The 90,958-nt window shown below is 57.9% G+C and carries 82 protein-coding genes and 5 pseudogenes; 35 read left to right on the plus strand and 52 right to left on the minus strand.

The window, feature by feature from the left end; translation table 11 throughout:
* Positions 1-364 precede the first annotated feature (364 nt).
* Positions 365-529 (plus strand): alternative ribosome rescue factor ArfA, encoded by a 165-nt coding sequence (arfA, locus tag MF6394_RS24905; RefSeq protein WP_003176285.1) that lies wholly within the window; start codon positions 365-367, stop codon positions 527-529.
* A gap of 61 nt (positions 530-590) precedes the next feature.
* On the plus strand, positions 591-1,916 hold the full coding sequence (locus MF6394_RS24910; protein ID WP_032895161.1) for a lytic murein transglycosylase: 1,326 nt from the start codon (positions 591-593) through the stop codon (positions 1,914-1,916).
* A 102-nt stretch (positions 1,917-2,018) separates the two neighbouring features.
* Here MF6394_RS24910 and MF6394_RS24915 read toward each other — a convergent pair whose 3' ends face one another.
* The 13 genes from MF6394_RS24915 to MF6394_RS24975 all read right to left on the minus strand — a co-directional run bounded on the left by MF6394_RS24915 (position 2,019) and on the right by MF6394_RS24975 (position 14,510).
* Positions 2,019-2,948 carry a S66 peptidase family protein gene (locus tag MF6394_RS24915; protein WP_047711859.1) on the minus strand — a complete coding sequence of 310 codons (930 nt, stop codon included), beginning with the start codon at positions 2,946-2,948 and terminating at the stop codon, positions 2,019-2,021.
* A gap of 157 nt (positions 2,949-3,105) precedes the next feature.
* A complete protein-coding gene (gene lipA / locus MF6394_RS24920; RefSeq protein ID WP_161794304.1) occupies positions 3,106-4,107 on the minus strand; it encodes a lipoyl synthase in 1,002 nt (333 codons plus the stop codon).
* A gap of 25 nt (positions 4,108-4,132) precedes the next feature.
* Positions 4,133-4,780, minus strand: a complete 648-nt coding sequence (gene lipB, locus MF6394_RS24925) for a lipoyl(octanoyl) transferase LipB (RefSeq protein WP_032895159.1) — start codon at positions 4,778-4,780, stop codon at positions 4,133-4,135.
* The gene (locus tag MF6394_RS24930; RefSeq protein ID WP_003194466.1) at positions 4,780-5,055 is read right to left on the minus strand and encodes a DUF493 domain-containing protein; all 276 of its coding nucleotides are present in this window, start codon (positions 5,053-5,055) and stop codon (positions 4,780-4,782) included. Before MF6394_RS24930 ends, lipB begins: the two co-directional genes overlap by 1 nt.
* Positions 5,056-5,140: 85 nt before the next feature.
* The gene (locus MF6394_RS24935; RefSeq protein ID WP_003194468.1) at positions 5,141-6,298 is read right to left on the minus strand and encodes a D-alanyl-D-alanine carboxypeptidase family protein; all 1,158 of its coding nucleotides are present in this window, start codon (positions 6,296-6,298) and stop codon (positions 5,141-5,143) included.
* Between the two features lie 183 nt (positions 6,299-6,481).
* Complete coding sequence (locus tag MF6394_RS24940; RefSeq protein WP_014720084.1) at positions 6,482-7,486, minus strand: septal ring lytic transglycosylase RlpA family protein; 1,005 nt, start codon at positions 7,484-7,486, stop codon at positions 6,482-6,484.
* Complete coding sequence (mltB, locus tag MF6394_RS24945) at positions 7,486-8,496, minus strand: lytic murein transglycosylase B (RefSeq protein ID WP_047711860.1); 1,011 nt, start codon at positions 8,494-8,496, stop codon at positions 7,486-7,488. Before mltB ends, MF6394_RS24940 begins: the two co-directional genes overlap by 1 nt.
* Before the next feature lie 17 nt (positions 8,497-8,513).
* Entirely contained in the window at positions 8,514-9,617 is a 1,104-nt protein-coding gene (gene rodA / locus MF6394_RS24950) for a rod shape-determining protein RodA (RefSeq protein WP_044268991.1), read from the minus strand.
* A gap of 31 nt (positions 9,618-9,648) precedes the next feature.
* A complete protein-coding gene (gene mrdA / locus MF6394_RS24955; RefSeq protein ID WP_003194477.1) occupies positions 9,649-11,547 on the minus strand; it encodes a penicillin-binding protein 2 in 1,899 nt (632 codons plus the stop codon).
* 15 nt (positions 11,548-11,562) lie between these two features.
* Complete coding sequence (gene rlmH / locus MF6394_RS24960) at positions 11,563-12,030, minus strand: 23S rRNA (pseudouridine(1915)-N(3))-methyltransferase RlmH (RefSeq protein ID WP_003176297.1); 468 nt, start codon at positions 12,028-12,030, stop codon at positions 11,563-11,565.
* 9 nt (positions 12,031-12,039) lie between these two features.
* The gene (gene rsfS, locus MF6394_RS24965; RefSeq protein ID WP_003176298.1) at positions 12,040-12,534 is read right to left on the minus strand and encodes a ribosome silencing factor; all 495 of its coding nucleotides are present in this window, start codon (positions 12,532-12,534) and stop codon (positions 12,040-12,042) included.
* 66 nt (positions 12,535-12,600) lie between these two features.
* Positions 12,601-13,245: a nicotinate-nucleotide adenylyltransferase gene (gene nadD, locus MF6394_RS24970; protein WP_003194480.1), complete on the minus strand. Its 645-nt coding sequence runs from the start codon at positions 13,243-13,245 to the stop codon at positions 12,601-12,603.
* On the minus strand, positions 13,245-14,510 hold the full coding sequence (locus tag MF6394_RS24975) for a glutamate-5-semialdehyde dehydrogenase (protein ID WP_078467769.1): 1,266 nt from the start codon (positions 14,508-14,510) through the stop codon (positions 13,245-13,247). Before MF6394_RS24975 ends, nadD begins: the two co-directional genes overlap by 1 nt.
* Before the next feature lie 175 nt (positions 14,511-14,685).
* Between MF6394_RS24975 and MF6394_RS24980 the strand changes: the two genes are divergently transcribed.
* Together MF6394_RS24980 and MF6394_RS24985 are read left to right on the plus strand one after the other, a co-directional pair.
* Positions 14,686-15,369, plus strand: a complete 684-nt coding sequence (locus tag MF6394_RS24980) for a DNA-3-methyladenine glycosylase (protein ID WP_047711861.1) — start codon at positions 14,686-14,688, stop codon at positions 15,367-15,369.
* Between the two features lie 161 nt (positions 15,370-15,530).
* Positions 15,531-16,847, plus strand: a complete 1,317-nt coding sequence (locus MF6394_RS24985; RefSeq protein ID WP_044268980.1) for a bifunctional DedA family/phosphatase PAP2 family protein — start codon at positions 15,531-15,533, stop codon at positions 16,845-16,847.
* Here MF6394_RS24985 and MF6394_RS24990 read toward each other — a convergent pair.
* From MF6394_RS24990 to MF6394_RS25005, 4 genes are all read right to left on the minus strand, one after another.
* Entirely contained in the window at positions 16,841-17,056 is a 216-nt protein-coding gene (locus MF6394_RS24990) for a hypothetical protein (protein ID WP_032895144.1), read from the minus strand. The genes MF6394_RS24985 and MF6394_RS24990 overlap by 7 nt on opposite strands.
* Before the next feature lie 100 nt (positions 17,057-17,156).
* The gene (locus MF6394_RS24995) at positions 17,157-17,747 is read right to left on the minus strand and encodes an LON peptidase substrate-binding domain-containing protein (RefSeq protein ID WP_078467770.1); all 591 of its coding nucleotides are present in this window, start codon (positions 17,745-17,747) and stop codon (positions 17,157-17,159) included.
* Positions 17,748-17,769: 22 nt separating this feature from the next.
* Entirely contained in the window at positions 17,770-18,486 is a 717-nt protein-coding gene (locus MF6394_RS25000; RefSeq protein WP_032895141.1) for an LrgB family protein, read from the minus strand.
* Positions 18,483-18,836 carry a CidA/LrgA family protein gene (locus MF6394_RS25005; RefSeq protein ID WP_003194494.1) on the minus strand — a complete coding sequence of 118 codons (354 nt, stop codon included), beginning with the start codon at positions 18,834-18,836 and terminating at the stop codon, positions 18,483-18,485. Before MF6394_RS25005 ends, MF6394_RS25000 begins: the two co-directional genes overlap by 4 nt.
* Before the next feature lie 182 nt (positions 18,837-19,018).
* Here MF6394_RS25005 and MF6394_RS25010 point away from each other — a divergent pair, with 182 nt between their 5' ends.
* The 3 genes from MF6394_RS25010 (at position 19,019) to MF6394_RS25020 (ending at position 22,060) form a co-directional block, all read left to right on the plus strand.
* A complete protein-coding gene (locus MF6394_RS25010) occupies positions 19,019-19,474 on the plus strand; it encodes a MaoC family dehydratase (protein ID WP_003194496.1) in 456 nt (151 codons plus the stop codon).
* A 196-nt stretch (positions 19,475-19,670) separates the two neighbouring features.
* Positions 19,671-21,389, plus strand: a complete 1,719-nt coding sequence (locus MF6394_RS25015; protein ID WP_078467771.1) for a C13 family peptidase — start codon at positions 19,671-19,673, stop codon at positions 21,387-21,389.
* Positions 21,390-21,418: 29 nt separating this feature from the next.
* On the plus strand, positions 21,419-22,060 hold the full coding sequence (locus tag MF6394_RS25020) for an oxidoreductase (protein WP_014720096.1): 642 nt from the start codon (positions 21,419-21,421) through the stop codon (positions 22,058-22,060).
* 494 nt (positions 22,061-22,554) lie between these two features.
* On the opposite strand, the gene MF6394_RS25030 is transcribed toward MF6394_RS25020, so the two are convergent.
* From MF6394_RS25030 to MF6394_RS34350, 4 genes are all read right to left on the minus strand, one after another.
* Complete coding sequence (locus MF6394_RS25030; RefSeq protein WP_047712257.1) at positions 22,555-22,839, minus strand: YceK/YidQ family lipoprotein; 285 nt, start codon at positions 22,837-22,839, stop codon at positions 22,555-22,557.
* On the minus strand, positions 22,832-23,461 hold the full coding sequence (ubiX, locus tag MF6394_RS25035) for a flavin prenyltransferase UbiX (protein WP_032895136.1): 630 nt from the start codon (positions 23,459-23,461) through the stop codon (positions 22,832-22,834). The genes MF6394_RS25030 and ubiX overlap by 8 nt, the downstream gene beginning before the upstream one ends.
* On the minus strand, positions 23,458-24,807 hold the full coding sequence (gene mpl / locus MF6394_RS25040) for a UDP-N-acetylmuramate:L-alanyl-gamma-D-glutamyl-meso-diaminopimelate ligase (RefSeq protein WP_044268996.1): 1,350 nt from the start codon (positions 24,805-24,807) through the stop codon (positions 23,458-23,460). Before mpl ends, ubiX begins: the two co-directional genes overlap by 4 nt.
* Before the next feature lie 109 nt (positions 24,808-24,916).
* Positions 24,917-25,708 (minus strand): hypothetical protein, encoded by a 792-nt coding sequence (locus MF6394_RS34350; RefSeq protein WP_238597315.1) that lies wholly within the window; start codon positions 25,706-25,708, stop codon positions 24,917-24,919.
* Between the two features lie 13 nt (positions 25,709-25,721).
* Between MF6394_RS34350 and MF6394_RS34720 the strand changes: the two genes are divergently transcribed.
* Entirely contained in the window at positions 25,722-25,904 is a 183-nt protein-coding gene (locus MF6394_RS34720) for a hypothetical protein (RefSeq protein WP_125970747.1), read from the plus strand.
* Positions 25,905-26,261: 357 nt separating this feature from the next.
* Here MF6394_RS34720 and MF6394_RS25050 read toward each other — a convergent pair whose 3' ends face one another.
* A complete protein-coding gene (locus MF6394_RS25050) occupies positions 26,262-28,172 on the minus strand; it encodes a sigma-54-dependent Fis family transcriptional regulator (protein ID WP_044268997.1) in 1,911 nt (636 codons plus the stop codon).
* A gap of 272 nt (positions 28,173-28,444) precedes the next feature.
* Here MF6394_RS25050 and exaC point away from each other — a divergent pair, with 272 nt between their 5' ends.
* The 10 genes from exaC (at position 28,445) to MF6394_RS25110 (ending at position 39,884) form a co-directional block, all read left to right on the plus strand.
* Positions 28,445-29,965, plus strand: coding sequence for an acetaldehyde dehydrogenase ExaC (gene exaC, locus MF6394_RS25055; RefSeq protein WP_078467772.1), 1,521 nt, complete (start codon positions 28,445-28,447; stop codon positions 29,963-29,965).
* A 179-nt stretch (positions 29,966-30,144) separates the two neighbouring features.
* A complete protein-coding gene (gene eat, locus MF6394_RS25060; RefSeq protein WP_003194515.1) occupies positions 30,145-31,578 on the plus strand; it encodes an ethanolamine permease in 1,434 nt (477 codons plus the stop codon).
* A 63-nt stretch (positions 31,579-31,641) separates the two neighbouring features.
* Positions 31,642-33,036: an ethanolamine ammonia-lyase subunit EutB gene (locus tag MF6394_RS25065; RefSeq protein WP_003194516.1), complete on the plus strand. Its 1,395-nt coding sequence runs from the start codon at positions 31,642-31,644 to the stop codon at positions 33,034-33,036.
* A complete protein-coding gene (gene eutC, locus MF6394_RS25070; RefSeq protein ID WP_069558879.1) occupies positions 33,033-33,869 on the plus strand; it encodes an ethanolamine ammonia-lyase subunit EutC in 837 nt (278 codons plus the stop codon). The genes MF6394_RS25065 and eutC overlap by 4 nt, the downstream gene beginning before the upstream one ends.
* An 88-nt stretch (positions 33,870-33,957) precedes the next feature.
* The gene (locus tag MF6394_RS25075; RefSeq protein WP_014720105.1) at positions 33,958-34,416 is read left to right on the plus strand and encodes a GNAT family N-acetyltransferase; all 459 of its coding nucleotides are present in this window, start codon (positions 33,958-33,960) and stop codon (positions 34,414-34,416) included.
* Positions 34,417-35,209: 793 nt separating this feature from the next.
* Positions 35,210-35,866 carry a DedA family protein gene (locus tag MF6394_RS25085; protein ID WP_003194521.1) on the plus strand — a complete coding sequence of 219 codons (657 nt, stop codon included), beginning with the start codon at positions 35,210-35,212 and terminating at the stop codon, positions 35,864-35,866.
* Between the two features lie 6 nt (positions 35,867-35,872).
* A complete protein-coding gene (locus MF6394_RS25090; protein ID WP_044269004.1) occupies positions 35,873-36,688 on the plus strand; it encodes a zinc-dependent peptidase in 816 nt (271 codons plus the stop codon).
* Positions 36,689-36,797: 109 nt separating this feature from the next.
* A complete protein-coding gene (ppa, locus tag MF6394_RS25095) occupies positions 36,798-37,325 on the plus strand; it encodes an inorganic diphosphatase (RefSeq protein ID WP_003176323.1) in 528 nt (175 codons plus the stop codon).
* 211 nt (positions 37,326-37,536) lie between these two features.
* The gene (locus MF6394_RS25100) at positions 37,537-38,307 is read left to right on the plus strand and encodes a LexA family transcriptional regulator (protein WP_044269006.1); all 771 of its coding nucleotides are present in this window, start codon (positions 37,537-37,539) and stop codon (positions 38,305-38,307) included.
* Between the two features lie 374 nt (positions 38,308-38,681).
* Positions 38,682-39,884, plus strand: coding sequence for a tyrosine-type recombinase/integrase (locus tag MF6394_RS25110; protein WP_078467774.1), 1,203 nt, complete (start codon positions 38,682-38,684; stop codon positions 39,882-39,884).
* Positions 39,885-40,162: 278 nt separating this feature from the next.
* Here the strand turns inward: MF6394_RS25110 and MF6394_RS25115 are convergent, their stop codons facing one another.
* Entirely contained in the window at positions 40,163-41,284 is a 1,122-nt protein-coding gene (locus MF6394_RS25115) for a hypothetical protein (protein WP_078467775.1), read from the minus strand.
* A gap of 396 nt (positions 41,285-41,680) precedes the next feature.
* Between MF6394_RS25115 and MF6394_RS25120 the strand changes: the two genes are divergently transcribed.
* Together MF6394_RS25120 and MF6394_RS25125 are read left to right on the plus strand one after the other, a co-directional pair.
* Entirely contained in the window at positions 41,681-42,025 is a 345-nt protein-coding gene (locus MF6394_RS25120) for a helix-turn-helix transcriptional regulator (RefSeq protein ID WP_233100597.1), read from the plus strand.
* 67 nt (positions 42,026-42,092) lie between these two features.
* Complete coding sequence (locus MF6394_RS25125; protein WP_078467776.1) at positions 42,093-43,511, plus strand: YfjI family protein; 1,419 nt, start codon at positions 42,093-42,095, stop codon at positions 43,509-43,511.
* 550 nt (positions 43,512-44,061) lie between these two features.
* Here MF6394_RS25125 and MF6394_RS25130 read toward each other — a convergent pair.
* Both MF6394_RS25130 and MF6394_RS25135 read right to left on the minus strand, forming a co-directional pair.
* On the minus strand, positions 44,062-44,970 hold the full coding sequence (locus MF6394_RS25130; RefSeq protein ID WP_078467803.1) for a viperin family antiviral radical SAM protein: 909 nt from the start codon (positions 44,968-44,970) through the stop codon (positions 44,062-44,064).
* 54 nt (positions 44,971-45,024) lie between these two features.
* Positions 45,025-46,899: an SUMF1/EgtB/PvdO family nonheme iron enzyme gene (locus MF6394_RS25135; protein WP_078467777.1), complete on the minus strand. Its 1,875-nt coding sequence runs from the start codon at positions 46,897-46,899 to the stop codon at positions 45,025-45,027.
* 282 nt (positions 46,900-47,181) lie between these two features.
* Here MF6394_RS25135 and MF6394_RS34730 point away from each other — a divergent pair, with 282 nt between their 5' ends.
* From MF6394_RS34730 to MF6394_RS34735, 5 genes are all read left to right on the plus strand, one after another.
* Positions 47,182-47,511: a hypothetical protein gene (locus tag MF6394_RS34730; RefSeq protein ID WP_078467778.1), complete on the plus strand. Its 330-nt coding sequence runs from the start codon at positions 47,182-47,184 to the stop codon at positions 47,509-47,511.
* A gap of 95 nt (positions 47,512-47,606) precedes the next feature.
* Positions 47,607-48,575: a DUF932 domain-containing protein gene (locus tag MF6394_RS25145; RefSeq protein ID WP_078467779.1), complete on the plus strand. Its 969-nt coding sequence runs from the start codon at positions 47,607-47,609 to the stop codon at positions 48,573-48,575.
* A 78-nt stretch (positions 48,576-48,653) separates the two neighbouring features.
* Positions 48,654-49,655 (plus strand): YqaJ viral recombinase family nuclease, encoded by a 1,002-nt coding sequence (locus MF6394_RS25150; protein ID WP_078467780.1) that lies wholly within the window; start codon positions 48,654-48,656, stop codon positions 49,653-49,655.
* Between the two features lie 86 nt (positions 49,656-49,741).
* Positions 49,742-50,638 carry a recombination directionality factor gene (locus MF6394_RS25155; protein ID WP_078467781.1) on the plus strand — a complete coding sequence of 299 codons (897 nt, stop codon included), beginning with the start codon at positions 49,742-49,744 and terminating at the stop codon, positions 50,636-50,638.
* Positions 50,639-50,680: 42 nt separating this feature from the next.
* The gene (locus tag MF6394_RS34735) at positions 50,681-50,860 is read left to right on the plus strand and encodes a hypothetical protein (RefSeq protein ID WP_078467782.1); all 180 of its coding nucleotides are present in this window, start codon (positions 50,681-50,683) and stop codon (positions 50,858-50,860) included.
* Positions 50,861-51,078: 218 nt separating this feature from the next.
* Here MF6394_RS34735 and MF6394_RS25165 read toward each other — a convergent pair whose 3' ends face one another.
* The 12 genes from MF6394_RS25165 to MF6394_RS25220 all read right to left on the minus strand — a co-directional run bounded on the left by MF6394_RS25165 (position 51,079) and on the right by MF6394_RS25220 (position 70,078).
* Positions 51,079-52,080, minus strand: a complete 1,002-nt coding sequence (locus MF6394_RS25165; protein ID WP_078467783.1) for a Fic family protein — start codon at positions 52,078-52,080, stop codon at positions 51,079-51,081.
* 129 nt (positions 52,081-52,209) lie between these two features.
* Complete coding sequence (locus MF6394_RS25170; RefSeq protein WP_078467784.1) at positions 52,210-55,254, minus strand: DEAD/DEAH box helicase; 3,045 nt, start codon at positions 55,252-55,254, stop codon at positions 52,210-52,212.
* Positions 55,251-57,179, minus strand: a complete 1,929-nt coding sequence (locus MF6394_RS25175; protein WP_078467785.1) for an EH signature domain-containing protein — start codon at positions 57,177-57,179, stop codon at positions 55,251-55,253. The genes MF6394_RS25170 and MF6394_RS25175 overlap by 4 nt, the downstream gene beginning before the upstream one ends.
* Complete coding sequence (locus MF6394_RS25180) at positions 57,176-57,940, minus strand: OmpA/MotB family protein (protein ID WP_078467786.1); 765 nt, start codon at positions 57,938-57,940, stop codon at positions 57,176-57,178. Before MF6394_RS25180 ends, MF6394_RS25175 begins: the two co-directional genes overlap by 4 nt.
* A complete protein-coding gene (gene zorA, locus MF6394_RS25185; RefSeq protein ID WP_078467787.1) occupies positions 57,940-60,069 on the minus strand; it encodes an anti-phage ZorAB system protein ZorA in 2,130 nt (709 codons plus the stop codon). The genes MF6394_RS25180 and zorA overlap by 1 nt, the downstream gene beginning before the upstream one ends.
* Positions 60,070-60,141: 72 nt before the next feature.
* The gene (locus MF6394_RS25190) at positions 60,142-62,121 is read right to left on the minus strand and encodes a DUF262 domain-containing protein (RefSeq protein ID WP_078467788.1); all 1,980 of its coding nucleotides are present in this window, start codon (positions 62,119-62,121) and stop codon (positions 60,142-60,144) included.
* Between the two features lie 30 nt (positions 62,122-62,151).
* Positions 62,152-63,819: a restriction endonuclease subunit S gene (locus tag MF6394_RS25195; RefSeq protein WP_078467789.1), complete on the minus strand. Its 1,668-nt coding sequence runs from the start codon at positions 63,817-63,819 to the stop codon at positions 62,152-62,154.
* Entirely contained in the window at positions 63,816-65,285 is a 1,470-nt protein-coding gene (locus MF6394_RS25200; RefSeq protein WP_078467790.1) for a type I restriction-modification system subunit M, read from the minus strand. Before MF6394_RS25200 ends, MF6394_RS25195 begins: the two co-directional genes overlap by 4 nt.
* A gap of 7 nt (positions 65,286-65,292) precedes the next feature.
* Positions 65,293-66,264: a phospholipase D family protein gene (locus MF6394_RS25205; RefSeq protein ID WP_161952181.1), complete on the minus strand. Its 972-nt coding sequence runs from the start codon at positions 66,262-66,264 to the stop codon at positions 65,293-65,295.
* A 4-nt stretch (positions 66,265-66,268) separates the two neighbouring features.
* Complete coding sequence (gene hsdR / locus MF6394_RS25210; RefSeq protein WP_078467792.1) at positions 66,269-68,635, minus strand: EcoAI/FtnUII family type I restriction enzme subunit R; 2,367 nt, start codon at positions 68,633-68,635, stop codon at positions 66,269-66,271.
* A 182-nt stretch (positions 68,636-68,817) separates the two neighbouring features.
* The gene (locus MF6394_RS25215) at positions 68,818-69,660 is read right to left on the minus strand and encodes a hypothetical protein (protein ID WP_078467793.1); all 843 of its coding nucleotides are present in this window, start codon (positions 69,658-69,660) and stop codon (positions 68,818-68,820) included.
* A gap of 136 nt (positions 69,661-69,796) precedes the next feature.
* Entirely contained in the window at positions 69,797-70,078 is a 282-nt protein-coding gene (locus MF6394_RS25220) for a hypothetical protein (RefSeq protein ID WP_238597316.1), read from the minus strand.
* Positions 70,079-70,203: 125 nt separating this feature from the next.
* Between MF6394_RS25220 and MF6394_RS25225 the strand changes: the two genes are divergently transcribed.
* The gene (locus MF6394_RS25225) at positions 70,204-71,079 is read left to right on the plus strand and encodes a WYL domain-containing protein (protein WP_078467794.1); all 876 of its coding nucleotides are present in this window, start codon (positions 70,204-70,206) and stop codon (positions 71,077-71,079) included.
* On the opposite strand, the gene MF6394_RS25230 is transcribed toward MF6394_RS25225, so the two are convergent.
* The gene (locus MF6394_RS25230; protein ID WP_078467795.1) at positions 71,073-72,131 is read right to left on the minus strand and encodes a CHAT domain-containing protein; all 1,059 of its coding nucleotides are present in this window, start codon (positions 72,129-72,131) and stop codon (positions 71,073-71,075) included. The genes MF6394_RS25225 and MF6394_RS25230 overlap by 7 nt on opposite strands.
* Before the next feature lie 344 nt (positions 72,132-72,475).
* Here MF6394_RS25230 and MF6394_RS25235 point away from each other — a divergent pair, with 344 nt between their 5' ends.
* The 3 genes and pseudogenes from MF6394_RS25235 to MF6394_RS25245 all read left to right on the plus strand — a co-directional run.
* On the plus strand, positions 72,476-72,913 hold the full coding sequence (locus MF6394_RS25235) for a LexA family protein (RefSeq protein ID WP_125970749.1): 438 nt from the start codon (positions 72,476-72,478) through the stop codon (positions 72,911-72,913).
* Positions 72,906-73,220: pseudogene (locus MF6394_RS25240) on the plus strand (Y-family DNA polymerase); the annotation flags it as partial. The gene MF6394_RS25235 and the pseudogene MF6394_RS25240, both read left to right, overlap by 8 nt.
* A gap of 58 nt (positions 73,221-73,278) precedes the next feature.
* A pseudogene (locus MF6394_RS25245) lies at positions 73,279-73,644 on the plus strand (site-specific integrase); the annotation flags it as partial.
* Here MF6394_RS25245 and MF6394_RS34740 read toward each other — a convergent pair.
* The 7 genes and pseudogenes from MF6394_RS34740 to cadR all read right to left on the minus strand — a co-directional run.
* Positions 73,644-73,760 (minus strand): annotated as a pseudogene (locus tag MF6394_RS34740) (arsenic resistance protein); the annotation flags it as partial. The pseudogenes MF6394_RS25245 and MF6394_RS34740 overlap by 1 nt on opposite strands.
* A gap of 114 nt (positions 73,761-73,874) precedes the next feature.
* The gene (locus tag MF6394_RS25250) at positions 73,875-74,741 is read right to left on the minus strand and encodes a sterol desaturase family protein (RefSeq protein WP_054897301.1); all 867 of its coding nucleotides are present in this window, start codon (positions 74,739-74,741) and stop codon (positions 73,875-73,877) included.
* 68 nt (positions 74,742-74,809) lie between these two features.
* The gene (locus tag MF6394_RS25255) at positions 74,810-75,484 is read right to left on the minus strand and encodes a helix-turn-helix transcriptional regulator (protein ID WP_231988985.1); all 675 of its coding nucleotides are present in this window, start codon (positions 75,482-75,484) and stop codon (positions 74,810-74,812) included.
* A 59-nt stretch (positions 75,485-75,543) separates the two neighbouring features.
* Positions 75,544-76,053, minus strand: a complete 510-nt coding sequence (lspA, locus tag MF6394_RS25260; RefSeq protein ID WP_044268189.1) for a signal peptidase II — start codon at positions 76,051-76,053, stop codon at positions 75,544-75,546.
* Positions 76,050-76,395, minus strand: a pseudogene (locus MF6394_RS25265) (DUF3703 domain-containing protein). Before MF6394_RS25265 ends, lspA begins: the two are co-directional and overlap by 4 nt.
* 7 nt (positions 76,396-76,402) lie before the next feature.
* A complete protein-coding gene (locus MF6394_RS25270; protein ID WP_057021724.1) occupies positions 76,403-78,814 on the minus strand; it encodes a heavy metal translocating P-type ATPase in 2,412 nt (803 codons plus the stop codon).
* 94 nt (positions 78,815-78,908) lie between these two features.
* Positions 78,909-79,316 carry a Cd(II)/Pb(II)-responsive transcriptional regulator gene (gene cadR, locus MF6394_RS25275; protein WP_078467797.1) on the minus strand — a complete coding sequence of 136 codons (408 nt, stop codon included), beginning with the start codon at positions 79,314-79,316 and terminating at the stop codon, positions 78,909-78,911.
* A 100-nt stretch (positions 79,317-79,416) separates the two neighbouring features.
* Between cadR and MF6394_RS25280 the strand changes: the two genes are divergently transcribed.
* From MF6394_RS25280 to rloA3, 3 genes are all read left to right on the plus strand, one after another.
* Positions 79,417-80,310 carry a cation transporter gene (locus MF6394_RS25280; RefSeq protein ID WP_044268183.1) on the plus strand — a complete coding sequence of 298 codons (894 nt, stop codon included), beginning with the start codon at positions 79,417-79,419 and terminating at the stop codon, positions 80,308-80,310.
* 60 nt (positions 80,311-80,370) lie between these two features.
* On the plus strand, positions 80,371-80,640 hold the full coding sequence (locus MF6394_RS25285; RefSeq protein ID WP_044268181.1) for a hypothetical protein: 270 nt from the start codon (positions 80,371-80,373) through the stop codon (positions 80,638-80,640).
* 86 nt (positions 80,641-80,726) lie between these two features.
* Positions 80,727-81,245 (plus strand): retropepsin-like aspartic peptidase RloA3, encoded by a 519-nt coding sequence (gene rloA3 / locus MF6394_RS25290; RefSeq protein ID WP_102047827.1) that lies wholly within the window; start codon positions 80,727-80,729, stop codon positions 81,243-81,245.
* Between the two features lie 200 nt (positions 81,246-81,445).
* Here rloA3 and MF6394_RS25295 read toward each other — a convergent pair whose 3' ends face one another.
* From MF6394_RS25295 to merR, 7 genes and pseudogenes are all read right to left on the minus strand, one after another.
* On the minus strand, positions 81,446-81,808 hold the full coding sequence (locus tag MF6394_RS25295) for a copper-binding protein (RefSeq protein WP_044268177.1): 363 nt from the start codon (positions 81,806-81,808) through the stop codon (positions 81,446-81,448).
* Positions 81,809-81,834: 26 nt separating this feature from the next.
* Positions 81,835-84,963, minus strand: coding sequence for an efflux RND transporter permease subunit (locus MF6394_RS25300; RefSeq protein ID WP_078467798.1), 3,129 nt, complete (start codon positions 84,961-84,963; stop codon positions 81,835-81,837).
* Positions 84,960-86,444, minus strand: a complete 1,485-nt coding sequence (locus tag MF6394_RS25305) for an efflux RND transporter periplasmic adaptor subunit (RefSeq protein ID WP_044268171.1) — start codon at positions 86,442-86,444, stop codon at positions 84,960-84,962. Before MF6394_RS25305 ends, MF6394_RS25300 begins: the two co-directional genes overlap by 4 nt.
* Positions 86,441-87,697, minus strand: coding sequence for a TolC family protein (locus MF6394_RS25310; protein WP_044268168.1), 1,257 nt, complete (start codon positions 87,695-87,697; stop codon positions 86,441-86,443). Before MF6394_RS25310 ends, MF6394_RS25305 begins: the two co-directional genes overlap by 4 nt.
* 101 nt (positions 87,698-87,798) lie before the next feature.
* Positions 87,799-88,140 carry a hypothetical protein gene (locus tag MF6394_RS25315; protein WP_078467799.1) on the minus strand — a complete coding sequence of 114 codons (342 nt, stop codon included), beginning with the start codon at positions 88,138-88,140 and terminating at the stop codon, positions 87,799-87,801.
* Between the two features lie 313 nt (positions 88,141-88,453).
* A pseudogene (locus MF6394_RS34745) lies at positions 88,454-88,628 on the minus strand (flavodoxin); the annotation flags it as partial.
* A 773-nt stretch (positions 88,629-89,401) separates the two neighbouring features.
* Positions 89,402-89,833 (minus strand): Hg(II)-responsive transcriptional regulator, encoded by a 432-nt coding sequence (gene merR / locus MF6394_RS25325; protein WP_003425050.1) that lies wholly within the window; start codon positions 89,831-89,833, stop codon positions 89,402-89,404.
* Positions 89,834-89,904: 71 nt separating this feature from the next.
* Here merR and merT point away from each other — a divergent pair, with 71 nt between their 5' ends.
* The 3 genes from merT to merC form a co-directional block, all read left to right on the plus strand.
* Entirely contained in the window at positions 89,905-90,255 is a 351-nt protein-coding gene (gene merT / locus MF6394_RS25330) for a mercuric ion transporter MerT (RefSeq protein WP_003425049.1), read from the plus strand.
* Positions 90,256-90,272: 17 nt separating this feature from the next.
* Positions 90,273-90,548 (plus strand): mercury resistance system periplasmic binding protein MerP, encoded by a 276-nt coding sequence (gene merP / locus MF6394_RS25335; RefSeq protein WP_003425048.1) that lies wholly within the window; start codon positions 90,273-90,275, stop codon positions 90,546-90,548.
* Between the two features lie 12 nt (positions 90,549-90,560).
* Positions 90,561-90,958, plus strand: a 398-nt coding sequence (gene merC / locus MF6394_RS25340; RefSeq protein WP_078467800.1) for an organomercurial transporter MerC, incomplete at its 3' end; no start/stop codon positions are given.

Raw genomic sequence — 90,958 nt, forward strand, 5'->3', positions numbered from 1 at the left:
ACCGAGCCTAAGCGAGGTGCCGAGTGGTGGGGCAAGAGCGTTTTGCTTACTTTTGCGCTTTTCAAAAGTGAGCCGCCGTCAGGGCGGAACCCTAAGTAGCCGTTACCGCAGCAATGGATATGTACACCATCCAACTGTGTTGACTGCCAGGCCGCCTTCGCAGGCAAGCCAGCTCCCACATTGGGATCCTGGGGCGCCAGGGAGATAGGCGCCGGCTGTCAGGCCGTCGCGGGAGCAAGCCCCCACATGGACTCTGCCCACCCCTTATTTGCGACATTTCCCACCTATCGCCGGGCTTTACAGCCAGCCCACTTCGGCAGATGATTTGCACCGCCACATTCCACCCCAAGCGAGAGAACCCACCATGAGCAAAAAGCCATCCAAGCATGGCCCCAACAAGGCCAAATCCATCATCGCCCAGCCCTTGTTCCGCAGCCGCCAGGAACGCGCCGGCAAAGGCAAAGGCAGCTACCGCCGCGAAGCCTTCCAGTCTAATAGCTGGGAGGCTTCTTACTTTCTGGCTGCCTGAAGGCAAGCGCCCCTCTGGCATGATAAGGTCTGTACCTGATTGGTAATCCCTGGACCTGTGCATGCCCTCTAGTCTTTCCCGTCGTTGGCACCTACGCCAATTGATCGCTGCCTCCAGCCTCATTCTGCTCGTCGCCTGCGCCGAAAAGCCCACGGCTGCGGACGCTCAACCCCTGCCCAAGCTCCAGACCGCCCCGGCTATTGCGCCTGCCGTGGTTGCCCCATTGGCAGTGGACAATCTCGATATCCAACCCACCCAGACCTTTGCCGAGTGGCAGGCTGGCTTCCGTGCACAAGCCCTGCAAGCCGGGATTACGCCCGCGGTGTTCGATAACGCCTTTGCCGGCGTCACCCCCGATATGGCGGTGATTCGTGCCGACCGCAGCCAGCCAGAGTTTTCCCGCCCGGTGTGGGAATACATCGAGGGCGCCCTGTCGCCGCTGCGCGTGCGCAATGGCCAGGCGTTGCTGGTCAAGTACGCCGATATCCTGCAGCGCATCGAAGAGCGCTATGGCGTTGACCGCCAGGCACTGGTCTCGGTGTGGGGCATGGAAAGCAACTTTGGCCAGTTCCAGGGCAATAACTCGGTAATCCGTTCCCTGGCCACCCTGGCTTACGAAGGCCGTCGCCCGGCCTTTGCACAAGCGCAACTGCTGGCGGCGCTGCAGATCATCCAGCATGGCGATATCCAGGCTGACCAGATGAAAGGTTCCTGGGCTGGGGCGATGGGCCAGACCCAGTTCATCCCGACCACCTACAACACCCACGCCGTGGACTTCGACGGTGACGGTCGCCGCGATATCTGGAACAGCCCGGGCGATGCCCTCGCCTCCACCGCGCACTACCTGCAAAGCTCCGGCTGGCAAAAAGGCCAGCCGTGGGGTGTTGAAGTGCAGCCGCTGCCGTCGGGCTTCGACTACAGCCTGGCCGATGGTGGCGTGCGCAAGACCGTGGCGCAATGGCTGCAACTGGGCATCCAACTGCCGCCTGGCGTGAGCCTGCCGGCGAATGTCGACCAGCTGTCCGCCGCCCTGCTGCTGCCGGCCGGCTACCGTGGCCCGGCATTCCTGGTGCTGGATAACTTCCGCGCGATCCTCAAGTACAACAATTCGTCGTCCTACGCACTGGCGGTTGGCCTGCTGTCGGAGCGGTTTGGCGGTGGCGGTGTGATTCGGGGCAGTTGGCCAAAGGATGAGCTGCCGCTGAGCCGTTCGCAACGCATAGACCTGCAGACGGCGCTCAGCGCCAAAGGCTATGACGCGGGTAATGCCGACGGGATCATTGGCGCCAACACGCGCAAGGCGATTCGGGCTGCACAGCAGGCGCTGGGCTGGCCGGCGGATGGGTATCCGACAGTGAAGTTGCTGGAGTCGTTGCAGGGTCAGTAAACCGCGACCACCGCCATCGCAGGCAAGCCAGCTCCCACACTTGGAATGCATTTCAAAATGTGGGAGCGGGCTTGCTCGCGAAAGGGGCCCAACAGGCGCCCATTATTTAAAGACTACATCCTGCTCCAGCACCACCCGCTGCTCCCCCGCATCCAGGCGCACCAAGGCACCCATCGGCAATGTCAGGTTCGGGTCGCAATGCCCACTGCGCCAGCCCGCCAGCACTGGAATGCACAGCGGCGCAAAGGTCTGCTTCAACAGACGCGCCAGCGCCAGGTTATCCACACCGGCCACATCCCCTACAAGCACACCGGCAACCTGAGCCAGCTTGCCCGCCAACCGCAGGTGAGTCAGCAATCGGTCGATGCGATAAAGCGGTTCGTTGACGTCTTCGATAAACAGGATGATGCCATCGGCGTCTAGTTCGTACGGCGTGCCCATGACGGCGGCGATCATCGACAAGTTACCGCCCAGCAAGCGCCCACAGGCCACACCCGGCTCGATGGTGGTCAGCGGGTAGGCCATCGGGTGCGGCAGCACACTGCCGGCGCCCCGTTGGCCACGCAGCAGGCTGAACAACGAGGACTCGGTGGGCGGCTGTTTGCCGCCGAGCAGGTCGGCATTGAGCATCGGGCCGTGGAATGTCACAAAGCCCGCGTAGCGGTTGATCGCCAGGTGCAAGGCGGTGATATCGCTGTAGCCCACAAACGGCTTGGGGTTGGCACGCAGCAGGTCGAAGTCCACGGCATCCAGCAAACGGGGCGTGCCATAGCCGCCACGCAGGCAAAGGATGGCATCGATGTCGGGGTTGGCGAAGGCCGCATGCAAATCGCGCAGGCGCACTTCATCGCTACCGGCCAGGTAGCCGTCGCGTTCGTGCACACCAGGGAAAATATGCAGGTCGTAGCCACGGGCACGCATCCATTGCCTGGCTTTTTCAACATCCAACTCGGCAGGGCCGGCGGGGGCGATCAGGCCGAGGGTGCCTTCGGGGCGCAGTGCAGGTACGGCGGCACTCGGTAGAGCGGTCATCCATGTTCTCCCTATCTGTAATGCAGAACCCAATGTGGGAGCGGGCTTGCTCGCGAAGGCGCCGTGTCAGTCAATGGATCAGGTGACTGACACGGCGCCTTCGCGAGCAAGCCCGCTCCCACACAAGCCCGCATTTCACATTGATGCTGGGGGCGGCTTACGAAACCAGGCTCGCCTTGACCAGCTTGGCCTGCTCATCGGCGTGGTACGAAGACCGCACCAACGGGCCCGAGGCCACGTTCTTGAAGCCCATCTTGTAGCCTTCCTCGGCGAACCAGGCGAAGGTGTCCGGGTGCACGAAGCGCTGCACCGGCAAGTGGCTGCGGGAGGGTTGCAGGTACTGGCCCAGGGTCAGCATGTCGATGTCGTGTTCGCGCATGCGCTTCATGACTTCGATGACTTCTTCGTCGGTCTCACCCAGGCCCAGCATCAAGCCAGACTTGGTCGGAATGTGCGGCATCATCTGCTTGAATTTCTGCAGCAGGGTCAGCGACCACTGGTAGTCCGAACCCGGGCGCGCAGCCTTGTACAGGCGCGGCACGGTTTCCAGGTTGTGGTTGAAGACATCCGGCGGCTCGGCGGCGGTGATTTCCAGGGCGACGTCCATACGGCCACGGTAGTCCGGCACCAGGGTTTCGAGCATCACGTTGGGCGACAGCTTGCGGATCTCGCGGATGCAGTCGGCAAAGTGCTGGGCACCGCCGTCACGCAGGTCGTCGCGGTCCACCGAGGTGATCACCACGTACTTGAGTTTGAGGTCGGCGATGGCGATGGCCAGGCTTTCTGGCTCGTTGACGTCCAACGGCTTCGGACGGCCGTGGCCGACGTCGCAGAACGGGCAGCGACGGGTGCAGATGTCACCCATGATCATGAAGGTGGCAGTGCCGCCAGAGAAGCACTCGCCCAGGTTCGGGCAGGACGCTTCTTCGCATACGCTGTGCAACTTGTGTTTGCGCAGCAGCGACTTGATACGGTCGACTTCCGGCGAAACCGGGATGCGCACGCGAATCCAGTCGGGTTTTTTCGGCAGCTCGGTGGTCGGGATGATCTTGACCGGGATGCGTGCAACCTTCTCGGCGCCGCGCAGCTTGACGCCGGCTTCCACCTTGGCACGCGGGGCCGGGGCTGGACGCTCAGTGATGTCCAGCGTCGGGATCATGGTTTGCACAACATCAGTAGTCATATCAATCGATTCCGCCCGTCAGGGTCGTCTGCTCTGCATAGTCGAGGTGTTTGACGAGCTGCGCGCGCAGCCGGGCACTTACCTCGGCAAATTCAATGGATGTTGCATGGTCACTCAACTGGGTCATTGCAAGCCCGGCATAACCGCACGGGTTGATGCGCCGGAACGGTGCCAGGTCCATGTCCACATTCAAGGCCAGGCCATGAAAGGAACAACCGTGGCGAATGCGCAGCCCCAGGGAGGCGATTTTCGCGCCATCCACGTACACACCCGGTGCATCGGGCTTGGCCACGGCGGTCACGCCGTAACTGGCCAACAGCTCGATCAAGCACGTCTCCATGCGGCTGACCAGGTCGCGCACGCCAAACCCCAGCTTGCGCACGTCCAGCAGCAGGTAAGCCACCAGTTGACCGGGACCATGGTAAGTCACTTGGCCACCTCGGTCGACCTGCACCACCGGAATATCACCCGGCAGCAGCAAGTGCTCGGCCTTGCCGGCCTGGCCCTGGGTGAAGACCGGCGGGTGTTCCACCAGCCAGATTTCATCCGGGGCCGAGGTGCCGCGCTCATTGGTAAAGCGCTGCATGGCATGCCAGACCGGCTCATAGGCCATCCGGCCGAGCTCGCGAAAGCCCAGGGTTTGCGACATCACAGCACCATGTGCACGAAGCCGGTGGCCCGCAGTTCGCTGTTGATGTCGTAGAGCTGGTCTTGACCGGTCGCAACGATGTGCAACTGGATAGTCGTGTACTTACCGGTGGTGCTGGAGCGCTCATCCACCCGGTTATCGTTGATCGTCGCATGTTTACGCACGATCTCAAGAATCGTGTCTTTGCGGCCCACACCGGTGTCGCTGATTACCTTGATAGGATAATCCGTCACAGGGAATTCGATTTTTGGCGCTTTTACTTCTTTATCGGTCATGGCAGAACAGCCTCGTAAGCGCTAAGCCGTGGCGACGGGCAAAGCCCCGCGTTGGATCAACGCGGGGCTTTGCAGGTGCACACAATCAGTTGAACAAGCCGTAGAAGAATAGACGGATGCTATCCCATACGCGGCGGAAGATACCACCTTCCTCGACAGCGTCCAGTGCGATCAGGTCGGCGCTGTGCACCACCTTGTCGTCCAGCTTGACTTCAACCTTACCGATCACATCACCCTTGGCGATTGGCGCAACCAATTGCGGGTTCAGGGTCATGCTGGCGGCGAGCTTTTTGAGCTGGCCTTTAGGCATGGTCAGGGTCAGGTCGTCGGCCAGGCCGGCCTTGACTTGCGAAGTCGCGCCCTTCCACACCGGCGCGGTCGCCAGCTCAGCACCCTTCTGGTAGAAGGTCTGGGTTTCGAAGAAGCGGAAGCCGTAAGTCAGCAGTTTTTGCGTCTCGGCCGCACGGGCCTGCTCGCTGTTGGTGCCGAATACCACGGCGATCAGGCGCTGGCCATCACGTACGGCGGACGACACCATGCAGTAGCCGGCTTCGTCGGTGTGGCCGGTTTTCAGGCCATCGACGGTCTTGTCGCGCCACAGCAACAGGTTGCGGTTAGGCTGCTTGATGTTGTTCCAGAAGAACTCCTTCTGGGAGTAGATCGCGTAGTGCACCGGGTCAACGCGGATGATCGCGCGTGCCAGGATCGCCATGTCGTGAGCCGACGAATAGTGCTCTGGGTTTGGCAGGCCAGTCGGGTTCATGAAGTGGCTGTTGGTCATGCCCAGCTCGCCGGCGGTTTTGTTCATCATGTCGGCGAAGGCGTCTTCGCTGCCGGCGATGTGCTCGGCCAGGGCGACGCTGGCGTCGTTACCGGACTGGATGATGATGCCGTGCAGCAGGTCGCTCACGGTGACTTGCGAACCCACCTTGATGAACATCCGCGAACCACCGGTACGCCAGGCGTTTTCGCTGACGGTTACCGGGTCGTTTTCGCCGATCTGGCCGCGACGGATTTCCAGGGTCGCGATGTAGGCGGTCATCAGCTTGGTCAGGCTGGCAGGCGGCAGGCGCACGTCACCGCCGTTTTCGACCAGCACGTTGCCACTGGCGGCATCCATGAGTACCCAGGACTTGGCGGCCAGTTGCGGGGAGGCCGGCACCATCTCAACCGCCCAGGCGGCTGGGGTGATGATCAGCGAGATAAGCAGGCACGTACGTTTGGCTAAGGTGGTGATGTTCATCCGTCTCTCGAAATTGCTTATGGAAACTTGCCCTCGCGGGCAAAACTATTCAGACAGCCCGCTTCCAGACTGTCACGTGTTCGGTTGCCCGCTCACCCCTTGCCCCTGGGTTTTTATTGTTCAACGAGCCAACAACCAGGGTTCAAGCGCGCAGGCGCGCCTGAGCCATCAAACCGTTACTGCTTATTCTGCGGTGACCACGCTGGGTTGCCCCAGGTTGGCCAGGCGCACGCTGTTCTGCACTTGCGCCACTTCGCTTGGCGAGCCGATCGGGCCCATGCGTACACGGTGCAAGGTTTGCTGGTTACGCACGATGGAGCTGATGAAGACCGGCGCGCTGACCATGCCGCTGAGCTTGGACCTTAACAGTTCTGCCGCATCCGGGTTGGCGAAAGCGCCGACCTGCAGGTATTGCCCGCCCGCCATCGAGGCGCCCGGTGCCGCGTGCGGCACGACGACAGTATCCGGAGCATGTTGCGCCGGCGGCGGCGTCCACTGCTCGATCTTGCCGGTCGAGGCCGTCACTTGCGGTTGCGGGGTAGCCGGTTCGTTGAGCATCAACGGCGCGGGTTTGCCACGCTGGGCCCAGTACTGCGCCGGGTCGATGCCTTCGACCTTGACCCGTGCGGTGCCGGTTTCGGCATAACCGAGTTTCTTGGCGGCCGCGTAGGACAAGTCAATGATGCGGTCCGAATAGAACGGCCCGCGGTCATTGACCCGCAGGATCACGGTACGGTTGTTGTCCAGGTTGGTCACGCGCACATAGCTGGGCAGCGGCAGGGTCTTGTGGGCCGCGCTCATGCCATACAGGTCATACACTTCGCCGTTGGCGGTGTTCTGGCCATGGAACTTGGTGCCGTACCAGGACGCGGTGCCCGATTGCACGTAGGTCTTGGATTCCTGCAGCGGGAAGTAATTCTTGCCCAGCACGGTATAAGGGTTGGCCTTGTACGGGCCGGTGTGCAGGGTGGGCGTGGCGTCCGGGATTTTCGATACATCCACATCCCACCACGGCGCGCCGTCCTTGTGCGCGCGGTTGATGTCCAGGCCCGGCTGGGCGCGGACCACCGCACCGCCCGCTTTCTTGGCCGGCGCACGGTTAGGGGTGGTGGAACAACTGGCTACCAACAAGGACAACGCGGCGAACGCCACCAGCTTGAGCGGTTTTTTGAACGGCGATACCCGCATTACTTGTTGCCCCGTGCTTGAACCAGCTCATCTGACAGCTGATGCACGGCCATGGCGTACATCACACTGCGGTTATAACGCGTGATTGCGTAGAAATTCTTCAGGCCCATCCAGTATTCAGGGCCATTTGCGCCTTCCAGGCGGAATGCCGTCACCGGCATGTCATCGCGTGGCGCATTCTGACTCGACCAGCCCAGCGCTCGCAACTCCCCAACGGTCTTGACCGGTTCGATACCTTGGGTCAGGCCCTCGTCGGCGCGCTCGCCCGTGACATCGGCGCGGATAACCACCGGCTCGCCGCCAACCCAACCGTGGCGCTTGAAGTAGCTGGCCACGCTGCCGATGGCATCGTCGGGGTTGCTCCAGATATTGATGTGCCCGTCACCGTCGAAATCCACCGCATAGGCGCGAAAGCTGCTGGGCATGAACTGCGGCAAGCCCATCGCCCCGGCGTAGGAGCCCTTGAGGCTCAGCGGGTCGACCTGCTCTTCGCGGGCCAGCAACAGGAATTCGCGCAGTTCCTTGCGGAAGAACTCGGCGCGGGGCGGGTAATCGAAGCCCAGGGTCGACAAGGCGTCGATCACCCGATAGCTGCCGGTGTTGCGCCCGTAAAAGGTTTCGATGCCGATGATCGAGACGATCACCTGGGCCGGCACGCCGTACTCTTGCTCGGCGCGGGCCAGGACTGCCTCGTGCTGGCGCCAGAAGTCCACGCCGCGGGCGATGCGCGCATCAGTGAGGAACATCGGGCGATAGTCCTTCCACTGCTTTACGCGTTCGGCGGGGCGAGAGATGGCGTCGAGGATCGCCTGCTTTTTCTGGGCTTCGCGGAACACGCCCATCAGTTGCTCACCGGCAAAACCGTAGTCGCGGGTCAGCTCACCGACAAATTCGGCGACCTGGGGAGAGCCATCGTAGTCACCGGCCTGCGCCTCTTGCGTTGCCCCCAGCAGCCCAATCAGGCCCATCCAGGTCGCATGCCGAGTCGCCCAGCCGCGCATTACTTGCATTGACATCTTCACCTTATTCAAACCTGTGCGATCCACTTGCGATGCGTATGAATCGACATCAAAACCCCAAACGCTGACAGCAATGTCACCAGCGAAGTTCCGCCGTAGCTAATGAATGGCAACGGCACCCCAACCACCGGCAGCAGGCCACTGACCATACCGATGTTGACGAAAACGTAAACAAAAAACGTCATGGTCAGGCTGCCGGCGAGCAATTTGCCGAACAGCGTCTGCGCCTGGGCCGTGATCACCAGGCCGCGACCAATCAACAGCAGATAGATCAGCAACAACGCGCAAATGCCCACCAGGCCGAACTCTTCGCCCATCACCGCGATGATGAAGTCAGTATGGCTCTCGGGCAAGAAGTCCAGGTGGGACTGGGTGCCCAGCAACCAGCCCTTGCCAAATACCCCGCCGGAACCAATGGCCGCCTTGGACTGGATGATGTTCCAGCCGGTGCCCAACGGGTCGCTCTCCGGGTCGAGAAACGTAAGGATCCGTTGCTTCTGGTAGTCGTGCATAAAGAAGAACCACATGGCCACGGCCACGGGCACGGCGGCGGCCAGCACGCTGAGGATCCAGCGCCAGCGCAATCCGCCCATGAACAATACGAACGCGCCACCGGCGAGGATCAGCAACGAGGTGCCCAGATCCGGCTGGCGCACGATCAGCACGAAGGGCACGCCGATCAGGATCAGGCTGATGGCCACATGCTTGAGCTGCGGCGGCAAGGTGCGCTTGGACAGGTACCAGGCAATGGTGGCCGGCATCAGGATCTTCATGAATTCCGACGGCTGGAAGCGAATCACCCCGGGGATGTTGATCCAGCGTGTGGCGCCCATGGCGTTGTGGCCCATGACGTCCACCACCACCAGCAGCAACACGCCGGCGACATAGCCCAAGGGCACCCAGCGCGCCATGAAGCGCGGCTCCAGTTGGGCGATCACCACCATCGACAGCAGGCCCAGGCCAAACGAGGACGCCTGCTTGATCAGCAAGTCCCAGTTCTTGCCGCTGGCCGAATACAGCACAAACAGGCTGCCGGCCGCCAGGGTCAGCAGCAGGATCAGCAAGGGGCCATCAATGTGCATGCGTTGCAGCAACGTCGCACGGCGACGCATCACATCTTCGCTGGAGAGGATGCGGTCAAAATTACTCTTCACGGGCCGTAACCTCGGGGCTTGAAGGGGGGCCGCCATACTCGGGCTTGAGCCGGCCATCGTCGGCCAGCAGCCAGGCATCCATCACCTGGCGTACCACAGGGGCCGCGACGCCGGAGCCGGACTCGCCGTTCTCGACCATCACGGCCACCACGATTTTCGGGTCTTCCGCCGGGGCAAAGCCGACAAACAAGGCGTGGTCGCGGTGGCGTTCCTGCACCTTGGAACGGTCATACTTTTCGCCCTGTTTGATCGCGACCACCTGGGCCGTACCACTCTTGCCGGCAATGCGGTACTGCGCGCCGATTGCCGCCTTGCGTGCGGTGCCGCGAGCACCGTGCATCACCTGCTGCATGCCGTGGTTGACCTTGGCCCAGTCGGACGGGTCACGCAGCACGATGTCCGGAATCGGATTGTCGTCCACCGGCTTTTCGCCTTCGATGGTCCTGGCCAGGTGCGGTCGGTTCCACACGCCTTTGTTCGCCACCAGCGCCGTGGCCTGGGCCAGTTGCAGCGGTGTGGCCTGCATATAGCCCTGGCCGATACCGAGGATCAGGGTTTCGCCGGGGAACCATGCCTGGCGGCGGGTCGCACGCTTCCACTCCCGCGACGGCATCAAGCCGGGGGATTCTTCGAACATGTCCAGGGAGACTTTCTGACCGAGGCCGAACTTACCCATGTAGGCAGACAGCCGATCAATCCCCAGCTTGTGGGCCAGGTCGTAAAAATAGGTGTCGTTGGAGCGCATGATCGCGGTATCCAGGTCGACATAGCCGTCACCGGAGCGGTTCCAGTTACGGTATTTGTGGTCATAGTTGGGCAGCATGTAATAGCCAGGGTCGTACACCCGGCTTGAAGCGGTGACCACACCAGCATCCAGGCCGGCAATCGCCACCGCCGGCTTGATGGTCGAGCCCGGTGGGTACAGGCCGCGCAAGACGCGGTTGAACAGTGGCCGGTCGATGGAATCACGCAGCTCGGCGTAGGCCTTGAAGCTGATGCCGGTCACAAACGGGTTGGGGTCGAAGCTGGGCTGGCTGACCATCGCCAGCACTTCGCCGGTCTTCGGGTCCAGCGCCACTACGGCACCCCGCCGACCGCCCAGGGCCATCTCGGCAGCTTCCTGCAACTTGATGTCCAGGCTCAGGACAATGTCCTTGCCCGGCACCGGGTCGGTGCGCTTGAGTACCCGCAATACGCGGCCACGCGCATTGGTCTCGACTTCCTCGTTACCTACCTGGCCATGCAACTCGGCCTCGTAGAAGCGCTCGATGCCGGTTTTGCCAATATGGTGGGTGCCGCTGTAGTTGATCGGGTCGAGGGTTTTCAGCTCTTTCTCGTTGATCCGCCCCATGTAGCCAACGGAGTGGGCAAAGTGCGGCCCTTGCGGGTAATGCCGCACCAACTGCGCCACCACTTCCACACCTGGCAGGCGGAACTGGTTCACCGCAATGCGGGCGATCTGCTCTTCGGTCAGCTCGAACAGAATCGGCACCGGCTCGAACGGCCGGCGCCCCTGCCGCATGCGTTTCTCGAAAACCACCCGGTCTTCCGGCGTCAGTTGCAGCACCTCGACGATGACATCAAGCACCTGCTTCCAGTCGCCGGAACGTTCGCGGGTCATGCTCAGGCTGAAGCTGGGCCGGTTATCGGCAACCACTACGCCATTGCGGTCGAAGATCAGCCCACGGGTCGGCGGAATCGGTTGCACATGCACCCGGTTATTTTCCGACAGCGTGGAGTGATAGTCGTACTGGATCACCTGGAGGAAATACAGCCGCGCAATCAGCACGCACATCAGCACCACCACCAAAACAGCACCGAACACCACCCGCGCGCGTACCAGACGTGCGTCTTTCTCGTGGTCCTTGATGCGGATCGGCTGGGTCATCGGGGGCGGCGCAGACTATTTGTGGTAAGGGTGCCCGGACAGAACTGTCCAGGCGCGATACAGCTGTTCACCGATCAGAATCCTTACCAACGGGTGCGGCAACGTCAGCGCCGACAGCGACCAGCGCTGATCGGCTCGCGCACAGACTTCCGGCGCCAGCCCTTCGGGGCCGCCGACCATGAAATTGACCGTGCGCGAATCCAGGCGCCAGCGATCCAGTTCCACCGCCAGTTGCTCGGTGCTCCAGGGCTTGCCGTGCACTTCAAGGGTGACGATGCGCTCATTGGGGCCGACCTTGGCCAGCATGGCTTCGCCTTCCTGACGGATAAAGCGCGCCACGTCGGCGTTCTTGCCCCGGGTATTGAGCGGTATTTCCACCAGCTCAAGCGACAGCTCAGCGGGCAGACGCTTGGCATATTCGTGCCAGCCTTCTTCCACCCACTTGGGCATGCGTGAACCGACAGCGATCAGACGCAGGCGCACAGCCGTTCCTTATTCCTGGTCTTTGTTGAGCTTGTCGAAGTGCGCGTGGCCCACTTCCGGGCTGTGGTGCTTGCCATCGGCAGCACGGCTCTGCTCGGCGCCTTTCCACAGACGCTCCAGGTCGTAGAACTGGCGAGCGTTGGAGGTCATCATGTGAACGATCACATCGTCCATGTCCAGCAACACCCAGTCGCTGTCGCCCTTGCCTTCTTCACCCAGTGGCTTGACGCCCTGGGCTTTGACGGCTTCACGAACCTTGTCCAGCATCGCGCCGATCTGGCGGTTGGAGGTACCGGTGGCGATGATCATGAAGTCGGTGATGCTCTGCTTGTCGCGCACGTCCAGCACCTGGATGTCCTGGGCTTTAACGTCTTCCAGGGCAGCCACGGCGACTTTCACCAGCTCTTCGCCAGCCAGTTCCGGGCCAACATGGGCTTCAACCGGCAGCGGTGCGCTTTTGAAGGTGCCTTTGCGCTTAACTTTGCTTACGTCTTTGTTCGTCATATAAAACTCGTTTTGCTCGTATGTTCGGGCGCTTGCTGCACGGTTCGTGCGTTCAAGCGCGCCTTTTTAGTTCGACGCACGGTAAAGCCCGTGCGCATCGATGTAGGCCAGGACCGCGTCAGGCACCAGGAAACGTACCGACTTCCCGCTGGCCAGCAGTTGACGGATCTGGGTGGCGGACACCGCAAGCGGGGTCTGCCAGACGAATGCAATATTCCCGTTCGGCCCGGTCAGGGCCAAGGGGTCACTTACCGACCGCGCGGCCAGCAGGTTGCGCAAGGCATCCGGCGGTTCGCTGTCGGCATCCGGGCGTTGCAAAACCAGGATGTGGCAATGCTGGAGGAGTTCCTCCCAGCGGTGCCAAGAGGGCAGGCCGCAAAATGCGTCCCAGCCCAAAAGCAGAAACAGTGGGTCATCTGCGGCCAATTCGGCGCGCATCAGCTCCAGGGTGTCGATAGTGTAGGACGGTTTATCGCGCTTGAGTTCGCGATCGTCCACCACCAGCGGCGATATACCTTCTACGGCAACACGCACCATTTCCAGGCGTTGCTCGGCGGCCACCTGCGGCGTGTCGCGATGGGGCGGCCGGAAATTGGGCAGCAGGCGCAGCTCATCCAGCGCAAGGGCATCCGCAACTTCCAGGGCACTGCGCAAATGGCCGATGTGCACGGGGTCGAAAGTACCGCCGAGCAGCCCGATGCGTTTAGTCATCAAGTGCGCACATGACCGTCGCCAAACACCACGTACTTCTCACTGGTCAGCCCTTCGAGGCCCACCGGGCCGCGTGCGTGGAGCTTGTCGGTGGAAATACCGATCTCCGCCCCCAAGCCGTACTCGAAGCCGTCGGCAAAACGCGTCGAGGCGTTGACCATCACCGAAGCGGAATCCACTTCGTTGAGGAAACGCCGGGCATCGCTGAAATGCTCGGAAACGATGGCGTCGGTGTGCTTGGAGCCATAGGTATTGATGTGTTCGATGGCCTGGTCCAGGTCGTCGACGATGCGGATCGACAGGATCGGGGCCGTGTACTCGGTGTACCAGTCCTGCTCGGTCGCCTCGATGACGTCCGCGCCCAGCAACGCCCGGGTGCGCTCGCAACCGCGCAGCTCTACCGACTTGTCACGGTAGATGGCAGCCAGCGACGGCAGCACGCGCTCGGCAATGCCGGCGTGCACCAGCAGGGTTTCCATGGTGTTGCACGGCGCATAGCGGTGGGTCTTGGCGTTGTCGGCAATGCGGATCGCCTTGTCGAGGTCGGCGGCAATGTCGATGAACACATGGCAGACGCCGTCCAGGTGCTTGATAACTGGCACCTTGGCATCGCGGCTGACGCGCTCGATCAGGCTCTTGCCACCTCGCGGTACGATCACGTCGACGAATTCCGGCATGGTGATCAAGGCACCCACGGCGGCGCGGTCGGTGGTTTCCACCACTTGCACCACTTCAGCCGGCAACTCGGCCACGGCCAGGCCCTGCTGGATGCAGGCGGCGATGGCGCGGTTGGAGTTGATCGCCTCGGAACCGCCACGCAGGATGGTGGCGTTGCCCGACTTGAGGCACAGGCTCGCGGCGTCGATGGTCACGTTCGGGCGCGACTCATAGATGATGCCGATCACGCCCAGGGGCACGCGCATCTTGCCCACCTGGATACCGGACGGCAGGTAACGCATGTCGCGAATTTCACCGATGGGATCAGGCAGCTTGGCCACCTGACGCAGGCCTTCGATCATGTCGTCGATACGCGCCGGGGTCAGCGCCAGGCGGTCCAGCAAGGCTGGCTCCAGGCCATTGGCGCGCCCATTGGCCAGGTCCAGCTCGTTGGCGGCGGTCAGCTCGGAGCGCGAAGCATCCAGAGCATCGGCAGCCGCCAGCAGCGCACGGTTCTTCTGCGCAGTGCTCGCACGGGCGATCAACCGCGAGGCCTGCCGGGCAGCGCGACCCAGGCGGGTCATGTAGTCAAGAACGGACTCAGTCATGGTCAGGGAGTCTTGGCAAAGAGGAAAGCGGCAGATTATAGCTGTGACGCCGCCCGACTGACAGCGGTGAGGGGCGGATGGTCGAAATGAACTGTAAAAACCCCAGGTTCAGGCGTAATTAAGCTGAGAGTTGTTATGATTCGGTCACATTTAGCCGTATCAACCCTTGACCGCCATGCCCGATTTTTTGCCCCAGCTCCCCGCCAGCCCCCTGCCCGATAGCTTCTTCGACCGCGACGCGCAACTGCTTGCCCGCGAACTACTCGGAAAAGTCATTCGCCATCGCGTGGGCGATCTCTGGCTTTCGGCGCGAATTATTGAAACCGAAGCCTATTACGTGGCCGAAAAAGGCAGCCACGCCTCACTCGGCTACACAGAAAAGCGTAAGGCTTTGTTTCTGGATGGTGGGCATATCTACATGTACTACGCCCGTGGCGGTGATTCGCTGAACTTCAGCGCCCATGGCCCGGGCAATGCCGTGTTGATCAAATCGGCCTATCCCTGGGTCGATGACATTTCCGGCGCGGCGAGCCTGGCGCAGATGCTGTTGAACAACCCCAACCCCGATGGCAGCCCACGCCCCTCGCAAAAGCTGTGTGCGGGCCAGACGCTGCTGTGCAAGGCACTGGGCCTGAAAGTGCCGATGTGGGACGCCAAGCGCTTCGACCAGGAACTGCTGTATGTCGAAGACGTGGGCCAAGTGCCCACGCAGATTATCCAGACCACGCGCCTGGGCATCCCCAGTGGGCGCGATGAGCACTTGATGTACCGTTTCGTCGATGCTGGCTATGCGCCTTATTGCACGCGGAACCCGCTGCGTCGGGGGCAGGTCGAAGGCCGGGATTATTTTTTGATTTGATGATATCCGCAGCGCAGCGGATCCAATGTGGGAGCGGGCTTGCTCGCGAATGCGGCGTGTCAGTGCAGGAATCTGTGTCTGACACACCGCATTCGCGAGCAAGCCCGCTCCTACAATTGAATCGTCAGTGTTTTTGAATATGTATGCATGGAGTGGATTGTATGGGCCAATGGCTCGATAGCATTACCGGCTGGTTGACCCTCAACCCACAATGGCTGGCAGCGGCGGTGTTTATTGTCGCGTGCGTGGAGTGTCTGGCGATTGCCGGGTTGATCGTGCCAGGCACGGTATTGCTGTTTGCAATCGCCGCGCTGGCTGGCAGCGGTGCGCTGTCGCTGAGTGAAACCCTGCTGCTGGGCTTCCTCGGCGGCTTGTTGGGCGACGGCGTTTCCTATTACCTGGGCCGCCACTTCCATCAGAACATCCGGCGCCTGCCCGGCCTGCGCCAGCATCCTGAATGGATGAACGGCGCAGAAACCTACTTCCACAAGTACGGGATTGCCAGCCTGTTGGTCGGGCGTTTCATCGGACCATTGCGCCCTATGCTGCCGATGGTGGCGGGTATGTGCGACATGCCCTTCCCGCGCTTCGCCGCCGTGAGCATCATTGCCGCAGCGGGCTGGACCGTGGCCTATCTGCTGCCGGGCTGGGCCGCCGGCGCCGCGTTCCGCCTGCCGTTGCCGGAAGGTTTCTGGCCGGAAGCGGCGATTATCGCGGCGTGCCTGGCGGTGCTGCTGGGGCTGAGTTTGAACAGCAGTTGGCGTGGGCATCGGCGCGCCACCTTGTGGATCGGTTGCGCCAGCCTGGTGTTGTTGATCGCACTGTTTATCGGCTACCCCCATCTCAATGACTTCGACCAGGGCCTGAGCGCCCTGGTGCAGGAACATCGCAGCCCGTGGCTGGACGAAGTGATGGTGCGGGTCACCCAACTGGGCGAGTTCAAGAAGATGTTTTTCGCCAGCGCGGTGTTCACTGGCCTGTTGCTGCTAGCGCGGCAATGGCGCCACGCCGTGTTTGTCGGCGCCACCCTCGCCGGCGCGGCAGTGATCAACACCGGCACCAAGCTGTTCTTTGCCCGTGGCCGCCCGGAAATCCTCACCGACCCGCTGACCAGCTTCAGCATGCCCAGCGGCCATGCCTCCGGTGCCTTTGCCTTCTTCCTGGCGCTCGCGGTATTGGCCGGTCGCGGCCAACCCACGCGGCTGCGCCTGACCTGGATGCTGTTGGGCTGCATTCCGGCGGCATTCATTGCCTTGTCGCGGGTCTACCTGGGCGCCCATTGGCCTACAGACATCCTGGCCGGCACGTTGCTGGCCATGACCGTGTGTGCGTTCAGCCTGACGGCAATCGAGTACCGCAGCCCATTGCCAGCCATGTCGCAAAAAGCCTGGTGGCTGGTGCTGCCCGCCGTGGTAGCCGTGCTCGGTTTTATCGCCTTTACCGGCACGCCCCACGCCCTGCTCAGGTACGCCTACTGACCCTTGGCCGGGCCGATCCAGTCCACGGAGGCGCTGCGCCGTTCAACGCAACGTTCGCGGCGCTCCAGCAGCATCTCATCGGCCACTTCGGCGGCGCGCTCGGCGATGTACTCCGCGCCCCGCGAGGCTTGCTGCTGGAGTAATTGCGTGGTCACGCTGACGAAATAAGCGTCCCACGCGACTTGTTCCGAGGGTGTCAGCCGAATCATGGTTATCTCCGATCATTGTTGTGTGATCGGAAAATAGTGCAGGCGACGCAGTGGAGACGACCGAGCAAAGTCTGAAAGCTCTGTCAGGCAAATCCGAACCTCAGGTGAACAGTTCGCCCTGCAGTTCATCGAGCAACATCTGGATCGCATCCAAGCGTTGCTGTGGGTCGTCCAGTTGCAGCAAGTCGATCTTGTCGGCCTCGGTAAACGGCAACAGATAGGCCAACCGGTTGCTCAGGGCTTGCTGGCCTTCGACGTCACCGCCCATGTCCAGCGAAGCCACCATCGGGTGCTCGGCCAGGGCCTCAAGCAACGCCAGTAAGTCGGCGTCTTCTTCGCCCAGTGGCGGGTCCGGCAACTCTTGCAGCCATTGCACGTCGGCCACCAGCAATTGGTCTTTCTGTACGTCGGTCTCATGCACGCGGAAACGACGCCCCCCTTCGACGCGAATGCCCAGCAGGCCGTTGTCCTGCTGTTTGAAGTCACGAATCAGCGCTTCACAGCCGACAAGCGCATAACCGTCAGGGGCCATGCCCACCTCTGAGCCATCCAGGATGCACACCACACCAAAGCCTTCGCCCTTTTTCATGCAACGGCCGATCATGTCCAGGTAGCGCGCCTCGAATATCTGCAAGTCGAGGGTGCAGCCTGGGAACAGCACAGTGTTGAGGGGGAATAGCGCCAGACTCATAACGGCTTCCTTAAAACCTGATTTAAACAATGACCGACACCGCCAACGGCAGGAACACCGCCGTGGCCACGCCCATCAAACTCATGGCCAGCGCCGCGAAGGCGCCGCATTCTTCGCTTTCCTGCAGGGCCACCGAAGTACCGACGGCGTGGGCGGTCATGCCCAAAGCCATGCCGCGCGCTTCGGGGCTGCGTACACCCAGGCGCGTCAAGAGCGCTGGGCCGATCATCGCGCCGACCACCCCAGTGATCAACACGAACACCGCTGCCAAGGCCGCCACGCCGCCGATCTGCTCGGCCACCAGCATGGCAATCGGCGAGGTCACCGACTTGGGCGCCATGGTCATCAGCACTCTGTGTTCGGCACCAAACCACCACCCCAACGCCACACAAAGGCCGGTGGCCAATACCCCGCCTACCACCAGCGTAGTAAAAATCGGCCAGAACAATTGGCGAATCCGTCGCAGGTTCAGATAAAGCGGCACCGCCAGGGCCACGGTCGCAGGCCCCAGCAGGATGCCCATGATCTCGGTGCTCTTGCGGTATTCGGCGTAGCTCAGGCCGCAGGTGAGCAGCACGCCGATCACCAGTAGCATCGACACCAGCACCGGCTGCAGGAAGATCCAGCGGGTTTTCTCGAACCCCGCCAGCACCAGTTGATAGGCGCCCAGGGTGATACCGATACCGAACAGCGGGTGATGAATGACCGCCGTCCAGGCGCCTTGCCAGTCGAGGATCATTGGTCCTTCTCCTTGCGCTTGACCATCTGCTGCATCAGCACACCGACAAAGCCCATGGCGATCACCAGCGACAACACCAACGCCCCGACGATGGCCCAGAAATCCGCCACGATGTCCTTGGCGTACACCATCACCCCCACGGCCGGCGGCACCAGCAGCAGTGGCAGGTAACGCAACAGGCTGCCGGCCGCCAGGCTCAGGGGCTCGCCGACTTCACCGCGCCAGACCAGAAAGCCCAGCATCAGCAGCAAGCCGATGATCGGCCCCGGCAGCACCGGCACCAACAAATGATTGATCGCGGTGCCGATCAATTGAAACAGCACCAGCCAGGTCAGGCCACGTAACAGCATCCCGCTCTCTCCCCCTCAACGCTCGCGCGCATTATAAGCATGCCCGCCCTATGCACCGGCATTCGCCAAAAGCATCTTGGGTTGACCGGGCTGATTGCCCATGATGATCTACATTGGTTCTCTGTAACCGATAAAAACGCCCGTTACCGATGGGCAAAAATGATGAACCAAGGAGAGACGCAATGCCCTATGTACCCGTAGCGCAGCTCAAAGATTACGTCGGCAAGGAACTGGGACGTTCCGAATGGCTCACCATCGACCAGGCGCGTATCAACCTGTTCGCAGAAGCCACCGGCGATCATCAGTTCATCCACGTCGACCCGGTCAAGGCCGCGCAAACCCCGTTCGGCAGCACCATCGCCCACGGGTTCCTGTCGCTGTCGCTGATGCCCAAGCTGATGGAAGACATCCTGATCATGCCCGAAGGCTTGAAGATGGCCGTCAACTACGGCCTGGACAGCGTGCGCTTTATCCAGCCGGTGAAAGTGAATTCCAAGGTGCGCCTGAACGTCACCCTCACAGACGTCACCGAGAAGAAGCCGGGCCAATGGCTGTTCAAGGCCACGGCCACCCTGGAAATCGAAGGCCAGGAGAAGCCGGCTTACATCGCCGAGTCGCTGTCACTGTGCTTCGTATAACCACCACACCCCCACTGTAGGAGCGAGCTTGCTCGCGAAGGTCGTCATCGATAACGCGTGCTGGCTGAATAAATGCGGCGCCTGTGAGTTTTTCGCGGGCAAGCCCGCTCCTACAGGTGATGGATCCTGCGCATAGACCACTAGGTTCGGCACCCCGGCTACGGCATACTCGGCGCTCAATTATCCGGATCCCGCTATGCGCCCACTCGCTCCCCTTGCCCTTGCCCTGTTGCTCACCGCTTGCGGAGACGGCGAATCGCTGTTGCCGCCCGATGCGCGCCTGCCCGATGGCGGCCGCTACCGTGGCGATGTGGTCAACGGTTTGCTGCAAGGCCAAGGCCGTGTGGACTATCCCAATGGCAGCTGGTACGCCGGCCAATTCGACAAAGGCCAGTGGCACGGCCAGGGCGAATGGCACGGCAGCAATGGCGAAGTCTATAAAGGCGAATTCAAGCAGGGCCTGTTTGACGGCCAGGGCAGCCTGACCACCTCGGGCAGCAGCTACGTGGGCGGCTTCAAGAACGGTCGACGCAACGGCGAAGGCACCCTCAAAGAGGGGCAGATGACTTATCGCGGCGAATTCCAGGACGACCAGTACTCAGGCCTCGGCCGCCTGGAACTGGCCGACGGCAGCCAGTACCAGGGCCAGTTCGCCCACGGCAAGCCCAATGGCGAAGGCCAACGCAATGACGACAGCGGCAACCAGTTCAGCGGCCGCTTTGTCGATGGCCAACTGGAAGGCAATGGCACCTTTAATAGCGCCGAGGGCGATATCTATGTCGGCCAATTCAAGCAGAACCAGCTCAACGGCAAAGGCCGCTATGAGAACGCCGACGGCGATGTGTGGATCGGCCAGTTCAAGGAAGGCGCGCTGACCGGCAAAGGCGAATTGATCGGGGTCGATGGCAGCCACTACGTCGGCCAGTTCAGTGACTGGCGCTTTACCGGTGAAGGGCGTCTGAACCTCACCGATGGCAGTTTCTATATCGGAGGCTTCGACAGCGACAACTATCAAGGCCGTGGCACCCTGGTACTCACCGACGGCACCGTGCAGTCCGGCACCTGGGTCAATGGCCTGCGCGTACGCGACGCCGAGGGCAAGCTGCTGCCCGACCCACTGGAGACCGGCATACTGGCCCAAGGCCGCTTGCTCGATGACGCCCTGGCAGCCGTGCCCGCGTCCACCCCAGCCGTGGAGCTGTACACCCTGGTGCTGGCCGGTGACGGCAAACAAAGCGTGTTCCTGCGCGAAGCCGATTACGTCAGCAACCTGCTCGCCACCCGCTTCGGCGCGCGCGGGCAGGTGCGCCTGGTCAACCACCGCGACCACATCGCCGACCGCCCTCTGGCCACCCGCGAAAGCCTGCGCCGCTCGGTGCAAACCCTGGCCGAACGCACCGGGCCGGAAGACCTGGTGTTCATTTATATGACCAGCCATGGCACCCATGAGCATGAACTGGTGCTCGACCAACCGCGCATGGAACTGGCCGACCTGCCCGCCGATGAACTAGCGGCCGTGCTCGCACCACTGAAAAACCGTGACAAGGTCATCGTGATCTCCGCCTGTTACTCCGGCGGCTTCATACCGGCGCTCAAAGATGAGCGCACCCTGATCATGACCGCCTCCCGCGCGGACCGCGTGTCGTTCGGCTGCTCGGAAGAAGCAGACTTCACCTACTTCGGTGATGCCCTTTTCGCACAAGCTTTCAACCAAACGGATGATTTGCAACACGCCTTCAAACTGGCACAACTGCACGTGGCCGAACGCGAACAGGCGGACAATTTCGAAGCCTCCGAACCGCAGATCTGGGCACCTAAAGGCGTGATCGCCCATTGGCAATTATTACGTAAACAGCAGGCACGAAAGGCGCTCGAAAGCGTCTCAATGAATAGCAAGGAAGCCAAAGGCAACTAAGCTGTAACGTGTAACAAGGGGGAAACACCATGTACCTGACACCGCAGCATATCTTGCTGGCCGGGGCTTCCGGCCTCACGGGCGAACACCTGCTCGACCGCCTGCTCAACGAACCCACCGTGACCCGCGTGCTGGCACCCAGCCGCAAACCATTGGCTGAACATCCACGCCTGGAAAACCCGGTGGGCGACCCGGCGGTGTTCCTGCCGCAACTGAGCGGCCGCGTGGATATCGCCTTCTGCTGCCTGGGCACCACGATCAAAAAGGCCGGCTCGGAAGCTGCGTTCCGTGCGGTCGACCTGGACATGGTGGTGGCTTTCGCCAAGCGCGCACGGGAACTGGGCGCGCGGCATCTGATCGTGATCAGCGCAATTGGCGCCGACCCGAAATCCTCGGTGTTCTACAACCGCGTCAAGGGGGAAATGGAACTGGCGCTCCGAGCGCAAGACTGGCCGCAGTTGACCATCGTACGTCCGTCGCTGCTGCTGGGCGAACGACTGGAACCGCGCCTGGCCGAGCAGTTAGCCGGGCCTTTGTCACGGCTTATTCCGGGCAAGTACCACGGTATTGAAGTCTGCGAACTGGCCCGCGCCATGTGGCGCCTGGCGCTGGAAGAACAGGATGGCGTGCGGGTGGTGGAGTCGGACGAGTTGCGCAAGCTCGGCAAGTAATGATGCGGGGCTGGTACTGGCCTCATCGCAGCATCGGTATCTAAATAACGCGGTAGCGCTCAACGCTAACCACGATGCGAAGCGAGCCGCTCTTGATCTGCTTTTGATCTCAGGCGCCCCGTTAAACCACGCTGGCCGGAATTCGACAGGGATTTGGGGGGTAAACCGGCAGGGATGCCGGTTTAGCCGCCCCGCGCCATGGATGGCGCGTGGCGGCGGCCCCCCAAATCACTGGCGGATTACGGGCACACCGAGCCTAGGCGAGGTGCCGAGTGGTGGGGCAAGAGCCCTTTGGTTACTTTGGGGCTTTTCCAAAGTGACCCGCCGTCAGGGCGGAACCCTAAGCGGCCGTTACCGCAGCAATGGATATGCACACAATCCAACTGTGTTGACTGCCAGGCCGCCTTCGCGAGCAAGCCCGCTCCCACATTTGGATCGCCGGGCGTCAGGTAGATATGCGCTGGCCGCCGGGGCCGGCCCAGGCAGCCACTGCCTTACAGCCCGCCCGTGGCGTTGAAGCCAACCCCCAGCACCGTCAACACCGACAGTGGCAACAACAAGGTATCGAGCAACGCACTGGCCGGCAGGTCGAGCTGGGGATAGCTCGGGGCCTCGGCGCCAAAGCGGTCCTTGGCGCAGCAGCCACCATTGATCGCGTACAGATCCAGCCGCGTGCCGGCATACACCACCGGTGCGCCCGGTTGCGCCGCATCCAGCGTGCGCGCCGTGGCGCAGCCGGTAAGTTGCAGCGCCATCAACAGCAGCAGCGCTTTATTCATCGCCGCCCAGATGGTGCTCACCCCAACGCGGCAGCATGTCCTGGGGAATGTTCAACAGGTTGAGAATGCGCGCCACCACAAAGTCCACCAGGTCATCGATGGTCTGCGGCTGGTGATAGAAGCCAGGCGACGCGGGCAGAATGGTCACGCCCATGTTCGACAACTTGAGCATGTGCTCCAGGTGAATGCTCGAATACGGCGCTTCGCGCGGCACCAGGATCAATTGGCGGCGCTCCTTCAAGGTCACGTCCGCCGCCCGTTCGATCAGGTTGTTGCAGGCGCCCGTGGCAATCGCCGACAAGGTACCGGTGGAGCATGGCACCACCACCATGGCCGCCGGCGCACCGGAGCCCGAAGCTACCGGCGACATCCAGTCTTCTTTGCCGTAGACCTTGATCTGCCCCGCCGCCGCACCGGTGTACTCGGTGAGGAACGCCTGCATCATCTGCACTTTGGAAGGCAGCGCGACATCGGTCTCGGTCGCCAACACCAACTGCGCCGCCTTGGAGATCAGAAAATGCACCTCACGGTCTTCACGCACCAGGCAATCGAGCAGGCGCAGGCCGTAAGGCGCACCAGACGCGCCGGTCATCGCCAGGGTAATGCGCTCCGGCCCGCTCATTTCAACGCCTCGGCCAACTTGCCGTGCAGGCCGCCGAAGCCGCCGTTGCTCATGACCACCACGTGGGTGCCGGGCTGGGCCAAGGACTTCACCTGCTCAATGATGCCTTCCAGCGAATCGCAAACCTTCGAAGGTATGGTGCACAGCGCAGCAATGCCCGGCAAATCCCAGCCGAGGTTGGCTGGCGCATACCACACCACCTGGTCGGCATCGTTGACGCTTTCAGGCAGGCCATCACGGTGTGCGCCGAGCTTCATGGAGTTGGAACGCGGTTCGACGATGGCGATGATCTGCGCATCGCCCACGCGCTTGCGCAGGCCATCCAGGGTGGTGGCAATGGCGGTTGGGTGGTGGGCAAAGTCGTCGTAAATGGTAATCCCATTCACGTCGGCGACTTTCTCCATGCGCCGCTTCACACTCTTGAACGCGCTCAAGGCGGCGATGCCCATGGCCGGCACCACGCCGACATGCCGAGCGGCAGCCAGGCTCACCAAGGCGTTGGCCACGTTGTGCTGGCCAGTCATGCCCCAGTCGACGATGCCTTGGGCCTGGCCTTCGAACAGCACTTCAAACCGCGAACCGTCGTCGCTGAGCAACCTGGCCTGCCACTGCCCACCCGCGCCGGTGGTTTGCACCGGGGTCCAGCAGCCCATGTCGATCACACGCTGCAACGCAGGCTCGGTGGTGGGATGAATGACCAGGCCTTCGCTGGGAATGGTGCGCACCAAGTGATGGAACTGCCGCTCAATCGCCGGCAGATCGGGGAAGATATCCGCGTGATCAAACTCAAGATTGTTGAGGATCGCCGTGCGCGGGCGGTAGTGGACGAACTTGGAGCGCTTGTCGAAAAAGGCGCTGTCGTACTCATCGGCCTCGATCACAAAAAACGGTGTCTGGCCCAGGCGCGCCGACACCGAGAAGTTCTGCGGCACACCGCCAATCAGGAAGCCCGGGCTCATGCCCGCATGTTCCAGCACCCAGGCCAGCATGCTGCTGGTGGTGGTCTTGCCGTGAGTACCCGCCACTGCCAGGACCCAACGGCCTTGCAGCACATGGTCGGCCAGCCACTGGGGGCCGGAGACGTAAGGCAAGCCATTGTTGAGTACGTATTCCACCGCCGGGTTGCCGCGCGACATGGCGTTGCCGATGACGACCAGGTCCGGCACCGGGTCGAATTGCGCAGGGTCGTAACCTTGGGTCAGCTCAATCCCTTGCGCCTCTAGCTGCGTGCTCATGGGTGGATAAACATTGGCATCGGAGCCTGTTACGTGATGGCCCAGCTCTTTGGCCAGAACCGCCATCGAACCCATGAACGTACCGCAGATACCCAGAATATGAATGTGCATAGTCGACCTCGTAAACATCGAGGCAGGTTAGCGTAGGGTGGGAAAGTTCGCACGCATTAGCTGAGGGCGAAACGCCCGCCGGTAGGATCCGGCGGGCAAAAGGAATGACTTAAACCGTGGTGCGCGTGTTGTTAAGCTCAGCGCCTTTCAAGGTCATGATTCGGTCAGCGGTTTTTTTCAAGGCATGGTACCGACGCTCGATCACGCCTAAGCGGCCACCGGTACCAGGGGACGTTTGTGACTCGATGTAAGGTTTGAAAATCAGCTCGTGGTCCTCGGCCAGTTGTTTCATATGGGTTTCTGAAACGTCCAGTAACTGCTCAAGGTTACTCATGCGTGCCCCACGCTCCTTGGGCCAGGCGTCGCCCATGACAAGCCGGTCTCCGGTGTTTCCCGCCAGCGTGATGATGAGATTGGCAAACTCCAGCATCACCTTTTCTACGCGATCCAAATGGCGTGTGGCCCCAGGCGCAGGCTCATCGGGTGTGGATGGCGTAACGACTGGCGGCGCTGGCTTCTGACCGGCCTGCACACCGCCAGGCAAATGCGGTGGCGGTGGCGTTACCGGCGACGGTACGTATTGGCCCTTGATCGCTTCCCCCGCAGCCACGGACCCGGCATAGGCGCCCACATTGATCGGCGCGCTGACCATGCCATTGATGCCTGCGTTGATGAACGCGTCCTTGACCATCTTGCCGGTAGAGGGCGATGTAGAAATAACGCCCGCCTTGACCAGCCTGTCGGCATCCAACAGCCGCTGAGTGACATCGGCCACACTGACCTTGGGCGATTCCGCCGGTTTCACAGCGGTGGTGCCACCGAGAGGGGGCGTCTGAGGCCCCTTGGTCAGCGCGTCCTTGAGCTTACTGGCCGTCGACTGGCCTGAACTGCCCGCGGTCACGCTGGTGCCAGAGGTGTCGTGGGTTGTCGTCGGTTTTTTCCCTCCCGTCGTGGTTTGGGGCCGGGTAGGCGTGGGACTGACCGGGGCAGGCGGTACCCTGGGCGACGGCGGGGGAGACACCGGCGGCGTGGGCCTGGACCCTCCCCCGAACCGCCGCCCGAAGATTCCACGCCTGATGCGCACCTTCGGCGTTTGATCAGCCTGCGGCTCAGACAACTGCGTGCCAGGCTCATGCTCAAGGGGGTGCATCGGTTCGCCCCAGCCCGCCATCAAGGGCTGCGGTGCAGGCGTGGGCGTAACATCAAGTTGAACAGGGAGTTGTGGCACAGGAGTCGTTATTGGACTTGTAATATTCATGTGTTGTCACCCTAGAAGTTTCAAACAACGGTGTTTAAGGGCAAGTGATGCTCTGCCCTTATTCCATCAGTGCTTAAAACAGCGCACCACGTTCCGGGACGACGTGAGTGCGTAGAGCGATAAAAAACCTTAAATCACGTGGGACAAAAAACGAGCAGTCCGCAATAACTGAGTTATTCCGACAACTGTCGCGCCCCTAATGCATAACCTCCCGTGAAATCCCATGTTTGCGTAACTTGCGGTACAGCGTATTGCGACTGACGCCCAGCTGTTCAGCCACATGGCTCATATGCCAGCGCTGCTGCGCCAACGCATCGAGTAATGCCTGACGCTCGGCGCTCTCCAGCGGCGAGGCGCACGGCGCATCCAGCCTCTGCCCTTGGGGCCGCGCCTGTCGAATCAGCGCCGGCAAGTCCTCAAGCCCGACTCGCCCGCCCTCACAAAGCGCCACTATTGTGCGCAACACCGTACGCAACTGCCGCAGGTTGCCGGGCCAATGGAATGCCAACAAGGCTTGGCGCGCAGGCTCGTCGAGCATCACCTGCTCGGTGCCCGCCTCTTGGGCCAGGAGGAAGTCCAACAGTTGCGACTTGTCAGTGCGTTCGCGCAACGGCGGCAGGGCAACTTCCAAGCCGTTCAGGCGGTAATACAGGTCTTCGCGAAAGCTGCCATCGGCCACACGCTCCAGCAAATTGCGGTGCGTGGCGCTGATGATGCGCACGTTCACGGCTTGGGGTTCACCACCGATAGGCACCACCAGGCGGTCTTCCAGCACCCTTAACAGGCGGGTTTGCAGCGCCAGGGGCATGTCGCCGATTTCATCGAGAAACAGCGTGCCGCCATCGGCCTGTTGCAGCTTGCCGCGCATACCCTCTTTAAGGGCGCCAGTAAAACTGCCGGCGCGATAGCCAAACAATTCGCTCTCGATCAGGTTTTCTGGAATCGCCGCACAGTTCAGCGCGACAAAGGCCTTGTCGCCCCGCTGGCTAGTCTGGTGCACGGCCTTGGCGAAGGCTTCTTTACCGCAGCCGGTTTCGCCGTTGATCAGTAAGGGCACGTCGCGCTCGAACACTCGCGAGGCCTTGCGCAGCTCATTTTGCAACGCCGGGTCGCCCAGGCAGATACCCAAAGGCCGTGGCGCCTGCGGCTTGATGATAGGGGCGGGCACACTGCGCGGCTGGCCTCGCAACGCTGCAAACAGAGGCCGACCCTCGCGGGTGCGCAATGGCCAACTGGCCGTGGCATTTGCGCTGGCGCGCCCCAGCAACTGATCCAGGGAACAGTCGAAAAACGCTTCCACCGGCTGGCCCACCAAACCGCCGCGCAACTGCCCCAACAGGTTCAGGGCGCTCTGGTTGACCGCACAAATGCGCCCTTCGCCATCGAACGCCAGCAAGCCCTCGCTGAACAACCCGACCGACTCGGCCTGCAGGTGAAAACGCAACAGCCAGTGATGTTCGAAGTGACGCAGGAAGTAGCAACTTTCGATCATCTTGGCCGACAGGTTCACCAGCGCCATGGTGTGGAACTGGCTCTGGCGCGACACGGCTTCGCGGGCCGAGGACACATCCAGCACCGCCAGCAATTCACCATGAGGGTCGAACACTGGGCTGGCCGAACAGGTCAGCCCGGTATGGCGGCCGCGAAAGTGTTCGTCACGGTGGATCGTCAACGACTGCCGTTCCACCAGGCAGGTGCCGATACCGTTGGTGCCTTCGCAGGCTTCGCTCCAGTCAGCGCCCAGCCATAAGCCGGCGCGCTCGAAGATCTTGCGCTCCGACGGCGCGGTGACACAGTTGAGGATCACCCCGCGTGCATCGGTGAGCAGCACCGCGTGACCGGCGCCGGAGAGTTGCTGGTGCAGGCTGTTCATTTCGCTGCCGGCAATGTGCAGCACTTGGCGCAGGCGTTCGCGACTTTCCAGCAGGCGCCCGTGTTCGAGCACAGTGGGCGCGATGGTCAGCGCCGGGTCGAGGTGGTAGTCCTCCACACAGCGCAGCCAGGAGCGGGCGATGGACGGGTCGCTGCCAGGCCCCTGGGAAAGCTCTTGGCCCCGGGTGACGGTCAAGACTTGCTGGGCATGGCGACTGAAATGATCGTTATGCATGTTCTTATTATTCTCCCTGCGTGAGAACGCCCAGCATCCCCCAGCCATCCGGCCATTGCAATCCCGGCCCGACCCACCGGTCACAGGCTGTACCGTTTGTGGCACAAACTGTCACCTGGCCTGTATCACCCCTGTCACGGCAACGCCTTGCAACAACGCCCAACCCCTTGATTTTGCGGGCCCGCACAGCAGTGGCCCAACCTTTGCTCTACGCTTTATAACGCGCTTGCCGCGCTGTACTCCAATAAACATAAAAGCAGGAGATGCCCACCATGCGTTATGCACACCCCGGTACTGAAGGCGCCATCGTTTCGTTCAAGGCCAAGTACGGCAACTACATCGGCGGCGAATTCGTGGCGCCGGTCGATGGCAACTACTTCTCCAACACCTCGCCGGTCAACGGCAAGCCGATTGCCGACTTCCCGCGCCCCACCGCCAAAGACATCGACAAGGCGCTGGACGCCGCTCACGCAGCCGCCGATGCCTGGGGCAAAACCTCAGCCCAGGACCGCTCGCTGGTGCTGCTGAAAATCGCCGACCGCATCGAGCAAAACCTCGAACTGCTGGCCATCACCGAAACCTGGGACAACGGCAAGGCCGTGCGCGAAACCCTAAACGCCGACATCCCCCTGGCCGCCGACCACTTCCGCTACTTCGCCGGCTGCATCCGCGCGCAGGAAGGCAGCAGCGCGGAAATCAACGAACTTACCGCCGCCTATCACTTCCACGAGCCGCTGGGCGTGGTCGGTCAGATCATCCCGTGGAACTTCCCGCTGCTGATGGCCGCGTGGAAACTCGCGCCAGCCCTGGCCGCCGGCAACTGCGTGGTGCTCAAACCCGCCGAGCAAACGCCGCTGGGCATCAGTGTGCTGATGGAACTGATTGGCGACCTGCTGCCGCCAGGCGTACTGAACGTGGTGCACGGTTTTGGCAAAGAAGCCGGCGAAGCCCTCGCCACCAGCAAGCGCATTGCCAAGATCGCCTTTACCGGCTCAACGCCTGTGGGCTCGCACATCATGCATGCGGCGGCCGAGAACATCATTCCGTCCACGGTTGAGCTGGGCGGCAAGTCGCCGAACATCTTCTTCGCCGACATCATGAAAGCCGAACCTCAATTCATCGAAAAAGCCGCCGAAGGCCTGGTGCTGGCGTTCTTCAACCAGGGTGAAGTGTGCACCTGCCCTTCCCGTGCACTGGTGGAAGAGTCGATCTACGACGACTTCATGAAAGTGGTGATGAAAAAGGTCGAGTCGATCAAGCGTGGCGACCCGCTGGACACCGACACCATGGTCGGCGCCCAGGCGTCCGAGCAGCAGTTCGACAAGATCCTGTCCTACCTGGAAATCGCCAAGGGCGAAGGCGCGCAACTGCTCACCGGCGGCAAGGTCGAGAAGCTCACGGGCGACCTGGCCACCGGTTATTACATCCAGCCGACCCTGCTCAAGGGCACCAACGACATGCGTGTGTTCCAGGAAGAAATCTTCGGCCCGGTGGTGAGCATCACCACCTTCAAGGACGAAGCCGAAGCCCTGGCGATTGCCAACGACACCGAGTTCGGCCTGGGCGCTGGCCTGTGGACCCGCGACATCAACCGCGCCTACCGCATGGGCCGGGCGATCAAGGCCGGCCGTGTATGGACCAACTGCTACCACCTGTACCCGGCGCATGCCGCGTTTGGCGGTTACAAGAAGTCTGGCGTAGGCCGTGAAACCCACAAGATGATGTTGGATCACTACCAGCAGACCAAGAACTTGCTGGTGAGCTACGACATTAATCCGCTGGGTTTTTTCTAACCCCACAGAAGCAACAACCGTCACTGTAGGAGCGAGCTTGCTCGCGAAGAACGTTAACGATAACGCGAGTAGCCTGACTCCCCCGAGGCGCTCGCAAGTTTTTCGCGAGCAAGCTCGCTCCTACATTACCCGGCGGCAACCTGTCGGGATCAAAACAATAAGAATGGAAGGTACTTCCCATGCCTAGCGAACCCACTGGTTCTTCTGTCGACTTTGAAAAAGTCGGCACCGATTACTTTCAACAACGCGAACTGAAAAAAGGCGCCGCCGGCTGGGTACTACTGGTTGGCCTGGGCGTCGCCTATGTTATTTCCGGAGACTACGCCGGCTGGAACTTCGGCTTGGCCCAGGGCGGCTGGGGCGGCATGTTCCTCGCTACTTTGCTGATGGCCACCATGTACCTGTGCATGTGCTTTTCCCTGGCCGAGTTGTCTTCCATGATCCCCACTGCTGGCGGTGGCTACGGTTTTGCCCGCAGCGCCTTCGGCCCTTGGGGCGGGTTCCTCACCGGCACTGCCATCCTTATCGAATACGCCATCGCGCCCGCCGCCATCGCGGTGTTTATCGGCGCCTATTGCGAGTCGTTGTTCGGCATTGGCGGCTGGATGATCTACTTGGCGTTCTACATCATCTTTATCGGCATCCACATTTTTGGTGTGGGTGAAGCCTTGAAGTTGATGTTCGTGATCACCGCCGTCGCCGCGATCGCCCTGGGCGTGTTCCTGGTGTCGATGGTGCCGCACTTCAACGTCGCCAATCTGCTCGATATACCCGTGACCGAGGCCAAGGGCGCCAGCAGCTTCCTGCCGTTCGGCTACGTCGGCGTGTGGGCCGCGATCCCTTATGCCATCTGGTTTTTCCTGGCGGTGGAAGGTGTGCCGCTGGCCGCTGAAGAAACCAAGAACCCCAAGCGCGACCTGCCGCGCGGGCTGATTGGCGCCATTGTGGTGCTGACCAGTTTTGCCCTGTTGATCCTGGTGATCGCGCCGGGCGGTGCGGGGACTTACGCGCTGATCAAATCCGGCAACCCGCTGGTTGAAGCTTTGGCGTTGTCCTACGGCGGTTCCACCTGGATGGGCAGCTTCGTCAACCTGGTCGGCCTGGCCGGTTTGATCGCGAGCTTTTTCTCGATCATCTACGCCTATTCGCGGCAGATCTTTGCCCTGTCCCGTGCCGGTTACCTGCCGCGCAAATTGTCCGAGACCAACAAGAGCAAGGCGCCGGTATTGGCGCTGGTGATCCCCGGGATTATCGGCTTTGGCCTGTCGCTGACCGGCCAGGGTGACTTGCTGATCCTGGTGGCGGTGTTTGGCGCCACGATTTCCTACGTATTGATGATGGCCGCCCACATCACCCTGCGCATCCGTCGCCCTAAAATGGAGCGGCCATACCGCACGCCCGGTGGCATCTTCACCTCGGGCGTGGCGCTGGTGCTGGCCTGCGTGGCCGTGGTGGCGGGCTTTCTGGTGGACCCACGCGTGGTGATTGGCGCGGCGATCATCTATGGAGTATTAATTGCTTACTTTGCTTTCTACAGCCGGCATCACTTGGTAGCAGGCACGCCGGAAGAGGAATTCGCGGCGATCCAGGCCGCAGAGGCCGCCCTGCACTAACTGCCGAAAACCTCGACGCGGCGCCTTGCCCGCAGCAGGCCCGCGTCATCAAGGAGACACTGTATGGCAAGCTTTTCCCACGCGGTAGGTGCTCAAACCTACCGCTTCGACAGCCTCAAGGACGTGATGGCCAAGGCCAGCCCCGCACGCTCCGGGGACTTCCTCGCCGGTGTCGCCGCGCAGAATGACGGTGAGCGTGTGGCGGCGCAGATGGCGCTGGCAAATATCCCGCTCAAGCACTTCCTGCAAGAAGCATTGATTCCTTATGAAAGCGATGAAGTCACCCGGCTGATCATCGACACCCACGATAAACAGGCGTTTGCAGCGGTCAGCCACCTCACCGTCGGCGGCCTGCGCGACTGGCTGCTCAGCGACGCGGCCGATGAACAGGCCCTACGCGCCTTGGCGCCGGGGCTGACACCAGAAATGGCCGCGGCGGTGTCCAAGATCATGCGCGTGCAAGACCTGGTGCTGGTGGCGCAGAAGATCCGCGTAGTCACCCAGTTTCGCGGCACCCTGGGCCTGCGCGGGCGCTTGTCCACGCGCTTGCAGCCCAACCACCCTACCGACGAACCCGCCGGCATCGCCGCGAGCATTCTCGACGGCCTGCTGTACGGCAACGGCGACGCCATGATCGGCATCAACCCGGCCACCGACAGCATCGCCTCGATCTGCGCCATGCTGGAGATGCTCGACGCGATCATCCAGCGCTACGAAATCCCCACCCAGGCCTGCGTGCTGACCCACGTCACCACCTCCATCGAAGCGATCAACCGCGGCGTACCGCTGGACCTGGTGTTTCAGTCGATTGCCGGCACCGAAGCGGCCAATGCCAGTTTCGGGATCAACCTGAACGTGCTGCAGGAAGGTTATGACGCGGGCTTGAGCCTCAAGCGCGGCACCCTGGGCCAGAACCTGATGTATTTCGAAACCGGCCAGGGCAGCGCCTTGTCGGCCAATGCGCACTTTGGCGTCGACCAGCAAACCTGTGAAACCCGAGCCTACGCCGTGGCCCGGCACTTCAAGCCGTTTCTGGTGAACACCGTGGTCGGCTTTATCGGCCCGGAGTACCTGTACAACGGCAAGCAGATTATCCGCGCCGGCCTTGAAGACCACTTCTGCGGCAAGCTGCTCGGCGTGCCCATGGGGTGCGACATCTGCTACACCAACCACGCCGAAGCCGACCAGGACGACATGGACACCCTGCTGACCCTGCTCGGCGTGGCGGGCATCAACTTCATCATGGGGATCCCCGGTTCCGATGACATCATGCTCAACTACCAGACCACCTCGTTCCACGACGCCCTGTACGCCCGGCAAACATTGGGTTTAAAACCGGCGCCGGAGTTCGAGCAGTGGCTGGCGAAAATGGGCATCTTCACGCAGGCTGATGGCAAGGTGCACTTCGGCAACAGCCTGCCACCGGCCTTCCGCCACGCCTTGGCGCAATTGGGATGAAGGAGCCGACTGTGCAACCAGAATTGCCTGACAACCCGTGGCTGGAACTGCGCCGCCTCACCCCGGCGCGTATTGCCCTGGGCCGCACCGGTACCAGCCTTCCCACCAGCGCCCAACTGGACTTCCAGTTTGCCCACGCCCAGGCGCGGGACGCGGTGCACCTGCCCTTCGATCACACCGGCCTCAGCCGCCAATTGGCCGAACGTGGCCGAGACAGCCTGTTGTTGCACAGCGCCGCCACGGACCGGCACATCTACCTGCAACGCCCGGACCTGGGGCGACGCCTGAGCGATGAGTCGGCGCAAACGCTGCGCGACTACGCTTCGGCCCAGCCTGGTGGGGTGGACTTGGCCATCGTGGTAGCCGATGGCCTGTCGGCACTGGCGGTGCATAAACACACCGCGCCTTTTCTGGCGCGCCTGGAAGAACAGACCCACGCCGAAGGCTGGTCCTTGTCACCGGTGATCCTGGTGGAGCAAGGCCGCGTGGCGGTGGCAGACGAGATCGGCCAACTACTCGGTGCCAAGATGGTGGTGATCCTCATCGGCGAACGCCCAGGGCTCAGCTCGCCGGACAGCCTGGGCCTGTATTTCACCTACAACCCCAAGGTCGGCCTCACCGATGCCTATCGCAACTGCATCTCCAATGTGCGGCTCGAAGGCTTGAGCTACGGCATGGCGGCCCATCGCCTGCTGTACTTGATGCGAGAGGCGTGTCGCCGGCAGTTGTCGGGGGTCAATCTCAAGGATGAGGCGCAGGTTCAGACCCTCGAATCCGACGACCCGGACCTGATGAAGGGCAATTTCCTGCTCAGCCCGGCGGATGACCGATAGCGGCACGATTGCGCTTTTTGGCGTCATTAGGCAGCATCGAGTCACGGCCGCTCGTGTGGTCATACCCATTTGGAAGTTGAGGCCTGGCATGCGGATTACTCAAGCGACCCTGGAACACCTGGACCTGTTGACCCCGTTGTTCGTCAAATACCGCGAGTTCTACGGGGCCTTGCCGTTCCCGGACTCGTCACGGGCCTTTTTGGAAAAGCGCCTGCGGCGCAAGGAATCGGTGATCTACCTGGCCCTGGCCGACGATGACGACAAGCGGCTGCTGGGGTTTTGCCAGCTGTACCCGAGTTTTTCCTCGCTGTCGCTCAAGCGGGTGTGGATCCTCAACGACATCTATGTGGCCGAGGATGCGCGCCGGCAACTGGTGGCTGACAACTTGATGCGCACGGCCAAGAAAATGGCCAAGGACACCCACGCGGTGCGGTTGCGGGTATCGACCAGCAGCGATAACGACGTGGCGCAGAAGACCTACGAGTCGATTGGGTTTCGCGAAGACACCGAATTTAAAAACTACGTGTTGCCGATCAACGAAGACTGAAAACCGGTAAGCCAGACACCGCCATTTCCTTGTGGGAGCTGGCTTGCCTGCGATGGCGGAGGGTCAGCCAATACTGTATCGGCTGACCCTGTGGCGAGGGAGCTTGCTCCCGTGACGGCCCGACAGCCGACACTTATCTACCTGACGCGACGCAGTCCAAATGTGGGAGCTGGCTTGCCTGCGAAGACGGCCTGACAGCCAACACAGTTGGATTGTGTACATATCCATTGCTGCGGTAACGGCCACCTAGGGTTCCGCCCTGACGGCGGCTCACTTTCGAAAAGCGCGAAAGTAAGCAAAGCGCTCTTGCCCCACCACTCGGCACCTCGCCCAGGCTCGGTGTGCCCGTAATCCGTCAGTGATTTGGGGGGCCGCCGCCACGCGCCATCCATGGCGCGGGGCGGCTAAACCGGCATCCCTGCCGGTTTACCCCCCAAATCCCTGTCGAATTCCGGCCAGCGTGGTTTAACGGGGCGCCTAAGATCAAAAGCAGATCAAGATCAAGAGCGGCTCGCTTCGCATCGTGGTTACCTTTGGCGCTACAGAGTGGCGTTAATACCTATGGCCATCGCAGGCAAGCCAGCTCCCACACTTCATCCGGCGACTCAGGCGAAGCCCAACCCCTTCACAATTTCGCGACACTCCCCGCTACAAAAGCCACACGCTTTTCACCTCTCAATCCGTATAATGCCGACCTTTCAGGGTTGTAAGAACCGCGACAATTACTTGTAGCCTTATTGCCTGAGCTTCCGCACAAGCCCGCTGAGCCGGGCTATTCACACAGGTGCCATCCATGGATTTCAACCCGCTCGACCTTATCCTGCATCTCGACGTCTACCTCGACATGCTGGTAACCAATTACGGTCCGTGGATCTACGCCATTCTGTTCCTGGTGATTTTTTGCGAAACCGGCCTGGTGGTCATGCCCTTCCTGCCGGGCGACTCCTTGCTGTTTATCGCCGGTGCCGTAGCGGCCGGCGGCGGTATGGACCCCGTCTTGCTGGCCGGCCTGCTGATGCTGGCGGCCATCCTCGGCGACAGCACCAACTATGTGATCGGACGAACGGCGGGCGAGCGCTTGTTCAGCAACCCGAACTCGAAAATCTTCCGCCGCGACTACCTGCAAAAAACCCACGACTTCTACGACAAGCACGGCGGCAAGACCGTGACCCTGGCGCGCTTCCTGCCGATCCTGCGTACCTTCGCGCCGTTCGTCGCGGGCGTGGCCAAGATGCCGTACCCGCGCTTCTTCGGCTTCAGCGTACTGGGCACCATCCTGTGGGTCGGCGGCCTGGTGACCTTGGGTTACTTCTTCGGCAACGTGCCTTTTATCAAGAAGAACCTGTCGCTGCTGGTGGTGTTCATCATCCTGCTGTCCCTGGTGCCGATGATTATTGGCGTGGTGCGCAGCCGCTTTGGCCGCACGTCCTCCGAAGCCAACCCGCACTGACCGCCCGTGTGGTCCTTCAGCGCCTGGCGTCGCCGGCGCCTGCTGGCCAAGCACCCGATTGCCGATGACACCTGGCAACGGGTGCGCCACCATCTGACCTTCCTCGACGGCATCACGCCGGAGCAAGACCAGTGGCTGCGCGAAGCCTGCGTGGTGTTCCTCAGTGAAAAACACCTCACCGCCCTGCCCGGCGTCGAACTGCACCAGGAACAACGCCTGTTGCTCGCCGCCCAGGCGCAACTGCCGCTGATGAACCTGGGCGACCTCGACTGGTACCAGGGCTTCCATGAAATCGTGCTGTACCCCGACGACTTCCTCAGCCCACAACGCCATCGCGATGCCAGCGGCGTCGAACACGAGTGGGACGGCGAACACAGCGGCGAAGCCTGGCAACAAGGCCCGGTGATCCTCGCCTGGCCCGGCGTGCTCGCCAGCGGCCAATGGGAAGGCTACAACCTGGTCATCCACGAACTGGCGCACAAACTGGACATGCTCAACGGCGACGCCAACGGCCTGCCGCCCCTGCACCACGACATGCGCGTGCAAGACTGGGCCAGCGTCATGCAAGGCGCCTTCGATGACCTCAACCGCCAGTTGGACGCCAACCCGGACGCCGAGACCGAGATAGACCCTTACGCTGCGGAAAACCCGGCGGAGTTCTTCGCCGTCACCAGTGAATATTTCTTCAGCGCCCCGGATTTACTGCTCAATAGTTATCCACAGGTGTACGCCCAACTCAGCCGCTTTTATCGCCAGGATCCCCTGGCCCGCCTAGCCCAACTGCAAGCCAGCGACCCGCGCTACTCGCCACAGGGCGAATGACCGTACGACGCTTGGCGCATGGCATCGGCGTCAGAATATGCCTATAATCGCCGCCACTTTTAGGCCAATCCGGCCATGTCATATGGCCAACTAACGGGGGCAACGCCCAATGAGCTACAGCAAGATTCCGGCTGGCAAAGACCTGCCGAACGACATCTACGTCGCCATCGAAATTCCGGCCAACCACGCGCCGATCAAATACGAAATCGACAAAGACAGCGACTGCCTGTTCGTTGACCGTTTCATGGCCACCCCGATGTTCTACCCGGCCAACTACGGTTTCATCCCCAACACCCTGGCTGACGACGGTGACCCCCTCGACGTGCTGGTGGTGACCCCTTACCCGGTCACCCCAGGCTCGGTTATCCGCGCGCGCCCAGTTGGCATCCTGAACATGACCGACGACGGCGGCGGCGATGCCAAAGTCATCGCAGTACCACACGACAAGCTGTCCCAGCTGTACGTGGACGTGAAGGAATACACCGACCTGCCGCCACTGCTGCTGGAACAGATCAAGCACTTCTTCGAGAACTACAAAGACCTCGAAAAAGGCAAGTGGGTGAAGATCGACGGTTGGGGCAACGCAGACGCTGCCCGCGCCGAGATCATGAAGTCGGTTGCCGCCTACAAAGGCTGATACCCGCGCCTTATTGCCACAGCAATTAAAAAGCCCCGTTAATTCGGGGCTTTTTTATGGGCCGAATTAAACATCAAGTTCAATGTTTATTTGCAGCGTTTAACTAAGTTGCACACCTGAAAGATCCAGCCACAACTAAGCCAAATCCTACAACCGCAAATCAACGCATGGTTTATTTGATTAGACTTTCCGGCCAGTAAACTCTGCGTTTATGAATACATCAGGTGATCGTTTAAAAGCGCTACTACGGGAAGTTCATCTTTCCGCCTCCGACTTCGCCAAGAACCGCGGCGTCACGCCTCAGCACGTGAACAATTGGTTCAAACGCGGCGTCCCCATGGGCCGACTCAACGAGATCGCAGAGTTGCTGTGCGTCTCAAGCCGCTGGTTAAGCGACGGCAAAGGCCCCAAACACCCGCCCGCCAACTACCTGTTGGAAGGCCCCACCGCAAGGATTGCAACCGCCCGCGAAGACACAGGCAAATACCTCACAGGCCCCGCCTGCCGCCCGGAAAAAACCGACGTGGAGATCCCTCTCCACCCCACCTTCACCTCAACCGAACGCATCCGCGTCAACCTGCACAGCCTGGAAACACTCAACGTCAACCCCGACCGCGCGATAGGCGCCTACATGGTCGACAACAGCATGATCGACATCATCCAACAAGGCGCTACCCTCGCCATCGACCGAGGCCGCACCCAAATCATCGACGGTGAAATCTACGCCGTCGAACACGACGGTATGCTGCGCATCAAATACCTCTACAACCGCCCTGGCGGCGGCCTGCGCATGCGCAGCCACAACGCCAGCGAACACCCGGACGAATACCTCAACCACGAAGAACGCTTCGAGCAGAGCTTCAAGATCGTCGGCTGGGTATTCTGGTGGTCCACCCTCAACAACCGCCGCCCACCGGTCCCCCTGGATGAACACCTACTGGGCTGGGAAGGCTCTAAATCGGAACCGGAGGTGGGCAACTGAAGTGAATGTGGGTATCATGCGCCGCACATTTGGCAGGGGTCGCTTTTAGCTGATTCCCTGCCGGCGAAGCGGAGGAGTTCCCGCGGATGCCCCTACTATTCAGCCCGACGCCATGTGGGCTGAGCGATTTGAAGGCTGGTGAGGTTTGTCAAAAACAAGCTGAGGCAGTCCCCGAGAAGCCGGCCACAAGCCGGTTTTTTTTATGCCCGAAATAATCCTACCGAATCCGAAACCTAAGCTGGTAGCCTAGATAAATAAAGGGCTACAGCCACTTACCCAACCAACCGAGTCCAATGCAATACAACCCCATCCGATGACTAAGTGGGGGGACAAGTGGGGGGACAAGCAGAAATGGCATTGCGGCGGAGGACACTATGGGCAAGCTAAATCCGAAACAGGTCGAGAACCTGACAGAACCTGGCACCTACGAAGATGGAGATGGGCTTCGCCTGGTCGTCAAACACACAGGGCGCAAGTCTTGGCTACTGCGCTTCCAGCTCGCTGGTCGCCGCCGGGAAATGGGTTTAGGTTCGTATCCAGAGATCAGCCTCAAGAGCGCCCGACTCGAAGCAAGCACCAAACGCCGCCAGCTGATAGATGGTATCGACCCACTTGCCGCCCGAGATCAGGAACGTGAAGCCCTACGCGAGGCTCAGCGAGCCCAAGAGGCAAAACAGCTCAAGTTTGAAGTTCTGGCAACAGATTACTGGATAGCCCACGGCGGGAGCTGGTCTGCGCAGTGGCGTAAAGGCTGGATGCGCAAGCTAGAGCTCTATGCATTCCCCCACATCAGCAAGCTGGCTGCCGAGCAGATCGACACAGCGCATATTCTCAAGGTTCTGCAGCCCATCTGGACCACCAAAACCCGGACAGCTGACGAGGTACGCGGACAGATCGAACAAATTCTGGATGCAGCAAAAGCGCGCGGACTTCGTGACGGAGAAAACCCTGCACGGTGGCGTGGCCACCTGGACAACTTACTCAGCCGGGCAGAAAAGAAAAAAGCTCGAAAGCGCGAGCACTTTCCCGCAATGCCGTGGCAAGACGTACCAAAGCTAATGCATCAATTGAAAGCGAACATGACAGCGCCATCTCTTGCCGCACAATTGCTGATCATGACAGCCGCTCGCGCACACATGGTGCGATTCGCACGCTGGGATGAGTTTGATTTTGAAGCTCGTACGTGGTCACTTCCCGACGAGCGCATGAAAATGCGCGTCGCCTTCGTCATACCACTTGCTAACCAGGTCATTGATTGCCTGCGAGATATTCAACGTATTGAAGGCAGTCAGTTCTTATTCCCTGGCCAAGGTAAAAGCGGCGTAATGCATGTAAATGCGATCCGCACCCTACTGCATGACATGGGATATAAATCTATTACGCGACATGGTTTCCGCTCATCATTTCGCGACTGGGCTGGTGAATGCACACACTACCCGCGTGAAATTTGTGAAATGGCACTTGCACATGACGAACGAGATCAAACCGAAGGGGCATACTCCAGATCTGACTATTTAGAAAAGCGCAGAGAACTAATGGAAGATTGGGCGAAATATCTAACCACAAAACCATTATAACCCCTAGAAAACACAGTGATCCCAAAATAAAACTTCATAAAAGACAAGAAACGCCAGTCAGACAACAGAGTATTTAGTAACCGCAACACCAAGGCAGAGGCCCTTTTTTCTGAAAGGCGAACAAAGGCCCCTAACGTTCTGGTAAAACCGGCGCAAGAATAATAACTGAGTACTCCTACAAAATAAGACGAAATACGCCTCAGCAATACAGAAGAAAATAAAACCAGAAGAACTTATCAAAGGCATAGCCAAACCAATGAAACACCCCTCCTAAAATTTTACTTTATCAACCCCCTTGCAACCTTGTTTTCACTTATAAAATCCCAGATAAACAGTTGCAAATCCTTATCCACGAAAAAATCACCCAGGCCCAGGGTTGAAATCTCGCCTTGCACAGCACCAGCTATCTTTCCAGCTATCACATCTACCCGATCTGATTTCCGATATAATTTCTTATCCTCAAGAACTTTAAGGATGGCGGACTCTATGCTTTTAACCTGACCTACCTTAATTTGATCAGACTTGATACGATCAGCTTTATCATGGCCTCGCCAACGCCCACTCCCACCCTTGATAGCACGACGCCTTATCTCTAACGAACTACTACCGTAAATATTTTCGAGCGCAACTAAAAACCCCAGAACACGCCTACACTCCTTAACATGATTAGCATATTCTGCATTATATAAATCAAGACTGGAAAGCGCCAAGCTAACGTGTATCGCTTGAATGAGATCCGCCTCTCGGGCCGCACTCCTACCAGGCTTACTTGCTCGACCGAACAAATCATTCAAATATAAAACTAAATCTTCCTGCTCCTTCATAGTTGATATAGCTGAACTAATTATCGACTTAATATATTCAGAGTAAAGCCCATCACCACCATAGCACGTTGAATCTCTACCAAGCACATAACGCACGCGATCGCAGAGACTATCAAATTTCTCAAGCAATTTTTTTTGCTTTCCATCAAACGACTCTTCAGCAATTTTACGCCTTCGATTTCGGATCCATCTATCCAGAACTCCGAACGACGCAGAGTCAGATAAAAGCACTTCATGGTCTTCCAACTTAAACACAAGTTCCCAAGCAGTTTTTAGTGAGACCCACTGAAGACCTACAGCCTCTATATCACCACTCAAATAATGCATTATAAAATTAACGAGCGAGCCACCCTTAATAAAAACTATACCATCATAGCCCTCAATTAATTTGGTGCTCAAACCAAATTCCTTATCCAAACATGATTGCACAAGCAGATCTGGCCGGATATCTGAGTCACGTGGCCATCTTAAAAATAAACCCTCACCCGTATTAGCATTCTCGCGCACCAAAACCTCAAAGGAGTCATTGGTAATTAATGCTCCGTAATAGCTCGCATCCGGCACATCAAACGTCATAAGCCCATCCATTCAACCGTAGACCCAGCCTCCCACCGCATCCGGACCCTTGAGGCCAATCACAGGGCCGGTTTCTTTCATATTCCGAGAATAGAAGGGCCTACACAAGACCGCTACAGCTGCGACAGCTGTCGCAGCTGTAGCGGGAATTAGGTGCGGAGGAGAGTCATTTTTTACGAACGGGTCTGACTGAAAGAAGCTTTAAGTATCTGATTTTTAGAAGTAATGGCATTTCAGACCACCCCTAGTCGTGACATGCAGGCTGCAAAACCCTCATCACACACAGGAAAATTAATCAACAAAACAGCTTGCAGGTAAAAAAAAACCGCTAAGCAGAAACCGTGAACTGGGTCCAGCACAGGCATAGCATCGCCTCACCAAATCGGAGGCAAAAAAATGGCTGACAAACACGCATTAGAGGCAATGGCAGTTAAAAAGCATAAAAGCACCCTTCATCAAGGTGAGCGTTATACAAACACGCACAACTCGGTATCTGAGCAGCACCTAAATCAAACGAAAACGCATAAAGAGGAACTATCAAAATCTAAAATAATTCGATTAAGCCAACTTACTGAGATGCTATCGATCTCTCGCTCCTGCATTTACGACTGGCTAAATCCAAGCTCACCACGGCATGACCCATCCTTTCCAAAACAAGTTCGGCTATCCGGGCGAAGCAGCGGAGGAGCAGTCGGCTGGCGATTGGAATCAATCATGGCATGGCTCGACAGTCGCGACTGACTATCAATAAATTCAATACATGAAGCCTTGAAAAACACCGCAAATAGAACTTTATAGAGACACAGACATGAACCAAGAAACCACAAATAAAACAATCCTCTCAGCACTTGATAAGTTCCCCCTACTGAAAGAATTTATTATTGAAGTAGCCGAAACAACACAAGCTCCGCTTGAGCTAGCCCTAGCTTCGGCCCTTTCAACAATTTCAATGCTATGCCAGCCATTAATAGATGTAAAACGACCAGGAAATATGATCGGACCAGTTTCACTTTTGATCATTAGCATTGCAAGCTCTGGCGAGAGAAAGTCAACAATCGAGAGTATGTTTCTAGGGTGTATTCGAGAATATGTAAAGAATGCATTAATCACACACCAGAAAGAACTACTCGCCTGGAGTATTAAATTGGAAGTTTGGGAGGCGCGAAAGCGGAAAATCATCAAAGACATGAGCAATACGCCTCAAACTGAACCAGAATACCAATTACATGAAAGTGAGCTACTAAGCCATCAAGAACTGAAACCTGAACGACCACGGGCATTCAACCCGTTTTACGAAGACGCCACTACAGCAGCCCTTATAAAGGGCATGCGACTTGACATGCCTTGGGCAGCACTGATGTCTAGCGAAGGGATTTCGGTTTTAAAAGGCGTATTCAATGACTTCGGCAAGATTAATGCATTATGGACCGGAAGCACTATAGACGTATCACGAGCAACAGTAGAAGGCTGTTCACTACATGATGCGCGATTGACTTTAGGGATTATGATTCAGCTCGAAGTACTAAAAGAGTATCTAGAGGGCAAGGGGGATCTTGCTCGCTCTGTTGGATTACTATCTCGCGCCTTAGTTTTTCATCCAGAATCGACTCAGGGGACGCGCTTCATAAAGAACAAAACCATCAACAACGCAGTTATCGCAAAATATAACGAGCGGGTGCACAACCTGCTTGAAAAATGCATGCACCGCCTACGCAATACCTCCGAAGAAAAGAAAACTATAAGCTTATCAACCAGTGCAGCTGCGTACTGGACTGAATCATACAACAAGATAGAGTCAGAACTGCAAGTAGGTGGCACTTATGAAAGATCTAAGGATCATGCATCTAAGCTTAGCGAGAATATTGCTCGCGTAGCTGCACTTTTACGTTACTTCGAATTCGGCGAAGGGCTTATCACCCTAGAAGAGCTTCAAGCGGCAGAAAAAATTGTTCTCGAATGCTCCAAAACCTTTCGAAATGAATTTACATTTATGCCCAAGATCATCAGTGATTCAGAAATTTTATTCGCCTGGATTCAATCTAACTGTAAAAACTCGAATATATTTAACTGGGTTGATAAAAACGACATCCTCCGAAAAGGCCCATCAAAGTTTCGAGCAGTTTCGAAACTCAACCCCACATTAGACTGCTTAGTAGCCTCAGGAAAAATAATTGTGAATGATAAAGTCAGACCAGTCCGAATTGAAATAAATCGAAGCTTTTTATAATCCAGTACTTTACCACCGGCCTTGCGCCGGTGTTTTTTACTTGTAATACGATTCAGATTACCGACCAATCCTCACTTTCCCCATGTATGCCGCCAGCCTCCTTTTTCTGCTCACCCTGGGACAGTTGGCTAGTTGAAATGAAATGTTCATGGCCGCCTTTCTCGAAAACGAGCTCACCAACTGGCTTAACGCGCATAGCACCTCCCATATCAAAGCGAGGGCTATAAACGAGCTGCTTAGCAGGCACTTCTAGGTTGAGCGCAAGAGTCCGATGACGACCTGGCGGAATGAGCACATTCAGACTGCGGCTACCGGAAATATGTCGGTGTCTGCAATGACGGAAAATCGGGATAGGAAAGTCGTTTCAATTTGCTGACAAGCTTATCCCTGACCAGGAGCAAGCAATGCGGCTCCTGACCAGGGACACCCAACAACTGCTAAGTATCTGGCACCTAATGGATATTGCTTACCAGACGCCTGACAGCATGCAAGAAGTTATCAAATGCGCGGTAGTCGCTTGGATTGATGTCCTTGGATGAGCTGTATCTTCTCATTCTCGCCCCACCACCAATGCGTCTCTGTACCTCGCAGCATATGTTCCGGCCGAAAATCGCCATTCAATGAACGCACGCTCGGCACCAATCACGTCAATAGGGCTGCTGTAGTGGTACCCCTTCTGCCCGGCAGTGTTCTGAAAGAAGCGTCCCAACGGATCGACCATGATGTACGACTCACTCATGTCGTCGTTGTCCTCGACGCACATCACCTCTCGAAGTGCGTCATGGCGAGCGACGAAGGCGAGAAAGTCTTCGGAGGAAACGGCCAGATCACTGGTTACTACCTGCAGCATGCGTAACACTTTCCATCGGTCTGGCATAAGCGCATGCATGATCGGCGTCATATCTTCTTGGTGGTTCAGTGCATTGACCACTGTATTAACCTTCAATCGCAGAGCCGAATTCTGCGTCTTTGCGCGGACCAGCACTTCGGAGAGCGAGTCCACGTCCAGCAAAGAGCCACGACTATCGATGCGGCCAATGCCAATGTTCCTGGATGGATCCGCTGAGTCCAGACTCAGTCCGAGCATGGAAACCAGCGGTGCGAGTCGGTCAATCAAATCGTTAGTGAGCCGGCTACCATTGGTGATAATGGACGCACCCATCCCCTTACTTCTCGCATATTCCAGTGCCCGAAGCAGAGCATCGTGATACAGCAGCGGCTCTCCACCGGCCAGATTCAAACGAATGCTGGACCATGTCATGTGCTGACTGAGCGGATTGGCATCGTTCTCCGGATGAAAGAATGCCTGCAGTTCATCGAGCAAATTACGGACGCGAGTCCAGTCATGCAGCAACTCCCTGCCGGCACCATCCCATTTCGCATAGCAGTAGCGGCACTTGTAGTTACAAGCCTCGGTGATGTGCCAGTTGATAACTAATTCGGAAACGTGAGGACGCATAGCCCCCTCTCCACTTCGGAGATACACCATGATTCAGCTCCTGGTGAAAGAGGGTTAGGCGTCGAGATGGGCGACGTAGCAAAGCCGGAATCCGACCTTGACGCCCTTGTAGCTCATCGTCATATGAACAGGGCAGAGATTGCGCTCAATGGAGCCACCAACAATAGATTGACCGGTTGCTACAGAGGCAATCGGCGCTGCGCCATGCTGGTAGTCAGACAGCCACTCACCGAAACCCGGTACAGTGAGGAACGGGACTCCTTCGTCGTTGTCGAGCCATTTCAGGTTCGATCCGTAGCGCATGGAGCCATCAGGCCGATGGCAATGCGAGGAGTTACCACCCAGCCTGCCATCCCCACCGACAATGCCCCAGCCCAACTGTTCATAAATAGGATCGTCAGGCATCTCTCCCTTTTTCACGGTCAGCAGGCGCGAAGATCGCACATGGCTAAAGTCCATCGGCGACGGCGCGAGCTGTCGCCACTCATCGATGGTCATCAGCCGGACGGGAAGCCCCGTGCGTACCTCATAGTCACGGCAATAGGCGACCGCATCCAGCCAGGTCACGCTCGCCGGAAGATCGCTCGAATCCATGTTGATAGAGCTCAGGTCGTCAATCTTATTTTCGCGGGTCTTGCGGGCTTTCTCCTGCCTGATCTGCCCCCAGTTCGTCCTGCTGCAGAAATCAAAAAAGTCTGCGATGGTCACGAGGGGAGACACCATCAAGCAGCTCTCACCGAGCCGGTGCGGGATAAAGCGATCAGATACGGCCCCGGTTGCCGGGCGGGGAGACCGATAGCCCAGGCTGGCAATGAGCTCACGCTGAATCAGCTTCGCATAACCAGGCCAATTGGCTGCCGTTCCACCTTCGGCGTAATGACGCGATTCTGCATCGTGCTCCAGCTTTTCCGCCCAAGTGCCGGTTGCAAAGTACAAATGCCCGTCCAGCTTGCTCCGGTCCATAGCCTTGGGGACTTCGTCCTTATTAAAGAACGGGTAAAGCGGGTTGGAGGAAAACTCCTTGTCGCGCTGATCACGAACAACCCAGTCAAAAGCGCCGTTAGCACCTTTCAGGAATATAAGGTTGGCATTTCCTGGAACTGGTAATACGTCCACCCAGCCATCATCGGAGCCTTCAATTTCTTTACGGAACAGCCGGAACAGCTGCAGCTCAAACGCCAGATCTTCTTCGGACATGTTGTAACTGCGCATCACCGGCTTACCCACTGCCGGCTCCATCAGATTGCTGCCCATCATGTTGTACATGCAGCCGATGAACTCACTTACCGCGTTGAGCATCAACATCCGGCCGGTCATATCGAGGTAGTCGAGACCGCAGCCATCCTGCATGTACTCTGCACGCATGAGGATTTTGTCCTCATGCTGCTCACAAAAAGCGTATCGCTGCTGGTCTGTCCAAAATGTGCGGCCAGCTACTTGGTCAAAATCCAGACGACCGTACGCGCGCGGAGCGAACAGGCAAGAACCCACCCCGGTAAAGATCCGCTTGGGCAGTGCCAGACCGGAGTTGAACAACCGATCGGCAACCTGCTGCGCCGCTAGAGCACCAACCATTCTTGGCGAATACGACCACTTAATGAGATCAGTCGGCACCGACATTCCGTGCTCGCACAGAAAGTCGGCAACCCTCTGCTGCTCGACCTCGCGCCAGTGGGTATAGGACTGCGCACCGAGGGTGCGGGCAAGTGCGTCCTGTAGCGCAACCGATTTGACGGAGCGCGCAATCTGCTTTGGAATGGGCCGCGACCAACGACTGCGCAGCTCGTCTACAGCACCACGGATGTGGTCGTGATGAAGGCCTTCGATTCGCATGGACCAGAAGCGATCAGAACCCCCGCCTTCGGTGTTCGACTTCTCAGTCAGGACATGGACGTCACGCGATGCACGCAACAAATCAGGCATATTCATAGCTCTCTCCAATAAAGCCACGGCAACAAAGTACCGTGCTGCCTCAGGCAACAGGTAATGGTCAGCAGGGATTTGGAGAGAGAGGGCAAGGCCCTTTGAGCTGATCAACTGAGGAGGCAACTGCTCAGCCGTGGTTGCTCAGGCACCACACGCACTTGGCGATATGGAGATCATATTATCGAATATGGCCTCAGTACAAGGCCTCGATTGCTGGCGATTCGATTCCAATAAATCTCAGCCACACATAACTGCAATGACATCACCACCAAGAAGGTTCGTCCCATGTCATTGCAGTGTCCTCGCTGTCACTCACCCAAAATTGCTTCATTCCATCAAGCCATGAAAGTTGGCGCGGCCATCGGCACAGTAGGCGGTGTCGCGCGTGGCGTCAGCGCTGCACTGGCCGGCGGCCAAGCTGGTGCGCTAGTTGGCACTATCGCTGGACCTTTCGGCATCACGCTCGGCTATGTATCAGGTGCCATCCTCGGTGGCCTGGCCGGCGGGGTTGGTGGTTGCGCGCTCGGCGCACAGCTGGGCGATACGCTCGACCGCCACGTATTGGCCCACAACCTCTGCTTGCTCTGCGGTCATCGCTTCAACCTGCCGGCCTGATCTGGCCGCACCACACATTTCAATCCATATCGTCCGGACGGTGCTGCGCTGGGCGCGGCGCTTTTTGCCGGCCTGCACCCTAAGGAATCTCAACCATGGCTCATCTCGTCGAAACTATGGCCTACGCTGGCGCTGCTCCGTGGCACGGCCTGGGCAATCAGCTCACGCAAAAACAACCTATCGAAGTCTGGCAACGCGAAGCCGGTATGGACTGGCAGATCCAGGAAAGTCCCGTGCATTTCAAATCGGAGACAGCTGGCCATCTGGGTAGCATCCACTCCTTCCCTGAGCAAAAAGTGCTGTTCCGCTCGGACACCAAGGCACCGCTGTCGGTGGTCTCCAACCGCTATCACACCGTGCAGCCGCGCGAGGTGCTCGAGTTCTACCGGGATCTCACCGAGGTCTCTGGCTACGAGCTGGAAACGGCAGGCGTACTCAAAGGTGGCCGCAAGTTCTGGGCGCTGGCGCGTACCGGTCAGGGCGCAGCAATAAAGGGTAATGACCAGGTCAACGGCTACCTGCTGCTGGCCACGTCTTGCGACGGTACCCTGGCCACCACGGCAACACCCACCACCGTTCGGGTGGTGTGCAACAACACCCTCACCATCGCCCTGGACGGTACCAGCCGCGCCATCAAGGTGCCGCACAACACCCGCTTCGATTCATCGGCGGTAAAGAAACAGCTCGGCATCGCCGTCTCGCAATGGGACGACTTTATGTATCGCATGCGTGCGCTGGCCGAGCGCAAGGTGCAGTGGCATGAGGCGCTGGGCTTCTTTATGAATGTACTGTGCGAGACCAATCCGACCGGCGCTCTGCCGGAGGTGCTTCCCAACGAACGCGCGCTGCGTAAGGTCCAGGAACTCTACGAAGGCCGTGGTCGTGGTAGTCAGCTCGACTCGGCACGCGGCACCGCCTGGGGCCTGCTCAACTCCGTGACCGAGTTTGTCGATCACGAACGCCGTGCACGCAGCAACGAGTACCGCATGGACTCGGCCTGGTTCGGCCAGGGCGCGCAGATCAAGCAACGTGCCCTGGACACCGCTCTACAACTGGTCGCCTGACCGCTTACTTACCCACCCCATAACGCCCGATCAGCCTAGTTGCTGATCGGGCGTTTCTATTTCCGCAAGGTGAACGCTATGACAGCTACTCCGTTGAGCAGCACCAGCAAGCCGCGTCCGGCGCTGCGCTTGATCAATACCAAGGAACTACCGCGTGAAGATTGGTTGGCGGTGCGCAAGCAAGGCATTGGCAGTTCTGATGCTGGCGCGGCCGTTGGCCTAAATCCCTATAAATCGCAGCTCGAACTATGGATGGAGAAAACCGGGCGTGACACCACATTGCCCAAGGCCGATCCGCACGATGAAGAAAGTCCGATGTACTGGGGCAATGTGCTGGAGCCGGTCGTGGCCTGGCATTACAGCAAGCGTACGAAGAACAAGGTGCGACGCATCAACGCCGTGCTGCAACACCCTGATCCTCAACTGCCCTGGATGCTGGCCAACATCGACCGCGAGGTGATCGGTGCTGACGATGTGCAGATTCTCGAATGCAAGACAGCCGGCATAAACGGCGCACGCCTTTGGAAAGAAGGCGTACCCGAGTATGTGCAGCTGCAGGTGATGCACCAGCTCGCTGTCACCGGCAAGCAGGCAGCGGATGTCGCGGTTCTGCTGGGCGGCCAGACGCTGGAGATCCACCGCATCGAGCGTGACGAGCAGATGATTGCTCGCCTGATCGAACTGGAACGCAAGTTCTGGCACTACGTGGAGACCGACACGCCACCGCCTGCTGATGGCTCAGCATCAGCTGAAATGGCGCTCCGCTGCCTCTATCCGGAAGACAACGGCCAGACCGTCGACTTCAGTGGCCGTGCCGGTTTGGCAGCAGCCTTCCTGGAGCTCAAGGCGGTACGCCAATCCATCAGCGAGAAGGAAACCCGCGAAGCCCAGCTCAAGCAGATGCTGCAGCAGGCCATGGGTGATGCCACACGCGCGGAGTTCAGCCACGGATTTATCAGCTGGAAGAAATCTCAAGACAGCAACATGCTCGATGTTCAAACCATGCTAAAGGACAAGCCATACCTGCAGGTTCGTTACACCAAACTCAAGGAAGGCAGTCGGCGCTTCCTGATCAGCTAATCCCCCGCTCAACCATTCCCTCCCCCTGGCCAGTACATGCAGTTAGCGCTGCGTGGCTGGCCTTTTTCGTTTGCAGGAGAACCACCATGCTTAAAGGTCTCGCTATAACCCCGCCGGTTCTCGGACGGATTTCTATCGGTAAAGTCATCGAGAAAAACGGCAAACGCCTGCCGGAAAAGGATGATCAATTCACCATCACCTCGCAGGTGCAAGGTAAGGACGGCTGGCTGCTGCATCCGCTCAATGATGAGCTGCGTAAGGGTCAGGAAGACAAATTGCGCAGCATCCCAGTGCGCCTGCTGTTCAACGAACCTGAGTTGAACTTTCGTGCTGACTACACGCTGTTTGATCGGCAGTCTGGCAGGCCGTTGTGCGTGGGCAATGGCGAGACCTGTAAGCGTGTCACCCAGGACGGCATGCAATCGCTGCCCTGCCCTTCGCCGGATGCCTGCCCACTGGCCAAAGGCGGTGCCTGTAAGCCTTACGGCCGACTGAATGTGCTGATTGGTGATGATGATCCGCTCGGCAGCTTTGTATTTCGCACCACCGGTTTCAACAGCATCCGCACCCTGGCCGCACGACTGCATTACTTCCAGGCTATTTCTGGCAATCGGCTGGCTTGCCTACCGCTGGAGTTGCGTCTGCGTGGCAAGTCGACCCGCCAGAGCCATGGCACGCCGATCTTCTATGTCGACCTCACCGTGCGTAGCGGCATGGATATGGCCAAAGCGCTACAGGCTGCCAACGAACTGGACACACAACGGCAAAACGCTGGCTTCGATCAATCCGCACTGGATGAGGCTGCACGCCGTGGCTTTGGCAACGGCGCATTCGAGGACTGCGAAGAAGATAGCGGCGCGGTGATTGAAGAGTTCTTCTCCAACACGGACACGGCATCCACCCAAACCCAAAGCGAAGCGCTGCCCCCTAGCCCTTGCTCACTAGCCGGCAAGCTGGAAGTGCTTGCGACTCAAACCCACTGACCTATCGCCTACCTGACTTCAGGCAGGCTCTGGAGAACCGAGATGATGCTATTGAGATTTCTACTCAGTCTGCTTTTGTTCATTGGCGCGCTGGCGGCAGCCGGAGCATTGGTCGTGAGCATTGTGTTGATGCTGCGCTTCCCGCCGCTACTGATAGCAGTGGTTCTGGCGTGCTGGATCCTGTGCTGGCTATTGAACAAAACAGGCAAGCCGTCCCGGTAAATGGCACAGACCAGCGTGAGCAGCCAAAAGCTTGCACACGCTGGCTGCTCAGTCATTTATTTTTTGGTCAAACCCTGTCCGTTGCCACGCAAGCAGGAACTTTTTCGATGATGATCAAGCGGATATCACCCTCTGCTTGAACCGTCTGGAATTTCCGGAGAGTTGACTCCCGCTGCAGCGTTCCCAAGTTACTCTGACCGTACGCACGGCAACATGAACTACCGCCGAGCCTGCTCACCCAACTCCGTCAGGTAATAACACTGCAGGCGGCTGTTGGGTTTGTCCGGCCGGGTCATGGCAATCAGCCCAGCATCCAGCGCCGGACGCAGATAGCGCTCGCGGAAGGATTTGCGGTCAGCCAAGCCCAGCGCAGCTTGCAGCTTCTCACGACTGACCTCGCCAACCAGATGCCTGAGCAGCCCCACGACTTGGGGGGTGACTTGAGGCGTTACTTGGGGGCTCACGCTAAGAATCGCATCACGCAGCATGCTCAACATAAACACAATAAACGGCGCGCTGTCGGCTTGCTGGGTACTGTCATTAATAGCCGCGTAGTACTCGGCTTGATGCGCGTGCACCAGGCTTTCCACCGGCACATGCGCGAACAGTGGCTGCCAGCGGCTCAGAATCAAGGTTTGCCACAGCCGCCCCATACGCCCATTGCCATCGGCAAAGGGGTGGATGAATTCGAACTCGTAGTGAAAGACGCAACTGGCAATCAGTGGAGGCTGATCGGTTGTCTCAAGCCACTGCAGTAGGTCACGCATTAACTTGCTGACGCGATTGGCGGGTGGGGCCATGTGCACCACCTGATCACCCTTCATCACACCAACACCGCCTTGGCGGTAATGCCCGGCATCGTCGATCAGACCTTTCATCAGCAGCGCGTGAGCATCAAGCAGATGCTGTTCACTCGCGGGTTGCCAAGCCTCCAACTGCTCGTAAACGGCCAGTGCATTTCGCGCTTCCTGCACATCTTTGGGCGGCGCGATGATGCGCTTACCGTCGAGGATCGCGGTGATCTGCTCCTCGCTCAGCGTATTACCCTCAATGGCCAGCGAGCCCTGTACGGTGCGGATACGGTTGATCCGCCGCAAGCGCAACGCATTGGCATGCTCTGGCTGAGCACTCAAGCGGCCGACGCTTTGCGCAATCTCCGTCACCAACGACAGAATGCTGCCGTTCAGCGTAAAGGGGGGCTGGTACTGAACATGCGCCATTATTTCAATCCGCTTATACGTGGTACTTGATCCGGTACCAGTCCTTAACACCTAATCTGATTGCAGGGCATATTGCTCTACCTCGCTGCAATCAAGCCCTATATCAGAACACACAAAATCCACAGAGCTTCACAGCCCCAATGCTTGAGCCATCTCACTCTCACTGACGGCTTCGGGAGTAACTACCGCATCCTTAAGCATCAGTTTCCCGCGCAGCAAGCGATCCAGATGCACATCAAAAGAGTCGAACTGAGGGTGAGTTACCGCTGGCAGATGGATAAATACATCCTTCTGTTGCCCGATTCGGTAAACCCGGTCAGATGCCTGTGCTTCTTTTGCTGGATTCCAGTGCCGCTCTAAGTGCACTACGTGGTTGGCCCCCACCACCGTCAACCCCACACCGGCAGCAACCGGTGACATGATGATCACGTTAAAACCTGGCTGGGCCTCGAAGGCAGCAATCAGCCGCTTGCGAGTCATGTCCTCATCCCTGGTGGCAACGGCTTTGGTATCGCCGTTGATTACAGCTACGTCCAAGTCATAAATCTGATCGAGCCATAGCTTCAGTACACGCTGTAGGCGCTTGGTCATCATGAACAGGATGACCTTCTCACCCTTACTACGAATATCGTCCAACAGCTTCAACATCACCGCGAGTTTGCCGGACTCCATCATCAGCTGGCGTGCCTGCCGCGCATTGCTGCTGTAGAGCGATGCCTCATCAGAGAGTCGTGGATGAAGGGACACTGAGCGCAGCTCCGTGAGCGCAGCCAAGGCAGTTCCACGCATATCCTCAGCACTGGCCCGACGCGCACGGTAACCGTTGAGAACCTCGTCATAGGCCTGCAACTGCACACCCTGCATCACGACTCCCAACTCTGGCGCATGGTGCTGAATCCCTCGAGCAGAGTGATCCACACCGCTCCGGATGGTCTTGCTCGGCAAGCCCTTGAGCTGATCTTCCTTAACGCGACGCAGCATAAAATCGCCGACTGCCTTGCGTAGCTCTTCGCCTAGGCGCGAGCGAACCTCATCACGCACATCCTCCTCAGCGGCAAGAATGGGTTTAATCCAGGTATCCCGAAAAACCTCCCACCCGCCCAATAGTCCGGGTTGAGCTGTATCCATAAGGCACCAGAAGTCACCAAGGCTGTTTTCAACTGGAGTACCAGTAGCCAGCAATTTGAAGTCGGCTTTTAGCCCTTTGGCCGCGCGCGTCTGTTGCGCATTTGGGTTCTTGATGTTCTGCGCTTCGTCGAAGATAACCATGCCCCAATCTATTCGGCACAGTGAGAGCTGATAGTCGCGCAGAGTCTGGTATGTGGTCAGCACCAGACGCCGATCCATATCGAGACGATGCACCCCTGCTTCCGGTCCGACGTTCAGTGCATAACGGATGCTGTTTTCATCCATCATGTCGTTCTCATCAGCCAATGACGCCACTTGAACGGACTCGCGCTCAGCACCCTGTATCCGGAATTGGCTCAGGTCACGACCGGACTGCAAGACCACCACGTCCCGAAAAGGGATACTGTTAAAGGTCTTGTCGACTTCATCCTCCCAGTTTTCTAAAAGACTAAGAGGTGCCACCACCAAAACCGGCTTTTGCGGTTTGTTCGTTACACGTTGCTGCGCAAGGTACTCACCTACAGTAACCAGTGACATAAAGGTCTTACCCAACCCCATATCATCCGCCAGCAAGCTGCCTTGCAGCCGATACAGATCATCATGATCATCCTGCAAGGCAGCGCTAAGCAGCTTGAGCATCCAGTCGATACCAGCGCGCTGGTGTGGAAACGGTTGTCGAGCATAAGCTGACCAGTCGGGAGTACGAGACAAGACAGCACCAGCTGCTTTTTGCAAAAGGGCTTCGCTAATCTGCTCGGCCTCTTTAAGGATTACACCGACTTTTTCTTTCTGTTCAGCAGACTCCTCCACTGCACTCGATGCGACCTCTGGTTCGGCCAATGCAGGTGTCGTCAGCATCCTGCGAATCTGAGTCAGCTGCTTATCAACTTGCGAAACATCGGCAATATCGATAATTTCCCCAGCAAAGGTCAGGCTTGAAGCGCCCTGCTCCCTCGCAGCCAGGAACACCTCCTCAAAATGCTGCAGTTCCTCAGGCGACTGAATCAGCTTGCTGAGAATTTCAGGAGGGGCCGGTCGTTTATCCAGCGCGAACCAATCGTTCTTGCTGACATCCAGACCGCCAAAATCCATATGCTGCAGCTTGCCAATGCCTGCCACACGCACTGAAAACCCTACATCTAGATTGACCAACGCAGCATCGAGAAAGGCCGTCGGTGTAGCAATAAACTCAGCAACCTTGTCCGCTGGGATACGCTTATTGGCCAATATGTTGCGAATACCATCCATCTTGCTTTGATCGAGCAATACAACCCGGTTATCGATGCGCAGGACGCCGCCCTCAGCATTCATATCCAGCTGCGACCAACGCTTTTCCAACTGATCAGGGGCCGAACCATCCCCCAAGCTTGGACAAAGCTGCAGGCTGCCATCCGGAAGTCGCAGCGCCGTCACACCAATATTGTCTGGCACGACTACATCCAGTCGCTCGAAGTGGCTCAAGTCAATACGCATACCACTGCGCGCCGCCGTCTGCAGCTCAGCCATCAAACGGAGATTAGCCGCCTCGCCTCTCGCCTCAGGTGCAAGTGCCTCATGGCGCTCCCAGGCCATCAGGCCCATCAACTCACCAGGAGTCAGCCAGTAGCACTCAGTACTGGTGAGATAGAGATACGGCCCCTTACGTGAAAAGGGGGTAGCACCTTCTGGCATTTCGATGCTGACACCAACACGGAAGCTACTATTGCCAGTCCGTCCACTGATCGATGTCAGAAAGCGACCCGGAAAACGCCTCGGCAGGCGCAGAATCTCAGCCTGCTCCAGATCCATGCCGGCAATGTCTTCCGCGCCAATATGGAATCCATTGGCAGTAGGCTCCGCAACCCCCTGCTCCACTAGCATGTTCAGCACAATAAGCTGGATCTTCTGCAACGCATTGCCTTTACCCGCGCGCAATGCCTTGAAGGCCTCCAGATGCAGGTAAAAGTTCATCCCACTGGAGTCGGGCGTAGAGAGAAATCCACTGAGCGTGCTAAGTGCTGCGTCACGCTCCCCGATAAACGACCTGAGAAAATCGGAAAGGCTCATTCAGCATCTCGCTGTTGTAGGTCGAAGGCATCAAGTGTCTGACGTGCCGCATCAGTCAGACGCCAGCCGTATTGTTTGTCCTGGCCACATAGATTTTTCAGCGGGCCATACAGAATCTGATTGATCTCCCGAGCATCAACACCAAACACGTTCGCGGCATAGCGAACTTTGTCTCCGGGATTATCTGCAAAGTAACGGAGCACCTTAAGCGCGGAAGGCTTCAACTGAGCAATGTGCTCAACACCGGCCGGAGCGCTCGGGGTCTTCCGCTGGGTTTCTTGCAAGCGCTCCATAACAGGGGGCACGGGTTCCGGAGGACGCCGAGCACTGCTGGAGCTTACCTCCTGCGAAACGATGCGTTTCGAAACAGCAGCTGGCCTTTGAGCAGATTCTGCTGCCGCAGGCTGAGGAACCACCGTGCGCCTTGCATTAACCGCAGGAATACCAAACCTATTTAATTGATATCTGTAGTCGCCTGCGCTCAACAGTTGCTCGGTATCCAACTCGATGCCGTTGTCTGCCAGAAAGGTAAATACCTTGTTCTGCCAAGTATGCGGAGTATGCACAAAAGCATCGAAGGGCAAGGTCGGATACAGTTTCTTGTAAGCCCCAGGAATCGTGACAGTCAGATCGGAATGACTGAACGAGTTGCGCTCATAGGTACGCAACGATTCGCCTGGCGCAGCGAGATAGACCCAAATTTTGAAACTGTGAGAACCCTCAACTAGATGGAAGTCACCACAATCCAGGTAGATAACCGCCTTGTCGGTCATCGGCCCATCCATAGTGGCGAAGCTGGTCTTCACATCCTTGCCCAAAATCCGTTTCACCGACTGCTGTGCCTTACCACCCAACAGCAAGCGGGTATTACGAATCAACTTGAGCTTGAACAAACCCTCTAGGAACAACTTGCGCGCAGGAAACATGCGCTGCAGATCGCTGTTCTGGCTTTCGATACCGAACTGTTCAACTGCCTGCAGGAAGAGCCTCAGGTCTTCCTTGGACAGCCAGCCACGCACCTTCTGGATACGCGCCTCGCCCAGTGGCTGCCACCACTCGCGGTAATTGCTCGCAGTACTGGCAATACGCGGGTCGCCGGCCAAGCTCAGAATAAAGTTCTGCCAAGCATCACCAGGCTCTTGACCCGAACGGTCAATCAGAATCTCTAACGCCACATGGCCGATACGCTTTCCGCCCTCGAAAGGTGCCTTGCTGACGGAAGGCTTGAGCAGCTCATCCATCACGGAATCCCACTCCCCGAGCGGCAAGTCGCGCAACGCCTGCAGGTAGAAGTGCGCTCGGCAAATATCGCCATAACGTCCATCGTCGAAGCCCTGCAGCCCGAGCTCAGCCAGAGTCTCACCCAGCTCACGGCCATCATCACGCACCTTGCTAGCCAAGCGGCTCGGCCCATCAAGCTTCAGCAACCAATTCCCTTCGCGTTTCAGCGTCACCAGCGGATCAGGGTACGAACCCTGGACTTTCGGCTCAGGCATTCTCTCTAACTGCTGTAACAGGCTCAGCTCAAGCTGCTCTCTCAACCCCTCACGCTCATCCAAGTCATCGAACCGACGGAAATATAACTGCGCCAACTGCTGCAGGGTTATGCGTGTCAGCCTGGGCTGCTGAGCCTCCAGCAACACCTCCAACAACCGAGAGTTGAACAGCCTGCTGGCCATCAACTTGTCGTTTAGCCACAACCAAGTCAGTGCCCGCGCCGTTAAGCGACGCTTGAGCAAGTCCGCCAAACCATCGAATCGACCGGTATCAGCCATGCTACGTAACACGGCCAGCATGCGCTCGAACGCGTCGCTATTACCTGCTTCGGCACCCATTTTGGTGGCCCTTGAGGTCAATACCGTCCAGCGTTCAAGCATGTGAGTGCTCCACTCACGAGCGGGAGGATCAAGAGGCGGCAGCCTCATGGCAGGGTTTCCTCCAAACGCTCCTTAACCCGTTCGTATTGAGCACTGTCCGGACGGCGAATGGTAAAGCGAATATCAATACGGCGGTTGCGCTTGAAGTCCGCCTCGCTAACTTGATGAAGCACCACTGGCCGCGTCTCACCATAACCACTGACGGAGAACAGGGGCTTGCCATCCTTGTTCAGCAGGCGTGCTAACTGATCCTCGCTAGGTAGAGCGGAACTCCAGAACTGCCAGAGTGAAATGGCACGAAAGGTCGACAACCCCCAGTTGCCCTTGCCCATAAAGCCCGGTAACGGGCGATTATCGGTATGCCCCTCGATAAAAATGGTGTCGAGGAAATTAACCCGGTTGTCCCGCGAAACAACCTCGTTAATCACCTGGCCAATCTCCAGCGCCCGCGACTGATAGGCCGAGTGGATCTCATAGGCACCCGTATCAAAGCCCAGCAGATCATTCGGGATACTCAACACCGTATGGTTCTCACTGACCTCTACCTTGATGCCTCGCTTACGCAAAGCCTCGACGGCTTCGTCGAGAATCGTGCGGCGCACTTGCTCAGCCTTCTTCAGCTCAACTAGCTCTTGCTCAAACTCGACCTGGCGTTGCTCAAGCTCCTTCTGGATTTCCATCAGCTGCAAAATCAGAATCACCGACGCCAAGATGAAAATCACCAGCAGCGCTGACATGATGTCCGAGAAAGACATCCAGTAAGGGTTCTCTTCATCGACACTCACGTCGCGCGACTTTCGAAAGCGCATCAGGGACGAGCCTCCAGCTCATCGAGAATGCCGCTCATGGCCTGGACCGTGCGGTGCATCTGGTCCGCATAGGTCAGAGACACCTCGTTCCACTTGTTCATCCGATCCTCTGTCTGCGTGCGTACCTCACTGGCATAGCTACGCAGCCATTCCTCAGCTTGCTTCTCGATGCTCTCAACCTGCACACGCAAGATCTCACCTAGGGCGGTGAACTCATGCCTCACACCACCCAAGAACTCCTGCTGGGTCTGCTTCATATCACCGAAGCCGTTACGGGCCTCACTGGCGGCCTGCTCGAAGCGCTGCGCCCCCTCCAGTAATGCCACTTGCAGTTGAGACAACGTGCCTGCCTGGCTCTGCAACTGCGCAGCCAGTGCCGCATTCTGGTTGCCTGCGTTCTCAACACTCTGAGTCACGGCCTCCAGACGCTGCCCCAACACATCAGAAGCCTGACGCAGGTTGGCAGACAGCAGGCCCAGCTGATTAGCGCTGCTGTCCATATGCTTGCTGCTAGTCGCCGCCGCCTCAGTCACCCGCTGCAGACCGACCATCAATTGCTGGTGCTGTTCAGCCATCTGCCGACTCTGCTGCTGACCGGCCGACACAGCAGAAGCAATGCCCGCTAGCAGCTCCTGCTGTTGGGCACCCACGCTTTCAAGTTGCTCACTGAAACGCTGCTGGCGGCCCTGTTCACGCTGCTCAGCAGAACCCATCTGGGTATCCAGTTGCGTATTCAAATTCATCATCAAGCGGGAGAACACCTTTTCAAGGTTGTTATGCCGCTCGTTGCCCGCCTCCGCCATAGCCTGCATCTGCGCCTGGGTAGCAGTGGAAAACTGATTCAACAGCGCCGTCTGGCTGGCGTTTGATTCGCCCAGCTGGCGCTCGAACATGGCTTGGCGCTCTTCATCACGGCGCTGCACTGAGCCCAACTGACCTTCCAGCTGACTGGACAGGCCGGTCATCAACTCGTTGAAACGCTGCTCCATCTGCTCCTGCCGCTGATCAGCAGAGCCACTAATACGCTGCAGTTGCGCCTCGAACTGACTGCTCTGCTGCTGAGCTACCTCCTGCTGGCGGCTTTGCTGTGCACTCAGGCTGCTGAATAGCTGGTTCAACTGCTCACTCATGCCCGTCACAGCAGCATTTACATCAGCAGCGGCTTGTTGCATCTGACTGCCCTGCTCACGCCCCACCGAGGTCATGCCCTCCATAAAGCGCCCTACCAGCGTCTCCAGCACCTGGGTCGACTGCTGACTGGTCGTACTAACCAAGGTCTGAATGGCCGGGGCCATGATGTTGTTCAACGCATCAGTCAGGGCCGTTTGCATAGACTCGTTCATGCCTTGCAGGGTCTCCTGCAAACGGTCACCAATGCGCTCATGCAGCTCCTGCAGCGCCTCCTTACTTTCCTTGCCGTATTCAGCGATATGCACCAGCGACTGTTCGGCTGGAATACGTGGATACAGAAAGTCGATGTCGTGCTGCAGTACCTGAATGCGATGCAAGGCTGCACGCTCGAACATCTTTTCAATGAAGTTCAGCAGCAGGCTAAAAAACACGCCCCACACGGAGGTCATAAAGGCCACCGCTGCGCCAGCGATCAACTTATTGATCCCGCCCTTGAGAGCCTCGACCTCGCTACTGGTGCCAACCAGCCCCTCCAAACCTACCGTCAGACCGACGAACGTACCCAGCACACCGATGGCCACCAGAAAGCTAGGCGCAGCGGCCAGCAGGCGGCTAGCCGTCAGCCCAGGTGCCAAGGTACGTGAGTTAAAGAAGTGCTCAGCGTCCAGGGTATTGAAGAGGTGTTTCTGGTCGCCAGAACTCACCAGACTCTCGTCGAACTCACGCCAGAGCATGCCGACACCGCGTGCATCCAGCCCCATGGCTTTCTGCAATGTTTCGCGGCGGGCTTGCGCCAAAGTTTCCTTGCTCTGCCCGTCAAGCAGAGCTCTCAGTGCTTGCAAGCGCCGCTTGAAATGAATGAAGTGACGTATCAAGAAAAATATCGAGATAGCGAAGATCGTCGCAGTAACCAACCAGAACCAGGCGCTGATGCCGCTGGTCTCCCCGCTGAATAGCTGGGAAAAGTCGGGCATAAGGTGCTGCAGAAGATCCATCATGATGCTGTCCCTGGAACAAGTTTTAGTAGCAGCTCGCAAAGCAAAGAACGAAATACCTACAGTAGGTAATGATTACTGCGGGAATGGCCAAACCTGCCGCGCATGCACAAACAGCGCTTCACCACGTTTGACGATCTCACTCTCGTCCCACGCCCGTTGTTCGCCGTAGGGTTGGAAGTGAGTGTTGAGCATTAGCAGACTGGTCGTCACGATTTCCTGGCGCTTCACTGCAAACGTCGCATTGCTGAGCGACGAATTGAAGGCCTGGGTAACCAACGTCAGGTTACCGATGCTGTGCAGCAAGCGATTGCGCTTTTCCTGATTTTCAGCGGTGTCTTCAGCCAGAGGCCAATTGTCCTGCCACTTCTGTGGCAGCACATGCTCTACGGTCAACCCATCAGGCAGTGCAAGGATCTCCTGCTTGCTGCCACGCATCGCCAGCTCCAGTGCTTCGAGAATCCCGCGCACCTTGGCTGTACTGCGCCCCTGATATAGGCCGCGGTGGCACCAATTGCGCGCAAAGCTCTCGTCGTCAGGCCAGCGTTGGCTATCGCCATCCAGCACCAGCAGTTTGCTACGCAGGGTTGCCGCATCGGTTTTCTGTTCACGGACCATTTCCGCCAGCAGACGGTTGAGAAACACCCGGTTGTAGCCCTTGGTGGTGTAACCGCAGATAAAGCGGCGCACCAGATACGATTCGATATCGCCAATGGCCTGCACAAAGTCGGCGGAATCAGGGGCGTGATGTTCCAATAGGTAGAGCACCAGCGGCGTCACGGTGGACACATCCAGCAGCTTCAAGCGACGGCAGAACAACTCGAAACGGCTGGCCTGGCCAGGTAGCAAAAAGGTCTTGAAGTGCCCAGCCAGTCGGGTGATGCGTGCCAACTCATATTGGGTGTCGCGCTTCTCGTCCTGCCACCAGTCCTTAAACTCGTTAAACACGTGCCCAACCTTCAGGTCTTCGCACTTACGCAGGCCCACGTAGTGATACATCAGCAGGTCCAGTCGCGAGTTCTTCAGGCGGCCCTGGCGCTCTAGCTGCTTCCAGAACTTGGCCCCCTTGCCAGTGATGCTACTGTCCACAGTTTCATCAAAGTGCTGCCAGCCCTGGCGATACAGTTCATCCACGTCCTCATTGTTGCGCGTGGCCTGCAGGAAGATGTAGTTGCGGATCAGGTCGCTCGGCAACAGCGGCGCGCCACGGGCATTGAGGGTTTCGAAGATAATCTGGGGGTCGTCTTCGTCCTCCAGCTCCAGCGACATGATCTGAAAACCCTCGCGCAGCGTCGCCAGCATGCCGTGGCCTTGGTTGGCATCCAGCGGGCGATCATCCCCTGGCAAGCGCAGCTGGTTGTCGTGCTCAATGGAATGGATCACTGCGTGGGCCACCGTACGTTCATCCGTCCCCGAATCGGCACCCGGCAGCGGATCGTCATAACGCAGGCCACGTAAATGGCAGGCCAGCATGCCGTGAAAAAACAAATAGGCACGCACCATGGCCGGGCGCTCATAACGCGCCTTGCCCTCCTTCACCGGGAAGCGCTCGCAGATCTTCTCGGCACTACCCGAGTTGGCCAGCGCCTGCATCACATCGCGACCAACATTGGTTGGCAGCACCTTAAGGGCATCAGTGACGTTGCGATACTTGCCGATATTCTGCGTCAGCGGTTTGAGGTCATAGCTCAGTGCCTCATCGTCCAGTGGCACCAACAAATCGCGAAACGCCAGCAGCAAAATCTGCAGGGTGGTGATGCGTTGCTGGCCGTCGATTACATCGCGGCTACCTATCGAATCACTACTGCCGCCTTTAAGGCTGCCAATCACCACCGTGCCGAGAAAGTGCCGGCGCAGCGGCCTTAGCTTGGCGGCGCCCACCTTTTCAGCGGCCTCCTGATGCGCAAGAATCGCCTCCAGACGGTCCACCAGGTCTTCCCACAGCGGTTGCACCTGCTCATTCAGCGTCCACACATAACCACGCTGAAACAGTGGAATCAGGTACTGCGCACGTTCGGTAAATAAATCGGTGACCGCTTTTTTATCAGGACGCATAACTGTTCCTTGTCCGTGTACGTATCGGCGTTACGCCACCGCCTGCTCGACCAGGGTGCTGGCCAGTTGTTCGTTGAGTTGGCGGGCCTGGCTTAGGCGGGTTTTTAGTTGGTCGCAGAGGGCCATTAGCTGATCGACTTTGGCGACGATGCGGTGTTGTTCGGGGAGCGGTGGTATCCCTATCAAAGTATCGAGAACATCTTCACGAGAAATGCCTGGGATCGCGATACCAATAGACTTACTTTGGAAATGCTCAGACATCGAGAACAGCATGTTTCTAGCAAACTGGACATCAACAAGAATTGGGCGAATAGCCATAAGTTGACGGCTTATTGCGAACTCTTGCTGATTAACAAAATTGGTTTTACCAACGCCTGAGCCTTTCACGGTAAGCAGAATGTCCCCTTCGATTGAGGTTGCCCGGCGCTCATGCGTGAAGCGCGTTGGCCGAGGGTATGTTTCGCCGAAATCAGCTGGGCCGGTCAGATAGGGAATTGCTCCATCCCTAGCGCTTTCAAAATATTCATCAGGGCCTAGGTGCTGCCCTGAAACCAGTTCAATTACCTGACCAAACCGGACAAACTCCCAGCCATTTGGCGGCGCAAATGACCTTTCCTCATCGGTGATCTCAGGGAGCTGCTTCGTTTTACGGATTTTCCCCTCCGCCACCAACAGCGCCTTTTCCTCGGCAATACGCTTGAGCAATTCACCGGCCGGCTCATCGCTGGGATCTTGCGGTACCAGTTTGCCCATCACGGCCAGTTGCAGCAGGGTTTGCTTGAGGGCGTCGATGCTGGGTTCGGTGGTGAACAGGGTGTGGAAGTGTTCAGCCAGGCGTTGCCAGTTGGCGGCGACGTCGGTGGCGTCGCTGGCTTGGGTCAGGCTGTCGAGCAGTGCTTGTACCAGTTGGGCGTGGGCGCTTTCGGCGTCGGTCTGTTGGGCTTCCAGTCGGTCGCAGAGGGCCATCAGCTCATCGACTTTGGCGACAATGCGGTGTTGTTCGGCGAGTGGTGGAAGCCCCGTTACGGTGGCGACGATTTTCTCTCTTGAAATGTTTGGCTGCGCCCCACCAGCACCCTGTCCAATAAAATTCGATTTAAGCGCTTTGAGGGTAAGCAGCAAATATCTATTGAATACACCATTGAACGGGGTGCAGGCGCAGACAGCCTGATTTGTTGTGCCCTCCACGCTCAAGATTGCTGTTTTACCAATAGTCGCGCCGTACATTGCAATTAGCACATCGCCAGGCTTGTTTCGGCGTAACGAGCATTCTTTGAGCGCTAGCTCAGTTACCGACTCTTCTGAATCTGAAATGAAGTCTGCAATCAGCTCGCCCGATTTGAACCAAGGCATTTCACCGTCGTAGTACCTTGAGTTCCCCCTAGCAGGAGTTGCCCCAGCCCCCCAATCACCAATCTGGCCTAGCCTTACCCACTCCCAGCCAATGGGTAGCTTGAACTGCATTTCATCTTGTTCGATACCGGGTAACGGCTTTCCCTTTCGAATGGTCTTGTTTTCAATGAGTAGCGCTTTTTCTTTCGCAATATTGTTCAGCAACTCACTGGCCGGCTCATCACTTGGCTCTTGTGGCACCAGCTTGCCCCGCACCGCCAGTTCCAGAATCAGCTCGCGCAGCTTTTTGATGCCATTGGGCGCACCGGCCAGCAGCGGCAGATTTTCGGTGAGCAACGCCGTCATACCTGGCGCTCCAAAGCTTCGGCCAGCACCGCTTTGAGCTGGTCGCGCAGGTCACTGATTTCGCCTTGCAGGCTGGCGTAGTTGCGCAGCAGTTCGTCCGGGTCGTGGCTGATCTGCTCGCCGATATGCGGGTTTTTGCAGTCCAGGTTCCAGTTGCGGGCTTGCAGCTCTTCGAGGCTGACCTGCCAGGCAAATTCGTTTTCCACCCGTGCGGCAAAACCGTCGGCCTCGCTGCCCCACCAGGCTTCTTCGACGGCGAACTCTTCGATGCGCATAGGCTTAGTCTTGGAGTAGCTCTTCACACCGGCCGGGTACTGATGTTCGTAGAACCACACCTGTTTGGTCGGTGTGCCTTTGGTGAAGAACAGCAGGTTGGTCTTGATGCCAGTGTAGGGGTTGAACACGCCGTTGGGCAGGCGAACGATGGTGTGCAGGTTGCACTCGCTGAGCAGCTTTTCCTTGATGCGGCTTTTGATGCCTTCGCCAAACAGAAAGCCATCGGGCAACACCACGGCGGCGCGGCCGCCGTCTTTGAGCAGTTGCATGATCAACACCAGAAACAGGTCGGCGGTTTCGCGGGTGCGGAAGGCGGCGGGAAAATTGGTTTCGATGCCGTCTTCTTCCATACCGCCGAACGGCGGGTTGGCGACGATGCAGTGCACGCGCTCGCTCGGGCCCCAGCTGATCAGCGGTTTGCTCAGGGTGTTGTCGTGGCGGATCTGGCTGGGCACCTCGATGCCGTGCAGGATCATGTTGGTGGTGGCCAGCAGGTGCGGCAGCGGCTTTTTCTCCACGCCAAAGATGCTGGCTTGCAGGGTGCGCTCGTCCTCGGCGGTTTTCACATAGCGGCTGCGCTTGTGCTCGATGGCGCAGGTGAGGAAACCGCCGGTGCCGCAGGCCGGGTCCATGACTTTTTCATCCAGCTTGGGGTCGACCATGCGCACCATGAATTCGGTGACCGGGCGCGGGGTGTAGAACTCGCCGGCATTGCCGGCGTTCTGCAGGTCGCGTAGCAGTTGCTCGTAGAGGTTGCCAAACTCGTGGCGCTCCTGAGCCTTATTGAAGTCCACGCCTTCCTGAATCTTGTTGATCACCTGGCGCAGCAGCTGGCCGGATTTCATGTAGTTGTAGGCGTCTTCAAACACGCTGCGCACCACAAAGGCCGACGGCGTGCTGCTGTATTCGTGCAGGTTCTGCAGCTGCGGGAACAGGTTGTTGTCGATAAAGTCTTTCAGCGCATCGCCGGTCATTCCTTCCGAGTCGGCAGCCCAGGTGCGCCAGCGGCAGCTGTCGGGGATGGGCGAGCGGTAGTTGTCGTCCATCAGCTCCCATTCCAGCTCGCGGTCATCGAAAATCTTCAGGAACAGCAGCCAGACCAGTTGGCCAATGCGCTGGGCGTCGCCATCGACACCAACGTCTTTGCGCATGATGTCTTGGATGGATTTGATGGTGCTCGAAATAGACATAGGGGACTCAGACAGTACGAAGCTTGGTTACGAATTCAGAAAGGGGGATAACCTGGGAAGGGTCCCCACTCTCATCGGCAAATAGGTCACGCCAGTGTTTCTTCAACTGGGTATTGACGCTTTTGAGTAGTTCCGATTTTGGGATACCCATAAAACCCTTCAGTGGGCGGCAAATGTGGAGAGACATCTCCTCATTATTTGAAACCCTTGTGTATCTTGCTTCATCAATTATTTCGACAAACCCATGCACTTTGACTTTACCTGCTTCGTCAATATGAATATCCAAAACGGTACATCCAGGGTGCAATTCATCAAACCAATCCTCATAGGCCCCCCAGCTACTTGAGATTTGGGTATTACCAACACTTTCTCTAATCTCTTTGAACCGTTGCTCGGCTTCCTCTTCTATGTGGGTTCGCCAAATCAGCACAACTGCATCACGACGGGCGATTGTCTCCTGAGACATTTTCAACAGGTGACGAGAGCTACTAGTGTCAACAACACGCCCTTTGGAGCGCATTTCCCATGTTTGAGTGGCGTCACTGATCATTTGATCCGTAATTGACTCACCCTCTGCCCAGCGCTCGTCGAACCACATCCGCATCTGCGTGAGCTGCTCCTGATCTGCGGTGCGAAAACCAGCTTCGTACCAACCCTTCAACTCATCGCCCTCATAATTGAGGCCGTTGGCCGAACAGTTGGCTGAGCCAATAATGGCTTGCTGGTCGCCAATCATTACTTTGGCGTGCAAGCGATTGAGGGCCTTGATCTCAACAGATGGGTAGGCAAGCAAATCTTTAATGACTTTCGGATTGGTCCCGCCCATTGCTAGGTTGCAGAGTATCCGTAGTTTTTTCCCTACTTTAGGGATCAGCAACTCGGCACCCTGCCCCCAGAAAGCCACTGCGATATCGATCGCCTGAGAATCATCCAACAAACTTTCGACACTCTTCAGATACTCATCTGCAGTCAGAAACACGTTTTCATCCTTGTTTGTAGATGTCTTTTTCAAGCTCTAGCAATGCTTTCTGGTAACCCACTCGGCCGCCAAACGCCTTGACCAGTTCAATGGGCGCACCAATCTGACTGAAGGGGTCAAGCTGGAGGATTTTGATGTCTTCGATGTGCTCAACGCCGGTGTCGGCGTATTTATCCAGCAGCGCCTCTAGCACCTGGCGGGCCGCGCCAGAGTACTTAGCAAAGTAGTTGCGCTTTTTCACCTGCTCGGCTCGTTCTTTACGCGATAGCGGCGGCTGGTCGAAGGCGACGTGGCAGATCAGATCGAAGGGGTCTAGAGGCTTGCCCTGCTTCTTTTCCACTTCTTCGGCCAGGGCTTCCCACATCACGCCCTGGGCGGCCATCTCTTCGATGATGACCTTCTTCTGCTCGGCATCACTCCAGCGACGCAGGAAGTCATCCAGCGAGCCGAATTGCTTCATCACGCAGGCACGGGTGTAGTCGTGCAGCGATTCAGTGATCAAGCGGCCATCAGGGCCGTAGTACTGCACACGCTCGGCAATGACGTAGATGGGGATGCTGTCGATGACGTACTTGATGCGCTTCTTGCCGCCGTCTTCGCCGGTGAACTCCAGGTCATCGCCCTCGGCATCGCTGCCGGCACTAATGCCATCGCCTTCAAGTAAGTCGTCGGGCGGCACGGGCGGTTCGTTGCCTTCGGGCGCGTAGATCACCACCGGGTCACCATCGAAGGCTGGGTCGGCAAACAGCTCGGTGGCTTTCTTGAAGTCCATAATGGTGAACCAGTACTTGCCGAAGTCTTCATTGATACGGGTGCCGCGACCAATGATCTGTTTGAACTCGGTCATCGACTTGATGTGCTGATCGAGCACGATCAACTTGCAGGTTTGCGCATCGACGCCTGTGGTCATCAGCTTGCTGGTGGTGGCGATGACCGGGTAACGCTGTTCCGGGTTGATGAAGTTATCCAGCTCGGCTTTGCCTTCCTGCTCATCGCCGGTGATGCGCATGACATACTTACGGTTCTCTGCCACGCGCTCGGGGTTGAGGTTGACTAGGGCCTGGCGCATACGCTCGGCGTGGTTGATGTCATCGCAGAAGACGATGGTTTTCTGGAACGGATCGGTGGCCTTGAGGAACTCGGTGACCTTCTGCGCCACCAGTTGGGTGCGTGCCTCGATCACCAGTGTGCGGTCCATGTCTTTGAGGTTGTAGATGCGGTCTTCGATCAGCTCGCCATTCTTGTCGAGCATGCCCTTGGGCGGCCGCCAGCCTTGCAGGTCTTTGTCGAAATCGATACGCACCACTTTGTAGGGCGCGAGGAAGCCGTCTTCGATGCCCTGCTTGAGGGTGTAGCTGTACACCGGCTCACCGAAGTAGGTGATGCTGGACACCTCTTTGGTTTCCTTAGGCGTGGCGGTGAGGCCGATGTGGGTGGCGCTGGAGAAGTAGTCGAGAATCTCGCGCCACGCTGAATCCTCGGCGGCACTGCCACGGTGGCATTCGTCAATCACGATCAGGTCAAAGAAGTCGCGAGAGAACTCTTTGTAGATGTTCATCTCTTCTTCAGTGCCGGTGACAGCCTGATAGAGCGACAGGTAAATCTCATAGGAAGGATCGACCTGTCGCCTGGTGATCTTGGTCATCGCCTTGCCGAAAGGTTTAAAGTCGTTGTTCTTGGTCTGGTCGACCAGGATATTGCGGTCGGCGAGGAAGAGGATGCGTTTCTTCTGCTTCGACTTCCACAGACGCCAGATGATCTGGAAGGCGGTGTAGGTCTTGCCGGTGCCGGTGGCCATGACCAATAAGATGCGATCCTGACCCTTGGCTACGGCTTCTACAGTGCGATTGATGGCATTAGTCTGGTAGTAGCGTGGCATACGGCCTGAGCCGTCGTCGTAATAGGGCGCGGCAACCTTGTGCTGGGCTTGATCGTCCAGGCCCTTCCATTGGCAGTAGCGCTGCCACAACTCACCCGGGCTGGGGAACTGGTCAAGGCTGAGTTCGGTTTCTACCTGACCGCCGGTACCGCTGCGGTCATGGAATAGAAAGCCATCACCATTGCTGGAGAACACGAACGGCACATCCAGCGCTTCGGCATAACCAAGCGCCTGCTGCATGCCATGTCCAACGGAGTGCTTGTTGTCTTTCGCCTCGATCACGGCGATGGGCAGGTTGGCCTGGTGATAGAGGATGAAGTCCGCGCGGCGGGATTCGCCCCTGCTGTGCAGCTTGCCCCGGACGATGATGCGGCCCTTCGTAAAGCTGACCTCCTCGCGCACCTGCTTGTGCATGTCCCACCCGGCTTGCTGAATGGCCGGGGCGATGTACTTGCTGCAGATATCTCGTTCGGAAAGCGACTTCTTGTCCATGTTTCAGTCCTAAGCGGCATGAAGTGTCATCCGCACCCTTGAATTTGATATCAATTCGACACTAACCCGCATCATGCCTAATCAGCCAGAAATTGTCATCTTCCGATAGAACTCGAACACAAGCGGCATGATAAGGCTGTTGCCGAGGGAAACACGCGGGGACGAAGATAACCCAAGCAGACTCAGCTCTCTTCGTGCTTGACCCGGTACTTCACGAAGGCGATGTACTTTGCAAAGCCTACGTTGATGATTGGCTTACGTTCAGAACCTGCAAGCCATCCCATGACGATGAAATAGGCCCCTTCGAGATCATCCATACTTTTAAGGCGGAACGCCTTGAGCATTTCATCTTCCAGGTGCGCATCCCGAATCAACAGACTTGGTTCGGTGCGGTAATCACCACAGTTGAGCCACACCTCGCCTGCTTTACGGTTCACATTGGTAATCAGCCCCCAGAACAGGCGCACGGTGCCTAACTCAACGTCAGCAAGCTGACGCTGATGGGATAGCAGTTTGCGAATTTCACCCTCCATCGCAACACGCCCGCCATCAGTCGTAATCCTTATTGAGGCGTCATCCTCCGGGTAGTCCGGATTCTTGATCAGGCACGAGAGAAGCTGCCGGAGTGACTTATTAATCGGGTAGTCGGCTGCGTTGGCATATTTCTTTTGCAGCACGCCCCAGGGAGAGTCAACTGGCTGCCGTTCCCTGGGCTCCGGCACCATGATGTCCTGCGGCTTCCTCTTGTCTAAATCGACGACAATGCGAGTAGTGTCTGTGCCTTCATCAGGCTCAATCCCCTCCTCATCAACCACAAGAATCACAGTCTTGATCTGACAACCGTCCAGGTGATGCGCGGCGAAGCAAGCGATTCGCTCACGCCCACCACTGAAGGAACCTCTTACGTACCAGGCCCTGGCCTCACACTCGGAGCACTCGATGTTGCCTGCATACTTTTCAACATCCTGCTGGTACTGGAATGGAGTCACAGAGCTCTGCTCCACCCGATAAGTAACAGATTGCATTCACACTCCTGAGCAATACTTGGAAGCAGCAGCAAGAATCCATTTCAACCCACGACAGGGTCACAAGCTGCGTTACTTGATCGCTACTTGTACGCTTACTTGATCGGTTAGACACCTGGGAAGCAAGCTGTTGTCTCTACTCTTCGCGCAAAGCAACAAGCTCTTCCTGAACGAAGCCGAGCTGGCGCTGCAGTTGCTCGACATGGGCTTTCTCCGCACGTGCTGCAGCAGTCTGCTCGCGCAGCTCAGCCTCTCGCAGCTGGCTCTGCTGCTGAAGTTGATCCAATTGCGCTTTGCAATGCTGTAAGCCTGTCACTGCCTCCCTACGCCGCAAGATCTGCCAGAGCAATGTCAGCACCATTATGCAGACCACGAGCAAAGCGATGACTACGCCCCAGGACATTCCAATATCGCTCACGGTGTTTTCCTTAGATGTAGTACTCACCACGCCACTTGAATGACGCCATCAGAATATGTAGCTTCAGATGACGCATCCATGGTGTTTACGCGTACAGGTAAAGTTTTCAAGCAGATGGAGGAGCGATGAAACGTAAACAAGCAATCGAGTCTGTGCGCTGGGATCTGGCGTTGCGCTACCGCTTAATCGAGACCGTCGTGTGGTGGGAAGGCCGTTTAACTACCAACCACTTGATGCAGAGCTTTGGCATCAGCCGCCAACAGGCATCAAAAGACATCAACACCTACATCAACGAGCACGCACCGAAAAATCTGGAATATGACAAGCATTTGAAGGGGTATGTGCCGAGCAAGCACTTCAAGCCACTGTTTATCGACGACAGCGCCAGCGCCTATCTGCACCTGCTTAACCAAAACCATGACCGCGCCCCACACGTTGAAGGACTCGCTTTGGCTTATGCCCACACCGAAGTGCTGCAAGTTCCTGATCGTTCGGTACGTCCTGAAATACTGCGACCTCTTCTTCGGGCCTGCCGCGAAGGCCTACGCCTGGAGTGTGATTACGTGTCCTTCACCACACCTGACGCCGAAACCCGCCTGATTGCACCGCACACGCTGATCTACACCGGCATGCGCTGGCATGTGCGGGCGTATTGTGAGAAGAACAAGGACTACCGGGACTTTGTGCTCAGCCGCTTTCGCGGTGTGCCCGAGTTGATGGACGACGAAACAGAAAACACCCGCGAGAAAGATCCGGGCTGGTCCAGCCAGGTGCAGGTCATCATCGAGCCGGACTCACGTCTGAAGCCCGAGCAGCAAACCATCATCGAAACCGACTATGGCATGCAGGATGGTCGCCTGGTGATCGAGACCCGTGGCGCGCTGGTGCAGTACGTGCTGCAGCGCTATCAAATCGACACGACCAAGGTGCATGCCAAAGCGACAGCGCAGCAGATTGTGGTGGTGAATTTGGATGAGCTGCAGGGGTGGCTTTATCACTGAGCCCTAGGCTTAACCAATATAAGGTCGCTTTCATCGACGCCATCACGAAGGTACAGCTCTGGCGTGGATTCTTCTGAAATGCCTTCCAGCATCAGTGCATTCTTGGCTTGCTGGAAAGCCATCGGAATTGAGCAGCCAAAGCCGATAGCCGAGTAAAACTGAGCTGAAAATATGCGCGCCGCTTCGTCGCCAATTGACTGATTCATGCCAATTGCAGCGTCCACATTTTGTGCACATGCGGCTGCTTGGTTAAATGAGTGGCACGTGTTGAAGAAAACCAACCGCACCGTGTCGAAAAGCTTAAAACTATCGACAATGCTCGCCATCGGGACAAATGTGGCGTCACCATTTCGATCCAGCAGAACGAGCTCATCCTGATCGCTACCGTGTCCACTAAAATGCACAATCGTGGGCTTGAGCTCGTTCATGTACTGCAAGATGTCTCCTGGACGCAGCGCCCATCTCGACTCAAGCTTAACCGCGTCACGATGATCGGAAAGTCGAATTTTTTGGTGAATCTCACGGACCTCTTCATCCAGCAACAGCCTGCGGTCAGAGGCTGTCGCTGGATCAGTCGCAAAAAAGGCAACCTTAATTTCTTCGGGCAGCGCAGCCAACTTATCAATGCGGGCAGCAGTTTCCCGATGTAGAGAATCATGCGTTTTCAAGCTGGACTCTACCTCACGGAGTTGCCGTTTCTGCGCCTCCTGCATTTTTTGCTTCTCCGTATTTCTTTTCTTCAGCACCTTCGCTTCTTCGCTTTCCACACGCAGCTCAGCTGTCGCCAGTTTTTTCTGCTCGGCGGCAATCTTCTTCTCCAGCTTGGCAACTTCAACCAAATGCTTCGCCTGCAGATCTGCATACCGGTTGGCTTCTCTGAGCTTGGAGGTAGCTGTAGACAACTGTTTGGTTTTGCTGGCGGCAGTTCCAGCAGCAAGTGATTTTTTCCCCGCATCAGCCGCCTTCTGCGACTCCCTGGCCTTCAGGCTCGATAGCTTTGCTAGAGCGTCACGAACGCTGGCAACTTGACGACGATACATATCAACACTCATAGGCGCTCCCTACAGTTTTCAAAAGCGGCGCAGCAGAAAAACGAGCCGAGTTGATGGCGTAAAATCAGTCCGCCTGGCCGCCATAGGCAACACGAGCCAAACCCAGCATCAGGGTCAAAGCAGCAATCAGCACAAGATGTTCAGTCAGCGAACTCAGCATGATCATGGCGGATCTCCTCGGGTTGCGATGACCCAACCATAGGCATCATTAACCTCGCCGGCGATACGTAAACTTTTGGCATGTAAATATTTAGAACATACGCAGACCTGCGCCGACGGACGCGCCTTGTTGGATTTCATAATTGACAGATACTGTACATAAATACAGTTATCGGCAATTTCTCATGACCAACGCCCTGATCCTTGGTGCACTCCACACCAGCAGCACACGCCTCCCCTACTTCGATGCGCACATTCCGGCCGGCTTTCCCAGCCCGGCGCTGGATCACATGGAACACAAGCTGTCCCTGGATGAGCTGCTGGATATCAATGCACCGCACACCTACGTCGTGCTGGTCAGCGGTGACAGCATGACCGGGGCGGGTATCTTCGATGGTGACCACCTGATCGTCAGTCGTGCACTGGAGGCAAAACCAGGCGATGTCGTGGTGGCCTGTCTAAACGGTGATGTGTTCGTCAAACGCTTGGGCAGATGCCAGAAGTCGTATGTGCTGCAATCCGAGCACCCAGATTACGCACCGCGCTATGTACTGGATGATGACGAGCTGATGATCTGGGGCGTCGTGAGCCATAGCCTGCGTAATCACCGCCCCCATGCCTGAGCCGGTGTTTGCCCTTATCGATTGCAACAGCTTCTACGCAAGCTGCGAGCGGGTATTCCGGCCAGACCTGCAGCGCACGCCGATAGTCGTGCTGAGCAACAACGACGGCTGTGTGATTGCACGCTCCGCCGATGCCAAACCCTTCGTGAAGATGGGTGCGCTGTACCATGAGATTCGTGGCGATCTCAAGCACCAGGGTGTCGCGGCGTTTAGCAGCAACTATGCGCTTTACGGCGATATGAGCGAACGGGTGATGAGCATCATTGAGGCGCGTTTGCCAGCTGTTGAGGTGTACAGCATTGATAAGAATAAGTTGCATACCGTGGACGTCCAAAGTTAGATGGCGTCCCCATGGACATTGACGCTTGTTCTTACAGAGATTTCCCTTGCCTACCGTCGAACACATTCACTTCAGTCCGCATGACCTCTCTGTCAAAGACCGCCTGATTACCTACTCGCTGAATAGCTCCCGTGTAGTGATCGAAGGACTACCACAAATATTCTGGGAAGACGGATTGCCCTGGAGAGAAGCCAATCTATGGGCTATGGAGAGAGTCACCAACGGTGAGGCACTCCTTAAGACCGTTTCTAGCAACCTGAACGGGCTGTTGAACTACGCGAAGTTTTTGGAGAGTCGCGGGCTTCAGTGGTTTGAGTTTCCGTCTCGAAAGGCTGATCGATGTCTTGTTCAGTACCGTGGGGCGCTTATCAAGGCTCGTGATGCTGGTCATACCAAAGCGTTCAACCCCTGAGCAGCTACAGGCGCAATGAACCCACCGATTGCTGCGGCAATGACCGCGACGAAATAGATCGGTATTTGGTTCTGTTCAAGTGCGTCCCTATCCATAGCGCTCCCCTCGGGTATCAAAACAAGGCCGTCAACCTAAGCAACACCAGCTCGTCCGTCGAGTGATGGTGTAGGCACACGCTCATGCCATTATATGTCACGTATCATCGCGGTTTATTTGGGCAAGGTTGCTTTTCCAAAGGGCACAACAAGCTGCTCCAAATAGACCTGCGGGAATCCCTGTTCATGCAGTCCGACCTCTGCCTCGCCCAGCTTCCCCGCGCTGTCATAGAACGTACCGAACAACCGATCCCATACCATCAGAAACTCACCAAAGTTCACTTGGGCATCTTCGAAGTCACGCTTGTGGTGCCAACGATGGATTTCGGCGACCCCAAACACATGTCGTAACCAGCCCACCCGGTAATCCAGGTTCGAGTGCTGGAAGGCCAGGTGCACGCTCAAAATGCCAAACCAGGTCGCGACCACCGCCGCGGGTGCCCCTGAAGCGAGCAGCACTACCAGCCCAGGGCCGGCCATGAACGCAGCGTGGAGGGGGTGGCGCCGCTCACCGTTCATCCAGTACAGCCGTTCGGCACTGTGGTGAATCATGTGGAAACGCCACAGCCAGGGCACCTGATGGCTGATTCGGTGCATGCTGTACAGACTCAGGTCGAGCACCACCACAACCAGCAACAGTTGCAGCCATAAGGGGCTCTCAGTGGGGAACAGACGCATCGAGGCCGGTACCGCATCCCCCAGTTTGGCCACGATTTCTGCCGTGAACTGAATGACGGAAAGGTTTACTAGCAAGTGCAGCAAGTCCGTCTGGGTGTCCTGGTGATCTTCCAGCCACTCCTGCCGAAACGGCAGAAGATGCTCCAATGCCGCGATGGCCAGCAGTCCGACCGCAGCGACAAGGGGGGATGTCGGCCAATAGGGCATTCCAGCGTATAACGCCCACACCATGAAGGCCGCACAGCCGCCAAATACTAAGGGATAGCTCAACCATCGAATGGCGAAACGAGAAATGCTGGACATTATCGGGCTCCCGAGTTGTGGGCCTTTACGATATGTGCGGGTACGCGCTGGCAGCTTGAACGAAAGAGCTAGCCTTCCTGCAGGCGAACTTCGGCAAGCGCTGAGGATGGATCAATGCCCAGCAGCGCACGAAAGGTTCGTGAAAAATGGGCGGAATCGGAGAAGCCTACCGCGTGTGCCGCGTCGGTCATCGATAGCCCACTGGCCAATAGCTGAACTGCATGGGTGAGGCGCAGCCATTTTGCATAGCTGCGCAGCGGCAGGCCGGTCTGCTCCACGAACCAATGGGAGAACCGCGTCGGAGACAGGTGCACCAAGGCGGCGAGTTGGTCACGCCGCACGCTGCCGCTGTGCACGGCTGCGCTGACCACAGCCAGGCGCGGGTCGGTTGTCGGCAGGTCGATTACTCCCAACGCCCTCCGAACCGCCCTTCGGACACCAAGGGTCGTCTCGTCTAAGGCATCGATCAGCCTCGTCACGTCGGCCGTAGCAATTTCGAGCGGCGCCAGGGTTCTGCCCTCGGGCAGAGCCCGGGCTTCATCCGACAATACATCTAGGTAGATCGACATGACGATGTCGCCGCTGAGCCGATGGCGAACACCCGCAGGAATGCGAACCGCGGCCCCGGTGTGGCAACCCTGGGGGGACTCTACGGAGACGAGCGCATTCACTCCCAGTGCAATCTGGTGCGCCTGATGATGGTGCCAGTCTTGATGCCCGGCGCGGCCGATGAAGATAGCCATGCCAGGCGCAATCCACGCACGACCGGACCAGCGAGGCGAGTCGACCGCTGCGGGCACCTTCATCCCGTCCGACCTGCTTGTGGACTCGGTTGCGACAGGCTGCTCAGGAACAACAGTAGAACACCACCGACGATGGCGATATCCGCTAGGTTGAACGCCGGCCAACTCCATGTCTGGTAGTAGAAGTCCAAGTAGTCGACAACATAGCCGCGGAACGACCGATCGATGAGGTTACCGATAGCGCCGCCCAAGATCAGGCTATAACCCAAGGATTCGCTCGGGGGGTGCGCACGACGAAGCAACAGGGCAAGCACCACGGACACGACCAAAGCGATGGCGATGAAAAAATAACGCTGCCAACCGCCCGCTTCAGCCAGGAAGCTGAAGGCTGCCCCGGTATTCCGGGCATGCACAATATTGAAAAATGAACTCAAGGGAAGCGTTGAACCCAACGCGAATAGACGTTCAACGATGGATTTGAACCCTTGATCGAGGGTGGCAACTGCAGTCGCCAGCCCCCACCAAAACCAAGGTGTGACGTAGTGCGTTGCTTCCTGATGTGCCTTCACTGGTGCTTACCTTGCAGTAGTCGTTGAAGATCCTTTGGAACTGGCATCGACCGGAATGCACTGATCCTGGCCCGTCTGGTGTTGCCGATTGGTACCCAGATTTGCTGAACAGCAAGGCGGCCATTATCCGTGTGGTTTGGCCAAACATTTCCCGGTAGTCTCGCTGTTGCCAGCCAGCCCGGAGCATCAACCGATGGCTGCATACGTGCAGCACTGCAGGCGCTGACTGAGAATGTGGGCGCGCTCCAACCAGGGATAGGCGCGCCAAGGCTCCTTGGCCGCAAGTGCCTGCTCGGCTTGCTGGAAGGCCATCTCGATGGCAGCACGTAGTTCACTGTTCATCTCGCCCTCACTTGCGCAGCAGGCGCAATCCATTCAGGACTACCAACAGACTTACCCCCATGTCGGCGAATACCGCCATCCACATCGTGGCGTGACCGGCCAGGGTGACTACCAGAAAGATCGCCTTGATCCCCAGAGCCAGTCCGATGTTTTGCATAAGCACCGCAGCGGTTTGCCGGGATAGACGGATGAAGGCCGGGATCTTGCGCAGGTCATCGTCCATGATCGCCACATCTGCAGTCTCGATCGCGGTATCGGTACCCGCTGCGCCCATGGCAAAACCGACATCGGCACGAGCTAGTGCGGGGGCATCGTTGATGCCATCCCCGACCATGCCCACGGTAGCTCCGTTGTTGATCAGGGCTTCAATGGCGCTGAGCTTGTCGGTCGGTAACAGGTTACCTTTGGCTTCGTCGATGCCCACCTGCGCAGCGATCGCTTCGGCGGTGTAGGGGTTGTCGCCCGTCAGCATCAGTGTTTTCACGCCCAGTGCGTGGAGTTCGCCAATGGCAGCTTGGCTGCTGTCCTTCACCGTATCGGCCACGGCGAACAGGGCCAACACCTGAGTTTTGTTGGAGAGGATGACAACCGTTTTGCCCTGACGCTCGAATCGTTCGAGTAACGCTTCGAATTCAGTCGAACAGAGACCGAGCTCCTCAAGCAATCGGTGGTTGCCCAGCTGGTAAAGATGACCGTCAATAACACCTCGAACGCCGCGCCCAACGATAGCTTCAAAGCTCTCTACGGCCAGCAACGGTATTGAGCGCTCAGCAGCCTGGTTGGCAATGGCTTGCGACACTGGGTGGTCAGAGCGACTGGCCAGACTCGCCGCCGCCGAGAGGTATTCCGATGGCAGGTCTGTGCCAATGGGTAGGAAGTCGGTCTGAACCGGCTTGCCATGGGTGAGGGTGCCGGTTTTGTCCAAAGCCAGGTGCGTGATCTTGCGGCCGCTTTCCAGGTACACCCCGCCCTTGATCAGAATGCCTTTGCGAGCGGCGGCCGCCAGGCCGCTGACGATGGTAACAGGGGTGGAAATCACCAGGGCGCAGGGGCACGCCACCACCAACAATACCAGGGCACGATAGATCCAGTCGAACCACATCCCGTTCATCAGCATGGGCGGTACGACAGCCACAGCCAGCGAGAACAGGAACACCGCCGGCGTGTAAATCCGCGCGAACTGATCAACGAAGCGCTGGGTTGGCGCACGGGCACCCTGAGCCTCTTCGACCGCGTGGATGATCCGAGCCAGGGTGGTATGGCTGGCTTCCGCCGTGACGCGATACTCCAATTCGCCAGCTTGGTTAATGGTGCCGGCGAACACCGTATCGCCTGGCCCCTTTTCCACAGGCAGGCTCTCGCCGGTGATGGGTGCCTGGTTGATCGTCGAATTACCTTTGACCACCTCCCCATCCAGGCCGATACGCTCACCGGGGCGAGCCCGAACCAAACTTCCGACGGCGACCGTGGCCACCTCCAGCTCGATCCAACGGCCATCGGGTTGCTGCACCGTCGCCTTGTCCGGAGCCAGGTCCATCAGGCCGCGGATAGCATTCCGAGCGCGATCGAGGGATTTGGCCTCGATCAACTCCGCGACCGCAAACAGGAACATCACCATGGCAGCTTCGGGCCATTGCCCAATTAGAATAGCGCCCGTAACGGCAATACTCATCAGCGCATTGATGTTGAGGTTACGGTTCTTGAGGGCGATCCAGCCTTTCTTGTAGATGGCCAACCCGCACAGCAACACGGACGCCAGAGAAATGGCCGCAACGCCCCATTCGGGCACCAACTGGGTGAAGTGCAAGATCTCCGCAGATGCGGCGGCGGCCCCGGACAGCCCTAGCCGCCACCAGTAAGCATTGGTCGGTGGATGCGGTTTGGTCGAGGATTTGGTTTCGGCCGCAAGCTGGGGAGTGAAGCCGAGCGCGCGGATCGCGTCCAACGCGGGCGCCAGTGCCTCCGGCTCATGGCTGATGGTGAGTGTTCGTTGCAGCAGATTGAACCGCAGTGCCGAGATGCCCGGCATACCGGACAGTTTGTCGGTGATCAGTCGCTCCTCGGTGGGACAGTCCATTTGCGCAATTACCACACGAGTGCCCTGCGCGGCGGTCAATGGCTCAGCCTTCATCCCCAATGAAGCAATGGCCTCCACAAGTACCTGCGGGGACAGCGGCTCGTGACGGACGTCGAGGGTCCGGTTTAGCAGATTGAACTGCAGCGCCTGCACTTCGGGCAGCTTCTCCAGTTTGCCGCGGATCAGCGCTTCTTCAGTAGGACAATCCATTTGTTCAATGCGAAAGCTGCTCAGTTCGCCTACCGGTTCTGCCGGTGCCGCGCAAGCCGTTGCACTGCAGCTTGTCTCCGCAGGGTTGCCGCATAAGCTTTTTTTCGGGGTGTCATCGCAACAATTAGCCATTAAGGCGTCTCCTCTGTTGTTGCGCAGTGAACACCCTATAGTCGCTATATGGTCAAGAACTAAATTTTTGAGCAAAAACGAAGGGGCGCGTGCATCAGGAGTGTGTTGAACCGCCCTCCACCAAGCCCGAAAGTATTCCGCAGTCCAAGCTTTGTCGTTCGTTATCGCAGCAGCGGCGCAATCTCACCAATTGCTCTTCCAGAACTTGCAAGGACGTGATTTGGGTTCTGACCTGAGCAATATGACTATCAAGCAGCGCATTCACCGCCGCGCAAGGTTGCTGCGGCTGTGCTTGAAAGCTCTGCAAAACAGCGATTTCCTCCAACGACATACCGAACGACCGGCAGCGACGGATGAACAGGAGTCTCTCCACATGTTCCGCTTCATAGGCGCGGTAGCCATTGGCCTGACGATTTGGCAGTGGAAGCAGACGTTCGCGCTCATAGAAACGAATGGTCTGAATATCCGCTCCTGTCAGCTGTGCTAGTTGACCGATGCGCATCAATGGCTCCTCGATAAAAATCCAGTATATCTACGCTTGACCCTATACCTACTATATAGTTTTCAATAACCAGAGTGGAAACCAATAGGAAAAGTGGATCATGAGCGCCTGTGATAAATCCTGTGGTTGTGGCCCCGCGGAAACAACCACCGAAGCGGCATCCACGTCGTCGAATGATGGAACATGGGTTAGCAGTTTTTTGGTGCCAAAAATGGATTGTCCATCAGAAGAACGGATGATTCGGCTCGCATTAAATGACTTGCCTGAGCTCCATTCATTGTCCTTTGATTTGGCGAGCAGGCAGGTACGCGCTTTCCATTACGGGCCCGTTGATCTGATCACTACAAAGCTGGAGTCACTTGGCCTGGGCGCAACGTTACTGGGGACTGAACCGGCCAGTCAGGAAGCAGCCTCGGCCAATAGTGCCACCGAAGAGCTGACTACTGCCAAGGAGGCAAGCACGCTCAAAATCCTACTCGGTATCAATGCCGCGATGTTTGCCATCGAGATGGGCGCAGGGTTGATCGCCCAGTCGGCTGGCCTAGTGGCCGACTCACTGGACATGTTTGCTGATGCTGCCGTGTATGGCTTGGCTCTTTACGCAGTCGGCCGGAGTGCACGGCTGCAGGTGCGCGCTGCGCACCTGGCAGGTTTCTTTCAGATCGTGTTGGCCCTGGGTGTACTCGTTGAAGTGGCGAGACGCTTTCTCTACGGCAGCGAACCTGAGTCGATGTTGATGATGGGGATTGGCGCAGTCGCACTGGTTGCCAACGTCAGTTGTCTCTTGATGATCTATGGTCATCGCGAAGGCGGTGCACACATGAAAGCAAGCTGGATTTTTTCAGCCAACGACGTGCTCGCGAATCTTGGCGTTATCGTTGCCGGCGTGCTGGTCGCGTGGACAGGTTCTGCCTATCCAGATTTGGTGATTGGTACCGTTGTGGGCCTCATTGTCTTGAATGGGGCACGCCGAATCCTGGCCTTGAAAGCGTGATCAAGGGGGCATTTGCTGGCTGCTGCTTCACGCCGTTCCCCAACCAGAGACTCGTAACTTATGACTGATGATTACACGGTTGAGATAGAGCAGCTAATGGCGGGTTTAAACCGCAATATTGCCGAAGGGCATGCCGTCCAGAGTCGAGATGCTGCTTATGCTGCCTACCTAAAGTTGATGGCACTGCGCGAGCAGTCGGGCATCAGCGCTGAGGCAGAGAGACTTCTGGAGCAGAACTGTCAGAAGGCCTGGTTGCTCTATGAGGCCTTCCACCTGGAGGTGCAGCATGAGTTGGAATGGGCGAACAGCCGCAGCTACGAGGATGTTTAGGGCTCGTCATTGACGGAGCAGCAGACAACCTAAGCCCCCTACAGCACAAGAAACAACTCTCTCAACCCATAAAAGAGGTTTCCCTTATGCAGTATCGAACGACAAGATGGTTGATTGCGATGACTATTGCTTTGGCGATGACGCCCGGATTTGCCGAGACGAAGTCACCGCCCAAGGTATTTGGGTGGGTGGAGGAAGGGCAGATTCAACCAGAAAACATCTCGGTGAAAATCAAGCTCGATACCGGAGCTTTGACCTCGTCCATGGATGCGAAGGATTTGGAACGGTTTGAAAAGGACAACCAGAGGTGGGTCCGCTTTAACGTGGAAGTCAAAGACAGCATGACTGGCAAGATGACCAATTCATCCTTTGAGCGCAAAGTCGTCCGCAACGTAAAAGTGCGTGGCGCCGGCGGCGCGGAGCAGCGTCCGGTTGTGATGATGAAAATATGCATCGGATCTCGTATGTACGATGAGGAGTTCTCGCTGAAGGATCGGGGCAAGATGAATTATCCCGTGCTGATTGGGCGCAGTACCTTAGCGCGTATTGGAGCGGTTGATGCCTCGCGGACCTTCACCGTGGAGCCGAAATGCGACACCCCATGAATGTTACCGTCCTCAATCGCTGACTGGTTGCCTCAAGTAACGTCAGTCGATCTGATTGAGAAGACGATGCCACCGTGACAACGCCACTTTTTCAACAATATCGGCGAGAAGCAGTCATTCTCACCCGTAGCCGAAGTGCTGATTGTTGTGAAGGTAGGTGGTAAAAACCGGCACGACAATACGTGCCGGCTACTGAAACATCACTTTTTGATGGAGACAATCGTTGCTTTTCCACCCTCTAGTCGAAAAGAAAACGATACACGGTCTCCAACCGACAGCCCTGCCAACTGATCCTCGGCCACGGAAAAGGCCATGGTCATCGGCGGCCATTGCACCGCTGGAACGGCGCCGTGAGCTAGGGTCACCGTATGTTTTGCGGGATCGATAGCCTTGATCGTGCCCTCGGCGCTGGCGACAGGCGTTTGCTTCGATTCCTGCTTCGATTCCTGCTTCATTTCCATGCCTTCCATATCGTCCATTTTCATGCCTGGCATGTCCTCTGCCAGGGCAGAAAAAGACAGCGTAACTACGATGCTAGCAGCTGCAATCAGGGTCAGTTTCATACGACTTTTCCTTGAGGGGGATTGGGTTAAACTTGGAGTTGACGGCGACGCATCAGGCGATACGCTGCCGGAATGACAAACAGGGAAAGCAAGGGTGCCGTGACCATACCGCCAACCATGGGCGCGGCGATGCGGCTCATCACTTCGCTGCCGGTGCCGCTGCCCAACAGGATGGGTAACAGACCGGCAATGATCACGGCCACGGTCATGGCCTTGGGGCGAACGCGCTGCACAGCGCCTTCACGAATCGCCGCCACCAGCCCACGCTCAGTGCTGTCGCCGAGGTCTTCACGCTCGGCCCAGGCGTTTTTCAGGTAGAGCAACATAATCACGCCGAACTCGGCAGAAACCCCGGCCAAGGCGATAAAACCGACCCCGGTGGCGACTGACAGGTTGAAGCCCAGCAGATAGAGGAACCATGCCCCGCCAGTCAGTGCGAACGGCAGAGTGGCCATGATCAGCAAGGCCTCGTCGAATCGGGCAAAAGTCAGGTAGAGCAACACGAAGATGATCAGCAGCGTGGCAGGCACCACCAGTTTGAGACGTGCGTTGGCCCTTTCGAGAAACTCGAACTGTCCGGAGTAACTGAGGCTCATGCCTGGCTGCAACTTGACCTGCTCACTGACGACCCGGCGCAGATCGGCAACCACCGAGGCAATATCCCGACCACGCACATCGATGTACACCCAGCCTGAAGGTCGTGCGTTCTCGCTCTTGAGCATCGGTGGGCCGTCGCTGACCTTGACCTTCGCCACCGTGCCAAGGGTGATCTGGCTCCCCAGCGGGGTATAGATCGGCAATTGCTCCAGGGCGCCGAGCGAGTCGCGCCACTCCCGTGGGTAACGTACGTTGATCGGGAAACGTGCGAGACCTTCAATGGTCTCGCCGACGTTTTCACCACCGATGGCACCTGCCACGATGGACTGCACATCGGCGATATTCAGCCCGTAACGAGCAGCGGCCTTGCGGTCGATATCCACGTCAATGTAGCGCCCACCGGTCAGTCGCTCGGCCAGAGCCGAGCTGACACCGGGCACGCCCTTGGCCACTCGCTCGACTGCCTGAGTCGCGGCATCGATCTCCGTCAGGTTGCTGCCGGCAACTTTCACTCCAATTGGGCTCTTTATACCTGTCGCCAGCATGTCGATTCGGTTTCGTATTGGCGGTATCCAGATATTGGTTAGTCCAGGGACTCGTACCACACGATCCAGTTCTTCCACCAATTTTTCCTGGGTCATGCCTTGGCGCCATTGCTCGTGCGGTTTGAATTGAATGGTGGTTTCGAACATCTCCAGCGGTGCCGGATCGGTAGCGGTTTCGGCACGGCCTGCTTTACCAAAGACGTGTTCCACCTCTGGAACGGTCTTGATCAGGCGGTCGGTCTGTTGCAGCAATTGCACCGCTTTCTGCGCCGACAATCCCGGCAGAGCAGAAGGCATATAGAGCAGGTCGCCCTCATCCAACGGCGGAAGAAATTCTCCACCCAAGCGCGACATTGGCCATAGCGCACTGACGAAAACCAATAGCGCCACCAGCAGCGTGATCTTTGGTCGACGCAAGACTGCGTCCAGGGCTGGCTGATAGATCCGAATCAACCACCGGTTCAACGGGTTCTGTTGCTCACTGGGGATTCGTCCTCGAATCCAGTAGCCCATCAGCACTGGCACCAAGGTCACTGACAATCCCGCCGCTGCGGCCATGGCGTAGGTCTTGGTGAAAGCCAGTGGGCCGAACAAACGCCCTTCCTGTGCTTCCAGGGTAAATACCGGGATGAACGACAGGGTGATGATCAACAAACAGAAGAACAATGCAGGGCCTACCTCCGCTGCCGCTTCAGTCATTACGTGCCAATGATGCTCACCCTTCAGTTCCTCCCCAGGATTGGCCACGTGCCAGGCCTCAACCTTCTTGTGGGCGTTCTCAATCATCACCACGGCGGCATCGACCATCGCGCCGATGGCGATGGCAATCCCGCCCAAAGACATGATATTGGCGTTGATGCCTTGGTAACGCATGACGATGAAGGCAATCAACACACCAACCGGCAGGGAGATGATCGCCACCAGCGACGAGCGTAAGTGCCAGAGGAAGATCCCACAAACCAACGCGACAACGATGAACTCTTCGATAAGCTTGTGGCTGAGATTTTCCACAGCGCGGTCGATCAGCTTGCTTCGGTCGTAGGTGGTGACGATTTCAACCCCAGCCGGCAAACTGCTTTTCAGCTCGTCGAGTTTGCTCTTGACCGCAGCAATGGTCTCGCGAGCATTCTTGCCGCTGCGCAAAATAACCACGCCGCCGACAGTCTCCCCCTCACCGTCGAGTTCGGTGATGCCACGCCGCATTTCCGGCCCCAGTTGGATCGTGGCGACATCACCAAGAGTCACCGGCACACCGTTCGAGCCCAGCTTCAGCGGGATCGCCCGAAAGTCATTGAGCGTCTTCAGGTAGCCGGAAGCCCGCACAATGAACTCGGTCTCCGCCATCTCCAGCACTGCACCACCCGTTTCCTGATTGGCCTTGCCGATAGCGTCGGTCACCTCAGTCTGGGTGATACCAAGGCTGGCCAGTTTGAGCGGATCAAGCTGCACCTGGTATTGCTTGACCATGCCTCCCACCGTAGCGACTTCTGCAACGTTGGGCAGAGTCTTGAGTTCGAACTTGAGGAACCAGTCCTGAAGTGCTCGAAGCTGGGCTAAATCGTGACCGCCACTGCGATCCACCAGTGCGTACTGATAGATCCAACCCACCCCTGTCGCATCCGGCCCCAACGCCGGTTTGGCGCTGGCCGGCAACCGGCTTTGTATTTGGCTCAGGTATTCCAACACCCGCGAGCGGGCCCAGTACAAGTCAGTGCCGTCTTCGAACAGCACGTAAACGAAGCTATCCCCAAAAAAGGAATAACCACGCACGGTCTTGGCCCCTGGTACTGAGAGCATGGTGGTGGCCAACGGATAGGTCACCTGATTCTCGACAATCTGCGGCGCTTGTCCTGGATAAGGAGTGCGGATGATCACCTGAACATCGGAGAGATCCGGCAACGCATCGATGGGCGTGCTCTGCACCGACCAAATACCCCAAGCCGTGACGAACAGTGTCGCCAGTAGCACCAGGAATCGGTTGGCCACCGACCAACGAATGAGAGCTGCAATCATGGCTGGCTCCCCGATTTACTCAGGCGCTGGACACGCAAGCCATCATCGGTCTGGCTCACCGCGACCCGAACCTTGTCACCAGCCTTGAGGCCCTGCATCAGCGCCGGACTGGCGAGAGGGAACGTCATCGTCATGCCAGGCATGCCCAGCGTCTTGAAGGGGCCATGGGCGAGCGTGACTTCTTTGTCGTTGATCTCAACGATCTGCCCATCCGCCTCATGAAAACTGGAGGCTGCTTCACTGGGCGGAGACTCTTTCTCCGAGCTTGCAACAATGCCCTTGAGACTGGCCTCCGAGTCGAGCAGGAACTGGCCAGAGGTCACCACCTTCTGGCCTTCTTCCAGACCTTTCACTATCGCCGTCTTGCCATCGCTTTCCTGGCCGAGTTGCACTTCAACCGGACGGTAGCGGCCAGCGTCTTCGGCGAGCATCACCAGAGCACGTCGGCCAGTGCGAATGACCGCCTCGCTCGGCACCCACAAGACACTTTGCCCGGTTGAGCTGTTTAGGCGTACGTGCGCCGTCAAACCCGGTCTGAGGCGCCCGTCCGAATTGGGTAGTTCCACCCGCACGCGAAGCGTGCGACTGTCCGGATTGGTCTCGGGCAAAATCGCGCTGACCTTGCCATTGAGCATTGTCCCAGGGAAAGCTGGCAGACGCGTTTCGACTGGCTGTCCCACGGTGATAGCTGCGGAGTCCGATTCTGGAACAGCCACGGCTAGCCAGACACTGCTCAAGCCATTGACGCGCGCCAGAGTGTCGCCAGTCGCCACGGTCATCCCCGTACGAACATTCAATTCTTGCAGCACACCACCGATGGGGCTGGTGAGCGTCAGGTAAGGTTGAACCTTACCGCCACGCTCTACCTGGGTAATCAGTGTTGCCGGCATCCCAGTGAGCCGCAGTCGCTGGCGGGCCGCAGCCAACAGGTCGGCATCACCGTTGCGCTTGAGTGCAAGGAACTCTGTCTGGGCGGCGGCCCACTCTGGCACCAGAATATCCGCCAACGGCGCATTGGCTTTGAGCACATCGCCTGGAGCATGGGCATAGACCCGTTCTACAAAGCCTGCGGTGCGTGCCTGAATCACGGCGACATCCCGTTCGTTGAACGCCAAGACACCTGTCACGTCGAGGCTGGACTCAAAGTTTCCACGCGTGACAGTCGCAATACGCAGACCGAGATTTTGGGTCAGACTCGGATCGATACTGACGGTCGCACGATCCCCGACGACGTCGGCGTACTGGGGGATCAGTTGCATGTCCATGAAGGGGGACTTACCCGGTTTATCGAACTTTTGCTGCGGGTACATGGGGTCGTACCAATACAGGGCCTTGCGTTCATCCGGTGAATTGAGGCTCTGCTCCGGGGCGGTATTGGGTGCCTCATTCATGCGTTGGTGAGCAAACCAGTAACCACCGACAGCACCCAATGCCAGCGTGATGCTTACCAGCAATGCCCCGTTCCATTTTTTAAGGATCATTGGCTGGACTCCCCATAAGCAAAATACAGACGCGCACTGGTCAGTGCTCGCTGCTCTTCCACATCGACCTGTTTGAGGCGGACTTCAATGAGTTCACGTCGGGCGGCAACAACGGCGTTTAAATCGCCTTTACCAGCGCGATAACTGGCCATGCTGAGTTCGACCTTTTCCCTGGCCAGCGGCAACAGGCTTTGCTGGTTCCGGCTTACCGCACGATTAAGGCGCTCATAATCAGCCAGTTCGTTTTCCAGTTGCTGGGTGTGCTCGCGAGACAGAGCTTCGCGCTCGGCCTCAAGCTGGCTGAGTTCAGCCTGTCTGGCTGCGATTTTGGGGTTTTGGCGCGAGTCAGGAAACAGCGGCAGGTCCCAGGAAAATTGCACGCTGACCATATCGCCAAACTCACCGCCACGGCGCTGGTAATCCAGTTCCCAGCTCCAGTCCGACTGCTTCTCCGACACGGCTTCACGAACCTTGGCTTGCGCTTCGCGGGTCATCGGCGCAAACGCTGCCAACTCGGGATGGTGTTGCAGTTTATGGGCGTAGCTTGATGGATCGACGGGCCATTCAGGCAAGCTACCCACAGGCTTGTCGTTGGCGGCGGAGCCTATCCAGCGTTTGAGGGCCGCTCGGGCCTGCATGCGCTGGCGAACCAGATCGTCCTGTTGCTCCGCCAGTTGAGCCGCTTCTTGCTTGGGCGTCACTGCATCGGCGGGTTGAGCGCGGCCACCGGCAATCTGGGCCCGGACGGTATCGCTCAGCAGGCGGTTTTCTTTGTAGAAGTCCTGGAACAGCGCATCTTTGCGCTCAACCGAGTAGCTGCTGATCCAGGCCAACGCCGTGGACTGGCGTACCTTTAGGCGCTCGACTCCACGCTCTGCCGCAGCTCGATCAATGGCCGCATCGGCGACCTCAATGCGTGCTTTGCGCTTGTCGCTGTTGGGCATCTCTTGTCTGACCCCGACCATTTGCATGGTCATGAAGTCCTGGTCGATGCTCCAGCGATCTGGGCCGCCGATGGGGTAGTTCTGCACACCTGCCAGCAACTTGGGATCGGGTAATTCACCCGCTGGAATAGCCGCACTGCTGGCAGCCTGAATTTTGGCGTCTTGTGCGATCAGCGACGGTGCATTGTTTTCAGCCAGCCGCAACGCTTCATCGAGTGTCAATGCGGCAGCGAAGCTCGGCAATGCCAGTACGCTTGCCGCCAGACCGGCCATCAGGGGCCAACCTGTGCAATAGCACTTGGAGTTCATGTTTACGATTCCTGTGATCATCCACTGCACGCGTCAAAAAAAACATGCGCGCAGCCAGTCCATCCCGCAAATGCGGAATGAGGCTCAATGTTGGACAGGAGTTAAACGCGAGGCGGTCGCCATACCCCGGACGGGTTTTGTACGGGCAGGGAGTCGCTGAAGAAAGAAGTCACTACGGGGCTGAACACGGTTACAGGAGGCTTGAGGATCGAGACTTGCAGCATGCCGCCCGTCTTGCATTCCTTGCCCGGCTTGCAGGGTTTGCCATGTTCCGCCGGGCTTTTCATGTCGTTGCAGCAGTCCATTCCCATGTCTTCCATCATCGCCATGCCCATCATCTTCATTGGGCAAGGTTCTGTCGGCGCCTGAACACCCGCCATCCCGCTAAGGGGAAGCGCCAAGCTAATAACGAAAATGAGGCAAAACCGCAGGTAGCGTTTCATGGGCTGGAGTGTAGTGGCTGAAATGGGCTCTTACAATTGGATGAAGTTCTCACAGCCTGCCGAAGGCTCTGATTCAGGCGATATCACCGTATCTGAATTAAGCCAGCATTATCGTTAACATAGAGACCAACACCGATGATCAACACGCTCGACAGGTAAGGCGCTCGACGAGCAACGGTGCCCAGCCATGGCCAGCGGTGGACGCTTGTTTAGCGCCAATAGCCGCAGCAGCACCTGCAGCCACCAAAATAATCGCCAAGGTGTGTTGGCCGGACGCATATAAGGCGCCCTCCTATCTGTAACAATTCTCCCTTACGGCAGGTGATGTTTCCCGTCGTGCTTGCTCAACCGTTTCAAGATAGTCATCTGGATATGCGATCAGGGCGGTTCTCAAACAGATCAGCGTTCTGGAAGCGTTAAATCAGACCAGCAACCACTTTGGTATAACCTGACCTAGAAAAGTACGCGACCAAAACCTTAGTTTTCGACAGAATAGAGGTAGCTACATTGATCCCACTGATACAGATATCGTCTGTCTCGCTGACTGGCTGCCGCTGACCAAAGGCGTCTCCTTGCCAGAGTCGTTAAACTATTCAAAGTTTTAGCTTCACGGAAATTTCACGCCATTGCTGCTAGTCTAAATTGAATGCCTTTGCTATAGCAGGAGGACTATATGCATGGAGTAGGTGTGGGTGGTGTCATACTAGCTTTAAGCCTCTATATGATCGACGCAGTGGCTTGGATGTGCTTCTGGATTTTTTGTATCATCCATCGAAAAAACCTATTTGGTGAGATGACACGCTACAAATGGGCTTTGTTTATTGTGGTTTGCGTTGGCCTGACTGTTATAGGCATCGATCTTGCTGCGTTTGAGACATTTAAACGCAAAAACTCCGATTGGTGGCTGATTCTAATTGGAGCAGTGCTCCCGGTATTCGGAATTTTCTACATCAACTGTCGTGGCGTTAAGAGCGTAAGCGTCCGAACTACACCGCCTTGCATCTCAGACCTTAATCCCCTTTAACCGCTGATTGACGCGCTCACACTCAAAAACTGCGAAATTGCACCCCACTTGACCACCCATTTGCGTTGCAACTGACCAATCATTTGCATTCGAAGTGATCAGGACTCTCGGCTCTGTAGGGTAAGAGCGTGGCTAAAAGCAGACCGTAGGTTTGGCCAGTCAACGGGGCTCATTGAGCGCCGCTCTTTTCCTGTTCAAGCCGACAAACAGGGGGGCAATGAAACGGGAAATCGTAGGCTAAGGCGCGAAGTTTTCGTGGCTATCTATTCCATGCAGCGAATCGATCAGCGGGCAGCTAACCGTCCCGTGGCTCGCGCAACAGTCATCAACCAACTGCGCCAGGACCAACTCGATCCGCCGCAGATCCGCAAGTTTCCCCCGCACGTCTTCGAGCTTCTGCTCGGCGTGCACACGCGCATCATTGCAGTGCGTACCGTCATCGAGCCGCAACAGTCCGGCCACTTCATCGAGGCTGAAGCCCAGCCGTTGTGCGGACTTCACGAATTTCACCCGTGCAATATCCGCCTCGCCGTAGCGACGAATGCTGCCGTAGGGCTTGTCCGGTTCGGGCAACAGCCCTTTGCGTTGATAGAACCGAATGGTTTCCACGTTAACCCCGGCTGCCTTGGCAAAGACGCCAATGGTCAGGCTTTCCGCAGTGTTTTTCATACCGCTTGACTCCGTACCTGACTACGGAAATAACCTTAACCCATCGATCAAACATTCGAAAGGTTGAACCCATGTCTGAATCACAAAAGGGCCGTGGTGCACTCCTCGCTGGAGGTCTGGCGGCGATCCTTGCGTCCACCTGCTGCCTGGGCCCGCTGGTGCTAATTGCCCTGGGCTTCAGCGGCGCCTGGATCGGTAATCTCACCGTTCTGGAGCCCTACCGCCCGTTTTTCATCGGCGCGGCATTGTTGGCGCTGTTCTTCGCTTACCGGCGCATTTTCCGCCCGGCTCAAGCCTGCAAACCCGGTGAGACCTGCGCAATTCCGCAGGTACGAACCACCTACAAGTTCATTTTCTGGCTCGTGATGGCACTCGTGCTGGTCGCGCTCGGTTTCCCCTACATCCTCCCGTTGTTTTACTGATCAGGCAGGAGTCTCCCATGAAAAAGCTGTTTGCCGCTCTCGCGCTCATTGCCGTGGTTTCCCCGGTGTGGGCCGCCATCCAAACCGTCACCCTGTCGGTACCGGGCATGACCTGCGCCGCCTGTCCGATCACGGTCAAGAAAGCGCTGACCCAGGTCGAGGGCGTGACCAAGACCGAGGTGAGTTTCGAGAAACGCGAAGCCATCGTGACCTTCGACGATGCCAAGACCAACTCCGAGGCCCTGACCAAGGCGACCGAGGATGCCGGCTATCCATCTACCATCAAGCAATAGGAGGAAATACCAATGAGAAATCCTCTCAATCTGTTCACGCGGATCGGTGACAAAGCCAGTTCCGTCGGTGTGCTGGTTTCAGCCCTAGGCTGCGCCGCGTGTTTTCCTGCTCTGGCTAGCTTAGGCGCTGCAATCGGTCTGGGCTTTTTGAGCCAGTGGGAAGGCCTGTTCATCACCACGCTACTGCCCTTGTTTGCGGCCCTGGCGCTGCTCGTCAATTCCCTTGGCTGGCTCAAACATCGGCAGTGGCAGCGAACTGCACTCGGCCTGATAGGCCCTGTCCTGGTCTTGGCTGCGGTGTTTTTGATGCGGGCTTATGGCTGGCGGAGCGGTTGGCTGCTCTATATCGGTCTGGCCCTCATGCTTGGGGGCTCGATCTGGGATCTCGTGTCGCCCGCCCACCCCCGTTG

The sequence above is a fragment of the Pseudomonas sp. MF6394 genome, assembly GCF_002018845.1.
In the GTDB taxonomy this organism is placed as follows: Bacteria; Pseudomonadota; Gammaproteobacteria; order Pseudomonadales; family Pseudomonadaceae; genus Aquipseudomonas; species Aquipseudomonas lactis.

Coding starts and splice junctions, on each gene's coding strand:
- arfA (WP_003176285.1), top strand. CDS start 365: ATGAGCAAAAAGCCATCCAAGCATGGCCCCAACAAGGCCAAATCCATC.
- MF6394_RS24910 (WP_032895161.1), top strand. CDS start 591: ATGCCCTCTAGTCTTTCCCGTCGTTGGCACCTACGCCAATTGATCGCT.
- MF6394_RS24915 (WP_047711859.1), bottom strand. CDS start 2,948: ATGACCGCTCTACCGAGTGCCGCCGTACCTGCACTGCGCCCCGAAGGC.
- lipA (WP_161794304.1), bottom strand. CDS start 4,107: ATGATCCCGACGCTGGACATCACTGAGCGTCCAGCCCCGGCCCCGCGT.
- lipB (WP_032895159.1), bottom strand. CDS start 4,780: ATGTCGCAAACCCTGGGCTTTCGCGAGCTCGGCCGGATGGCCTATGAG.
- MF6394_RS24930 (WP_003194466.1), bottom strand. CDS start 5,055: ATGACCGATAAAGAAGTAAAAGCGCCAAAAATCGAATTCCCTGTGACG.
- MF6394_RS24935 (WP_003194468.1), bottom strand. CDS start 6,298: ATGAACATCACCACCTTAGCCAAACGTACGTGCCTGCTTATCTCGCTG.
- MF6394_RS24940 (WP_014720084.1), bottom strand. CDS start 7,486: ATGCGGGTATCGCCGTTCAAAAAACCGCTCAAGCTGGTGGCGTTCGCC.
- mltB (WP_047711860.1), bottom strand. CDS start 8,496: ATGCAAGTAATGCGCGGCTGGGCGACTCGGCATGCGACCTGGATGGGC.
- rodA (WP_044268991.1), bottom strand. CDS start 9,617: ATGCGTCGCCGTGCGACGTTGCTGCAACGCATGCACATTGATGGCCCC.
- mrdA (WP_003194477.1), bottom strand. CDS start 11,547: ATGACCCAGCCGATCCGCATCAAGGACCACGAGAAAGACGCACGTCTG.
- rsfS (WP_003176298.1), bottom strand. CDS start 12,534: ATGACGAACAAAGACGTAAGCAAAGTTAAGCGCAAAGGCACCTTCAAA.
- nadD (WP_003194480.1), bottom strand. CDS start 13,245: ATGACTAAACGCATCGGGCTGCTCGGCGGTACTTTCGACCCCGTGCAC.
- MF6394_RS24975 (WP_078467769.1), bottom strand. CDS start 14,510: ATGACTGAGTCCGTTCTTGACTACATGACCCGCCTGGGTCGCGCTGCC.
- MF6394_RS24980 (WP_047711861.1), top strand. CDS start 14,686: ATGCCCGATTTTTTGCCCCAGCTCCCCGCCAGCCCCCTGCCCGATAGC.
- MF6394_RS24985 (WP_044268980.1), top strand. CDS start 15,531: ATGGGCCAATGGCTCGATAGCATTACCGGCTGGTTGACCCTCAACCCA.
- MF6394_RS24990 (WP_032895144.1), bottom strand. CDS start 17,056: ATGATTCGGCTGACACCCTCGGAACAAGTCGCGTGGGACGCTTATTTC.
- MF6394_RS24995 (WP_078467770.1), bottom strand. CDS start 17,747: ATGAGTCTGGCGCTATTCCCCCTCAACACTGTGCTGTTCCCAGGCTGC.
- MF6394_RS25000 (WP_032895141.1), bottom strand. CDS start 18,486: ATGATCCTCGACTGGCAAGGCGCCTGGACGGCGGTCATTCATCACCCG.
- MF6394_RS25005 (WP_003194494.1), bottom strand. CDS start 18,836: ATGCTGTTACGTGGCCTGACCTGGCTGGTGCTGTTTCAATTGATCGGC.
- MF6394_RS25010 (WP_003194496.1), top strand. CDS start 19,019: ATGCCCTATGTACCCGTAGCGCAGCTCAAAGATTACGTCGGCAAGGAA.
- MF6394_RS25015 (WP_078467771.1), top strand. CDS start 19,671: ATGCGCCCACTCGCTCCCCTTGCCCTTGCCCTGTTGCTCACCGCTTGC.
- MF6394_RS25020 (WP_014720096.1), top strand. CDS start 21,419: ATGTACCTGACACCGCAGCATATCTTGCTGGCCGGGGCTTCCGGCCTC.
- MF6394_RS25030 (WP_047712257.1), bottom strand. CDS start 22,839: ATGAATAAAGCGCTGCTGCTGTTGATGGCGCTGCAACTTACCGGCTGC.
- ubiX (WP_032895136.1), bottom strand. CDS start 23,461: ATGAGCGGGCCGGAGCGCATTACCCTGGCGATGACCGGCGCGTCTGGT.
- mpl (WP_044268996.1), bottom strand. CDS start 24,807: ATGCACATTCATATTCTGGGTATCTGCGGTACGTTCATGGGTTCGATG.
- MF6394_RS25050 (WP_044268997.1), bottom strand. CDS start 28,172: ATGCATAACGATCATTTCAGTCGCCATGCCCAGCAAGTCTTGACCGTC.
- exaC (WP_078467772.1), top strand. CDS start 28,445: ATGCGTTATGCACACCCCGGTACTGAAGGCGCCATCGTTTCGTTCAAG.
- eat (WP_003194515.1), top strand. CDS start 30,145: ATGCCTAGCGAACCCACTGGTTCTTCTGTCGACTTTGAAAAAGTCGGC.
- MF6394_RS25065 (WP_003194516.1), top strand. CDS start 31,642: ATGGCAAGCTTTTCCCACGCGGTAGGTGCTCAAACCTACCGCTTCGAC.
- eutC (WP_069558879.1), top strand. CDS start 33,033: ATGAAGGAGCCGACTGTGCAACCAGAATTGCCTGACAACCCGTGGCTG.
- MF6394_RS25075 (WP_014720105.1), top strand. CDS start 33,958: ATGCGGATTACTCAAGCGACCCTGGAACACCTGGACCTGTTGACCCCG.
- MF6394_RS25085 (WP_003194521.1), top strand. CDS start 35,210: ATGGATTTCAACCCGCTCGACCTTATCCTGCATCTCGACGTCTACCTC.
- ppa (WP_003176323.1), top strand. CDS start 36,798: ATGAGCTACAGCAAGATTCCGGCTGGCAAAGACCTGCCGAACGACATC.
- MF6394_RS25100 (WP_044269006.1), top strand. CDS start 37,537: ATGAATACATCAGGTGATCGTTTAAAAGCGCTACTACGGGAAGTTCAT.
- MF6394_RS25110 (WP_078467774.1), top strand. CDS start 38,682: ATGGGCAAGCTAAATCCGAAACAGGTCGAGAACCTGACAGAACCTGGC.
- MF6394_RS25115 (WP_078467775.1), bottom strand. CDS start 41,284: ATGACGTTTGATGTGCCGGATGCGAGCTATTACGGAGCATTAATTACC.
- MF6394_RS25120 (WP_233100597.1), top strand. CDS start 41,681: ATGGCTGACAAACACGCATTAGAGGCAATGGCAGTTAAAAAGCATAAA.
- MF6394_RS25125 (WP_078467776.1), top strand. CDS start 42,093: ATGAACCAAGAAACCACAAATAAAACAATCCTCTCAGCACTTGATAAG.
- MF6394_RS25130 (WP_078467803.1), bottom strand. CDS start 44,970: ATGCGTCCTCACGTTTCCGAATTAGTTATCAACTGGCACATCACCGAG.
- MF6394_RS25135 (WP_078467777.1), bottom strand. CDS start 46,899: ATGAATATGCCTGATTTGTTGCGTGCATCGCGTGACGTCCATGTCCTG.
- MF6394_RS34730 (WP_078467778.1), top strand. CDS start 47,182: ATGTCATTGCAGTGTCCTCGCTGTCACTCACCCAAAATTGCTTCATTC.
- MF6394_RS25145 (WP_078467779.1), top strand. CDS start 47,607: ATGGCTCATCTCGTCGAAACTATGGCCTACGCTGGCGCTGCTCCGTGG.
- MF6394_RS25150 (WP_078467780.1), top strand. CDS start 48,654: ATGACAGCTACTCCGTTGAGCAGCACCAGCAAGCCGCGTCCGGCGCTG.
- MF6394_RS25155 (WP_078467781.1), top strand. CDS start 49,742: ATGCTTAAAGGTCTCGCTATAACCCCGCCGGTTCTCGGACGGATTTCT.
- MF6394_RS34735 (WP_078467782.1), top strand. CDS start 50,681: ATGATGCTATTGAGATTTCTACTCAGTCTGCTTTTGTTCATTGGCGCG.
- MF6394_RS25165 (WP_078467783.1), bottom strand. CDS start 52,080: ATGGCGCATGTTCAGTACCAGCCCCCCTTTACGCTGAACGGCAGCATT.
- MF6394_RS25170 (WP_078467784.1), bottom strand. CDS start 55,254: ATGAGCCTTTCCGATTTTCTCAGGTCGTTTATCGGGGAGCGTGACGCA.
- MF6394_RS25175 (WP_078467785.1), bottom strand. CDS start 57,179: ATGAGGCTGCCGCCTCTTGATCCTCCCGCTCGTGAGTGGAGCACTCAC.
- MF6394_RS25180 (WP_078467786.1), bottom strand. CDS start 57,940: ATGCGCTTTCGAAAGTCGCGCGACGTGAGTGTCGATGAAGAGAACCCT.
- zorA (WP_078467787.1), bottom strand. CDS start 60,069: ATGATGGATCTTCTGCAGCACCTTATGCCCGACTTTTCCCAGCTATTC.
- MF6394_RS25190 (WP_078467788.1), bottom strand. CDS start 62,121: ATGCGTCCTGATAAAAAAGCGGTCACCGATTTATTTACCGAACGTGCG.
- MF6394_RS25195 (WP_078467789.1), bottom strand. CDS start 63,819: ATGACGGCGTTGCTCACCGAAAATCTGCCGCTGCTGGCCGGTGCGCCC.
- MF6394_RS25200 (WP_078467790.1), bottom strand. CDS start 65,285: ATGTCTATTTCGAGCACCATCAAATCCATCCAAGACATCATGCGCAAA.
- hsdR (WP_078467792.1), bottom strand. CDS start 68,635: ATGGACAAGAAGTCGCTTTCCGAACGAGATATCTGCAGCAAGTACATC.
- MF6394_RS25215 (WP_078467793.1), bottom strand. CDS start 69,660: ATGCAATCTGTTACTTATCGGGTGGAGCAGAGCTCTGTGACTCCATTC.
- MF6394_RS25225 (WP_078467794.1), top strand. CDS start 70,204: ATGAAACGTAAACAAGCAATCGAGTCTGTGCGCTGGGATCTGGCGTTG.
- MF6394_RS25230 (WP_078467795.1), bottom strand. CDS start 72,131: ATGAGTGTTGATATGTATCGTCGTCAAGTTGCCAGCGTTCGTGACGCT.
- MF6394_RS25235 (WP_125970749.1), top strand. CDS start 72,476: ATGACCAACGCCCTGATCCTTGGTGCACTCCACACCAGCAGCACACGC.
- MF6394_RS25250 (WP_054897301.1), bottom strand. CDS start 74,741: ATGTCCAGCATTTCTCGTTTCGCCATTCGATGGTTGAGCTATCCCTTA.
- MF6394_RS25255 (WP_231988985.1), bottom strand. CDS start 75,484: ATGGCTATCTTCATCGGCCGCGCCGGGCATCAAGACTGGCACCATCAT.
- MF6394_RS25270 (WP_057021724.1), bottom strand. CDS start 78,814: ATGGCTAATTGTTGCGATGACACCCCGAAAAAAAGCTTATGCGGCAAC.
- cadR (WP_078467797.1), bottom strand. CDS start 79,316: ATGCGCATCGGTCAACTAGCACAGCTGACAGGAGCGGATATTCAGACC.
- MF6394_RS25280 (WP_044268183.1), top strand. CDS start 79,417: ATGAGCGCCTGTGATAAATCCTGTGGTTGTGGCCCCGCGGAAACAACC.
- MF6394_RS25285 (WP_044268181.1), top strand. CDS start 80,371: ATGACTGATGATTACACGGTTGAGATAGAGCAGCTAATGGCGGGTTTA.
- rloA3 (WP_102047827.1), top strand. CDS start 80,727: ATGCAGTATCGAACGACAAGATGGTTGATTGCGATGACTATTGCTTTG.
- MF6394_RS25295 (WP_044268177.1), bottom strand. CDS start 81,808: ATGAAACTGACCCTGATTGCAGCTGCTAGCATCGTAGTTACGCTGTCT.
- MF6394_RS25300 (WP_078467798.1), bottom strand. CDS start 84,963: ATGATTGCAGCTCTCATTCGTTGGTCGGTGGCCAACCGATTCCTGGTG.
- MF6394_RS25305 (WP_044268171.1), bottom strand. CDS start 86,444: ATGATCCTTAAAAAATGGAACGGGGCATTGCTGGTAAGCATCACGCTG.
- MF6394_RS25310 (WP_044268168.1), bottom strand. CDS start 87,697: ATGAACTCCAAGTGCTATTGCACAGGTTGGCCCCTGATGGCCGGTCTG.
- MF6394_RS25315 (WP_078467799.1), bottom strand. CDS start 88,140: ATGAAACGCTACCTGCGGTTTTGCCTCATTTTCGTTATTAGCTTGGCG.
- merR (WP_003425050.1), bottom strand. CDS start 89,833: ATGAAAAACACTGCGGAAAGCCTGACCATTGGCGTCTTTGCCAAGGCA.
- merT (WP_003425049.1), top strand. CDS start 89,905: ATGTCTGAATCACAAAAGGGCCGTGGTGCACTCCTCGCTGGAGGTCTG.
- merP (WP_003425048.1), top strand. CDS start 90,273: ATGAAAAAGCTGTTTGCCGCTCTCGCGCTCATTGCCGTGGTTTCCCCG.